Annotated in this window: 100 protein-coding genes and 1 other RNA gene; 54 read left to right on the top strand and 47 right to left on the bottom strand. The window is 65.3% G+C overall.

All coding sequences use genetic code 11. The annotated features are described in order from the left end of the window. Window positions 1-201 precede the first annotated feature (201 nt). The 7 genes from otsA to ACLV8F_RS06390 all read right to left on the bottom strand — a co-directional run bounded on the left by otsA (window position 202) and on the right by ACLV8F_RS06390 (window position 8,114). Window positions 202-1,584, bottom strand: a complete 1,383-nt coding sequence (gene otsA, locus ACLV8F_RS06360) for an alpha,alpha-trehalose-phosphate synthase (UDP-forming) (RefSeq protein ID WP_411883401.1) — start codon at window positions 1,582-1,584, stop codon at window positions 202-204. Between the two features lie 121 nt (window positions 1,585-1,705). Then, on the bottom strand, window positions 1,706-3,565 hold the full coding sequence (locus tag ACLV8F_RS06365) for a glycoside hydrolase family 15 protein (protein WP_411883402.1): 1,860 nt from the start codon (window positions 3,563-3,565) through the stop codon (window positions 1,706-1,708). After that, the gene (gene otsB / locus ACLV8F_RS06370) at window positions 3,562-4,383 is read right to left on the bottom strand and encodes a trehalose-phosphatase (RefSeq protein ID WP_411883403.1); all 822 of its coding nucleotides are present in this window, start codon (window positions 4,381-4,383) and stop codon (window positions 3,562-3,564) included. Before otsB ends, ACLV8F_RS06365 begins: the two co-directional genes overlap by 4 nt. A 55-nt stretch (window positions 4,384-4,438) precedes the next feature. Then, complete coding sequence (locus tag ACLV8F_RS06375; protein WP_411883404.1) at window positions 4,439-5,734, bottom strand: multifunctional CCA addition/repair protein; 1,296 nt, start codon at window positions 5,732-5,734, stop codon at window positions 4,439-4,441. A 175-nt stretch (window positions 5,735-5,909) separates the two neighbouring features. Next, window positions 5,910-6,215, bottom strand: a complete 306-nt coding sequence (locus tag ACLV8F_RS06380; RefSeq protein ID WP_411883405.1) for an NIPSNAP family protein — start codon at window positions 6,213-6,215, stop codon at window positions 5,910-5,912. A gap of 12 nt (window positions 6,216-6,227) precedes the next feature. After that, window positions 6,228-6,911 (bottom strand): glutathione S-transferase family protein, encoded by a 684-nt coding sequence (locus tag ACLV8F_RS06385; protein ID WP_411883406.1) that lies wholly within the window; start codon window positions 6,909-6,911, stop codon window positions 6,228-6,230. A 246-nt stretch (window positions 6,912-7,157) separates the two neighbouring features. Beyond that, window positions 7,158-8,114: a complex I NDUFA9 subunit family protein gene (locus ACLV8F_RS06390; RefSeq protein WP_411883407.1), complete on the bottom strand. Its 957-nt coding sequence runs from the start codon at window positions 8,112-8,114 to the stop codon at window positions 7,158-7,160. A gap of 91 nt (window positions 8,115-8,205) precedes the next feature. Between ACLV8F_RS06390 and ACLV8F_RS06395 the strand changes: the two genes are divergently transcribed. Continuing rightward, window positions 8,206-8,649, top strand: coding sequence for a hemerythrin domain-containing protein (locus tag ACLV8F_RS06395; protein WP_411883408.1), 444 nt, complete (start codon window positions 8,206-8,208; stop codon window positions 8,647-8,649). Between the two features lie 11 nt (window positions 8,650-8,660). On the opposite strand, the gene ACLV8F_RS06400 is transcribed toward ACLV8F_RS06395, so the two are convergent. The 3 genes from ACLV8F_RS06400 to ACLV8F_RS06410 form a co-directional block, all read right to left on the bottom strand. Further along, entirely contained in the window at window positions 8,661-9,212 is a 552-nt protein-coding gene (locus ACLV8F_RS06400) for an MgtC/SapB family protein (protein ID WP_411883409.1), read from the bottom strand. Between the two features lie 94 nt (window positions 9,213-9,306). Further along, the gene (locus tag ACLV8F_RS06405; RefSeq protein WP_411883410.1) at window positions 9,307-9,891 is read right to left on the bottom strand and encodes a YdeI/OmpD-associated family protein; all 585 of its coding nucleotides are present in this window, start codon (window positions 9,889-9,891) and stop codon (window positions 9,307-9,309) included. 47 nt (window positions 9,892-9,938) lie between these two features. After that, window positions 9,939-10,376 (bottom strand): acyl-CoA thioesterase, encoded by a 438-nt coding sequence (locus ACLV8F_RS06410; protein ID WP_411883411.1) that lies wholly within the window; start codon window positions 10,374-10,376, stop codon window positions 9,939-9,941. A gap of 49 nt (window positions 10,377-10,425) precedes the next feature. On the opposite strand from ACLV8F_RS06410, the gene ACLV8F_RS06415 reads away from it, so the two are divergent. The 6 genes from ACLV8F_RS06415 (at window position 10,426) to ACLV8F_RS06440 (ending at window position 17,167) form a co-directional block, all read left to right on the top strand. Beyond that, on the top strand, window positions 10,426-12,273 hold the full coding sequence (locus tag ACLV8F_RS06415; protein ID WP_411883412.1) for an ABCB family ABC transporter ATP-binding protein/permease: 1,848 nt from the start codon (window positions 10,426-10,428) through the stop codon (window positions 12,271-12,273). A 371-nt stretch (window positions 12,274-12,644) separates the two neighbouring features. Further along, window positions 12,645-13,607 carry a LysR substrate-binding domain-containing protein gene (locus ACLV8F_RS06420; RefSeq protein ID WP_411883413.1) on the top strand — a complete coding sequence of 321 codons (963 nt, stop codon included), beginning with the start codon at window positions 12,645-12,647 and terminating at the stop codon, window positions 13,605-13,607. Between the two features lie 359 nt (window positions 13,608-13,966). After that, the gene (locus ACLV8F_RS06425) at window positions 13,967-14,857 is read left to right on the top strand and encodes a transporter substrate-binding domain-containing protein (protein WP_411883414.1); all 891 of its coding nucleotides are present in this window, start codon (window positions 13,967-13,969) and stop codon (window positions 14,855-14,857) included. A 106-nt stretch (window positions 14,858-14,963) separates the two neighbouring features. Then, window positions 14,964-15,686, top strand: a complete 723-nt coding sequence (locus ACLV8F_RS06430) for an amino acid ABC transporter permease (protein ID WP_411883415.1) — start codon at window positions 14,964-14,966, stop codon at window positions 15,684-15,686. A gap of 1 nt (window position 15,687) precedes the next feature. Next, entirely contained in the window at window positions 15,688-16,377 is a 690-nt protein-coding gene (locus ACLV8F_RS06435; protein ID WP_411883416.1) for an amino acid ABC transporter permease, read from the top strand. A gap of 52 nt (window positions 16,378-16,429) precedes the next feature. After that, complete coding sequence (locus tag ACLV8F_RS06440; RefSeq protein WP_411883417.1) at window positions 16,430-17,167, top strand: amino acid ABC transporter ATP-binding protein; 738 nt, start codon at window positions 16,430-16,432, stop codon at window positions 17,165-17,167. Window positions 17,168-17,288: 121 nt separating this feature from the next. Here the strand turns inward: ACLV8F_RS06440 and ACLV8F_RS06445 are convergent, their stop codons facing one another. The 3 genes from ACLV8F_RS06445 to ACLV8F_RS06455 form a co-directional block, all read right to left on the bottom strand. Beyond that, window positions 17,289-18,326 (bottom strand): DctP family TRAP transporter solute-binding subunit, encoded by a 1,038-nt coding sequence (locus ACLV8F_RS06445; RefSeq protein WP_411883418.1) that lies wholly within the window; start codon window positions 18,324-18,326, stop codon window positions 17,289-17,291. 66 nt (window positions 18,327-18,392) lie between these two features. Next, entirely contained in the window at window positions 18,393-19,691 is a 1,299-nt protein-coding gene (locus ACLV8F_RS06450; protein ID WP_411883419.1) for a TRAP transporter large permease, read from the bottom strand. Continuing rightward, window positions 19,688-20,215 (bottom strand): TRAP transporter small permease, encoded by a 528-nt coding sequence (locus ACLV8F_RS06455; RefSeq protein WP_411883420.1) that lies wholly within the window; start codon window positions 20,213-20,215, stop codon window positions 19,688-19,690. Before ACLV8F_RS06455 ends, ACLV8F_RS06450 begins: the two co-directional genes overlap by 4 nt. Before the next feature lie 184 nt (window positions 20,216-20,399). Here ACLV8F_RS06455 and pyrC point away from each other — a divergent pair, with 184 nt between their 5' ends. The 5 genes from pyrC (at window position 20,400) to lepB (ending at window position 24,696) form a co-directional block, all read left to right on the top strand. Further along, the gene (gene pyrC / locus ACLV8F_RS06460; protein WP_411883421.1) at window positions 20,400-21,464 is read left to right on the top strand and encodes a dihydroorotase; all 1,065 of its coding nucleotides are present in this window, start codon (window positions 20,400-20,402) and stop codon (window positions 21,462-21,464) included. Then, window positions 21,461-22,225: an NYN domain-containing protein gene (locus tag ACLV8F_RS06465; RefSeq protein WP_411883422.1), complete on the top strand. Its 765-nt coding sequence runs from the start codon at window positions 21,461-21,463 to the stop codon at window positions 22,223-22,225. Before pyrC ends, ACLV8F_RS06465 begins: the two co-directional genes overlap by 4 nt. A 9-nt stretch (window positions 22,226-22,234) precedes the next feature. Further along, window positions 22,235-22,990 (top strand): DUF3025 domain-containing protein, encoded by a 756-nt coding sequence (locus ACLV8F_RS06470; protein ID WP_411883423.1) that lies wholly within the window; start codon window positions 22,235-22,237, stop codon window positions 22,988-22,990. Between the two features lie 97 nt (window positions 22,991-23,087). Then, window positions 23,088-23,963 (top strand): protease HtpX, encoded by an 876-nt coding sequence (gene htpX, locus ACLV8F_RS06475; RefSeq protein ID WP_411883424.1) that lies wholly within the window; start codon window positions 23,088-23,090, stop codon window positions 23,961-23,963. Window positions 23,964-24,027: 64 nt separating this feature from the next. Continuing rightward, a complete protein-coding gene (gene lepB / locus ACLV8F_RS06480) occupies window positions 24,028-24,696 on the top strand; it encodes a signal peptidase I (RefSeq protein WP_411883425.1) in 669 nt (222 codons plus the stop codon). Window positions 24,697-24,699: 3 nt separating this feature from the next. Here lepB and ACLV8F_RS06485 read toward each other — a convergent pair whose 3' ends face one another. Genes ACLV8F_RS06485 through ACLV8F_RS06495 form a run of 3 tightly spaced genes read right to left on the bottom strand, consistent with a single transcriptional unit; the run spans window position 24,700 to window position 27,755 of the window. Next, entirely contained in the window at window positions 24,700-25,392 is a 693-nt protein-coding gene (locus tag ACLV8F_RS06485) for a ProQ/FINO family protein (RefSeq protein ID WP_411883426.1), read from the bottom strand. 51 nt (window positions 25,393-25,443) lie between these two features. Continuing rightward, window positions 25,444-26,088: a flavin reductase family protein gene (locus ACLV8F_RS06490; RefSeq protein ID WP_411883427.1), complete on the bottom strand. Its 645-nt coding sequence runs from the start codon at window positions 26,086-26,088 to the stop codon at window positions 25,444-25,446. Further along, on the bottom strand, window positions 26,085-27,755 hold the full coding sequence (locus ACLV8F_RS06495; protein ID WP_411883428.1) for an NAD(P)/FAD-dependent oxidoreductase: 1,671 nt from the start codon (window positions 27,753-27,755) through the stop codon (window positions 26,085-26,087). Before ACLV8F_RS06495 ends, ACLV8F_RS06490 begins: the two co-directional genes overlap by 4 nt. A gap of 85 nt (window positions 27,756-27,840) precedes the next feature. On the opposite strand from ACLV8F_RS06495, the gene rnpB reads away from it, so the two are divergent. Beyond that, window positions 27,841-28,180, top strand: an RNA gene (gene rnpB / locus ACLV8F_RS06500) — RNase P RNA component class A. On the opposite strand, the gene ACLV8F_RS06505 is transcribed toward rnpB, so the two are convergent. The 5 genes from ACLV8F_RS06505 to ACLV8F_RS06525 all read right to left on the bottom strand — a co-directional run bounded on the left by ACLV8F_RS06505 (window position 28,175) and on the right by ACLV8F_RS06525 (window position 32,176). Further along, a complete protein-coding gene (locus ACLV8F_RS06505) occupies window positions 28,175-28,684 on the bottom strand; it encodes a DUF2127 domain-containing protein (protein WP_411883429.1) in 510 nt (169 codons plus the stop codon). The genes rnpB and ACLV8F_RS06505 overlap by 6 nt on opposite strands. A gap of 51 nt (window positions 28,685-28,735) precedes the next feature. Next, window positions 28,736-29,593, bottom strand: coding sequence for a basic amino acid ABC transporter substrate-binding protein (locus tag ACLV8F_RS06510; protein WP_411883430.1), 858 nt, complete (start codon window positions 29,591-29,593; stop codon window positions 28,736-28,738). Between the two features lie 234 nt (window positions 29,594-29,827). Then, on the bottom strand, window positions 29,828-30,466 hold the full coding sequence (locus tag ACLV8F_RS06515; protein ID WP_411883431.1) for a flavin reductase family protein: 639 nt from the start codon (window positions 30,464-30,466) through the stop codon (window positions 29,828-29,830). Window positions 30,467-30,512: 46 nt separating this feature from the next. Further along, complete coding sequence (locus ACLV8F_RS06520; RefSeq protein ID WP_411883432.1) at window positions 30,513-31,253, bottom strand: GntR family transcriptional regulator; 741 nt, start codon at window positions 31,251-31,253, stop codon at window positions 30,513-30,515. Continuing rightward, window positions 31,250-32,176, bottom strand: coding sequence for a polysaccharide deacetylase family protein (locus tag ACLV8F_RS06525; RefSeq protein ID WP_411883433.1), 927 nt, complete (start codon window positions 32,174-32,176; stop codon window positions 31,250-31,252). The genes ACLV8F_RS06520 and ACLV8F_RS06525 overlap by 4 nt, the downstream gene beginning before the upstream one ends. A gap of 287 nt (window positions 32,177-32,463) precedes the next feature. Between ACLV8F_RS06525 and ACLV8F_RS06530 the strand changes: the two genes are divergently transcribed. The 3 genes from ACLV8F_RS06530 to ACLV8F_RS06540 all read left to right on the top strand — a co-directional run bounded on the left by ACLV8F_RS06530 (window position 32,464) and on the right by ACLV8F_RS06540 (window position 37,128). Then, entirely contained in the window at window positions 32,464-33,645 is a 1,182-nt protein-coding gene (locus ACLV8F_RS06530) for an ABC transporter substrate-binding protein (RefSeq protein WP_411883434.1), read from the top strand. Window positions 33,646-33,721: 76 nt separating this feature from the next. After that, a complete protein-coding gene (locus ACLV8F_RS06535) occupies window positions 33,722-34,600 on the top strand; it encodes a branched-chain amino acid ABC transporter permease (protein WP_411883435.1) in 879 nt (292 codons plus the stop codon). Next, window positions 34,597-37,128 carry an ATP-binding cassette domain-containing protein gene (locus tag ACLV8F_RS06540; protein ID WP_411883436.1) on the top strand — a complete coding sequence of 844 codons (2,532 nt, stop codon included), beginning with the start codon at window positions 34,597-34,599 and terminating at the stop codon, window positions 37,126-37,128. The genes ACLV8F_RS06535 and ACLV8F_RS06540 overlap by 4 nt, the downstream gene beginning before the upstream one ends. On the opposite strand, the gene ACLV8F_RS06545 is transcribed toward ACLV8F_RS06540, so the two are convergent. Then, window positions 37,113-38,786, bottom strand: a complete 1,674-nt coding sequence (locus ACLV8F_RS06545) for an MBL fold metallo-hydrolase (protein WP_411883437.1) — start codon at window positions 38,784-38,786, stop codon at window positions 37,113-37,115. The genes ACLV8F_RS06540 and ACLV8F_RS06545 overlap by 16 nt on opposite strands. 171 nt (window positions 38,787-38,957) lie before the next feature. Here ACLV8F_RS06545 and dapF point away from each other — a divergent pair, with 171 nt between their 5' ends. The 3 genes from dapF to ACLV8F_RS06560 all read left to right on the top strand — a co-directional run bounded on the left by dapF (window position 38,958) and on the right by ACLV8F_RS06560 (window position 41,698). After that, window positions 38,958-39,836 (top strand): diaminopimelate epimerase, encoded by an 879-nt coding sequence (gene dapF / locus ACLV8F_RS06550; protein ID WP_411883438.1) that lies wholly within the window; start codon window positions 38,958-38,960, stop codon window positions 39,834-39,836. 78 nt (window positions 39,837-39,914) lie between these two features. After that, window positions 39,915-40,610, top strand: a complete 696-nt coding sequence (locus ACLV8F_RS06555; RefSeq protein WP_411883439.1) for a DUF484 family protein — start codon at window positions 39,915-39,917, stop codon at window positions 40,608-40,610. 11 nt (window positions 40,611-40,621) lie between these two features. Continuing rightward, entirely contained in the window at window positions 40,622-41,698 is a 1,077-nt protein-coding gene (locus ACLV8F_RS06560; RefSeq protein ID WP_411883440.1) for a tyrosine recombinase XerC, read from the top strand. Window positions 41,699-41,714: 16 nt separating this feature from the next. On the opposite strand, the gene ACLV8F_RS06565 is transcribed toward ACLV8F_RS06560, so the two are convergent. Then, on the bottom strand, window positions 41,715-43,493 hold the full coding sequence (locus ACLV8F_RS06565) for a 7TM diverse intracellular signaling domain-containing protein (protein WP_411883441.1): 1,779 nt from the start codon (window positions 43,491-43,493) through the stop codon (window positions 41,715-41,717). 185 nt (window positions 43,494-43,678) lie between these two features. On the opposite strand from ACLV8F_RS06565, the gene ACLV8F_RS06570 reads away from it, so the two are divergent. The 21 genes from ACLV8F_RS06570 (at window position 43,679) to ACLV8F_RS06670 (ending at window position 68,849) form a co-directional block, all read left to right on the top strand. Continuing rightward, a complete protein-coding gene (locus tag ACLV8F_RS06570; protein WP_411883442.1) occupies window positions 43,679-44,869 on the top strand; it encodes a class I SAM-dependent rRNA methyltransferase in 1,191 nt (396 codons plus the stop codon). A 182-nt stretch (window positions 44,870-45,051) separates the two neighbouring features. Then, a complete protein-coding gene (locus ACLV8F_RS06575) occupies window positions 45,052-46,113 on the top strand; it encodes a CobW family GTP-binding protein (protein ID WP_411883443.1) in 1,062 nt (353 codons plus the stop codon). 341 nt (window positions 46,114-46,454) lie between these two features. Further along, on the top strand, window positions 46,455-47,498 hold the full coding sequence (dksA, locus tag ACLV8F_RS06580) for an RNA polymerase-binding protein DksA (protein WP_411883444.1): 1,044 nt from the start codon (window positions 46,455-46,457) through the stop codon (window positions 47,496-47,498). Window positions 47,499-47,538: 40 nt separating this feature from the next. Beyond that, window positions 47,539-49,365 carry an STAS domain-containing protein gene (locus ACLV8F_RS06585; protein WP_411883445.1) on the top strand — a complete coding sequence of 609 codons (1,827 nt, stop codon included), beginning with the start codon at window positions 47,539-47,541 and terminating at the stop codon, window positions 49,363-49,365. A gap of 454 nt (window positions 49,366-49,819) precedes the next feature. Beyond that, window positions 49,820-50,248, top strand: a complete 429-nt coding sequence (mraZ, locus tag ACLV8F_RS06590; RefSeq protein WP_411883446.1) for a division/cell wall cluster transcriptional repressor MraZ — start codon at window positions 49,820-49,822, stop codon at window positions 50,246-50,248. Between the two features lie 9 nt (window positions 50,249-50,257). Next, the gene (gene rsmH / locus ACLV8F_RS06595) at window positions 50,258-51,175 is read left to right on the top strand and encodes a 16S rRNA (cytosine(1402)-N(4))-methyltransferase RsmH (protein ID WP_411883447.1); all 918 of its coding nucleotides are present in this window, start codon (window positions 50,258-50,260) and stop codon (window positions 51,173-51,175) included. Window positions 51,176-51,191: 16 nt separating this feature from the next. Further along, window positions 51,192-51,524: a cell division protein FtsL gene (ftsL, locus tag ACLV8F_RS06600; protein ID WP_411883448.1), complete on the top strand. Its 333-nt coding sequence runs from the start codon at window positions 51,192-51,194 to the stop codon at window positions 51,522-51,524. Then, a complete protein-coding gene (locus ACLV8F_RS06605; protein ID WP_411883449.1) occupies window positions 51,521-53,254 on the top strand; it encodes a peptidoglycan D,D-transpeptidase FtsI family protein in 1,734 nt (577 codons plus the stop codon). Before ftsL ends, ACLV8F_RS06605 begins: the two co-directional genes overlap by 4 nt. Next, complete coding sequence (locus ACLV8F_RS06610) at window positions 53,251-54,747, top strand: UDP-N-acetylmuramoyl-L-alanyl-D-glutamate--2,6-diaminopimelate ligase (RefSeq protein WP_411883450.1); 1,497 nt, start codon at window positions 53,251-53,253, stop codon at window positions 54,745-54,747. The genes ACLV8F_RS06605 and ACLV8F_RS06610 overlap by 4 nt, the downstream gene beginning before the upstream one ends. Beyond that, window positions 54,744-56,147, top strand: coding sequence for a UDP-N-acetylmuramoyl-tripeptide--D-alanyl-D-alanine ligase (locus ACLV8F_RS06615; protein ID WP_411883451.1), 1,404 nt, complete (start codon window positions 54,744-54,746; stop codon window positions 56,145-56,147). The genes ACLV8F_RS06610 and ACLV8F_RS06615 overlap by 4 nt, the downstream gene beginning before the upstream one ends. Continuing rightward, window positions 56,137-57,315 carry a phospho-N-acetylmuramoyl-pentapeptide-transferase gene (gene mraY / locus ACLV8F_RS06620; RefSeq protein ID WP_411883452.1) on the top strand — a complete coding sequence of 393 codons (1,179 nt, stop codon included), beginning with the start codon at window positions 56,137-56,139 and terminating at the stop codon, window positions 57,313-57,315. Before ACLV8F_RS06615 ends, mraY begins: the two co-directional genes overlap by 11 nt. Before the next feature lie 5 nt (window positions 57,316-57,320). Next, window positions 57,321-59,174 (top strand): UDP-N-acetylmuramoyl-L-alanine--D-glutamate ligase, encoded by a 1,854-nt coding sequence (murD, locus tag ACLV8F_RS06625; protein ID WP_411883453.1) that lies wholly within the window; start codon window positions 57,321-57,323, stop codon window positions 59,172-59,174. Then, complete coding sequence (gene ftsW / locus ACLV8F_RS06630; protein WP_411883454.1) at window positions 59,171-60,427, top strand: putative lipid II flippase FtsW; 1,257 nt, start codon at window positions 59,171-59,173, stop codon at window positions 60,425-60,427. Before murD ends, ftsW begins: the two co-directional genes overlap by 4 nt. 148 nt (window positions 60,428-60,575) lie before the next feature. Beyond that, window positions 60,576-61,658 (top strand): undecaprenyldiphospho-muramoylpentapeptide beta-N-acetylglucosaminyltransferase, encoded by a 1,083-nt coding sequence (gene murG, locus ACLV8F_RS06635; protein ID WP_411883455.1) that lies wholly within the window; start codon window positions 60,576-60,578, stop codon window positions 61,656-61,658. Beyond that, entirely contained in the window at window positions 61,655-63,088 is a 1,434-nt protein-coding gene (gene murC, locus ACLV8F_RS06640) for a UDP-N-acetylmuramate--L-alanine ligase (RefSeq protein WP_411883456.1), read from the top strand. The genes murG and murC overlap by 4 nt, the downstream gene beginning before the upstream one ends. After that, window positions 63,085-64,056 (top strand): D-alanine--D-alanine ligase, encoded by a 972-nt coding sequence (locus tag ACLV8F_RS06645; protein ID WP_411883457.1) that lies wholly within the window; start codon window positions 63,085-63,087, stop codon window positions 64,054-64,056. Before murC ends, ACLV8F_RS06645 begins: the two co-directional genes overlap by 4 nt. 19 nt (window positions 64,057-64,075) lie before the next feature. Next, window positions 64,076-64,861: a cell division protein FtsQ/DivIB gene (locus ACLV8F_RS06650; RefSeq protein ID WP_411883520.1), complete on the top strand. Its 786-nt coding sequence runs from the start codon at window positions 64,076-64,078 to the stop codon at window positions 64,859-64,861. A 4-nt stretch (window positions 64,862-64,865) separates the two neighbouring features. Further along, complete coding sequence (ftsA, locus tag ACLV8F_RS06655) at window positions 64,866-66,095, top strand: cell division protein FtsA (protein WP_411877969.1); 1,230 nt, start codon at window positions 64,866-64,868, stop codon at window positions 66,093-66,095. A gap of 149 nt (window positions 66,096-66,244) precedes the next feature. Beyond that, window positions 66,245-67,474, top strand: coding sequence for a cell division protein FtsZ (ftsZ, locus tag ACLV8F_RS06660; protein WP_411883458.1), 1,230 nt, complete (start codon window positions 66,245-66,247; stop codon window positions 67,472-67,474). A gap of 253 nt (window positions 67,475-67,727) precedes the next feature. Beyond that, window positions 67,728-68,651: a UDP-3-O-acyl-N-acetylglucosamine deacetylase gene (lpxC, locus tag ACLV8F_RS06665; RefSeq protein WP_411883459.1), complete on the top strand. Its 924-nt coding sequence runs from the start codon at window positions 67,728-67,730 to the stop codon at window positions 68,649-68,651. A 21-nt stretch (window positions 68,652-68,672) separates the two neighbouring features. Further along, window positions 68,673-68,849, top strand: a complete 177-nt coding sequence (locus tag ACLV8F_RS06670; RefSeq protein ID WP_411877972.1) for a hypothetical protein — start codon at window positions 68,673-68,675, stop codon at window positions 68,847-68,849. A 23-nt stretch (window positions 68,850-68,872) separates the two neighbouring features. Here ACLV8F_RS06670 and ruvC read toward each other — a convergent pair whose 3' ends face one another. Genes ruvC through ACLV8F_RS06685 form a run of 3 tightly spaced genes read right to left on the bottom strand, consistent with a single transcriptional unit; the run spans window position 68,873 to window position 71,033 of the window. Further along, on the bottom strand, window positions 68,873-69,421 hold the full coding sequence (gene ruvC, locus ACLV8F_RS06675; protein ID WP_411883460.1) for a crossover junction endodeoxyribonuclease RuvC: 549 nt from the start codon (window positions 69,419-69,421) through the stop codon (window positions 68,873-68,875). 20 nt (window positions 69,422-69,441) lie between these two features. Beyond that, a complete protein-coding gene (locus ACLV8F_RS06680) occupies window positions 69,442-70,422 on the bottom strand; it encodes a phosphatidate cytidylyltransferase (protein ID WP_411883461.1) in 981 nt (326 codons plus the stop codon). Further along, window positions 70,422-71,033, bottom strand: coding sequence for a lysophospholipid acyltransferase family protein (locus ACLV8F_RS06685; RefSeq protein WP_411883462.1), 612 nt, complete (start codon window positions 71,031-71,033; stop codon window positions 70,422-70,424). Before ACLV8F_RS06685 ends, ACLV8F_RS06680 begins: the two co-directional genes overlap by 1 nt. Window positions 71,034-71,133: 100 nt before the next feature. On the opposite strand from ACLV8F_RS06685, the gene ACLV8F_RS06690 reads away from it, so the two are divergent. Continuing rightward, window positions 71,134-72,381, top strand: a complete 1,248-nt coding sequence (locus ACLV8F_RS06690; RefSeq protein WP_411883463.1) for a lectin-like domain-containing protein — start codon at window positions 71,134-71,136, stop codon at window positions 72,379-72,381. A 25-nt stretch (window positions 72,382-72,406) separates the two neighbouring features. Here the strand turns inward: ACLV8F_RS06690 and ACLV8F_RS06695 are convergent, their stop codons facing one another. The 5 genes from ACLV8F_RS06695 to ACLV8F_RS06715 all read right to left on the bottom strand — a co-directional run bounded on the left by ACLV8F_RS06695 (window position 72,407) and on the right by ACLV8F_RS06715 (window position 77,614). After that, window positions 72,407-73,156 (bottom strand): transglycosylase domain-containing protein, encoded by a 750-nt coding sequence (locus ACLV8F_RS06695; protein ID WP_411883464.1) that lies wholly within the window; start codon window positions 73,154-73,156, stop codon window positions 72,407-72,409. After that, a complete protein-coding gene (aroE, locus tag ACLV8F_RS06700) occupies window positions 73,153-73,992 on the bottom strand; it encodes a shikimate dehydrogenase (RefSeq protein ID WP_411883465.1) in 840 nt (279 codons plus the stop codon). The genes ACLV8F_RS06695 and aroE overlap by 4 nt, the downstream gene beginning before the upstream one ends. Before the next feature lie 10 nt (window positions 73,993-74,002). Next, entirely contained in the window at window positions 74,003-74,851 is an 849-nt protein-coding gene (locus tag ACLV8F_RS06705; RefSeq protein WP_411883466.1) for a TonB family protein, read from the bottom strand. Between the two features lie 38 nt (window positions 74,852-74,889). Further along, window positions 74,890-76,950 carry a ribonuclease catalytic domain-containing protein gene (locus tag ACLV8F_RS06710; protein WP_411883467.1) on the bottom strand — a complete coding sequence of 687 codons (2,061 nt, stop codon included), beginning with the start codon at window positions 76,948-76,950 and terminating at the stop codon, window positions 74,890-74,892. Window positions 76,951-77,017: 67 nt separating this feature from the next. Next, complete coding sequence (locus tag ACLV8F_RS06715; protein ID WP_411883468.1) at window positions 77,018-77,614, bottom strand: YqiA/YcfP family alpha/beta fold hydrolase; 597 nt, start codon at window positions 77,612-77,614, stop codon at window positions 77,018-77,020. Between the two features lie 52 nt (window positions 77,615-77,666). Between ACLV8F_RS06715 and rodA the strand changes: the two genes are divergently transcribed. The 5 genes from rodA (at window position 77,667) to ACLV8F_RS06740 (ending at window position 83,097) form a co-directional block, all read left to right on the top strand. Beyond that, window positions 77,667-78,821, top strand: a complete 1,155-nt coding sequence (rodA, locus tag ACLV8F_RS06720) for a rod shape-determining protein RodA (protein WP_411883469.1) — start codon at window positions 77,667-77,669, stop codon at window positions 78,819-78,821. Between the two features lie 13 nt (window positions 78,822-78,834). Continuing rightward, window positions 78,835-79,716, top strand: a complete 882-nt coding sequence (locus ACLV8F_RS06725; protein ID WP_411883470.1) for an NAD(P)-dependent oxidoreductase — start codon at window positions 78,835-78,837, stop codon at window positions 79,714-79,716. Between the two features lie 76 nt (window positions 79,717-79,792). Next, window positions 79,793-81,316, top strand: coding sequence for a metalloprotease TldD (gene tldD / locus ACLV8F_RS06730; protein ID WP_411883471.1), 1,524 nt, complete (start codon window positions 79,793-79,795; stop codon window positions 81,314-81,316). A gap of 261 nt (window positions 81,317-81,577) precedes the next feature. Beyond that, window positions 81,578-82,702 carry a 3-deoxy-7-phosphoheptulonate synthase gene (locus ACLV8F_RS06735; protein ID WP_411883472.1) on the top strand — a complete coding sequence of 375 codons (1,125 nt, stop codon included), beginning with the start codon at window positions 81,578-81,580 and terminating at the stop codon, window positions 82,700-82,702. Window positions 82,703-82,785: 83 nt separating this feature from the next. Next, complete coding sequence (locus ACLV8F_RS06740; protein ID WP_411883473.1) at window positions 82,786-83,097, top strand: hypothetical protein; 312 nt, start codon at window positions 82,786-82,788, stop codon at window positions 83,095-83,097. A 32-nt stretch (window positions 83,098-83,129) separates the two neighbouring features. Here the strand turns inward: ACLV8F_RS06740 and mpl are convergent, their stop codons facing one another. Next, complete coding sequence (gene mpl, locus ACLV8F_RS06745) at window positions 83,130-84,557, bottom strand: UDP-N-acetylmuramate:L-alanyl-gamma-D-glutamyl-meso-diaminopimelate ligase (RefSeq protein WP_411883474.1); 1,428 nt, start codon at window positions 84,555-84,557, stop codon at window positions 83,130-83,132. 152 nt (window positions 84,558-84,709) lie between these two features. Between mpl and ACLV8F_RS06750 the strand changes: the two genes are divergently transcribed. The 7 genes from ACLV8F_RS06750 to ACLV8F_RS06780 all read left to right on the top strand — a co-directional run bounded on the left by ACLV8F_RS06750 (window position 84,710) and on the right by ACLV8F_RS06780 (window position 91,098). Beyond that, entirely contained in the window at window positions 84,710-85,321 is a 612-nt protein-coding gene (locus tag ACLV8F_RS06750; protein WP_411883475.1) for a hypothetical protein, read from the top strand. Beyond that, complete coding sequence (locus ACLV8F_RS06755) at window positions 85,318-85,884, top strand: TlpA disulfide reductase family protein (protein WP_411883476.1); 567 nt, start codon at window positions 85,318-85,320, stop codon at window positions 85,882-85,884. The genes ACLV8F_RS06750 and ACLV8F_RS06755 overlap by 4 nt, the downstream gene beginning before the upstream one ends. A 344-nt stretch (window positions 85,885-86,228) precedes the next feature. Beyond that, window positions 86,229-86,684, top strand: a complete 456-nt coding sequence (gene accB, locus ACLV8F_RS06760) for an acetyl-CoA carboxylase biotin carboxyl carrier protein (protein ID WP_411883477.1) — start codon at window positions 86,229-86,231, stop codon at window positions 86,682-86,684. Window positions 86,685-86,726: 42 nt separating this feature from the next. After that, entirely contained in the window at window positions 86,727-88,076 is a 1,350-nt protein-coding gene (gene accC, locus ACLV8F_RS06765) for an acetyl-CoA carboxylase biotin carboxylase subunit (protein WP_411877990.1), read from the top strand. A 24-nt stretch (window positions 88,077-88,100) separates the two neighbouring features. Beyond that, complete coding sequence (gene prmA, locus ACLV8F_RS06770) at window positions 88,101-88,985, top strand: 50S ribosomal protein L11 methyltransferase (RefSeq protein WP_411883521.1); 885 nt, start codon at window positions 88,101-88,103, stop codon at window positions 88,983-88,985. Window positions 88,986-89,058: 73 nt separating this feature from the next. Next, window positions 89,059-90,177, top strand: coding sequence for a DUF3426 domain-containing protein (locus ACLV8F_RS06775; RefSeq protein ID WP_411883478.1), 1,119 nt, complete (start codon window positions 89,059-89,061; stop codon window positions 90,175-90,177). 18 nt (window positions 90,178-90,195) lie between these two features. After that, window positions 90,196-91,098 carry a carbohydrate kinase family protein gene (locus tag ACLV8F_RS06780; protein WP_411883479.1) on the top strand — a complete coding sequence of 301 codons (903 nt, stop codon included), beginning with the start codon at window positions 90,196-90,198 and terminating at the stop codon, window positions 91,096-91,098. A gap of 10 nt (window positions 91,099-91,108) precedes the next feature. Here the strand turns inward: ACLV8F_RS06780 and ACLV8F_RS06785 are convergent, their stop codons facing one another. The 9 genes from ACLV8F_RS06785 to ACLV8F_RS06825 form a co-directional block, all read right to left on the bottom strand. Beyond that, window positions 91,109-91,429 (bottom strand): DUF167 domain-containing protein, encoded by a 321-nt coding sequence (locus tag ACLV8F_RS06785; RefSeq protein ID WP_411883480.1) that lies wholly within the window; start codon window positions 91,427-91,429, stop codon window positions 91,109-91,111. A 150-nt stretch (window positions 91,430-91,579) separates the two neighbouring features. Then, window positions 91,580-92,044: a histone H1-like DNA-binding protein gene (locus ACLV8F_RS06790; protein ID WP_411877994.1), complete on the bottom strand. Its 465-nt coding sequence runs from the start codon at window positions 92,042-92,044 to the stop codon at window positions 91,580-91,582. 195 nt (window positions 92,045-92,239) lie between these two features. Beyond that, window positions 92,240-93,466, bottom strand: coding sequence for a ribonucleotide-diphosphate reductase subunit beta (locus tag ACLV8F_RS06795; protein ID WP_411883481.1), 1,227 nt, complete (start codon window positions 93,464-93,466; stop codon window positions 92,240-92,242). Between the two features lie 134 nt (window positions 93,467-93,600). Further along, the gene (locus ACLV8F_RS06800) at window positions 93,601-96,510 is read right to left on the bottom strand and encodes a ribonucleoside-diphosphate reductase subunit alpha (RefSeq protein WP_411883482.1); all 2,910 of its coding nucleotides are present in this window, start codon (window positions 96,508-96,510) and stop codon (window positions 93,601-93,603) included. 443 nt (window positions 96,511-96,953) lie between these two features. Continuing rightward, on the bottom strand, window positions 96,954-97,550 hold the full coding sequence (gene ampD / locus ACLV8F_RS06805) for a 1,6-anhydro-N-acetylmuramyl-L-alanine amidase AmpD (RefSeq protein ID WP_411883483.1): 597 nt from the start codon (window positions 97,548-97,550) through the stop codon (window positions 96,954-96,956). Then, on the bottom strand, window positions 97,537-99,006 hold the full coding sequence (locus ACLV8F_RS06810; protein ID WP_411883484.1) for a sigma-54-dependent transcriptional regulator: 1,470 nt from the start codon (window positions 99,004-99,006) through the stop codon (window positions 97,537-97,539). Before ACLV8F_RS06810 ends, ampD begins: the two co-directional genes overlap by 14 nt. Before the next feature lie 3 nt (window positions 99,007-99,009). Beyond that, window positions 99,010-100,725, bottom strand: a complete 1,716-nt coding sequence (locus ACLV8F_RS06815; RefSeq protein WP_411883485.1) for an ATP-binding protein — start codon at window positions 100,723-100,725, stop codon at window positions 99,010-99,012. A 257-nt stretch (window positions 100,726-100,982) separates the two neighbouring features. Further along, entirely contained in the window at window positions 100,983-101,234 is a 252-nt protein-coding gene (locus ACLV8F_RS06820) for a PP0621 family protein (protein ID WP_411883486.1), read from the bottom strand. After that, on the bottom strand, window positions 101,231-102,031 hold the full coding sequence (locus ACLV8F_RS06825) for an inner membrane protein YpjD (RefSeq protein WP_411883487.1): 801 nt from the start codon (window positions 102,029-102,031) through the stop codon (window positions 101,231-101,233). Before ACLV8F_RS06825 ends, ACLV8F_RS06820 begins: the two co-directional genes overlap by 4 nt. A gap of 102 nt (window positions 102,032-102,133) precedes the next feature. On the opposite strand from ACLV8F_RS06825, the gene ffh reads away from it, so the two are divergent. Beyond that, window positions 102,134-103,492: a signal recognition particle protein gene (ffh, locus tag ACLV8F_RS06830; RefSeq protein WP_411883488.1), complete on the top strand. Its 1,359-nt coding sequence runs from the start codon at window positions 102,134-102,136 to the stop codon at window positions 103,490-103,492. A gap of 60 nt (window positions 103,493-103,552) precedes the next feature. On the opposite strand, the gene mdoH is transcribed toward ffh, so the two are convergent. From mdoH to miaB, 6 genes are all read right to left on the bottom strand, one after another. Further along, window positions 103,553-105,553, bottom strand: a complete 2,001-nt coding sequence (mdoH, locus tag ACLV8F_RS06835) for a glucans biosynthesis glucosyltransferase MdoH (protein WP_411883489.1) — start codon at window positions 105,551-105,553, stop codon at window positions 103,553-103,555. After that, complete coding sequence (locus tag ACLV8F_RS06840; protein ID WP_411883490.1) at window positions 105,529-107,109, bottom strand: glucan biosynthesis protein G; 1,581 nt, start codon at window positions 107,107-107,109, stop codon at window positions 105,529-105,531. Before ACLV8F_RS06840 ends, mdoH begins: the two co-directional genes overlap by 25 nt. Window positions 107,110-107,329: 220 nt before the next feature. Further along, window positions 107,330-108,712, bottom strand: a complete 1,383-nt coding sequence (locus ACLV8F_RS06845) for a sigma 54-interacting transcriptional regulator (protein WP_411883491.1) — start codon at window positions 108,710-108,712, stop codon at window positions 107,330-107,332. 7 nt (window positions 108,713-108,719) lie between these two features. Beyond that, window positions 108,720-109,355, bottom strand: coding sequence for a hypothetical protein (locus ACLV8F_RS06850; protein ID WP_411883492.1), 636 nt, complete (start codon window positions 109,353-109,355; stop codon window positions 108,720-108,722). A 34-nt stretch (window positions 109,356-109,389) separates the two neighbouring features. Then, a complete protein-coding gene (locus ACLV8F_RS06855; protein WP_411883522.1) occupies window positions 109,390-110,811 on the bottom strand; it encodes a sensor histidine kinase in 1,422 nt (473 codons plus the stop codon). A gap of 29 nt (window positions 110,812-110,840) precedes the next feature. Beyond that, window positions 110,841-112,196, bottom strand: a complete 1,356-nt coding sequence (miaB, locus tag ACLV8F_RS06860) for a tRNA (N6-isopentenyl adenosine(37)-C2)-methylthiotransferase MiaB (protein WP_411883493.1) — start codon at window positions 112,194-112,196, stop codon at window positions 110,841-110,843. Window positions 112,197-112,239 lie beyond the last annotated feature (43 nt).

Below are 112,239 nucleotides of genomic sequence, written 5' to 3' on the forward strand. Positions count from 1 at the left end.
ACTGCTTTTGCTCTGCCGAATATCTTTTGTGTTTCATCTCTTTGCCTCTATTGCCGCCCCAATTTTCTATCGAATGAGGAGACGACAACTATCCTGACATGGAGGGAAGCAAAAGAAAGTTACTGGCCGCCGGGCCACTCCCGGCCAGCAAGCCTTAGCAAAGGGCGCAGGCGCGCAAGCCGGCGCTAGACCCGGCATCAACTAAGCCGGACCCTCATAGCCCAAGGCATTAAGAAATTCCTTCCGCCACCAATGCACATCAAACTCCCGAATGTTCTTGAGCATCTTCTGGTGCCGGGCCTGCCGCTCCACCAGTGGCATCTGCAGCGCCCGCTGTATGGTGTCGGCCGTGCCGTCGATGTCGTAGGGATTGACCAGCAGCGCGTCGTCCAGCTGTTCGGCCGCGCCGGCAAAGCGCGAGAGCACCAGCACGCCGGGGTCGGCTGGGTCCTGCGCGGCGATGAATTCCTTGGCGACGAGGTTCATGCCGTCGCGCAGCGGCGTGACCAGCGCCACGCGTGCCACGCGGTACAGGCCCGGCAGGCGTTTGCGTGCCACGTTGCGGTGGATGTAGCGTATCGGCATCCAGTCGAGCTCGCCAAAGTTGCCGTTGGTGGCGCCGCACAGGCTTTCGAGTTCCTGCAGCAGGTCGGTGTAAGTGCCCATGTCTTCGCGGCTGGGCGAGGCGATCTGGATCAGCGTGGCGCTGCGGATGTTTTCGGGGTATTTTTTCAGCAGGGTTGCGAACGCCTTCATGCGTTGCGGCAGGCCCTTGGAATAGTCGAGCCGCTCCACGCCCAGCAGTAGCTTGCGGCGTGAATACTCTTCCTTCATGCGCTCGTACATGTCGCGCGCGTCCTGCGCGTGCGTGAGCGCCGCGAACTCATCGACGTCGATGCCGATCGGGAAAGCGCCCGCGCGCACCGTGCGGTGAAAGGCGCGGAAGCGGTTGCCGCCCAGCGCCACGGCGCCGGCCTCGGCCTGCACATAACGTGAGAAGTGCAGCAAGTCGTTCTCGCTCTGGAAGCCGACCAGGTCGTACGCGAAAAGCGCGCGCATCAGCCATTCGTGCTGCGGAATCGCGGCCAGGATCTGCTGCGGCGGTAGCGGGATGTGCAGGAAAAAACCGATGCGGTTGTTGCAGCCCATGGCGCGCAGTTCGGCGGCCATGGGAATCAGGTGGTAGTCGTGGATCCAGATGATGTCGTCGGGCTGGAGCAGGCCCATCAGCTTGTGCGCGAACAGCCGGTTCACGCGGCGGTAAGCCTCGATGAAACCCGCGTCGAAGCGCGCCAGGTCCAGCCGGTAATGAAACACCGGCCACAGCACGCCATTGCTGTAACCCAGGTAGTAGCCCGCATGGTCTTCGGCCGACAGGTCCACCGTGGCCAGCTTGACGTCGCCGGCCTGCTGCACGTGCAGCTCGCCTTCACCCGGCGCGCCGCCTTCAATGACGTTGCCGCTCCAGCCGAACCAGAGCCCGCCTGTGGCGTTCAGCGCATCGCCCAGCGCGACGGCCAGGCCGCCGGCCGCGGCCTTGCGGGGGTCCGCGACGCGGTTTGAGACGACGACCAGGCGGCTCATGATGCGCAACCTTCTTTATCAGCGGGGGCCGCGGAACCGGCTTTGCCGGGCCGCAGGTGCCTGCCCCCTGCAAGGGGGGGAGGTGCTACACGAAGTGAGCATCCGGAGGGGGTGTTCATCTTCATACCTGGGACTCCCACGGGGTTGAGAGGCGCACGGCCGCATTGATGATGCCGACCATCGAATACGTCTGTGGAAAATTCCCCCACATCTCGCCGGTCACCGGATGCGTGTCTTCCGACAGCAGGCCGACGTGGTTGCGCGCGGCCAGCATGGTGTTGAAGATCTCGCGGGCCTGCTCCTTGCGGCCTATGCGCGCCAGCGCGTCGATGCGCCAGAAGGTGCAGATGTTGAAGGCGGTCTCGGGCTTGCCGAAATCATCGGGCGCCTCGTAGCGCCGCATATAGGGGCCGTCACACAAATGGGTTTCCAGCGCGTCCACCGTGGCGATAAAGCGCGGGTCTTTCGGGTCGATGAAACCGACTTCGATCATCAGGAGCACGCTGGCGTCGAGGTCGCGCCCGCCGAAGCTTTCGGCGAAGGACTGGCGCTCTTCGCTCCAGGACTCGCGCAGGATGCGCTCCTGCATCACCGCCGCATGGCCGCGCCAGTAGTCGGCGCGGTCTTGCAGTTTGAGCGTCACCGCGATCTTGGCCAGCCGGTCGCAGGCGGCCCAGCACATCAGGGCCGACGAGGTGTGGATGCGCGCGCGCGTGCGCAGCTCCCACATGCCGGCGTCCGGCTTGTCGTAGTTGAGTACAGCCTGCTCGCCGACTTCCTCCAGCCGCTTGAACTCTGCGGGGCCGGCGCGGTGCAGCAGCCGGTGGTCGTGGAAGGCCTGGGCCGCGCCCAGCACCACGTTGCCGTAGACGTCGTGTTGGAAGTGCTCCTGCGCCTGGTTGCCCACGCGCACCGGGCCCATGCCGCGATAGCCGCCCAGGTGCACCATGGTGGATTCGGGCAGCTCGCGTTCCAGGCCTATGCCGTAGAGCGGCTGGATGTGGCCGCCCTTGGACTGCACCACCACGTTGCTGAGCCAGCGCAGGTAGTCTTCCATGGTGCCGACTTCCGACAGGCTGTTGAGCGCGCGCACCACAAAAAAGGCGTCGCGCAGCCAGCAGTAGCGGTAGTCCCAGTTGCGCTGGCTGCCGGGCGCCTCGGGGATGCTGGTGGTCATGGCGGCGACGATGGCGCCGGTGTCTTCAAACAGCGAAAGCTTGAGCGTGATGGCCGCGCGTATCACGGCCTCCTGCCACTCCAGCGGGATGTGCAGGCGCTGGCTCCATTTGCGCCAGTAGGAAATGGTTTCCTGCTCAAAGAGGCGCGCGGTGTCGGAAATGCCTTCGGGCAGCGACTCGTCGGCGCCCAGCAGGAAGTTGTGTTCGCGCGTCAGCACAAAAGGCTGCTTTGACAGCAGGTGCGAAATCGACGCGTCGGTGTTCAGGCGCAGCGTGAGTTCGTCGCCGACGAAGCGCAGGTGGTTGCTGCCCTGGGTAACCAGGGGCTTGCGCCGGCCCCAGTCGAAACGCACGTCCAGCGAGACGCGTATGCGCGGCGCGCCGTGGATGGGCTTGACGCGGCGCACCAGCGTCATGGGCCTGAAAAAGCGCGAGCGGCTGAAAAAGCGCGGCGCGAAGTCGGTGATCTCTATGCCCTGGCCGCGCGTGTCGAACAGCTGGGTGCGCAGCACGGCGGTGTTCGGTTCGTACCACTGCTTGGCCTCGGCGAAATCTTCAATTTCGATGCCGAAGGCGCTGGACTGCGATTCCTGGGCACCAGGGGCTGTCGCATCCTCTTGCCCGGGCTGCGGTTCGAGCAGCGCGTTGAACACCGGGTCGCCGTCAAAGCGCGGCAGGCAGCACCAGACGATGCGGCCGCGCGCGTCGATCAGCGCGCTGAAGGCGCAGTTGCCGATGACGCCCATGGCCAGCGAAGGCTCGGCAGGGGGCGCGAAGTGCAGGGAGTCGGCGCTGAGGCTCATGGTCGGCTTTCTGGCGCGGCGGCCGGTGCATCGTCGTTGTCTTCTTTGGCCATGCCGCCAAAGGCCGCATGCAGCCACTGGCGCAGTGCCTCGGGTGATGCGCAGCGGTGGTGGGCCACGGTGGCGCCTTCGCCGACCTTGATGCCCTCGCCGCCCAGCGACTGCACGGCGGCAAAGCCGGCTTCGTCGGTGGTGTCGTCGCCGGCAAAGAGCGGCAGGCGGCCGGAAAACGGCGGCTCGGCCATAAAGGCCTTGATCGCTGAGCCCTTGCTGACGTTGGCCGGCTTGACTTCAAAAACGAATTTGCCGCGCAGCAGCTCGACGCCGGGCGTGCGGCCTGCGGCCTCCTGCATGACCTGCAGGCAAAGCGCTTCGAGCTCGGGCGCGTGGCGGTAGTGCAGGGCTACGGCCGCCTGCTTGATTTCCACGCGCAGGCCGTCGTGTTGCGCGGCCAGTTCGGTGGCGCGCTGGGCGAGTTCCCCCAGGTCGGGCTCCGCCAGGCTGATGACACGGCCTTGCGTGTCACGGCGCTGCGCGCCATGCTCGGTCGCCAGGGGCAGCTGCAAAGGGGAGAGGAAAGCGTCGAGGTCGGCCAGCCTGCGGCCCGAGACAATCGCCAGCGCGCCGTCAAGCTGCGCTGAAAGCCGCAGCAGGGCCGGGATCACGCCAGGCGCAATCAACACAGCGTCGGGCTCCGGCGCCAGGTCGGCCAGTGTTCCGTCAAAGTCCAGAAAGAGGGCAGTCTGCGCGCTGATGGCCGGTAGCCGGCCGGAAGCCCCGGACAGGGGTGAGAGCGATGGGGAAGGTGATAAATGCATCGCCATTCACCTTAGCAGAGGCCCCGTCAAATCGCTGTAGGCCGGTTTCGCTTTTTCAGCCGTGGGCCGCCGGCGGCTGCCCTGTGCCGGTGCCGGGGAGGCCGGCTTGCACCGCTTTGACGCGCGCCTTGTGGATCAGCTCGCCGATCTGCTTGCCGTCCCGGCCCGCGGCCTGCGCTTCAAGGGCCAGCGGCTGTGTTTCCACCGCCTGCGCTGCGGCCAGGGCCTGCAGCAAGCGGGGGCGCTGCGGGTAGGGTGAGTCGTGCAGGCCCAGGCGGCCGCGTGCGTCGCATTCGCAGGCCAGCAGGATGTCGGCAAAGCGCTGCGGCTTGCGAAAGGCATCGCAGCGCTCCAGCAGCCGCACCGTCGCCGCGGCGCCCAGGCTTTCGCTGCGGTGCACGTTGCCGTGTTCGCGCGCCACCACGTCGGCGATTTCGCGGCAGTCCACCGGCACGCGCAGGCGTTCGCACACGCCCTTGAGCAGGCGCGCGCTGCGCTCTTCGTGGCCGATATGGCGCGGCAGGACGTCGGCCGGCGTGGTGCCCTTGCCCAGGTCGTGGCACAGGCAGGCAAAGCGCACGGGCAGCGGCGCCTTGAGTTGCGCCGACATGTCCAGCACCATCATCAGGTGGATGCCGGTGTCGACTTCGGGGTGGTGGCTGGCGGTTTGGGGCACGCCCCAGAGGCGCGCGACTTCGGGCAGCAATCTTTCGAGCGCACCGCTTTCGCGCAGCACCTCGAACATGCGCGAGGGCGTGTCCGCCATCAGCCCGCGCGCAAGTTCCTGCCACACGCGTTCGGGCACCAGCGCATCCACTTCCCCGTCGGCCACCATGTCACGCATCAGCGCCAGGGTTTCGGGCGCCACCGAAAAATCCGGAAAACGCGCGGCAAAGCGGGCCACCCGCAGGATGCGCACCGGGTCTTCGCGAAAAGCGTCCGTCACGTGGCGCAGGACTTTACCTTCGATGTCTTTCCGGCCGCCGAAGGGGTCTATCAGCGCGGAAAAATCGGGATCAAATTGACCCGGCGTGCTGTCGCCGCGCGCGGGCGCCGCGATGGCATTGATGGTGAGGTCGCGCCGCGCCAGGTCCTGCTCCAGCGTCACGTCGGTCTCGGCGTGCATCACAAAGCCGCGGTAGCCGGGGGCGGTCTTGCGCTCGGTGCGGGCCAGTGCGTACTCTTCGCGCGTCTCGGGGTGCAGGAACACCGGGAAGTCCTTGCCCACCGGCAGATAGCCTTGCGCCGCGAGTTCCCCGGGCGTGGCGCCCACGACCACCCAGTCGTGGTCCTGCACCGGCAAGCCCAGCAAGGCATCGCGCACCGCGCCACCGACCATGAATATTTCCATCCGGGCAGTTTAGGATACTTCCATAAACCCGATTGCCGGGCGCATGGCGGCGTTGTCCGGTGCTCGGAATCCTCATGCACCGAAGTGCATTCCGGTGTCCTGCGCGCCGTACGCCTTGCCCTGCATCCCGGTAATCGGCTTTATGAAAGCATCCTCCCAAAACCGGGGCAGGAAGTCAGGAGAACACCGGCCGGAAGAAGCTGCGCTCGTAGCTGATGATGCAGCCCGTGGTTTCGGCGTATTTAAAAGCCGCCAGGCAGTCCTGGTCGGCAAAGGAGCGCTGGCGGTAGGTCTCATACGCCGCCAGGCTGTCGAAGGTGAACAGGGCCAGCGCGATGTTGTTGGCGCCTTCGCTGGGCATGAAGTAGCCGTGGTGTTTGCCGCCGAATTTTTCGACCAGCGGAATCCACAGCTTGCCGTAGTGTTCGAACTCCTTGAGCCTGGCGGTGTTGAGCACGTAGCGCAGGTAAATCGTGACCATGGGGTTCCTGCTTCAGCGCTTGACGCGGTAAGGCTCTTCGAACTCGCGGAAATCGTTTTCGACCAGCGCGTCGTCTACCCAGGCCTTGACGCCGTGCAGGGCGGCCACGCGCTCCATGTAGGCGCTGATGGCCGGCGGCACGGGCAGGGCATAACGGCTCAGGCGCATGCAGACGGGTGCGAAGAAGGCGTCGGCAATGCCGAATTCGCCGAACAGCATCGGGCCTTTGTGTTGCGCGAGCAGCTCGCTCCACATCTCGACCAGGCGCTGCACGTCGGCGCGCACGGCCGATTTGTCGCGCCAGATCAGCTGGCCCATGTCCGACAGGTCGGCCTCGATGTTCATGGGGCAGGCCGAACGCAGGGCGCCGAAGCCGCTGTGCATTTCGGCGCAGATGCTGCGTGCCCGGGCGCGCGCCTTCACGTCCTGCGGCCAGAGTTTTTTCTCGGGAAAGCGCTCGGCCAGGTATTCGGCAATGGCCAGCGTGTCCCACACGACAAAACCGTCGTCGTCCAGCGCGGGGACGCGGCCGGTCGGGTTCACGCCGCCGATTTTTTCCTTGAAAGTCGAATTGGCGTCAAAGGAATCAAAGCGCAGCTTGACCTCTTCAAAAGGAATGCCGGCCTGCTTGAGCAGCACCCACGGGCGCATGGACCAGGAGGAATAATTTTTATTGCCGATGTAGAGCTTGAGCATGCGATCTCCGTCTGCTGGGGTGAAGTCAAGGAGCCAAAGTAGGACGACTTGCGATGCTACAACCGCATCGGCGCGCCATTGATGCTAAAAAAATCAAAAATTGATGCGGGACAAGCTCACCCCTGTCCAGGCTCACTGCGTGTAGCCTGTTCCCCCCTCGAGGGGGCGGCGCCTGCGGCCCGGCAGAGCCGGTTCCGCGGCCCCTGCTGGGTTGAAGAACTCCAGCGGGTACAAGCAATGGATGGCCTAAAACCGTCCGGCAGTTTTACGTTTGGCCATCAGCCCGCTGCGCAAACCTTGGGCGCCCAGGTAAGACGGCGCAATCGCGTCCAGCGCCGCCGGGTGTATGCCCAGCGCCTGCAGGCCGGGCAGCTTGCCGGTGGCCACGTTGTCGCTGGCCATGGCGTCGAGGTTGTCGCGGCTGAGCATGGGCTCGCCGGGCGCCAGTTCCATGAGGCGTGCCTGCAGGCGGCCCAGCGCGGCGGGGAGGGCCATCACCGGCCGGCCCTTGCCGCCGTTGACGCCCGCATAGCGGCCCGCCAGTTCCACCAATTGCCGCAGGGTAAATACCTCGGGCCCGCACACTTCGTAGATCTGTCCCACGGTGTCGGCGTCCTGCAGGCAGTGCACGATGGCGTCCGCCACGTCCTCCACCCACACGGGCTGAAAGCGCGCGCCGGCGGCGGCCAGCGGGATCACGGGGAACACCTGCTGCAGCCGCGCAAAGGTGTTGAGGAATTTGTCTTCGGCGCCGAAGATCACGCTGGGCCGCAGCACTGTCACGTCCAGCCCGGTGCTCAGCATCACGGCCTCGCCGCGCGCCTTGCTGCGCTGGTACATCGAGGGCGAGCCGGGCGAAGCGCCCAGCGCGCTGATGTGGACGATGCGCCGCAGGCCGCTGGCCTCGCAGGCGCGGGCCAGCTCGAGCGGCAGCTGCACGTGCGCCTTGTCGAAGGCGGCCTGCGAGCCGTGCAGGATGGCGACCAGGTTGACGACGGCGTCGTGGCCGGCCAGCAGCGGCGCCAGCGAGCTGCTGTCGTGGGGATCGGCCTCGATCACGTCGACCAGCGGCAGCATCTGCAGGTGGCGGGCGTTGTCGCGGCGGCGTGTGACCACGGTGACGCGGCATTGCAGCTGGGCCAGCTTTTCACAGACATGGCGCCCGACAAAGCCGGTGCCGCCGAGGAGGAGGATTTTGTTCATAGGCCCCTAATTTAGCGCTTTTGCCGCGGCTTGCGCTGAAATCCGGTCTTGGCCTACACGCCCGGGGCGGCCGGCTCCGCATAATTTCCGGATGAATATCTTTGAAGCACTGCGCACCAGCCACGATACCCAACGCACCCTGGCCGACCACCTGATCAAGACGCAGGGCGACAGCCCGGACCGCGATTCCCTGTTCAAGGAACTCAAGCGCGAACTGGCGGCGCATGCGGCAGCCGAGGAGCGCTTCTTCTACGTGCCCTTGATTGCGCACGACATGACCCAGGAGCCTTCGCGCCACGGCATCGCGGAACACCACCAGATGGACAAGCTGGTGGAAACGCTGGAGGACACCGACTTCAGCTCACCAGGCTGGCTGGCCGTGGCCAAAGAGCTGCACCACAAGATTTACCACCACCTTGAGGACGAGGAGCAGGGCGTGTTCCAGCTCGCGGGCAAGGTGCTGAGCGAGGCCGAGAAGCTGTCGCTGGCCAAGGGTTATGAAGGCGAGTTTGTCTCGCAACGCACCAAGGACTGACCCCGCCCGGCTTATGGTTTGTCCGCGCGAGTGCCCTCATCGGGCTTGAGCAGCGGTTCGGGCTTTTCCATCAACCGCACCAGCCGCGGCACCAGCGCCAGAATCCCCAGCGCCAGCAAGGTGCTGAGCACGGCGGTGGCCTCGCGTCCCATGCCGGCGGCCACGCCAATGGCCGCGGTCAGCCAGATTCCTGCGGCCGTCGTCAGGCCCTTGACCTGTTCTTCGTCGTCACTGTGGCCCTTGACGTGGCCTTTGAGGATGGCGCCCGCGCCCAGGAAGCCGACACCGGCGACGATGCCCTGAATCACACGGCTCAGGTCGGCGCTCAGCATGCCGGTTTGCTGCGATACCAGCACAAACATTGCGGCGCCCATGGCCACCAGCATGTGCGTGCGCACGCCGGCGGCCTTGCCCTTTTGTTCACGTTCTATGCCCAGCAGGCCGCCCAGAAAGGCCGCCAGCGTGAGGCGCACCATGACGCGGGTCGCCTGCTCGGCATCGGGCAAATCCGAAAACTCCGAGGCGATGGTTTCACCGATTTGCTGCCACCAGCTGGATGCCATGCGGACTCCTTGTGCCTGTCACTATGTGGATGGGAATGTACCTTCTCCACTCCGCGGCGTCAGCAGAAGCCCTGCCCGCTTTCAGGGATAGATTTCAGGGATAGATTTTTCCCCCACGCTGCAGCATGGCAAAAAACTGCGCAAGCCGGCGTTCGCGCGTCTCGGCCTTTTTGGCCGTCTGCAGCCTGAACAAAATCGCGAAGCGGTTGCGTGAGTCGAGCGATTCGAAAAACGCCCTGGCCTTGGTTTTTTTTGCCAGCAGGGCCGCGAGGTCGTCGGGGACGGTGATCTTGCTCTGCGCGTCATAGGCCGCGTCCCAGCGGCCGTCGGCTTTGGCGCGTTCGACTTCGGCCAGGCCCGCGGGCTGCATGTCGCCGGATGCGATCAAGGCCATGGCTTTATCGCAGTTGATTTTGGACCAGATACTGCGCGCGCGGCGCGGCGTGAATTTCTGCAGGAAAAATTGCGCGTCGAGCGCGTTGCGCTGGCCGTCTATCCAGCCCTGGCAGAGGGCGGCCTCGACAGCCTCGGCGTAGGTGACGGAAGCGATGCCCGAATCCTTCTTGGCGATCTGCAGCCGGATGCCGGGGCTGCTTGCATGGTGCTTCGCCAGCCAGGTTGCCCAGCTTTTTGGGGTTTTGCACTTCAGCGTGGCGAGGGTATCGGGTGAGGCGGGCATGGCGGTATTTTGCCTGTCGCCGTCCGCTGCCGATTGCTGTGCCGGCCTCAGGCCTTGGCGATCTTGCGCGGCTTGCCGAAATCGTCGATGGCGACATAGGTGAGGCTGGCCTCGGTGACCTTGATGTAACGGCCCTGCGCGCGGAAGCGCTCGGCATAGACCTCGACCTGCACGGTGATGGAGGTGGTGCCTATGCGCGTGAGGCTGGAGAAAAACGACAGGATGTCACCCACGCGCACCGGCTGCTTGAAGATGAACTGGTTGACCGCCACCGTGGCCAGGCGGCCGTCGACGTGGCGGGCCGGCACCACGGAGCCGGCCAGGTCGACCTGGGCCATGACCCAGCCGCCGAAGATGTCGCCGTTGGCGTTGCAGTCGGCCGGCATGGGGATGACCTTGAGCACCAGTTCCTTGTCGGTGGGCAACTGGACGTTCAAGGCGTCGTCGGCGTGAATGTCCGTATGGGCGCTTGATTCGGTAGACATAGGCACAATCTGAAAATAGTTATTACAACAACCCTCACGATTGTCCCTCATGCGCTCCCGAGCCTCCGCCGCCGATTCTTCCCTTGCCGTGCCCGCCACGCCCGTGCCGGGCGCCGCCAGGGCGCCGGCGCCCCAGCGTTCCGACCTCGATACCCTCAAGCGCCTGTTCCCCTACCTGTGGGACTACAAATGGCGCGTGCTGCTGGCGCTGGGCTTCATGGTGGGCGCCAAGCTGGCCAACGTGGGTGTGCCGCTGTTGCTGAAGAACCTGGTCGACGCCATGAACTTCAAGCCCGGCAACGTGCAGGCCGTGCTGGTGGTGCCGGTGGCGCTGCTGCTGGCCTACGGCCTGCTGCGCCTGTCGACCACGCTGTTCACCGAGCTGCGCGAACTGGTGTTCGCCAAGGCCACCGAAGGCGCGGCGCGGCGGATTTCGCTGGAGGTGTTTCGCCACCTGCATGCGCTCAGCCTGCGCTTTCACCTGGAGCGGCAGACCGGCGGCATGACGCGCGACATCGAACGCGGCACGCGCGGCGTGCATTCGCTGATCTCGTATTCGCTCTACAGCATCATCCCGACGCTGATCGAGGTGACGCTGGTGCTGACCCTGCTGGCCGTCAAGTTCGACGTCTGGTTCGCCGGCATCACCGGCATCGCGCTGGTGTTCTACATCTTCTTCACCGTCACGGTGACCGAATGGCGCACGCAGTTCCGAAAGACCATGAACGAGCTGGACTCGTCGGCCCACAGCCGCGCGATTGATTCGCTGCTGAACTACGAAACCGTCAAGTATTTCAACAACGAAGAGTTCGAGGCCGCGCGCTACGACGAGAACCTGCTGCGCTACCGGCGCGCCGCCATCAAGAGCCAGAACACGCTGAGCCTGCTCAATGCAGGGCAGCAACTCATCATCGCCATCGGGCTGGTGGCCATGTTGTGGCGCGCCACGCAGGGCGTGGTCGACGGCCGCATGACGCTGGGCGACCTGGTGATGGTCAACGCCTTCATGATCCAGCTCTACATCCCGCTGGGCTTTCTGGGCGTGATCTACCGCGAGATCAAGCAAAGCCTGACCGACCTCGACAAGATGTTCGTGCTGATGGAAAAAGAGCGCGAAATCGCCGACCAGCCGGGCGCCCAGCCCCTCGTCATCAACGGCTCGCCGGCGGTGCGTTTTGAAAACGTGAACTTCGCCTACGACCCGGCGCGCCCCATCCTGCACAACGTGAGCTTTGAGATCCCGCCGGGCAAGACCGTGGCGGTGGTGGGCTCCTCGGGCGCGGGCAAGTCCACGCTGGCGCGCCTGCTCTACCGCTTCTACGACGTGCAGCAGGGGCGCATCACGATCGGCGGGCAGGACATCAAGCAGGTGACCCAGTCCAGCGTGCGCCAGGCCATCGGCATCGTGCCGCAGGACACCGTGCTGTTCAACGACACGGTCGAATACAACATCGCCTACGGCAAGCCGGGCGCCACCCACGAAGAGGTCGAGGAGGCCGCGCGCTCGGCCCGCATCCACGGTTTCATCACGTCGACGCCGCTGGGCTACAAGACCATGGTGGGCGAGCGCGGCCTGAAGCTCTCAGGCGGCGAGAAGCAGCGCGTGGCGATTGCCCGCACCTTGCTGAAGAACCCGCCGGTGGTGATTTTTGACGAGGCCACCTCGGCGCTGGATTCGGCCAACGAGCGCGCCATCCAGACCGAACTGCGCGCCGCCGCGCAGAACAAGACCACGCTGGTGATCGCGCACCGGCTGTCCACCGTCGTCGATGCGCATGAGATCCTGGTGATGGACGGCGGGCGCATCGTCGAGCGCGGCACGCATGCGCAACTGCTCGACACCGGCGGCGCATATGCACGCATGTGGGCGCTGCAGCAGAGTTCGCCTGAGGCCTGAGCACGATAGCCGCGAGCGAGTTTGTATTTCTGAGGACATTTCGAGGACGGTATTTGGGGTGAATGCCGTTTCATCGTCCGGCCATGGGATTCCCCGTAGGTAGAAAGACCTCGCGGACTCGCATAATCAGAGGACCCAGCGGCCACGGTTGACCGCTTGATTGCCTTTTGGAGCCTGCATGAGCACTCACGCCAGTCACTTTGAACGCCCCCGACGTGAAGTTGAGAGCGCTACGCACCCGATTGAGCCGCCCTGGCGCACGCCAGCGGCGTTGCTCCTCCTTGCAGGCATGTGCCTGCTGCCTCGTCGCGCCTTGCCGGCGCACGCCATGACGGCCCACTCGGGCGCGTCCAACCGCGGTCGCTAGGTCCATGGAAACCAAATGGCTGGAAGATTTCGTCAGTCTCGCTGAAACCCGCAGTTTCAGCCGTTCTGCCCAACTGCGCCACGTCACACAGCCGGCGTTCTCGCGGCGCATCCAGGCGCTGGAGGCCTGGGCCGGCACCGACCTGGTCGACCGCAGCTCCTACCCCACGCGCCTGACGCCGGCCGGCGAAACGCTGTACAGCCAGTCGCTGGAGATGCTGCAGGGCCTGCAGTCCACCCGCGCCATGCTGCGCGGCCACACCTCGGCAGGGCAGGACGTCATCGAGTTCGCCGTGCCGCACACGCTGGCCTTCACCTTCTTCCCGGCCTGGGTCAGCAGCCTGCGCGAGAAGTTCGGCCCCATCAAAAGCCGGCTGATCGCGCTCAATGTGCATGATGCGGTGCTGCGCCTGGTCGAAGGCAGCTGTGACCTGCTGATCGCCTACCACCATGATTCCCAGCCTTTCCAGCTCGACCCGGACCGCTATGAAATGGTGTCGCTGGGCCAGGAGGTGCTGGCGCCCTTTGTGCGGGCCACCGCCGATGGCGAGCCCGAATACACCCTGCCGGGGCGTGCCGGCCAGCCCTTGCCCTACCTGGGTTACGCGCCCGGCGCTTACCTGGGCCGCATGGTGGACATGATCCTCAAGCAGTCGACCACGGCCATCCACCTGGACCGCGTCTATGAAACCGACATGGCCGAGGGCCTCAAGGCCATGGCGCTGGAAGGCCACGGGATCGCATTTTTGCCGCTGAGCGCCGTCAAAAAGGAACTCCGGGCCAAAAAGCTCGTGAGCGCCGGCGGCAACCTGGAAATGACCATGGACGTGCGCGTCTACCGCGAGCGGCCCACCTCCAGGGACTCCGCCAAAAGCCATGCCCAGGCCTTGTGGAGCTACCTGCAGGCGCAGACCAGCGGCAAGGAAAAAGCCGCCGCGCGCGCAAATGCCGGCTTGGTCTCGCGCTAGCGCCGGGAGCAGCCAACTAGTAGTAACCCTGAGTGGTTATAAGAAAAATGCATGGAAGAGCGTCGAAACAGCATTGGAGTTTTTAAACACGCAAACTTACAGTTCGGGACGTTCAAAACTTGATGACCAGCCGCTGGCACAAAGACTGCTTACACCTTACCGTATAGTTCCCGACTTCTCATGCGTGCACCACTTTGGAAAACCCCAGGAATTGCCACGACCCCCGCTGGTTCGCCGTCAATCACCCTGCACGCAGTCCCTTTCCCCCTGTTTTAGAGGCCGGGTAAACCTAGGCCAGCCCCGGGGTACCATCTCTCTAGAATAGTTTGCTAACCGTTTCATTCATTACAGGAGATTCCATGAAACTCAAGCTCGTAGCTCTGTCCGTCGCACTGCTCGCCACCGGCGCCGCATTTGCCGACACCCTTTCCAAAGTCAAGGCTTCCGGCGTTGTCACCATGGGCGTTCGCGACTCCTCCGGCGCGCTGTCCTATACCCTGGGTGACGGCAAATACACCGGCTACCACGTCGAAATCTGCCAGCGCATCCTGGCCGGCCTCGAAAAAGCCGCCGAACGCAAGCTGGAAGTCAAATACCAGCCCGTGACTTCGCAAAACCGCATCCCCCTCGTGCAAAACGGCACGGTCGACATCGAATGCGGCTCCACCACCAACAACGCGACCCGCCAGAAAGACGTGGCTTTCGTTGTGACCACCTTCGTCGAAGAAGTGCGCATCGCCGTCAAGGCCAACTCCGGCATCACCTCGGTGGCCCAGCTGAGCGGCAAGACCGTGGCGACCACCACCGGAACGACTTCCGTGCAGACGCTGCGCAAGAACAAGCGCGCCACCGGCGTCGAGTTCAAGGAAATCTTCGGCAAGGACCACTCCGACAGCTTCCTGCTGCTCGAGTCCGGCCGCGCCGATGCGTTCGTGATGGACGGCTCCATCCTGGCCGGCAACATCGCCACCGCCAAGAAGCCTTCGGACTTCAAGATCGTCGGTGAAGTGCTGAGCGTCGAGCCCATCGCCATCATGATCCGCAAGGACGACCCCCTGCTCAAGCGCCTGGCCGACGACACTGTCAAGGGCATGATCAAGTCGGGCGAGATGAACAAGCTGTGGACCAAGTGGTTCCTGTCGCCGATTCCTCCGAAGAACACCAAGGTCGGCCTCGCCCTGAGCGCCAGCACCAAGGCCGCCTGGGATGCCCCGAACGACAAGCCCATGGAAGAGTACGCGCAGAAGTAATTCTGGCCAGGTAAATTGAACAACCCCGCCGGTCGCCTTGCACTGGCGGGGTTTCTCGTTTACCGTCGCAGGGAAAACTACACAACAACCATTTGCTGGAGCCGTGATGACTTGGGATTGGCAGGTATTTTTGAATGATGACGGTAGCGGTCGAACCTACCTGCAGTGGATGTTTGATGCGTGGGGCTGGACGCTGTCCGTCGCCGGCGCATCCTGGGTGATCGCCATGCTGTTCGGCGCGCTCGTCGGCACGCTGCGCACCTTGCCCAACAGCCCCTGGCTTGTGCGTTTCGCCAATGCCTGGGTCGAGTTGTTCCGCAACGTCCCCTTGCTGGTCCAGATTTTCATCTGGTACTTTGTGATTCCGAAAATTTTCCCCGCCATGAAGGAACTGCCCAGTTTCATCCTGGTGGTGTTCGCCCTGGGTTTCTTCACCTCGGCGCGGATTGCCGAGCAGGTCAGGGCCGGCGTGCAGGCGCTGCCGCGCGGCCAGCGTTATGCCGGCATGGCCATGGGTTTCACGACCTTCCAGACCTATCGCTACGTGATTTTACCGATGGCATTTCGCATCATCATTCCGCCGCTCACCAGCGAGTCGATGAATCTGTTGAAGAATTCCTCCGTCGCTTTTGCGGTGTCCATCGCCGAACTCACCATGTTCGCCATGCAGGCGCAGGAAGAGACTTCGCGCGGCATCGAGATCTACCTGGCGGTGACGGTGCTGTACGCCATTTCAGCCTTTGCGGTCAACCGGGTCATGGCTTTTGTCGAGAAGCGGGTGCAAATCCCCGGCTTTGTCGTCGCCGGCGCAACGGGCGGAGGACACTGACATGTTTGGTCTCGACATGACTTTCCTGAACTGGGACATCATTTCCAAGTTCGTGATCAAGGGCTTTATCTTCAGCGTGCAGCTGACCATCATCGCCACCATAGGCGGCATCATCTTCGGCACCGTGCTGGCCCTGATGCGCCTTTCGGGCAAGCGCTTCCTGACGGTTCCCGCGACCATCTACGTCAACGGCATGCGTTCCGTTCCGCTGGTCATGGTGATCCTGTGGTTCTTCCTGCTGGTGCCGGCGTCGTTCTATACGACTTTCGGCAGCTGGGGCGCCAACTACCGCGCCGAGATCTCGGCCATCATCACCTTCGTCGCTTTCGAGGCCGCTTACTTCAGCGAAATCATGCGCGCGGGCATCCAGTCCATCTCGCGCGGCCAGGTCAATGCGGGGCGCGCCCTGGGCATGAGCTACGCGCAGAACATGAAGCTGATCATCCTTCCGCAGGCTTTCCGCAACATGGTGCCGATTTTGCTGACGCAGACCATCATCCTGTTCCAGGACACCTCGCTGGTCTATGCCATCGGCGCTTACGACCTGCTCAAGGGCTTCAGCACCGCCGGCAAGATTTACGGCCGTCCTGAAGAGGCCTACCTGCTGGCCGCCGTGGTTTATTTCGTGATCTGCTTCGGGCTGTCCTTCATGGTCAAGCGCCTGAACAACAGAATCGCCATCATTCGCTGAGAGCGCTGCGCAATAAAGCAGGCAAACCTCAAAGAGCACACTGGAGAAGAACATGATTGAGTTGAAAGAAGTTTCCAAATGGTACGGTGACGTGCAGGTTCTCAACAGCTGCACCACAAGTATCAAAAAAGGTGAAGTGGTCGTGGTCTGCGGGCCTTCGGGCTCGGGCAAGTCGACCCTGATCAAGACCATCAACGCGCTGGAGCCCTTCCAGAAGGGCCAGATCTTCGTCGACGGCAAGGCCGTGCACGACCCCAAGACCGACCTGCCCAAGCTGCGCAGCCGCGTCGGCATGGTGTTCCAGAATTTCGAGCTGTTCCCGCACCTGAGCGTCACCGAAAACCTGACGCTGGCGCAGGTCAAGGTGCTGGGCCGCAAAGCCGACGAGGCCAAGAAGCACGGCCTGAAGTACCTGGACCGCGTGGGCCTGATGGCGCACAAGGACAAATTCCCGGGCCAGCTGTCGGGCGGCCAGCAGCAGCGCGTGGCGATTGCCCGGGCGCTCAGCATGGACCCGATTGCCATGCTGTTTGACGAACCCACCTCCGCGCTGGACCCTGAAATGGTCGGCGAAGTGCTGGACTGCATGATGGGCCTGGCCGTCGAAGGCATGACCATGATGGTGGTGACCCATGAAATGGGTTTCGCCCGCAAGGTCGGCAGCCGCGTGATTTTTATGGACGTGGGCGGCAAAATCCTGGAAGATTGCTCGAAAGACGAGTTCTTCAACCATCCCGAGAACCGCCAGGCGCGCACCAAGGACTTCCTCAACAAGATCTTGTCCCACTGATGCACTGAGAGATTGAAAAGATCAACGCAACTGCAGAAAAGAAGAAGAAACAAAAAAGCCCCGCATCGCGGGGCTTTTTTTATGGCCGCCTTTTGTTGACGGCCGCCAGGCGCGCTGGCGATTACTTCTTGCGCGCCGCGATGGCTTTCTCGGCGCTGCCCACCAGGCCCGCGCCTATCTGGTTCTTCCATTTGTCGTAAACCGGGCGGGTGGCCTTCACAAAAGCCTCGCGCTCCTGCGGGCTGAGCTGGGTGATGGTCACGCCCTGCGCGGCAATTTCTTTCAGCAGCGGACGGTCGGCCTCGGCCAGGCCTTTGCGGGCGATGGCGATTTCCTGTTTGCCGGCGTCGACGGCTGCCTGTTTGACGATGGCGCGGTCGGCTTCGGTCCAGGAGGCCCAGATATCCTTGTTGACCACGAAGATCAGCGGATCCGACACATAGCCCCACATCGTGACGTGCTTTTGCGCCACGGTGTGCAGCTTGGCGGCGGTGTAAATGGCCATCGGGTTTTCCTGGCCGTCGACGGCGCCGGTTGCCAGCGCCGGCTGCGCGTCGGCCCAGCTCATCTGCGTGGGGTTGGCGCCCAGGGCGGTGAAGGTGTCCAGGAACAGCGGCGAGCCGACGACGCGGATCTTCAGGCCTTTGAGGTCTTCAGGCTTCTTGATGGCCAGCTTGGAGTTGCTGATCTCGCGGTAGCCGTTCTCGCCCCAGGCCAGCGGTTGCACGCCGGCTTTGTCAACGATGCGGAAGATTTCCTTGCCCACGTCGCCCTGGGTCAGCGCGTCCATCGCGGCATAGTCGGGCATCAGGAAGGGCAGCGAGAAAAGGTTCAGTTCCTTGACCTGCGGCGACCAGTTGATGGTCGAGCCCACGGCCAGGTCGATCACACCCTGGCGAATGGCGCTGAACTCGCGCGTCTGGTCGCCCTGGATCAGCGAGACGCCCGGGTAGAGCTTGATGTTGATGCGGCCCTGGGTGCGCTCGCGGACCAGGTTGGCCCAGATTTCACCGCCCTTGCCCCAGGGAAACGCCGGGCCAAGCACCAGCGACATCTTGTATTCAGGCTTGTAGGTCTGCGCGCTTGCGGCGCCGTTGAAGGCCAGGGCGGTCACGGCCAGCGCAAGGCCCACCACGGTTTTGACGGTCTTGAATTTCATGAAGCGAGTCTCCTTGTTAATTAAGAATAAGAATGGAAGCGGGAAAAGGAAGGATGGCAGCCGGGCTCAGTAGCCCAGCCTGCGCGGCAACCACAGCGCCAGTTCGGGGAAGGCGATGACGGCCACCAGCACCATGAACATGGCAGCCAGCATCCACACCACCCAGCGCACGGTTTCTTCCATGCGGACATTGGCGATGCGGCAGGACACCATCAGGTTCACGGCCAGCGGCGGTGTGAACTGGCCCAGCGCCACCTTGAGTGTGAGGATGACGCCGAACCAGACCAGGTCCCAGTTGTAATGCTGGGCAATCGGCAGCAGCAGCGGCACGAAGATCAGGAAGATGGAAATGCCGTCGAGGAACATGCCCACCGTGATCAGCATCAGGATCAGCAGCGACAGGATGCCGTATTCGCCGAGGCCGGAGCCGACGATGGCGCGCGTGATCGGGTCTATCACGCCCAGCGTGTTCAGTGAATACGCGAAGATGCCGGCCAGCGACACCACCAGCAGGATCACCGCCGACAGCTCGCCCGATTCGCGCAGGATTTCATAGAGGTCGCGGATGCGTATCGTGCGGTGTATCACCATGCCGACGAAGAGGCCGTAGAACACCGCCACCACGGCCGCCTCGGTGGGCGTGAACCAGCCGGCGCGCATGCCGCCCAGGATCAGCACCGGCGCCGCCAGGCCCCAGCTCGCATCGCGCAGGCTGGCCCAGAAGGGCGGGCGCGGCATGGCCGCTTCGAGCGCGCCCATCTTGTGCTTGCGCGACAGCCAGACGGCCGGCACGATCAGCGCCAGGCCGGCCAGGATGCCCGGGATCATGCCCGCGGCGAACAGCGCGGGCACCGAGGCGCCGGGCACCAGCACCGAGTAGACGATAAAGGCCACCGAAGGCGGAATCAGGATGTCGGTTGCCGCGGCGGCGCCCACCACGCTCGCGGAGAACGAGGTCGGGTAACCAGCGCGCGACATGGCCGTGATCATCACGCCGCCCACGGCCGCCGCGCAGGCCGGGCCCGAGCCCGAAATGCCGCCCAGGAACATGGACACCGCGATCGCCACCAGCGGCAGCATGCCCGGGCCGCGGCCCACGATGGCCACCGCGAAATTCACCAGCCTGAGCGCTACGCCGGAGCGGTCGAAGATGGAGCCGACCAGCACGAACATCGGGATCGCCAGCAGCGGGTATTTGCCCAGGCCGGCATAAAAGTTTTGCGGCACGGCCAGCAGGCCGAACCACTGCGCGTCGGAATTGGCCAGCGCGATGGCCGCGGCCCCGGCCAGGCCCAGGGCCGCGCCTATGGGCACGCCGACCAGCATCAGGCCGATGAAGGCCGCGAACAGCAGGGTGGCGATCATGACTTGCGGCCCCGGCGGATGAACAGGCCCACCGCGCGCAGCGCCATGCCCAGCGACAGGATGGGCAGCCAGATGGAATACCACCACTGCGGAATGCCTATGCCCGGCGAGGTCTCGTTGTAGCGGTAGTCGTCCCACACCAGCCGGATGCTGAGCACGCCGATCAGGGTGAACAGCAGGGCCACCATGACGGCGCCGAAGCGCGCCAGGGCTTTGCGCCTGGCCATGGAGCCGCTTTCGGAGAAGTACTCGATGCGGATGTGGCGGTCGCGCGCCGCCGCGGCGGAACTGCCCACCAGCGCCAGCACGATCATCAGGAAGACCGAGAATTCCTCGGTCCAGGCGAAGGACTGGCTGGTGAAGTAACGCGCCAGCACGTTGGCGAAGGTGATCAACGCCAGCGCGCCCATCACGAGGACGGTCAGCCAGTCCTCGATCTTGAGCGGTACGCGCGCGGGTTCATCGGCTTCGTCCAGCGCAGGCATGGCTTCCGGCGAATGGCCGGGGGGAATCGGGGAGGGCATGGGCTAGGGCTTGGGTGGTTGGAAACAGGGGCGATTATCGTGCCCGTATGGCCTCTTTACGGCTGCTGCGGGTGCAGCCAGAGGCCGGGATCGATGGTAAACGACCGCTTCCGGCCCCCGTATCCGGGGTTTCCATATGAATGCATACGAGTTGCCCGGGCCGGGCGGTGCGACAATTCAGGCCATGACTTCCGCCACCAGCACCCCCGCTTCGACCCTGACCCCTGTCCTGACGATGACCCGCCCCGACGACTGGCACCTGCACGTGCGCGACGGCGAGGCCCTGCACACCGTGGTGCCGCATGCGGCCGCGCAATTCGGCCGCGCCATCATCATGCCCAACCTGCGCCCGCCGGTGACCACCGCCGCCCAGGCCGTGGCCTACCGCGAGCGCATACAGGCCGCCGTGCCGGCAGGTATGCAGTTCGAGCCGCTGATGACGCTTTACCTCACCGACAAGCTGCCGCCCGATGAGATCGCCCGCGCCAAAGACGCCGGCGTGGTCGCGGCCAAGCTCTACCCGGCCGGCGCCACCACCAACAGCGATGCCGGCGTCACGGATTTGCGCAAGACCTACAAGACGCTGGAGGCGATGCAAAAAGCCGGCATGCTGCTGCTGGTGCACGGCGAGGTGACTTCGTCCGACATCGACCTGTTCGACCGCGAGGCGGTCTTCATCGACACCCAGCTGATTCCGCTGCGCCGCGATTTCCCCGAACTGAAGATCGTCTTCGAGCACATCACCACCCGGGAGGCGGCGCATTACGTGCGCGACGCGGGCCGCTTCACCGGCGCCACCGTCACCGCCCACCACCTGCTCTACAACCGCAACGCGATCTTCACGGGCGGCATACGCCCGCACTACTACTGCCTGCCGGTGCTCAAGCGCGAAACCCACCGGCTCGCGCTGGTCGACGCCGCCACCAGCGGCGATGCGCGCTTTTTCCTCGGAACCGACAGCGCGCCGCATCCGGCCCACCTCAAGGAACACGCCACCGGCTGCGCGGGCTGCTACACGTCGCACGCCGCCATGGAGCTGTACGCCGAAGCCTTTGATGCGGCCGGCGCGCTGGACAAACTCGAAGCCTTCGCAAGTTTTAACGGTGCCGATTTCTACGGCCTGCCGCGCAACACCGGCAGCATCACGCTGAAGAAAGAAAGCTGGCGCCCGCCCGAGAGCTTTCCTTTCGGCGAAGCCGAACTCAAGCCCTTGCGCTCGGGCGAGAACCTGCCCTGGAAGCTGATATGAAAGTCACCAAGCAAGATGAATACAAGATAGCTTTGCTTATTGATGCCGACAACGCGCCGGCAGCAAAGATTGAAGCCATTTTGAGCGAGCTCTCCACATTGGGAGTGACTCATGTTCGTCGTGCTTATGGAAATTGGGCGAAGGAGGGTCTCAAGGGTTGGACGGGAAAACTGCATGAACATGCTATTCGGCCCATTCAGCAGTTTGATCTCATCAAGGGAAAAAATGCTACCGACATTGCAATGACTGTGGATGCATTGGAGCTGCTGTATATCGACCAACCGGACGCATTCGCGATCGCTTCTTCTGATTGTGACTTCACGCCTCTGGTCATGCACCTTCGTGCCAAGGGCGCCGCAGTTTTCGGCTTTGGCGAAAAGAAGAGCCCTCAGCCTTTTGTCAACGCCTGTTCGTTGTTTCTATACGTTGAAAATCTGGGCGAAGAGGCTGATAACCCCACTGAACCGGATGCGAAGGCGGCAGGACATTTGCGCGCCTCTCCTGCGGAACTCAAGCAAAACACGGCGCTTATTTTGCTTCTGAGGAATGCGATCAAGGCTGCGTCGGATGAAGATGGCTGGGCGCGCGTGAGTGAGGTCGGGCACCAGGTTCGCAATCAATCTTCAGACCATTTCCGTAACTACGGATACTCGAGTTGGACCAAGCTGTTTAAGGTCATCGATTTGTTTGAGCTGCAGGGCGAAGGATCCAATAACGTCGCGGTGCGCGACAAGCGATTGACCAAAGCGGCGCGAGCCTGAGGCTGGGCTATGGCGCACACAGCTCCCCTGCCCCCCATCGACTGGAACCAGCCCTGGCTGCAAGCCTGGCGCGAGCCCGGCCAGCGCGCGGCCTGCGCGGTCACGGCCGGCGTTGCGCTGCACCAGGCCCTCAACGCCGTGCAGCCCGCGCCGGTCTGCTTCGCGCCGCAATGCACGCTGCCTTCGGGCGAAGCCTATGAAAGCTACATCGCCCGAACCCGCCTGTGCCCCACGCGCGAGGGCGCGCACGATTTCTTCAACGGCCTGTGCTGGATGCGCTTTCCGCAGACCAAACGAAAACTCAACCAGCTGCAGGCCGCCCAGATAGACGCCGCGGGCGTGGCGCCGGTGCGCGGCCCGGTGCGCGACGCGCTCACGGTGTTCGATGAAAACGCCGCCTTCCTGTCGGCGCCGCAGCCCTTGTGGGACGCGCTGCTCGCGCGCGACTGGGACAGCCTCTTCATCACCCACAGGGCGCTATGGCGGGAGGCGCAGCTCGTGCTCTTCGGCCATGCCCTGCTGGAAAAACTGCTGACGCCGCGCAAAGCCATCACGGCCCACGTCTACCTGGCGCAACCGCCCATGGGGACCATCGCGGAACTCGACGCCTGGGTGGCGGCCGACCTCAGCGCGGACAAGCTCGCCGGCAAGCCTTTCGCGCCTTTGCCGGTGCTGGGCGTGCCCGGCTGGTGGCCGGAGAACGAGAACTTTTCCTTTTATGATGACTCTCTCGTATTCCGGCCGGCTGTCATAAATAACAGATAAAAATCAGCCACTTAGGCGCGGGCACCGCTTGAACCGGGCCCGCGGGCCCTCATATCCTGCGCAAGGCGGGCTTTTTCACCGACCCCACGGAGAACCCATGAAACGTATTTTTCTGTTTATTTTGACCAACGTCGCCGTCGTGGCGGTGCTGGGCATCGTCGCCAGCCTGCTGGGCGTCAACCGCTATCTCACGCCCAACGGGTTGAACCTGGGCATGCTGCTCGGGTTCGCGCTCGTCATCGGTTTTGGCGGCGCCATCATCTCGCTGCTGATCAGCAAGCCCGTCGCCAAATGGAGCGCCAGCGTGCGCGTCATCAACGACGCCCAGAACGCCGACGAGGCCTGGATCGTCGAGACCGTGCGCAAGCTGGCCGACAAGGCGCAGATCGGCATGCCCGAAGTCGGCATCTTTGAAGGCGCGCCCAACGCTTTTGCCACCGGCGCGTTCAAGAACTCGTCGCTGGTGGCCGTGTCCACCGGTTTGCTGCAGGGCATGACCCGCGAAGAGATCGAAGCCGTGCTCGGCCACGAGATCGCCCACATCGCCAACGGCGACATGGTCACCATGACGCTGATCCAGGGCGTGATGAACACCTTCGTGGTCTTCCTCTCGCGCGTGATCGGCTACGCCGTCGACAGCTTTTTGCGCCGCGGCAGCGACAACAACTCCGGCCCCGGCATCGGCTACTACGTCAGCACCATCGTGCTGGACATCGTGCTCGGTTTTGCCGCGGCCATCGTCGTGGCCTGGTTCTCGCGCCAGCGCGAGTTCCGCGCCGACGCCGGCGCTGCGCAACTGATGGGCCGGCGCCAGCCCATGATGAACGCGCTGGCCCGCCTGGGCGGCATGCAGCCCGGCGAACTGCCCAAGGCGGTGGAAGCCATGGGCATCACCGGCAGCATCGGCAAGCTGTTTGCCACGCACCCGCCGATTGAAGAGCGCATCGCGGCTTTGCAAAACAGCCAGGGCTAAACATCATCAAAGGGCGTCCCGCACGGGCGCCTTTTTTTTGCATGAAATTTCAGGGAGCATGAACATGAAAAACTGGATCAGGCAGAACCGCGGTTTCCTGGTGGCCCTGCTGCTGTTCGGGCTGTTCCGCACCGCGGTCGCGGACTGGAACCCCATCCCCTCGGGCTCCATGCGGCCCAACCTGCTCGAAGGCGACGTGGTCTTCGTCAACCGGCTGGCCTACAACGTCAAGGTTCCGCTGACCGACACGGTGCTGGCGAAAACCGCCGACCCGCAGCGCGGCGACGTCGTCACCTTTTCTTCGCCGCTCGACGGTGTGCGCCTGATCAAGCGGCTGGTGGCCGTGCCGGGCGACGTGGTGGAAATGCGCGCCAAGGTGCTCGTCATCAACGGGCAGGCGGCGCGTTATGAGGCGCTGGACACGGTGCTGGAGCCGGCCGGCCTCGGCGGCGTCCTGGTGGCCACGCACATGAAAGAAACCACGCCCCAGGGGCAGCACGAAATCCAGTGGCTGGCCGGCGTGACGGCCAAGGACAACTGGGGCCCGATGACGATTCCCCCGGACCAGTTCCTGATGCTGGGTGACAACCGCGACAACAGCGCCGATTCGCGCTACATCGGCCTGGTGCCGCGCCAGCTGCTCATAGGCCGGGCCGAACGCATTCTGGTGTCGGCCGACATCCTCGAGAAGTGGCAGCCGCGCTTTGAGCGCTTCGGCCGCTCGCTCTATTAATCTTTATTCAGGCTGCGGGGCCGCGCCGGCCCGCTGCGTGCGCTCCACCGCCTGGGCGACGTCGGCCGGGTCCATGCCGTACATGTCGGCAAACTGCTCCACGGTTTTTCCGCTGGCCTCAAACGCGCGCATCAGCGCTTCACGTTTCGCGGTCTGCACGGCCATCTCGGCAAAGGCTTCGTCGAGCAGGGCGTTGGCCGCTTCGTCCTGCGTGCGGGTGCGCTCGGCGTAGTCTTCGCGGCTCAGGCCCGAGGCCTCGATGGCCGCGATCAGGCGGGCACGGACCTGGGGGCGCAAATCTTCCTTGGAGCGCGCCTGGCGGCGCCGGAACACCTCCATGATGGCGTGGTGCACATGTTCGGGCGCGACAGGCTCCACGGGCTCGCCCTGCAGGTTACAGCGCGGGTGGCCCGCCGCCACGGATTCAAGGTAACGGGTCGAGCGCGCATGCAGGCCCAGCGCGACCTTGAGTTCGTCGCGCTTGAAGGCTTCGGGGTTTTCCGCCAGCAGGTCCTGGAAGGCGCCGAGCTTGAGCGGCAGGAACTGCGCGCCGAACATCCTGGGGTAGAGCTCGAACAATTTTTCCAGCACCGGATGGACTTCGCGCGTGCGCTGCTGCTGCGGGCCGGCAGGACGGGGGCGTTGCGGGGCGCGGGGGCGCCTGGCGCGTGGAGTGGGTGTGGTGGTGTCGGTCATGTGTAGGGGGTGAAGAGGGTGGAATGCGGGGAAGGCGGGGTATGGGGACGCTTAGCGCGGCCTGAACATGCGAAAAAGGTTGTCGGGTGTGACGGTGAAATAGTCGGCCGGGCCGCCGGCGCGAAGAATGGGCTGGGCGGCCGCCGTGTCGTAAATGCCGTCCTTGAGCAGATGCCTTGCAATGTACACGCCGACGACCTCGCCCAGCACCAGCCAGGTGGGCACCGGCACGCCGTCGGCGCCCTGCAGCTGCAGGATTTGCGTCAGCCGGCACTCGAAGGACACCGGGCTTTCCAGCACGCGCGGCACGGCGATGCGCTGCGAGGCGACGGGCGTGAGGCCGGCCAGCTCGAACTCGTTGACCTCGGGCGGCACCATCGCGCAGGAGCGGTTCATGGCCTCGGCCAGCGGCCGGGTCGCCAGGTTCCAGCCGAACTCGCCGGTTTCGCGGATATTGCGCAGGCTGTCCTTGGCGCCAATGCTGGCAAAACCGATGATGGGCGGCGTGTAGTTGAAGGCGTTGAAAAAACTGTAGGGCGCCAGGTTGAGCCGGCCTTGCGCGTCCCGCGAGGAGATCCAGCCTATGGGCCGGGGACCGACCATGGCGTTGAAGGGATCGTGCGGCAGGCCGTGGCCGTTTGCGGGTTCGTAGTAATGGAAGTTCGGGTCCTGCACGGGCTCTCCTTGTTGCGTCATGCGGCCATCCGTTGCCGTTCGGCATCCTGCAGCACGTTGCGCGCCACGGCCTCGGCGACCTTGATGCCGTCCACCCCGGCCGACAAAATGCCGCCGGCGTAACTGGCGCCTTCGCCGGCCGGGTAAAGGCCGCGCACGTTGATGCTTTGCAGGTCTTCGCCGCGGCTGATCCGGATCGGTGAAGAGGTGCGTGTCTCCACGCCGGTCAGCACCGCGTCGTGGGTGTCGAAACCTTTAATCTTTTTGCCGAACACCGGAAAGGCCTCGCGCATGGCTTCAATGGCATAGGCGGGGAGTGCCGACGACAGGTCGCCAATAGTGACGCCCGGTTTGTAGGAGGGCGTGATGCTGCCCAGCGCGGTCGAGGGCCGGCCCGCCACGAAGTCGCCCACAAGTTGCGCCGGCGCCTGGTAGTTGCTGCCGCCCAATACAAAGGCGTGGGACTCAAGCTGGCGCTGCAGCGCGATGCCGGCCAGTGCGTCGCCCGCCTCGAAGCCGGGGTAGTCGCGCGGGTCTATGCCCACCACGATGCCGGCGTTGGCGTTGCGCTCGTTGCGCGAGTACTGGCTCATGCCGTTGGTCACCACGCGGCCGGGCTCGGACGTGGCGGCCACCACCGTGCCGCCCGGGCACATGCAAAAGCTGTAGACCGAGCGGCCGTTGCTCGCGTGGTGCACCAGCTTGTATTCGGCCGCGCCCAGCGACGGGTGCCCGGCATGGCGGCCCCAGCGCGCGCGGTCGATGATGCCCTGCGGATGTTCGACCCGAAAGCCGATGGAAAAGGGCTTGGCCTCGATGTACACGCCGCGCGCATACAGCATGGCAAAGGTGTCGCGTGAGCTGTGGCCCAGCGCCATCACCACCTGGTCGGCGCGCATCTCGTGGCTCTGGCCCGTGGCCTGGTCCAGCACCGTGAGGCCGCGCAACTGTTTGCCTTCGGTACCGTCTTCGATCAGCACGTCGGTCACGCGTTGCTCGAAGCGGATCTCGCCGCCCAGCGCGACGATCTGCGCGCGCATGTTCTCGACCACCTTCACCAGCTTGAAGGTGCCTATGTGCGGGTGCGCCTCGAACAGGATGTCGGCGGGCGCCCCGGCTTTGACGAATTCGTTCATCACCTTGCGGCCCAGGTGGCGCGGGTCCTTGATCTGGCTGTAGAGCTTGCCGTCCGAAAAGGTGCCGGCGCCGCCTTCGCCGAACTGCACGTTGGACTCGGGATTGAGCACGTTCTTGCGCCACAGGCCCCAGGTGTCGCGGGTGCGCTGGCGCACGGTTTTGCCGCGTTCCAGCACGATGGGCTTGAATCCCATTTGCGCCAGCAGCAGGGCCGCGAACATGCCGCAGGGGCCGAAACCGACGACAACGGGGCGCAGCGGCAGGCCGGTGGGGGCATGGCCCACGCTGCGGTAAGCCATGTCCGGTGTGGGAAAAATGTGCGGGTTGCCGGCAAACCCGGCCAGCAGCGCGCTTTCGCGGCCGGCATCGGCCAGCGTGACGTCGACGATGTAGACCTTGAGCAGGTCGGCCTTGCGCGCGTCGAAGCTGCGTTTGTGGATGTGGACGTCCTGCAGCCCGGCTACGGCGATGCCCAGTGTCTGGGCCGCGAGGGCGGGCAGGGCGTCTTCCGCGTGGTCCAGCGGCAGTTTGAGTTCGGTCAGGCGAATCATGAAAGGGGGCTCGTGTTGATCAAGCAGCCCCGTATTTTAAAGGGCGGCCGGTCCCGGCGCCCCGCTGGCGGATAATAGGCCCCGTGAAGCCTGCCAGACCGCCGCTGGTGCAATCTGGGAAACCAGGCACTGGAGGAACGTCCGGACTGCACAGGACAGCGTAGGAGGTAACACCTCTCCACCGTGAGGTGAGGATCAGAGCAACAGAGACGAGTCGGTTTTGGGGCAACCCCGGACCGGGTGAAACGGGCAATCTCTACGCGCAGCAATACCAAGTAGGCCAGCGTTGATGTGGTTCCGCAGAGCTGGCGGGTAGGTAGCATTGAGCCGTGGGGGCGACCCCCGGCCCAGATTAATGGCGGTCACACCGGGCTTTCTCCAAGGGGCCCGGTGCACAGAATCCGGCTTATCGGCGGGCTTCACACTTTATTCACGGCCTTGGCGGCCCTGCGCATCCACAACTGGAACGCCAGAAAACCCACGACCACGACATTGAGCAGCAGCACGCCGGCGTTGATGGCGCCCGGCCGGTGCGCCAGGTGGGCCACCTCGAGCGGGATGTAGAGCGCCCCAGACAGCGCGCCCAGCCATTCGGCCCAGGTTTTTTCCTTCCAGAGTCCCCAGGCTTCCACAAAACGCACGGCGATGTAGGCTAGCGCCACCGGCGCGAGCGTGCGCAGGTTGATGGCGCTCAGCAGGTCGGCGTAGTGCAGCAGCAGCGTGGGGTAAGGCAGGGCCGGGTCGAGATGGAAGCGCCACAGCAGCGCCAGGGCCAGCCGGTGGATGTCGTGGTGCAGCAGCTGCAGCAGGCCTATGCCGGCCGCCAGCGCGGCCAGTCCCTTGGCGGCCTCAAAGATGGCAATGGCGCGCAGGGCGCGCCGCCGGCCGGCGGGTCCGGCGCCGGCAGGGGAAGGGGTGTCGGGAAGCATGTGGGCGCCGAAAGGTGGAAACCAGCCGGCGCCCGGGGACGGACTACGGCCTTATTTCGACGCGGCGGCAGCGGGTGCCTTGGCGCCCATGTTGCCGAAGTACTTCGTGTAGATCTTGTCGTAGGTGCCGTCGGTCTTGATGTCGGCCAGGCCCTTGTTGAGCTTTTCCTGCAACTCGGTGTTGCCCTTCTTCACGGCCAGGCCGTACTGTTCGGCGACGAAGCTGGCGTCGGTGACGGTCTTGAAATTCGCGCCGCTGTTGTTGGTGACGTAATGCACCACCACGCCGTTGTCGGCCACCACGGCGTCGACGCCGCCGGCTTCCAGCTCTTTCAGTGCCAGCGGCGTCGATTCAAAACGCTTGATGTTGGCGCTGTCCTTGCCTTGCAGCTTGGCCACCACCTCGTCGCCCGTCGTGCCGTTCTGCACGCCGACCTTGAGTTTTTTCAGGTCATTGAACTTGCTGATTTTCGAATCCTTTTTCACCGCGATCAGCTGCTGCGCGTCGAAGTAGGGGGTGGAAAAATCCATGGTCTGCTTGCGCTCTGCCGTGATGGTGATGGCCGACACCAGCAGGTCGCGGTCACCCTGGTTGAGCGTGTTGAAAATGCCTTCCCACGGTGTGTTCAGGAATTTCACCTCAATACCGGCTTTTTGTGCCACGGCCTGGACGACTTCGATGTCGAAACCGACGATCTCGCCTTTTTCATTTTGCGATTCAAACGGCGCGTAGGCGGCGTCGGTGCCCACCAGGTAGACCTTGGCGGCCGGCGCGGGTGCGGAGGCTGCGGGCGCCGATGCGCCGGCGGCGGGTGCCGGGGGTTCCTGCTTGCCGCAGGCCGCCAGGACCAGGCCGGCCAGCAAAATGCCGGCGCTTTGAAGGAAATGTCGGGTCGTGATGGAAGACATGAAAAGCCTCGCTGAATGTTGAATAGGTGAGTTCAGAACCCCGCGGAAAGGCAGGCTGGTGGCCCGTTTCCCGGCAGGCATGAGAAAAAAAGTATAAACCGTTGCCGCCACAGGCAAAGCAATTGATGTGCCTGGGAACCAGTTTACGGTCTAAACGCGGCCCCATTCAGACTGTAAACAGCTTGCGGGCGTGCGGAATTCTGGATAACCCGGCGGCAGGCCGGCCGCCGGGCCTCAGATTTCGTCAATGCTGGTGGACAGCGCCGGCTGCGCCTGGGGGCCGGCTTCCAGGGAGAAGCGCTCCCGTGTATTGATGTAAAAGCTGGCGCCGAAGCGCGCGACGGGAAAGTAGTTCTGCAGCCGCACCCGCCACTGCTCGGCGTCGATGAGGCCGTCGCGGGCGTGCAGCCAGTGCACCCGGCCTATGAATATCTGGCGGCTGGGGGTTTCCAGCAGCTCGTAGAGCGTGCATTCAAAGGCCGCGGGCGCCTCCGCGATGCGCGGCGGCCGCACTTGGCGCGAGGGCGCGGTGGTGAGCCCGACCTCGGCGAGTTCGCTGACGTCGGCCGGAAAGCGTTCACCGCAGCGGTGCATCTGCGCGGCCATGGCCTCGTCCGTCAGGTGGACCACAAATTCGCCGGTGCGCACGATGTTGGCCGCCGTGTGCTTGAGCTGGCCGTCCTGCAGCCGGTTGATGCTGACCATCACGATGGGCGGCTCCTCGCCCAGCATGTTGAACATGCTGAAAGGCGCGGCGTTCACGACGCCGTTCTCGCTCAGCGTGGTGATCAGCGCGATCGGCCGCGGCACGATCAGGCTGGCCATGAGCTTGTAGCGCTGGTATTCGGTGATGGCGGAAAAGTCGATGTCCATGCGGTATTTCTTCGGGGTATCGCCTGCGCGGGCCGGGGCGGCGGGGTCAGGCCAGGCCCAGCATCTGCGCCAGGCTTTTTTCGGCCTGCGGCTTGTCCAGGCAGATGCGGCGTTCCAGGTCGAGCAGGTGCTCGTTCATGACGCGCACCGCCTTGGCGGGTTCGCCGTTTTCCAGGTAGTCCACGATGCGCGCGTGTTCGTCGTGCTCGCAGGCGGCGTTGCCGGGTGGCTCATAGAGGGCGACGATCAGCGAGCAGCGCGAGATCAGCTCATGCAGGTAGCGGTGCAGGATGGCGCTGCCCGAAAGCTCGGCCAGCCGCAAATGAAACGAGCTGGCCAGGCGCGCCCAGGCCGGCTGGTCGGCGCGGTGCAGGGCGGAATGTTCTTCGCGCAGCTGCTTGCGCAGCAGCGCGACCTCGGCCTTGGTGATGCGCTGCGCCACCAGCGGCACGATGGCCGCCTCCAGCAGGCGGCGCGCTTCGAAAATCTGCCGGGTTTCCTCCGGCGTGGGCGCGGACACCACGGCGCCGCGGTTGGGCCGCAGGTCCACGATGTGGTCGTGGGCCAGCCGCTGCAGCACCTTGCGCACCGTGGCGCGGTTCACGGAAAACAGCTCGCACAGGGCCTGCTCCGGCAGCTTGGTGCCCGGGGCGATGCGCTGGTTCATCACGCTGTCGAAGACCGAGTGGTAAATGCGGCTTTCGATGTCCGTCAGCCCGGCCAGCAAAGGCACGGAGGCGCCGGCTTGCGCGGCGGATGTGGCGGGGCGTTTGCGGGCGGTGGTCATGCGGGTACCTGGGGAAAGAGTTCATCCATGTGGCGGCAGATGGCGCCCGGCGTGGTGAACCAGACGCGGCCTTCGTCGCGCGCGCGGGCGATGTGCTGCAGGGCCCGGCGCAAATGGCGCAGGCGGTAGGGCTGGCCCACTATATACGGGTGCAGCGCGATGCCCATGACCAGCGCCTGCCCGGCCGACTGCTCCAGCATCTCGTCGAAGTTGTCGATGACCATCTGCGCGAAGTCCTTGCCGTCCATCTGCCGCGTGATGATCATGGGGATGTCGTTGAGCTCCTGCGGGTAGGGGATGGACCACAGCGGGCCGCCGCGCGTGCGCTTGCGCACCGGCTGGTCGTCGTGGCACCAGTTGAGCGTGTAGCGGTAGCCGGTCTCGGCCAGCAGGTGCGGCGTGGCCAGGCTCTCGGATATCCACGGCGACAGCCAGCCCGTGGGCGCCGTGCCGCTGCATTCGGCGATGCGGGCGCGGCACTGCGCCAGCAGTTCGCGCTCCTGCGGCTCGGCCATGTCGCCTTGCCGTTCGGCATTGGTGTGGCCGTGGCCGATCAGTTCGTCACCGCGCGCCGCGAAAGCCGCGACCAGTTCGGGGCAGTGGTCGTACAGCGCGGTGTTGACGAGGGTGCCCGTGGGCAGGCCCAGCGCATCGAACATCTCCAGGCAGCGCCACGCGCCCACGCGGTTGCCGTATTCGCGCCAGGCGTAATTGAGCACGTCGGGGTGCGCCGAGGCCGGGCCCAGGTTCGCGCCCAGGCCCTCGCCGAAGGCGAAGTGTTCCAGGTTGAAACCCAGGTAGACCGCCAGGCGCCGCCCGCCCGGCCAGCTGAAGTCGGGGCGCGCATGGATGCCCTGGTAGTCGAACAGGCCGTGGCCCGGCAGGGGCCGCGCCGCCATGCCGCCCTTGGCGGCGCGGATCATGGAAGAGGCCTCCGGCCCGAATGCCGCAGGCTGGTGCGGGCTGCCGCACGGTTTGCGTGCCTGCCTGTCCGGTTTGGGTGCGTATGCATGAAATGCGTGAACGAGTGCATGAATGGTTTGGGGTGAGCAATTTTGGTGCCCAAAATGGGATTCAGATTGTTGACAATATAAATGATTGATTGTGGTCAATGTTTATCCTGCGATGTGCACCAGATGGGCGGCGTGGCACGGAGCTTGCAAGAACAGCCGAAGTTTTTGCAGTCCCAATCCCTTCAGGAGAAAAAGCCATGTCCATGTTCCGACGCTCATTCATCGCCGCCGCAGCTCTGGCCGGCCTGGCGGGGGTATTCTTGCCGGCGCACGCCCAGGAGTCCATCAAGATAGGCCTCGTCACCGCCCTGTCGGGCCAGTCGGCCAAGGCCGGCGAAGCCATCACGCGCGGGCTGGCGGTGGCGATCGACGAGATCAATGCCAAGGGCGGCCTGCTGGGCGGGCGCAAGCTGGAGCTGGTGCGCCGCGACGATGAAGGCAACCCGGCCAAGGGCGTCGTGGCCGCCCGCGAACTGATCTTCAAGGAGCAGGTGGCGGTGCTGTTCGGCGGCCTGGACACGCCCGTCTCCATGGCGCTGGTGCCTATCGCCAACCAGGAAAAAGTGCCCTTCATGGGCCCCTGGGCGGCGGGCACGCCCATCACCAAAAACGGCGCCAACCCCAACTTCGCGTTCCGCGTCTCGGCCGTGGACGAGCTGGTCGACAAGGCCATGCTGCAGTACGCGCAGAAGACCTTCAAGTCCGCCAGGCCCGGGATGATCCTGGTGAACAACCCCTGGGGCGAGTCGAATGAAAAAGGCCTGACCGCCGCGCTCACCGCCAAGAACATGAAGGCGGTGGGCATCGAGAAATTCGAGGCCAACGACGTGGACGTGGTGCCGCAGCTGACCAGGCTGCGCGGCGCCGGCGCCGACGTGCTCTTCATGGTCGGCAACGTGGGGCCCTCTGCCCAGGTCGTGAAGTCGCTGGACCGCATGGGCTGGAAGGTGCCGGTGGTCTCGCACTGGGGCCCGGCGGGCGGGCGCTTCACCGAGCTGGCCGGCCCCAGCGCCAAGACCGTGCACTTTGTGCAGACCTACAGCTTCTTCGGCAAGCAGGGCCCGGTGGGCGACAAGGTCATGAAGGCGCTGATGGCCAAGTACCCGGACATCAAGGGCGCCGACGACGTGACGCCTTCCGTCGGCGTGGCCAACGCCTACGACGCCATGCAGCTGGCAGCGCTGGCCATCGCCAAAGCCGGCAGCACCAAGGGCGACGAAGTGCGCCAGGGCTTCTACAAGATAGACCGCTACGAGGGCCTCATCAAGACCTACGTCAAGCCGTTTTCGCCGGACGTGCATGACGCCGTGACCGAGAACGACTACGTCTGGGCCCAGTTCATCGACAACCGCATCCTGCCCGTGGGCACGGCCAACTGACTGGCGCCGCCGTGATGCGCGCATTCGCGGACGCCGCCGCGGTGCGGCGGGACAAGAAACGGGGCAGGAGACCTTCATGCTTTTGACTTCGGCGCTGATCAGCGGCCTCGGCCTGGGCAGCATGTACGGCCTCATGGCCTTGGGCTTTTACGTCACCTACGCGGTGTCGGCGACGGTGAACTTTGCCCAGGGCAGCTCCATGATGCTGGGCGCGGTGCTGACCTACACCTTCTCGCAAACCCTGGGCTGGCCCTGGCCCCTCGCGCTGCTGGCCGCGCTGGCGCTGTGCGCGCTGTACGGCATGCTGGTGGAGTTCGTCGCGGTGCGGCCTTTCGCGCGGCGCGGCTCCAATTCCTGGCTGATGTCGACGGTGGCGCTGGGCATCGTGCTCGACAACGTCGTGATGTTCACCTTCGGCAAGGAGCCGCGCAACCTGCCTTCCCCGCTGGCGGTCACGCCCATCCAGCTGGGCGACCTGGGGCTGGGTGTGTATCCCCTGCAACTGCTGGTTCCGGTGGTGGGCCTGGCCCTGGCGGGTGTGCTGCACTTCGTGGCGCGGCACACGCGCTGGGGCGTGGCGCTGCTGGCGGTTGAGCAAAACCGCGATGCCGCGCGCCTCATGGGCATTCCCGTCGGCAACGTGGTGCTGGCGGCGTTTGCTTTGTCCACCTTGTTCGCCGGCGTGGCCGGCGCGCTGGTGGCGCCGCTCTTTAACGTGCATTCCGACATGGGCACGCTGTTCGGCCTCAAGGCTTTTGCCGTCGCGATCCTCGGCGGCATCACCAGCGCCTGGGGCGTGATGCTGGCCGGGCTGCTGTTCGGCGCGGGCGAAGCCCTGATCACCGCCACGCTGGGCTCGGGCTACACCCAGATCATCATGTTCTCGCTGGTGATCGCGGTGCTGGCGCTGCGCCCCAACGGCATGTTCGGCCGGCTGGAGGTGAAGAAGGTATGAAGCGGATTCCTGATGCCCGTCCGCCGCTGTTGTGGGGCCTGGGTTCGCCCCTGGCGGTGGGGGCGGTGGCGCTGCTGCTGCTGGCCGCGCTGGGCCTGGCCTGGGTGGTCAACGGCTATTTTGTGTACGTGCTGGCCAATGTCGCGCTGCTGGCGCTGGTGGGCATAGGGCTGAACGTGCTGCTGGGGCTGACCGGCCAGGTGTCCTTCGGCCATGCCGGGTTTTATGCGCTGGGCGCGTATGCGGTCGCCGTCTTCACGACAAAGCTGGGCATGAGCTTCTGGCTGGCCTGGTCCTTGGGCGTGTTGCTCAGCGCGCTGCTCGGCTTCCTGCTGGCCTTGCCCGCGCTGCGGGTGAAGGGCCCTTACCTAGCCATGGTGACGATTGCCTTCGGTTTTATCGTGGAGCACGGCATCGTCGAGTGGCGCAGCGTGACGGGCGGGCAGAACGGCATCATGGGGATTGCCGCGCCGTCGCTCGCGGCGCTTCAGCTGGATGTGCGCGGTGTGGCGGCCCTGGCCATCGTGGCCTGCGGCGCGGCGCTGGCGCTGTATGCCTGGCTGTCGCGCAGCGCCTGGGGCGCGGCCATGCGCGCGGTGAAAGACAGCGAGACCGCCTGCGAATCCGTCGGCATCAACCCGCTGCTGGTCAAGGCCGTGGCCTTTGCCGTTTCGGCCGCGCTGGCGGGGCTGGCCGGCGGGCTGTTCGCGCCGCTGTCGGGTTTTGTCACGCCGCAGGGTTTCGGCATGCTGCAGTCCATCCTGTTTGTGCTGGTGGTCATGATAGGTGGCTCCGGCTCCATCCTGGGCCCGGTGATAGGGGCGATCATCGTGGGCCTGCTGCCCGAACTGCTGGCCAGCCTGGAGGAATACCGCCTGCTGTTTTTCGGCGGCTTGCTGCTGCTGGTGCTGTGGGCCGCGCCCCAGGGCGTGGCCGGCCTGCTGGGCGCGCTCTGGCTGCGCTTCACGCCGGTTGCGGATCCCGCGCACGAGGCTTCGGTAGCGCCTGCGCCGGCCTTGAACGCCGCCGCGCCGCGCGGCGCGGTGTCCGTGTCGGGGCTGGGACGGGTGTTCGGCGGCGTGCGCGCCGTGCATGAACTCAGTTTTGACACCCTGGCCGGCGGCGTGACCAGCCTGATCGGACCGAACGGCGCGGGCAAGACCACCGTGCTCAACATGCTCAGCGGTTTTTACCGGCCCACGGCCGGCGCGTTTTCCCTGCAGGGGCTCAGCCTGCAAGGCCGCAGCGCCTGGCAGATCGCGCGCAGCGGCATCGCCCGCACCTACCAGACCTCGCAGCTGTTCGGCTCGCTCAGCGTGGAAGACAACGTCGCGCTGGCAATGTGCCGCGGGCGGCTCGGCAACCCCTTGCGCGCCAAGGCCTTCCAGGCGGGCGATGTGCGCGCGCAGAGCCGGGCCTTGCTGGCGCGCTGCGGTTATGCGGGTTCGCCGCGCACGCTGGCGGCCGACCTGCCGCACGTGGACCGGCGCCTGGTTGAAGTGGCGCGCGCGCTGGCCACCGGCCCGCAGGTGCTGCTGCTCGACGAGCCGGCCGCGGGGCTGTCCAGCGAAGACAAACACAAGCTGGGGCTGCTGCTGCGCGCGATTGCCGGCAGCGGCATCGGCGTGGTGGTGGTCGAGCACGACATGGCGCTGGTCATGTCCATCTCGGACCGCATCGTGGTGATGGACGCGGGCCAGTTGCTGGCCATGGGCGCACCCGGCGAAATCCGCGACAACCCGGCCGTGCGCCAGGCCTACCTGGGGACGGCGGGCGCGCCCGGCGCGTCGCCCTTGCGGTCTGGCGGCGGGCGGGCGGAAGGCCCCGAACTGCTGGGCGTCGGCCAGCTGACGGCGGCCTACGGCGCCGAACCGGTGCTCAAGCAGGTCAGCCTGCAGGTTCGCCGGGGTGAGCTGGTCGCGCTGCTGGGCGCCAACGGCGCCGGCAAGTCCACGCTGATGCGCGCGCTGGCGGGCTTGCACCGGCCGGTCAGCGGCGGCATCCACCTGCAGGGCCGGGACCTGTCCGGGCTGGATGCCGAGCAGGTGGTGGCCCACGGCCTGGTGCTGGTGCCCGAGGGCCGCCAGGTGTTCCCCGAACTCAGCGTGCGCGACAACATCCGGCTGGGTGCTTTCCTCAAGCCGGACGGCGTCGACGCGCGCATGGAAGAGATGCTGCGGCGCTTTCCGCGGCTGCGCGAGCGGCTGCACCAGCGCGCCGGCCTGCTTTCGGGCGGCGAGCAGCAAATGCTGGCCGTGGCGCGCGGGCTGATGAGCCAGCCCGTGGTGCTGTTGCTTGATGAACCCTCGTTGGGCCTGGCGCCCAAGATCATCGAAGAGCTGTTCGCCGCGCTGGACGCCTTGCGCGGCGAGGGCCTGACGGTGTTGCTGGTCGACCAGATGGCGGCGCTGGCCCTGTCGCTGGCCGACCATGCCTACGTGCTCGAGTCCGGGCGCGTGGTGGCCCAGGGCACGGCGCAGGCGCTGATGGCCGATGGTTCGCTGGTGCGGGCTTATCTGGGTGAGTAGCTGGCTTCGTCCTGATCGACTAGGCCCTGGCCGCGCACGCGGTCGATGTGGGCCAATAGCGAGCGTTTGGCCACCGGCCAGATGCGCGCGTCCACGTCGTCGTAGGCCGCCGCAACCCAGTCGTCGATGGTGCCTTCCGGCTGGGCCCGCATGACGCCGATGATCTTGGCCTCGCGCTTGAGGCGGTGCGCCTTGAGGCCGGCAATCGCGGCTTTGGCCTGGCCCAGCACATAGCCGTGCGCCGGGGCGATGAACTCGATGCCGTGCTCGTCGCAGGCCGCGCTCAATGCATCCAGCGATTCGAGGTAGGCGTTCATGTCGCCGTCCGGCGGGTCGATCACGGTGGTGCTGCCGTTGAGGATGTGGTCGCCGCTGAACAGCAGGCCGTCCTCCAGCATCACCAGGCAGAGGTGGTTGGCGGCGTGGCCCGGGGTGTGGATGACTTTCAGCGTATGGCTGATATCGCCGTCCGGCCCCTTGCCGGTGAGCGCCAGCAACTCATGGTACTTGAGTTCGCGGTCCGGCGTGAAAGCGCTGGCGCTGCGCGCCGTGGGCGCGGACGCCAGCCCCAGGATGGGCGGGGCCGTGGCGCAGAGGGCCTGCAGCGGCTTCGCGCCGGGGGAATGGTCGGGGTGCGAGTGCGTGCAGACAATCATGCGGATGTCGCCGCCCGCCGCATGCCAGAGGCGCTGCAGGTGTTCGTCGTCGGCCGGGCCCGGGTCTATGGCGATGTAGCCGCTGCGCGGGTCGCCGACGAGGTAGCTGTTGGTGCCGGGGCCGGTCATCACGCCTGGGTTGGGCGCGGTCAGGCGCATCAGGTTGTTCAACAGCGCCACGGGCTGCGATGTCTGCCAGTCCAGCGTGTGCACGATCTGCCCGTCGGGGCAGGTCAGCGCCAGTTCGCCGTAAGGCGCTTCGTGCTCCATGTAGCGCGCCTCCTTGCCGGCCAGCAACCCGGCGCGCGGGCAAGAGGTCCACAGCGGGACTTCGGACGCGCAGGCCGCCAGCACTGCATCGACACTGGCATAGTGCTGCAGCCTCTCGAGCGTGCGTATGGTCGGAAAGATGATGAAAAAGCCGCCCGCCTTGTGCCGAGCCAGCGCATCGGCCGGCCGCACCCAGACCGGCTCGAACTGCTCGGCCTCGTCGGCCACCGGGCTTTGGCCCTCGGGCATGCGCGCCACCAGGAAGGGCACGTCGAAGCGCCGCGGCAGGTCGCGGTCGGTGATCCAGTGCGCCAGCACAAACACCTCATCGCCCGCCAGTGTGAGGCCGCGCTCGCGGCACTGCGCGGCAAACGGCGCCTTGCGGTCCAGCGCCGCGATGTCGACCGTGTTCACATGGCTGCCGTCGGCGTGGCGCGCCAGCAGCACGCCGAGCTCCTCAAAACTTTCGCGGATGGCTGCGATGGCCTGCGTCAGGTGCAGGTCGCTTTGTGTCGCGCGGCGCGTGGACTGGGCGTGCGCCTGCTCATCCGCCGCGTCGATGCCGCCGCCGGGGAAGACGTACGCGCCCGGGGCGAAGCTGGCCGCCATCGAGCGGCGGGTCATCAGCACTTCTATGCCTTGCTCGCTGTCGCGCAGCAGCAGGACGGTGGCTGCTGGGCGCAGGGGGGCGGGGTCGCGGTGGGGATGGAGTTGTTGGGAGGGGCGGGGCATGTTTGGATTATGGCTTTTAGGGCTGGTTCTTGCTCCGGTGGTGTGCCCTCTGCATAGGGCTTGCTGGCCGGGTCTCGCCGGGCAACCCCCGGCCAGCAACCCTAAGCAGAGGGCCAGGGCGCGCAAGGCCGGCGCAAGACCCGGCCAAACAGAACCACAGATAATCACCTGATGCGAATCCGATTCACCAAAATGCAAGGCGCGGGCAACGATTTCGTGATGCTCGACGAAACCCGGGGCTCGCTGGGCCTTACCACCGCCCAATACCGCTTCCTCGCCGACCGCCACTTCGGCGTCGGCGCTGACCAGATCCTCACGGTGCGGCCGCCGACCGAAGAAGGCATCGATTTCGAATACGTGATCCACAACGCCGACGGCGGCGAGGTGGAGCAGTGCGGCAACGGCGCGCGCTGCTTTGTGCGTTTTGTGCGCGAGCAGGGGCTGACGGCCAAGGACGTCGTGCGGGTCAAGACCCTGAGCGGCATCATCGAGCCGCGCATGCAGGCGGACGGGCGCGTCACGGTCGACATGGGTGCGCCGGTGTTCGAGCCGGTTCGTGTCCCGTTTGACGCGGCCGGCCTTGTGCCCGTGCCCGAGGGTTCGTGGGAGAAATGGCCGCTGGCATTGCCGGGTCAGGCGCAGGCGGCGCCGATTTTTATCGGTGCGCTGTCCATGGGCAACCCGCATGCGGTGCAACTGGTGGGCGACGTCGACACCGCACCAGTGCTGGAAACCGGCCCGCTGATCGAAAACCATATACGTTTTCCGCGCCGCGTGAATGCGGGCTTCATGCAAGTCGTATCGCGCGGGCAGATCCGCCTGCGTGTCTACGAGCGCGGCGTGGGTGAGACGCTGGCCTGCGGCACGGGCGCCTGCGCGGCGGTGGTGGCGGGCATACGCTGGGGCCTGCTCGATACGCGCGTGGACGTGATGACGCGCGGCGGCCAGCTTACGATCGAATGGACGGGGCAGCTCGATGCGCCCGTCATGATGACCGGGCCGGCCACCACGGTGTTCGAGTCTGAGATCGAAATTCCCGACATGATCTGAGCGCTTTTGGCGCAAGCGGATGTAACGCGACCCACCCGCGAGCTTTGCGCGGGCCGCAAAACTGAGGACAATGCGACGATGAACCCAACCGAACATCCCATCACCGAAGACGACATCGCCAACTTCCTGGCCAACACGCCCGACTTCTTTGAGCGGCACGCCGAGTTGCTGGCTTCGGTGCAGCTGTCCAGCGGCCACGGCAATCGCGCGGTCAGCCTGCAGGAACGCCAGGCGCTCATGCTGCGCGAAAAGATCAAGGGCCTGGAAACACGCATGGTCGACATGATCCGCCACGGCCAGGACAACGTCGGCATCGCCGACAAGATGCAGCGCTGGACGCGCAAGCTGCTGCAGGCGGCCCAGGCGCGCGACCTGCCGGGCGCCGTGGTCGAGGGCATCACCACCGAATTCCTGATTCCCCAGGCGGCCATCAAGGTCTGGGACGTGAACGGCATTTTTTCGGATGAAAGCTTCGCCACCGGCGTGAGCGAGGACGCCAAGGCGTTTGCTTCCTCGCTGGGCGCCCCTTACTGCGGTGTCAACTCCGGTTTTGAAGCCGCCGGCTGGCTGCCTGAACCGGCCGTGGCGCTGTCGATGGCGATGATCCCGCTGCGTACCTCACCCGGCGCGGACGCCTGCGGCCTGCTGGTGCTGGCCTCTCCCGACCCCGAGCGCTTTCACAGCGGCATGGGCACCGATTTCCTGGAGCGCCTGGGCGAACTCGCCAGCGCGGCGCTGACGCGCCTGCGGCCCCAGCAGGCTGTGGCCGAGTAAACATCACGGCCATGGCGCGGACATTGCCTCTTGCGCCTGAAACCGGCGGCGCCGGGCCCGTGTCTGTGCCAGTCGTGCCGCCCTCACATCCGCTGGTTGAGCGCTACCTCGAGCACGTGCGCGTGGAAAAACGCCTGGCCTCGCGCACCGTGGAGCTTTACGCCCTGGACCTGCAAAAACTCGAGGCCAATGCCCTGAAGGCCGGCGTGCAACTGACCGAGGTGCAAAACATCCACATGCGGCGCTGGGTCGCGCAGATGCACGGGGCGGGGCGCAGCGGCCGCGGCATCGCGCTCATCCTGTCTGGCTGGCGCGGCTTTTACACCTGGCTGGGCCGCGAAGGCCTGGTCAAGGGCAACCCGGTGCAGGACGTGCGCGCCCCGAAAGCCGCCAAGCCCTTGCCCAAAGCCCTGAGCGTGGACGAGGCCGTGCAACTGGCCGCCTACCAGGCTGACGTGAGCGACGGCGACCCCTTGCTGGCGCTGCGCGACCAGTGCATCACCGAGCTGCTCTACGGCTGCGGCTTGCGCATAGCCGAACTCGTGGGGCTGGACGTGCGGGCCAGCGGCCAGGCGCGAGGCTGGATAGACCTCGACGCGGCCGAAGCCCACGTGCTGGGCAAGGGCTCGAAACGGCGCAGCGTGCCGGTGGGCGGCGCGGCGCTGCGGTCGCTTCAGCAATGGCTGGCGGCGCGCGGCGCCTGGGCGCGCGAGGACCAGGCCCTGTTCATCAGCGAGCGCGGCAAGCGCCTGACGCCGCAGCACATCCGGGTGCGGCTGAAGCAACGATCCTTGAAGGCCGGGCTGGCCACGCCGGTGCATCCGCACATGCTGCGCCATTCCTTTGCCAGCCACGTGCTGCAGTCCAGCGGCGACCTGCGCGCCGTGCAGGAGTTGCTGGGCCACGCCAACATCACGACCACGCAGGTCTACACGCGGCTGGACTTCCAGCATCTGGCCAAGGTCTATGATGCGGCGCATCCGCGGGCGGTGTCAAAAGCCGGCATGGGGGTGGCGGCGCCGTTTGCGCCGCTCGCGCCCGAACCAGCCGCCGCGGTCCCGAAAGCCGTCAAACCAGGCAAGGTCTGAGCCGGCCGGCTGCCCCTCAGGCCGCCTTGGGCCTGTCGCGCCGGGCCGGCCGCATGGGTTGCGCTTCCCCGAGCATGAACACCGCGCGCTTGCTTTCAGCGGGTGCGGCGGCCAGGCGTTCCTCGAGCTGCGTCAGCAGGCCCTGGGCATTCGAGCCCTGGTGGGGCACCAGCGCATAGGCCACGTGCACCTGCGCCACGCAATCCACATGAAGCCCTTTGTAGGGCATGAGGCAGCGCGCCACGATGCGCGGCCCCAGCGTGCCGGCGTCCTCGGCGTTGAAGGGGCCTTCCACCAGCATGCCGAAACGCCGCTCGGACATGCGCGCGGCGCTGTCGATTTCGCGCGCGGTGGACAAGAGGCGCTCGGCCACGCGCAGCGGCAGCTCGTCGGCGGCTTTGCGCCCGAAGTCGCGCTGGATCTGCTCGGTGTTGACCAGGTCGATGATCATCACCGCGCTCTGGTGGCGCAGCCGTTCGGAGCGCGCGATCATGCGGATCAAACGCTCGGCGAACACATGGCCGTTGATCAGGCCGGTGGCCGGGTCCACCCGGTCCAGGCCCTGGATGCGGCGTATGTTTTCGCGGCGCTGCTGGCTGCGCAGCATGAGCACCAGCATGACGATGGGCAGGTGCAGCGCCACGCCCAGTTGCATGCCGTGCTGCGTGAGGAAGCCGATGGGCACGAGTTCGGCGTTGCGCGCCATGGTCCAGCCGGCGGCGACCAGCACGGGCACATAGGCCAGCACCAGCCAGGGGGCGACGCGGTCGCCGCGCCGCCAGGCCCAGCCCAGGACCAGCATGCCGCTGAATTCCAGCAGCAGCGTGATGGGGATGAACACGTCCATGCGCGTGGCGGCGGGCAACACTGCCAGCAGCGCGGCGGTCAACGCGCCCAGCACGGCCTGGCCGATCATCAGCCGGTGCAGGCGCAGCGAACGCTCGGGAAGGGCCACGGCCGCCGATATGAACAGCAGCGTGGCCGAGACCGTCAGCATGGGCAGCACCGAGGTGGCGACGTCGCTCCAGCCGGGCAACGAAGGCCAGAGGTGCAGGCCCGCGATGCCGGTGACGGTGGCCTGGGTCAGGCCCAGCAGGGTGACGCACAGCGCATACCAGCCGTAGGCGGTGTCGCGCAGCGACACGGCGCCCAGCACGGAGATCAGCGCGGCCAGGCCGGTCAGCCCGAAGAAAATGCCCAGGATCAGCGAGACGCGCTGCTCGGAATAGCTCAGCCGCCCCTCGCTGATGAACTGCAGCGGCGCGCTGAAGGCATGGCCGTTTTCCAGGCGCAGCAGGTAGTTGGTCGGGACCTCAGCCGACAGCGCGATGGGCAGCAGCGGGTGGCGGTGCGGCACCGGCCATTTGTCGACCGCCACCAGGTCGCCGGCCAGTTGCTCGTTCCACTGGCCGGCGCCATCCAGCGTGTAGAGCGACGCCCGGTCGATCGAGGGATAGGGCACCTCGAGGTACCAGCGTTCGGAATCAGGTGCGGGCGGCACATTGATGCGCACCCACATGGAATAACCGGTGGTGACCGGGTAGATCGCATCGGCGCGCGTCGGCTTCCAGGGTAAGTCGGGCGTGGCGATGACCTGCGCGGGCGTGAACTTGCCGGTGGTGTCTATCCAGTAGTCACCCCAATCCTGCAGGGCCACCGGTTGCGTGCGGGCGTCGAGGTCCAGCACGGTGCGCGAGCGGGCGTCCGGGCTGGCCAAGGCCAGCAGCGAGCCCATCAGCAAGCTGATGGCCAGGCCCAGCAACAGGGTCCGGGTAGTCGCGGGTTTGCGGAGCACAGCGCCAGCAGATGGCTTGTGTCTCTTTAACTGCCGCGAAATGTACTCAAAAATCATTAACCGGCGATTGTCGCAAACTTTCGCGAAAATTACAGTCACGACTTTTGGGGACATCGCGGGCGGTTGTTTTGGGGTGATGAGCGGGCGCAGGCGAGGCCCGCGCGCCCTGCCGCGACAATAGCGCCATGAAAATTATTCGATTGCGGGATGGCAAGGAGCGTTCCTTGCTGAGGCGCCACCCCTGGATTTTTGACGGCGCCATCGCCAAGGGCGGCGGCGATGCCGGCGAAACCGTGCGGGTGGAAAGCCACGCCGGCCAGTTCCTGGGCTGGGCGGCCTTCAGCCCGGCCTCCAAGATCCGCGCACGGGTCTGGAGTTTTGACGAAGCGCAGCGCATTGACGCGGCTTTTTTTGAGGCGCGCATCGCCCAGGCCCTGAAGGCGCGGGAGCGTTTCGATATTCAGAGCGACGGCCGGCGCCTGGTCCACGGTGAATCCGACGGCCTGCCCGGCCTGGTGGTGGACCGCTATGGCGACACCCTGGTCGCCCAGTTTTCCAGTTGCGGCGCGGAAAAATGGAAAAACGTGATCGTCGAGGCCTTGCTGGCGCAGACCGGCCTGGCGCGCCTGTATGAACGTTCCGATGCGAGTTCGCGCGCGCTGGAAGGTTTGCCCGAAGTCACGGGATGGCTCAAGGGCTCAGGCGAAACCGGCATCACCATCACCGAACATGACTGGAAACTCAGCCTGGACATTGCCGAAGGCCACAAAACCGGCTTTTACCTGGACCAGCGCGACAGCCGGCAGAAGTTCGCCGCTTATACGCGCAGGCTGCAGTTCGGCCAGGTGCTCAATTGTTATTGCTACACCGGTGGCTTTACCGTGGCCGCGCTGGCCGGCGGCGCCGCGCATGTCACGTCCATCGACTCGTCGGCCCCGGCGATTGAGCGGGCCCGCGCCAACGTGGCGCTGAACGGCTTTGATGCCAGCCGCACCACCTTGCTCGATGCCGACGTCAACGCCTCGCTGCGCCAGTACCAGAAGGAAGGCCGGACCTTCGACGCCATCGTGCTGGACCCGCCCAAGTTCGCGCCCACCGTGACGCATGCCGAGCGCGCCGCCCGCGCCTACAAGGACATCAACCGGCTGGCGCTGTCCATTTTGTCGCCCGGCGGCGTGCTGTTCACCTACTCGTGCTCGGGCGGCATCAGCGCCGACCTGTTCCACAAGATCGTGGCGTCGGCCGGCATAGACGCCGGCGTGGACGCCTTCATCTCCGAGCGCATGGGCGGCGCGCCCGACCACCCCATGACGGTGGCCTTCCCGGAAGGCGAATACCTCAAGGGGCTGGTGCTGGTGAAGCGTGTGGGCGGCTGAGGGCGGCTGGGGGCGCATGCCCCGGGGCTTGACAGCACCTGTAAAGTAACTGTTGGCCGAGGTGGTATTCGCCCGGCCCCCTCGAAGGGCTTGAACCCGCCGCTAAACTCCCCAGCTTGGGTTCTCGCGGCCCGCCGCATTCCTGCCATTCCCGCAATTTCCCCCGTTTTTAGGTAGACACCATGAGCTTGATCCCCGTCACCATCCTCACCGGCTTTCTGGGCTCGGGCAAAACCACGCTGCTCAAACGCGTGCTGACCGAGGCGCACGGCCAGAAGATCGCCGTCATCGAGAACGAATTCGGCGAGGAAAACATCGACAACGAGATCCTGGTCAACGACACCCAGGAAAACATCATCCAGATGAACAACGGCTGCATCTGCTGCTCGATCCGCGAGGATTTGCGCGAAACATTGCAGCTGCTGGCCGCCAAAAAACGCAAGGGCCTGCTCGACTTCGACCGCGTGGTGATCGAAACCACCGGCCTGGCCGACCCCGGCCCGGTCGCGCAGACCTTTTTCATGGACGAGGAAATCGCCGAGCAATACCTGCTGGACTCCATCCTGACCCTGGTCGACGCCAAGCACGCCGCCACCCAGCTCAACGACCGCCAGGAGGCGCGCCGCCAGGTCGGTTTCGCCGACCAGATCTTCATCAGCAAGTCGGACCTGGTCGCCAAGGACGAGGTCGATGCGCTGATGCACCGCCTGAAGCACATGAACCCGCGCGCCCCGCAGACCGCCGTGCATTTCGGCGAAGTGGCGATCAAGGACGTGTTCGACCTGCGCGGCTTCAACCTCAACGCCAAGCTGGACATCGACCCCGACTTCCTCAAGGAAGACGACCACGCCGGGCATGACCACGATCATGAACACGGCGAGCATTGCGACCACCCGTCCCACGCCAAGGACGGGCACGAAGGCCACGGCCACCATCACCACCATGACGACGACGTCAAGAGTTTTGTCTTCCGCTCCGACAAGGCCTTCAGCCCCGCCAAGCTCGAGGATTTCCTGGGCGCGGTGGTCAACATCTACGGCCCGCGCATGCTGCGCTACAAGGGCGTGCTGAACATGGACGGCACCGACCGCAAGGTGATTTTCCAGGGCGTGCACCAGCTCATGGGCAGCGACCTCGGGCCCGCCTGGGCCGAGGGCGAGAAGAAAAACAGCAAGATGGTCTTCATCGGCATCGACCTGCCCAAAGATATTTTTGTGCAGGGCCTGGAGCAGTGCCTGGTTTGAGGTAGGCTGTCCGCCTGTAGCCGATAAAAGGCGGAGGGCTTCATGTTTGTCTCGATTCTCCAACGGTTTGTTCTTCGGGTGTCACAGCGTGCTGGCGAGCCGCTACAATCGCGCGCCGGCCAAAATACCCGAATAGCCGAATCGGGAGGGCTGCCAGGCTTAAAACCGGCTAAAAAGCGGGTTGAGGACCGGTTTTTAGCGGTTTTCAGGCGTGGCGTGCGGCAGACAAACCAGGAAATCTGGCAACAGCTAGGGTTGGATTGCGCAGCAGCGGTCCGGCCAGGAAGCCGCCGCGGAGGCCTCAGGGCCGTCCCAAGGCTGCTTTCCAGAGGAGACACATTGTGAAAGCCCCAGCGAAGAAGACCAAGACGCCCGCCAAGGCTGCAGCCAAACCGGCCGCCAAGACAGCCGTAAAAGCCAAGCCGGCGCCCAAAACAGTTGCCAAGGCCGCTGTGAAAAAAGCCGCCAAACCTGCCGTGAAAGCCAAACCGGCGCCCAAACCCGCCGCGAAAAAGGCTGTAAAGCCGGCACCCAAGGCTGCACCCCAGAAAAAACCTGCTGCAGCCGTCAAGAAAACCGCTGCCAAGCCTGTGCCTGCCAAGGCCAAGGCCGTCGCCAAACCCGTCAAGCCAGTGCTCAAAACATCGCCAAAACCCGCCGCCAAACCCGCTGTCAAAGCCGCCCCGAAACCCGCCGCCAAGCCCGTGCCGACTGTGGCCGCCGCCGCCGCGCCGGCCCCGGCTCCCGTGGTGAGGGCCGGGCTCACGGCGCCGCCGCCGCTGAAACCCGGGCGCCGCAGCTCGGCCCGGGTCGCCACCCAATCACCCCCTCCCGCACCCATGGTGCCAACCCATGCGCCTGACGCAGCCAAAGCCAGTTACTCCACAATGACCGAACGCGTGATCGCGCCGCCACCCCAGGCGGCGGCCAAAAAAGACCCGAAGCTTGCCAACAACTGGAAGACCAAATCCGCCGAGCAGCTGACGGACGACGAAGTCAAGGCCATGCCCGACTCCGAGTACATGAACGAAAAGCAGCTGGCTTTCTTTCGCCACAAGCTGTCGGTGCTCAAGCAGGACATCCACAACAGCGCCGGTGAAACCACCGAGCACCTGCGTGAAGACACCGTCGTGGTGCCCGATCCGGCGGACCGCGCGACCATCGAGGAAGAACACGCCCTTGAACTGCGCACCCGCGACCGCGAACGCAAGCTGCTCAAGAAAATCGAGCAATCCATCGCCCGCATCGACTCCGGCGACTACGGCTATTGCGACGAGACCGGCGAACCCATCGGCGTGGGCCGGCTGATCGCGCGCCCCACGGCCAACCTGTCCCTGGAAGCCCAGCAACGCAGGGAACTCAAGCAAAAAATGTTTGGCGATTAAACGCCAGTTCCCCGGTTGAAGGTTTTTTAGTCGTCACGCCATGTCCAAAGAAGATACCGCTTCAGGCCTGTTGTCCAAGATGGTGAAGTTCGTCCGGAATCCGGCCACGAACTGGGCGGACCTGGACGCCGCAGCCACCGACCGCGACGAGGCCATGAGCAAGCAGTTGCTCAAGGAAATGATAGAGCGCAAGCGGCAAAACGACTTTGTGCGCAAGCGCGAATTCGACATGCTGCGCAAGATGCGCAAGCGCGAAGCCATGGTGGGCGTGGGCCAGGACCCGGGCGGCAGGCCCTCGTTCTTCCAGAGCAGCATGCCGTCCAAGCCCGACGACAGGGCCACCACCCTCAAGAAGATCGACGAGATCGAAGCGCAGATGTCGATGCAGTGGTGGAAAACCAAGAACGGCGGCATCCCCGACAGCACGCCCCCGCACGCGTCTCCCTCGGGCGCCCGCAATCCATCGGTCCAGGCCCCCCTGCTGGACAACGCGCTGCCCACCGCCTACCGGGCCACGGCCCCGGCGGGCCTGCAATCGGGCCTCAAGCCGGCCGATCCGGTGCCGCCCCGGGATGCGCCGAGCACGGAACCCGACTCGCTGTCCATGGCGCTCGCCGAAGCCCGTGCCGGCGGCCTTGGCGCCAAACCGCCGCCGCCTCCCCCGGTGGTGGGCTTGCCGGGCGGCCTGGCCGGCATCGGCCGCGACGAGGGCGGCAGCTCCGGCTTTTCACACTCCAAATTCAGCGCCGTCGACGTGGCCGAAGGTGTCGAGCATGACGCCGAGCTCGAAGAGGCCGCCATCCGCTTCGCCAATGGCGACGACGCCGGCGCGGAAGCCGGCCTCCTGGAAATCCTTGCCCCCGGCGGCGCGCGCGCCGGCCATGCGGACACCTGGCTGACGCTGTTCGACCTGTACCGCGCCACGGCCCAGCAAGACAAGTTTGAAACGGCGGCGATCCAGTTCGTCGAGCGGTTTGACCGCTCAGCGCCGCAATGGTTTTCGATGCCCGAGGCGGTGAAAATGCTTGCCGAACCCTTGAACAAGGCCAGCAACGGGCCCGCCGCCGACTGGGTATGCCCTTCCTCGCTGGGCATACAGACGGTGGCCGCGCTCAAGGCGGCCATGGCCAAGGCACCCATGCCCTGGCGCCTGGACTGGAACAACCTCAAAACCATTGAAGCCGCCGCGGTGGAGCCGCTGTACAAGGTCTTCAGCGGCTGGGCGGCGCAACCCGTCCAGTTGCGTTTCATGGGCGATGCGCAATTGCAGAAGGTGTTGCAGAGCGCCACGCCTTCCGGCAGCCGCGACACGGCCCAGAACTGGTGGCTGCTGCGCATGGAGGCGCTGCGCGTCACGAACCGCCCCGACGACTTCGAACTGGCGGCGCTCGATTTTTGCGTCACCTACGAAGTGTCCCCGCCGGCCTGGGACAGCGCGCGCTGCGAATACAAGCCCATCGACGCGCAGGGCGGTGTCCTGAGCGGCGAGGCCATCATCGGCGACGTCTACCGCGATTCGATGTCATCCAGCCTCAGCGCCATCGAAGGGGACACCCAGATGGACGCGCCGAGTTCGCAGATGAGCAACCTGCTGTCGGTGGAACTGTCCGGACAGATCCAGGGCGACGCGATCGCGGTGCTCGACAAGCTCGAAGCCAAGCTGATGGGCGCGGACATGATGCTGATTTCGTGTTCCAAGCTGATTCGCGTGGATTTTTCCGCCGCGGGAACGCTGCTCAACTGGGTGTCGGCCCGTGAAGCCGAGAGCCGCGCGGTGCAGTTCTCCGACGTCAACCGCCTGGTGGCGGCCTTCTTCAACGTGATCGGCATCACCGAGCACGCCAGGGTCATGGTTCGCGTCGACTGACGCTCCTGGTCCTCGCCAGCCCCCGCAATGGGGCTGGTTTCCAACGGGTTTTACAACCCGCATCCACCCTCCGAAACGCCAGCCGCCAACTGCGGCGTTGCCCTCTCGTGGCCTCGCGCCGCACACTGTTACTTGGCATGCAGGCTGAGTCGCTTGCTATATTTTTTGTAGCCTGCGCACCACCGATGCAGCGGGGCGCCCGGTAAACGTGATGGAAATACTCCCTGCTTGGTTCTCGTTAACACCTATTGGCTTAAAGCAATACTTTCATTGCAGGTTCTAAGTGCTTAATTTAGAACGCTTTTTGCTTTTCCCTCTGCATCCAGAGATGCTGCTAAGTCCTTGATTTCATTGAAAAAATTTGTTTCAAATCCCTTGCTTGCAAATGGTTTCCTGCTAAAGTGGGAGGAAGTGCAATTTAGTGGTGAAAAGTGTTTTCCAAAGGTTTGTAGCAGTGTTTCAAGGCGCCTCATCGTTAGCTCTCGATACCAAAGGTCGGCTCTCCGTGCCGACCCGGCATCGTGACGTGCTGAGTGCCACCGCTTCCGGCCAACTCACGATCACCAAACACCCGCACGGCTGCCTCATGATTTTCCCTCGCAACGAGTGGGAAAAATTCCGTGACCGCATCGCCTCGCTGCCGATGCAGGCACAGTGGTGGAAACGCATCTTCCTCGGCAACGCGATGGACGTCGACATGGACGCCACCGGCCGCGTGCTGGTCTCGCCCGAGTTGCGCGCCGCCGCCGGCATCAGCAAAGACACGGTGCTGCTGGGCATGGGCAGCTACTTCGAACTCTGGGACTCCGCCACCTACGCGGCCCAGGAGGCCGAACAGATGAAGGGCGAGATGCCCGATGTCTTCAGAGACTTTTCGTTCTGAAAGAAGACGGTGAACGGCACATGGATACACCGCACCGTCCTGTTGAACGAGGCCATAGAGGCGCTTCTTGTCAACCCGGACGGCCACTACGTCGACGCGACCTTCGGGCGCGGCGGGCATTCGCGCCTGCTGCTGTCGCAGCTTTCGCCGCAGGGGCGGCTCACCGCCTTCGACAAGGACCTGGACGCCATCGCCGAGGCACAGACCATCAGCGACCCGCGCTTTTCCATCCGCCACGAGGGCTTTATGCACCTCGGCCAGTTGCCCGCCGCCAGCGCGGCCGGCGTGCTGATGGACCTGGGCGTGAGTTCGCCGCAGATCGACAACCCGGTGCGCGGTTTTTCGTTTCGGCAGGAGGGGCCGCTCGACATGCGCATGGACACCACGCGTGGCCAGAGCGTGGCCGAGTGGCTGTCGGATGCATCCATAGAAACCATGGCGGAGGTGATTCGTGAATATGGCGAAGAACGGTTTGCTCAACAGATTGCAAAGGCGATTGATCGTCGCCGACAGGAACGGGGCCCTCTTCGAACCACCGCTGAGCTGGCCGAAGTCGTGGCTGGCGCGGTCAAAACCCGCGAGCCGGGCAAGGACCCTGCAACGCGCACATTTCAGGCTCTTCGGATTTTCATCAACGCCGAGCTTGAAGAGCTGCAACAGGCGTTAGCCGCGTCGCTGAAAGTTCTCCAACCGGGAGGCCGTCTGGTGGTGATCAGTTTTCATTCGCTCGAAGACCGCATCGTCAAGCAGTTCATCGCCGCGCATTCGCGCGAGGTGTTCGACCGCCGCGCGCCGTTCGCCGAACCGAAAGCCATGCACCTCAAGGCCCTGGGCCGCACCATGCCCAGCGACGAAGAAGTGGCCGGCAACCCGCGCTCGCGCAGCGCCGTTATGCGCGTCGCCGAACGCACAGAGGTGGCCGCATGAATGCCGGAGCACCGTCATGGCCAGGCTGAACTTCGTGCTGCTTCTGGCCGTGCTCGTCAGCGCGCTTTACCTCGTGCGCACCCAGTACGAGTCGCGCCGCCTCTACGTCGAGCTTGAGAAAGCGACGGCCGAGGCCCGCAAGATCGAAATGGACAACGAGCGCCTGCAGGTGGAAAAGCGCGCCCAGGCCACGCCCCTGAAGGTGGAAAAGCTCGCCAAAGAGCGCCTGCAGATGCGCACGGTGACGCCGGCCATCACGCAGTACGTGACCTACAAAGATGCCCCGGCGGCGGCGGCGGCGGCGGCGGCGGTGGTGCCGGCCCCGGCGCCCGGAGGCGGCAAGCCATGAGCCGCAGCGTCCTTTATTCTTCCAGCCCCCTGCTGGCCAGCAAGACACCCGTCTGGCGCAGCAAGTTCATTGTGGGCGGTATTGCGCTGGCCTTTGCCGGGCTGGCCGGCAGGGCCGCCTACATCCAGATTTTCGGCAATGAATTTTTCCAGCGCCAGGGCGAGGTGCGTTTTGCCCGCACGCTGGAGCTGCCCGCCAACCGTGGTCGCATCCTGGACCGCAACGGCCTGATCCTCGCGTCCAGCGTGCCGGCGCCCAGCATCTGGGCCATCCCCGAAGACGTCGAGGCCAGCAAGGCGCAACTGGCCGAACTGGCCAGGCTGCTGGAAATGCCGCTGGCCGACCTCAACAAAAAACTTGGCGAGGAAGACAAGACCTTTGTCTGGATCAAGCGCCAGGTCGACGAGCCCGTGGCGCAGAAAATCCACGCCCTGGGCATCAAGGGCATTTACCAGCGCAAGGAATACAAGCGCCAGTACCCCGAAGGTGAAACCGTGGCCCACGTGGTGGGTTTCACCAACGTCGAGGACCGCGGCCAGGAAGGCATAGAGCTGACCTTCAACAAGGACCTGGCGGGCAAGGCCGGGTCGCGCCGCGTGATCAAGGACCGCCTGGGCCGCGTCGTCGAGGACGTCGGCGAGCAGGTCCATCCCGTCGAAGGCAAGGACATCCAGCTGAGCATAGACAGCAAGGTGCAGTTTTTCGCCTACCAGAAGCTGCGCGACGCGGTCATCGCGCGCAAGGCCAAGGCCGGCAGCGTCGTGGTGCTGGACTCCACCACCGGCGAAGTGCTGGCACTGGTGAACTACCCGAGTTACGTGCCCGACAAGCGCAAGAACCTGACCGGCGAGCAACTGCGCAACCGTGCCCTGACCGACACCTTCGAGCCCGGCTCCACGATGAAGCCGATCACGGTGGCCATGGCGCTCGAAGCCGGGCGCATCAAGCCGCAAACCATCATCGAGACCGGGCCCGGCCGCTACAACATCGGCGGCTTCACCATCAGCGACACCCACAACTACGGCACGCTGACGGTGGAGGGCGTGATCCAGAAATCCAGCAACGTCGGGGCGCTGAAGATCGCGCAGAAAATGACGCCGCAGGAAATGTGGGACACCTACACCGCGCTGGGTTACGGGCAAAAACCGCAGATCCAGTTCCCCGGCGCCGTCACGGGGCGTGTCCGGCCCTGGAAAACCTGGCGCCCTGTCGAGCAGGCGACCATGGCCTACGGCTACGGGCTGTCGGCTTCGTTGTTCCAGATGGCGCATTCCTACACCGCCTTCGCGCACGACGGCCAGATCATCCCCGTCACCATGCTCAAAAGTGACGAACCCGCGGTGGGCGTCAAGGTTTTCTCGGCGGAGAACGCGCATGCCGTTCGCCGCATGCTGCAGATGGCCGCCGCGCCCGGCGGCACCGGCCCGCTGGCGCAAACCGTGGGTTATTCAGTGGGCGGCAAGTCGGGCACGGCGCACAAGCAGGTCGGTAAAGGTTATGCCACCAACAAATACCGCGCCTGGTTCACCGGCATGGCGCCCATCGAGGCGCCGCGCATCATCGTCGGCGTGATGATCGACGAGCCCAGCGACGGCAACTACTTCGGCGGCGTGGCCGCCGCGCCTGTTTTCAGCGAGGTGGTGCAGCAGACGCTGCGCATGATGGGCGTGCAGCCCGACATGAGCGTCAAGCCGCAGATCACCACGCAAGCCGTGGAGGAGTCGTTTTGAGCACACAGCTCCACACCCCTGAGCAAGCCGCCGGCTGGCTGCGCGAGCGCGTGACGGGCAGCCTGCGCACGGACAGCCGCAAGCTGGCCAAAGGCGACGGCTTTATCGCCTGGCCCGGCGCCGCGACCGACGGGCGCAAGTTTGTGGGCGCGGCGCTGGCCGCGGGCGCCACGGCCTGCCTGGTCGAGCAGGATGGCGCGGCCGCCTACTATGGCTTTGAGGACGAAAAAGTCGCCGAATACGCCGGCCTCAAGGCCGCGACCGGTCCGATCGCCGCCGTCTATTTCAACGAACCGAGCCGGCAGTTGCGAATCTCGGCCGTCACCGGCACCAACGGCAAGACCTCGACCGCGTGGTGGCTGGCGCAGGCGCTGGGCCGGCTGGGGCGCAAATGCGGCCTCATCGGCACGCTGGGCATAGGCGAGCCCGGCGCCATGGTTTCCAACGGCCTGACCACACCCGACCCGGTGCTGCTGCAGCAGGAACTGCGGCGCTTCGCCGACGAGGGTTTTGCCGCCTGCACGCTGGAGGCGTCTTCCATCGGCGTGGTCGAGCACCGCCTGGACGCGACCGCGATCGAAGTCGCCATCTTCACGAATTTCACGCAAGACCACCTCGACTACCACGCCTCCATGCAGGACTACTGGGAGGCCAAGGCCAAACTCTTCGGCTGGCCGGGCCTGAAGTCGGCGGTCATCAACATCGACGACGCCAAGGGCGCCGAACTCAACGAATCGCTGGCAGCCAGCGGCCTGGATCTCTGGACGGTTTCATGCGTCGAGCCGGCGCGCCTGCAGGCACGCAAGATAGTGCACGGTGAAGACGCGCTGAGCTTTGAAGTGGCCGAGGGCGCCGAAAGCCACACGCTTGCCGTTCAACTGGTCGGCCAGTACAACGTCTCCAACCTGCTGGGCGTGCTCGCGGCCCTGCGCGCGATGGGCGTATCGCTGGCCGATGCGGTGAAGGCCTGTTCAGGTTTGTTGCCTGTGCCTGGCCGCACCGAGACGCTGGCCATTCCAGGCCGGCCGCTGGTGGTCATCGATTACGCCCACACGCCCGACGCCCTCGAGAAGGTGCTGCTCGCGCTGCGGCCGGCGGCGGCACGCCGCGGCGGCCGGCTCTGGTGCGTGTTCGGCTGCGGCGGCGACCGCGATGCGACCAAGCGCCCGCTGATGGCGGCCGTGGCCGAAAAAAATTCCGACCAGGTTGTGGTGACCAGCGACAACCCGCGCAGCGAAAACCCGCTGGCCATCATCTGCCAGGTGCTGCTGGGCCTGAGCCACCGCGATGCCGTGCATGTGCAGGCCGACAGGGCGTCTGCCATCACGCATGCCTTGAGCCTGGCCGCTCCCGCGGACGTGGTGTTGCTGGCCGGCAAGGGACACGAAAGTTTTCAGGAGATAGGCGGCGTCAAGCTTCCTTTCTCCGACCGCGCGCATGCGCAGGCGGCCCTCGATGCTTTGGCCGCGCCCCGGCAAGGAGCGCCATCATGATGCGCCTGCAACAAGCCCTGGGCTGGCTGCCCGGCGTTCGTCTCGTGGGTGATGCGAGCGTGCAGGTCCTGCGCGTCAACACCGACACGCGCAGCCTGCAGGCGGGCGACCTGTTTGTCGCGCTCAAGGGTGAGCGCTTCGACGCCCATGACTTCCTCGCGCAAGCCAGGGCGCAAGGTGCGGTGGCGGCGATTGCCCATCACGGCCTGGAGCAAGCCGGCCTTCCGGGCCTGGAAGTGCTCGACACGCGCCTGGCGCTGGGGCGGCTGGCGGCGGGCTGGCGCTCGCAGTTCAAGCTGCCGCTGGTCGCGGTGACGGGCAGCAACGGGAAAACCACCGTCACGCAAATGATCGCGTCGATATTGCGTGCCTGGAAAGCCGACAAGGCCTTCGCGACCGAAGGCAACCTCAACAACGACATCGGCGTGCCGCTCACGCTGCTGCGCCTGTCGGCCGCGCACGAAGTGGGGGTGGTCGAACTCGGCATGAACCACCCGGGCGAGATTGCCTACCTGGCCGAACTCAGCAGGCCCACCGTCGCGCTGGTCAACAACGCACAGCGCGAGCACCTGGAGTTCATGGCCACGGTCGAGGCGGTGGCGCGTGAGAACGGCTCGGTGTTCCAGTCGCTGGATGCGGCGGGCACGGCGGTGTTCCCGGCGGACGACGACTACACCCCGCTGTGGCGCGAACTCGTGGGCGCGCGCAAGGTGTTGACCTTCGCGCTCTCAGGGGATGCCGACGTCACCGGCAGCGCGCAATGGGAGGGCGGCCGCTGGAAGGTCGCCGCCGTCACGCCCGCCGGCAACACCGATTTCTCGCTGCACATTGCCGGCAGGCACAACGTCAAGAACGCCCTGGCCGCCACGGCCTGCGCGCTGGCTGCGGGTGTGCCGCTGGCCTCCATCTCCGCGGGCCTCTCGGCCTTTGTGCCGGTCAAAGGCCGTTCGCGCGCCATTGCCGTGAATTTGCCGGACCGGGTACTGACGCTGGTCGACGACAGCTACAACGCCAATCCCGACTCCATGCGCGCCGCGCTGGAAGTGCTGGCCGAACTGCCCGGCCCGCGCCTGATGGTGATGGGCGACATGGGCGAGGTCGGCGACCAGGGCCCGCAGTTCCACGATGAAGCCGGCCGCCATGCGCGCGCGCTGGGCATTGAAAAGCTGTTCACGCTGGGCGAGCAATCAAAAAATGCCGCAACCGGCTTCGGGAATGCGCAAATTTTCGGGAGCATCGACGAGCTAACCGCCGCCGTGCTGGGCGAGTTGCCGCACACCGGCAGCGTGCTGGTCAAAGGCTCCCGCTTCATGAAGATGGAACGTGTGGTGCAAGCCATCACGGCCCATGCGCAAGATCAATCACAACAACATCAAAAGGAAGAGCCCCATGCTGCTTAGTCTGGCCCAGTGGCTCCAGTCGATTTCCCCCGAGTTCGGGTTCTTCAGGGTGTTCCAGTACCTGACCTTCCGCGCCGTCATGGCCGCGCTCACTGCGCTGCTCATCGGCCTGCTGGCCGGGCCGTTTGTGATCCGCCGGCTGATCTCGCTGAAGATAGGCCAGCCCATCCGCGAGTACGCGATGCAGACGCACCTGAGCAAGAGCGGCACGCCCACCATGGGCGGCGTGCTGATTTTGCTGGCCATCGGCATTTCCACGCTGCTGTGGTTCGACCTGTCCAACCGTTTTGTCTGGATCGTCCTCATCGTCACGCTGGGCTTTGGCGCCATCGGCTGGGCGGATGACTGGCGCAAGGTTGTGGTCAAGGACCCGGAAGGCATGCGCTCGCGCGAGAAATACATGTGGCAGTCCATCATCGGGCTGGTCGCTGCGCTGTACCTGGTGTTCAGCATTTCCGAGAGTTCCAACATGCGTGTGCTGGAGCTGTTCTTCAGCTGGGTGCAGTCGGGCTTTGACGTGAACCTGCCGCCCAAGGCCGGTCTGCTCGTGCCCTTCGTCAAGGAAGTCAGCTACCCGCTGGGCGTGTTCGGTTTTGTGATCCTGACCTACCTCGTGATCGTGGGCTCCAGCAATGCCGTCAACCTGACCGACGGCCTGGACGGCCTGGCCATCATGCCGGTGGTCATGGTGGGCTCTGCGCTGGGCGTGTTCGCGTATGTGACCGGCAGCTCGGTCTACTCCAAATACCTGTTCTTCCCGCACATCCCCGGATCGGGTGAACTGCTGATCTTCTGCTCGGCCATGGCCGGGGCCGGCCTGGCCTTCCTGTGGTTCAACACGCACCCGGCCCAGGTCTTCATGGGCGACGTGGGCGCGCTGGCGCTGGGCGCCGCGCTGGGCACCATCGCCGTCATCGTGCGCCAGGAAATCGTGCTGGCCATCATGGGCGGCATCTTCGTCGTCGAGGCGCTCTCCGTGATGCTGCAGGTGACCTGGTTCAAGTACACCAAGAAGCGCTACGGTGAAGGCCGGCGCATCCTCAAGATGGCGCCGCTGCACCACCACTTCGAGAAAAGCGGCTGGAAAGAAACCCAGGTGGTCGTGCGCTTCTGGATCATCACCATGCTGCTGTGCCTCATCGGCCTTTCCACCTTGAAGCTCAGGTAACAGGCATGCGGCATCTACAAGACCAAACCGTGTTGATCCTGGGCCTGGGTGCGTCCGGCCTGGCCATGGCGCGCTGGTGCGTGCGCCATGGTGCGCACGTGACGGTCGCCGACACGCGCGAAGCGCCGCCCTTGCTTGCCACGCTGCGCGAGGAACTGCCGGGCGTCGCCTTTGTGGGTGGCGCCTTCACGCCGGAGCTGGTGCAAGGCACGGCCGTGCGCGCCGTTTACCGCTCGCCCGGCCTGACGCCCGAGACCATCGCGCCCGTGGCGGATGCCGCGCGCGCCATGGGACTGCCCGTGGGCGGAGAGCTGGATTTGTTCTCGCAAGCGCTGGCGGACCTGCGCGAGCCGCCTGCCGCCGAAGCAGCTGAAGAAGCCGAAGAATCTGACCAGGCTGTTGTGACGCCCGAGCCAATCGCCGAAGCGCCCCTGCCGGATACGCCCGAAGCGTCCGAGACGCCAGATGTGGCTGAAGCTGTTGACGAAGCCGGTGCTTCCGATGTGGCCGATGTCGCTGATGCCCTTGATGCCGTTGACGCGCCCGAAGGCGAAGCCGCTTTGGCGGCTGAGATGTCCAGCGACCTGCAAGAGACATCCGTGGCTGCACCGGAGGCTGCCGACGGCCTGCCGGTTCCCGACGATGCCACCGAAGAAGCCGCGTTGCCCGCCGCCTTGCTGGCCCTGGTGCAAATTGAACCCGTCCCGGGCTACCGCCCCGCCGTGCTGGCCATCACCGGCACCAACGGCAAGACCACCGTGACCTCGCTGCTGGGCCAACTGGTGCAGCGCGCCGGCAAAACCGTGGCCGTCGCCGGCAACATCGGCCCCACACTGCTCGACACCCTGTCGGCCCACATGGACGCGCAAACCCTGCCGCAGGTCTGGGTGCTGGAGCTGTCCAGCTTCCAGCTGGCCGACGTGCAGGGCTTTGAACCGACCGCCGCCGTGGTGCTCAACATCACGCAAGACCACCTCGACTGGCACGGCGACATGGATGCCTACGTCGCGGCGAAAGCCAAAGTCTTCGGCGCCGGCACCTTCATGCTGCTCAACCGCGACGACGCGCGTGTGATGGCCATGCTGCCGCCGCCCGTCAAGGTGCGCCTGAAGCCGCCGCAGCTGCGCCCGCATGCCACCTTCGGCGCGGGCGAGCCGCAGCGCCCCGGCGACTATGGCATTGAAACCGTCAACGGCATGACCTGGCTGGTGCGCGCGGCCGAGGCCGACGAAACCATCAAGCGCCGCAAGGACGAAGAGGTGGAGCTGCACGTGCAGCGCCTGATGCCCATCGAAGCCCTGCGCATACGCGGGCGCCACAACGCCACCAACGCCCTGGCGGCGCTGGGCCTGGCCGTGGCCGCAGGCTGCAACCTGGCGCCCATGCTGCACGGCCTGCGTGAATACCGCGGCGAGCCGCACCGCGTCGAGTCGGTGGCCGTCGTCAAGGATGTCGAATACTTCGACGACAGCAAGGGCACCAACGTGGGCGCCACCGTGGCGGCGCTCACGGGCCTGGGGCTGGAGCGCAAGCTGGTGCTGATCCTGGGCGGCGAAGGCAAGGGGCAGGATTTCTCGCCGCTGGCCGACCCGGTGCAGCGCCATGTCCGCGCCGTGGTGCTCATAGGACGCGACGCGCCGCTGATCAAGGAAGTCCTGCCGCGCAATGTTCCGATGTTTGACGCCGCCTCCATGGAAGAAGCCGTCACCCTGGCCGCGCAGCAGGCGCAAACCGGCGACGCGGTGCTGATGTCGCCGGCCTGCGCCAGCTTCGACATGTTCGACAACTACGAGCACCGCGCCCGCGTCTTCTGCGAAGCGGTGCAGGCGCTGGCCCGCGACCAGGGAGAGGTGCTGTGACGGCTGCCGCGCGCCTTTCGGGCTGGTTCTCCGGCTTCGGCAAAGCCGCGGCCGAGGTCCTGCCGGTGCGGCTGGGCGGGCAGAGCCTGTCGCGCACGCTGGCGGCGCCGCCCGTGCGCATGGCCGGTTTCGACCAGGCGCTGCTCTGGGTCACGGTGGCCTTGCTGATGTGGGGCCTGGTCATGGTGTATTCGGCCTCCGTCGCCATGCCCGACAACCCCAAGTTCGCGCGTTATGCGCACACGCATTTTGTGGTGCGCCACATGCTGTCGCTGGCCGTCGCCTTCATCGTCGCCATGCTGGCCTTCCAGGTGCCGCTGGCGACCTGGGAAAAACTCGCGCCCTGGCTGTTCGTCATTTCGCTGCTGCTGTTGATCCTGGTGCTGGTGCCTTTCATCGGCAAGGGCGTCAACGGCGCCCGCCGCTGGATATCGCTGGGCATCATGAACTTCCAGCCCTCGGAACTCGCGAAGTTCGCGGTGCTGCTGTACGCGGCCGACTACATGGTGCGCAAGATGGAAGTGAAAGAGCGCTTCTTCCGCGCCGTCATGCCCATGGCGATCGCCATCGCCATCGTCGGCCTCCTGCTGCTGGCCGAGCCCGACATGGGCGCTTTCATGGTGATCTCGGTCATCGCCATGGGCATCCTCTTCCTGGGCGGCGTCAATGCGCGCATGTTCTTCGTCATCGCCGCCGTGGTGGTGGTCGCCTTCAGCCTGATGGTGATGCTCAGCGAATGGCGGCGCGAACGGATTTTTGCCTACCTGGATCCGTGGAGCGACAAATACTCCATGGGCAAGGGCTACCAGCTTTCGCACTCGCTGATCGCCTTCGGCCGCGGCGAGATCTTCGGCGTGGGCTTGGGCGGCAGCATCGAAAAACTGCACTGGCTGCCCGAAGCCCACACCGATTTCCTGATGGCCGTGATCGGCGAGGAATTCGGCCTGCTGGGCGTGCTGGTGGTCATAGGCCTCTTCATGTGGATGACGCGCCGCATCATGCACATAGGCCGCCAGTCCATCGCGCTGGACCGCCTCTTCGCCGGCCTGGTCGCGCAGGGCGTGGGCATCTGGATAGGTTTCCAGACCTTCATCAACATCGGGGTGAACCTGGGCGCCTTGCCGACCAAGGGCCTGACCTTGCCGCTGATGAGTTACGGCGGGTCAGCGATTCTGATGAACCTGATTTCGCTGGCGGTGGTGTTGCGGATTGATTATGAGAATCGATTGCTCATGAGAGGAGGCCGCGCATGAACACCAAGTATTTCTCCCTCCCCCGCTGGGGGAGGGCAGGGGTGGGGGCCAGCGGCCTCCTAACATGCACAACGCAACAACATGAGCAGCCGGCCCCCATCCCCGCCTTCCCCCAGAGGGGGAAGGAGCAAAACCCCGGAGCCCGGCCATGAGCAAAGAACGTTGCGCCTTGATCATGGCCGGCGGCACCGGCGGCCACATCTTCCCCGGCCTGGCCGTGGCCGAGGCCCTGCGTGAGCGCGGCTGGCGCGTGCACTGGCTGGGCGGGCTGGGCAGCGCGAGCCGCCCCAGCATGGAAAGCCAGCTGGTGCCGCCGCGCGGTTTCGCGTTCGAGCACATCGAATTTTCCGGCGTGCGCGGCAAGGGCCTGGTGACGCTGGCCTTCCTGCCGCTGCGCCTGCTCAAGGCCTTCTGGCAAAGCATCCAGGTGGTGCGCCGCGTAAAGCCCGACGTGGTGGTGGGCCTGGGCGGCTACATCAGCTTTCCGGCCGGCATGATGAGCGTGCTGCTGGGCAGGCCGCTGGTGCTGCACGAACAGAACTCGGTGGCCGGGATGGTCAACAAGGTGCTGGCGGGCGTGGCCGATCGCGTCTTCACCGCCTTCCCCAACGTGTTCCGCAAGGGCGAATGGATAGGCAACCCCCTGCGCCCGGCGTTCACACGCCAGCCCGGCCCGGTTGAGCGTTTCGCGGACCGGGGCGGCCCGCTCAAGCTGCTGGTGGTAGGCGGCAGCCTGGGCGCGCGCGCGCTCAATGAGCTGGTGCCCAAGGCGCTGGCACTGCTTTCCGCCGCCGAGCGTCCGCTGGTCACACACCAGAGCGGCGCCCAGCAGATCGACGAGCTTCGCGCCAACTACAAGGCGGCCGGCGTGAAAGCGGAACTCACGCCTTTTATCGAAGACACCGCACAGGCTTTTGCCGACGCCGACCTGATCATCTGCCGCGCCGGCGCCAGCACCGTGACCGAAATCGCGGCCGTGGGCGCCGCGGCGCTCTTCGTGCCTTTCCCGGCCGCCGTCGACGACCACCAGACCACCAACGCGAAGTTCCTGGTGGACCAGGGCGGCGGCTGGCTGATCCACCAGCGCGACCTCACGGCCGACAAGCTGGCCAACATCCTCAAGACAACCGGGCGCTACACCCTGCTGGAGCGCGCGCTACAGGCCAAGACCCTACAAAAAACCGATGCCACCGCACAGGTGGTGGCCGCCTGCGAGGAGCTGGTGAAATGAAACACGCCATCAAGAACATCCACTTCATCGGCCTGGGCGGCGCCGGCATGTCCGGCATTGCCGAAGTGCTGCACAACCTGGGCTACGTCATTTCCGGTTCCGACCTGTCGGACAGCGCCACGCTGCGGCGCCTGGCCGGGCTGGGCATCAAGACCTTTGTCGGCCATGCGGCGAGCAACCTCAGCACGGTCGACGCGGTGGTGACTTCCACCGCCGTGCAGGCCGACAACCCCGAGGTTCTGGCCGCGCGCGAAAAACGCATTCCGGTGGTGCCGCGCGCGCTGATGCTGGCCGAACTGATGCGCCTGAAGCAGGGCATCGCCATCGCCGGCACGCACGGCAAGACCACTACCACCAGCCTGGTGGCCAGCGTGCTGGCCGAAGGCGGGCTGGACCCGACCTTCGTGATCGGCGGGCGGCTGAACAGCGCGGGCGCCAATGCCAAGCTCGGTTCCGGTGATTACATCGTGGTCGAGGCCGACGAGTCGGACGCCTCCTTCCTGAACCTGCTGCCTGTGATGGCCGTCGTCACCAACATCGACGCCGACCACATGGAAACCTACGGCCATGATTTCGGCAACCTCAAGAAGGCCTTTGTCGACTTCCTGCACCGCATGCCTTTTTACGGCACGGCGATCCTGTGCACCGACGACCCGGCCGTGCGCGACATCGTGCCCCAGGTGTCCTGCCCCATCACCAGCTACGGCTTCGGCGAGGACGCGCAGGTGCGCGCCGTCAACGTGCGGCCCGTCGGCGCGCAAATGCATTTCACGGCGCAGCGGCGCAACGGCGTCACGCTGCCTGACATGGAAGTGGTGCTCAACCTGGCCGGCGAGCACAACGTGCTCAACGCGCTGTCGGCGATTGCCATCGCGGCCGAACTCAACGTGCCCGATGCGGCGGTGCAAAAAGCGCTGGCCGAATTCCGCGGTGTGGGCCGGCGCTTCCAGAGCTACGGCGACATGCCGGCCAAAGACGGCGGGCTTTTCACCGTGATCGAGGACTACGGCCACCACCCGGTCGAAATGGCCGCGACGCTGGCCGCCGCGCGCGGCGCCTTCCCGGGCCGGCGCCTGGTGCTGGCCTTCCAGCCGCACCGCTACACGCGCACACGTGATTGTTTTGAGGACTTCGTCAAAGTCATAGGCAATGCCGACGCCGTGCTGCTGTCCGAGGTGTATGCCGCCGGCGAACCCCCCATCGTCGCGGCCGACGGCCGCTCGCTGGCGCGCGCGCTGCGCGTGGCCGGCAAGGTCGAGCCTATCTTTGTCGACGAGATAGCCGCCATGCCGCAGGCGATTGTGGACAACGCGCTGGGCGGCGACGTCGTGATGTGCATGGGTGCAGGCTCCATAGGCCTGGTGCCGGGCCGGGTGGCCGAGATGCTGCAGCCGGCAGAAGATACCAAGACCGCAGGAATCCGAGCATGAACCAGAAACCTCTCAATTTTGGCAAGGTCGCCGTCCTGATGGGCGGCGCGTCGGCCGAGCGCGAAGTCTCGCTGATGTCGGGCGGCGGCGTGCTGAAGGCCTTGCGTTCGCGCGGTGTCGACGCCCATGCCTTCGACCCGGCGGAGCGCGACCTCACCGAATTGAAGAAGGACGGCTTTGCGCGCTGCTTCATCGCCTTGCACGGCCGCTTCGGCGAAGACGGCACGGTGCAGGGCGCGCTGGAACTGCTGGGCATTCCCTACACCGGCTCCGGCGTCATGGCGTCCAGCATGGCCATCGACAAGGTCATGACCAAGCGCGTGATGATTTCCGAAGGCCTGCCGACGCCCAAATACCACCTGCTGCGCCGCGGCGCATACGGCGCGGCCGACATCGCCGCCGTGCCCGGTCTGCTGGGCCTGCCGCTCATCGTCAAGCCCGCGCGCGAGGGTTCTTCCATCGGCCTGACCAAGGTCACCACGCGCGAAGGCATGGCCGATGCTGTGGCGCAAGCCGAAAAACTCGATGCCGACGTGCTGTGCGAGCAGTTCATCAGCGGCGACGAGGTGACTTGCCCGGTGCTGGGCACCGGCGCCGGCGCGCGTGCGCTGCCGGTGATCCGCATCGTCGCGCCGGACGGCAACTACGACTACCAGAACAAGTACTTCACCGACACCACGCAGTACATCGTTCCCTGCGAGCTGCCCGAGGGCGAAGAGGCCGTTATCCAGAAACTGGTGCTGGACACCTTCCGCATCCTCAACTGCCGCGGCTGGGCGCGCGCCGACGTGATGATAGACAAGGCCACGCGCAAGCCCTACCTGCTGGAGATCAACACCTCGCCCGGCATGACGGGCCACTCGCTGGTGCCCATGTCCGCGCGCGCGGCCGGCATCTCCTACGAAGACCTGTGCGTGGAAGTGCTCAAGACCGCCACGCTGGACCACCTGAAACAGGGGGAGGCGTAATTTGAGCCGCAGAACGCCCATGCCCACGGCCATGCCGCTGGACGTCAAGCTCATGAACACCTTCTCGGTGGTCCTGGGCCTGGCGTTTGCCGCCATGCTCGTGGCCCTGGGCGTGTCCTGGGTGCTGCGCCAGTCGCTGTTCAGCCTGAGCGCCATCCGCGTGCAGGGCGACCTGGCGCACAACAACGCGGTCACGCTGCGCGCCAATGTGGCGCCCCGGCTGTCCGGCAATTTTTTCACGGTGGACCTGGCCGCCACGCGCGCGGTGTTCGAGTCGGTGCCCTGGGTGCGCCGGGCGCTGGTGCAGCGCGAATTCCCGAACCGCCTGAAGGTGGTGCTGCAGGAACACAAGCCCGTGGCCTTCTGGGGCGCCGAAAGCGATGCCCGGCTGGTCAACAACTTCGGCGAGGTGTTCGAGGCCAACCAGGGCGAGGTCGAGGCGGAAGACCTGCCGGTGCTGGACGGCCCGCAGGGGCAGGCCCCACTGGTGCTGCAGGCCTACCAGACGCTGGCGCCGCTGTTCGACGACACGGATTCGACGCTGGAGCAGCTGCAGTTGAGCGGCCAGGGCGGCTGGCGCGCCCAGCTCGACAGCGGCGCCGTGATCGAACTCGGCCACGGCACGCTCGAAGAGATCGAGGCGCGCACGCGCCGCTTTATCGCCACGGTGACCCAGGTGTCGTCGCGTTACGGCCGGGACCTGGAGTCCGCCGACCTGCGTTACGGCAACGGGTATGCGATCAGGCTCAGGGGCGTCACCACGGGTGCCCCCGCTGACAAAGAAGACGGAAAGAAAAAAAGGTAAACATATGGCCAAGGAATACAAAGATCTGGTGGTCGGGCTGGACATCGGCACCAGCAAGGTCATGGCCGTGGTGGCCGAGGTCATGCCGGGCGGCGAGCTCAAGCTCGCGGGCCTGGGCATCGCGGCGAGCAACGGCCTCAAGCGCGGCGTGGTGGTCAACATCGACGCCACGGTGCAAAGCATCCAGCAGGCCTTGAAAGAGGCCGAGCTGATGGCCGACTGCAAGATCGCCCGCGTCTACACCGGCATCACCGGCAGCCACATCCGCGGCATCAACTCCAGCGGCATGGTGGCGGTCAAGGACAAGGAAGTCACGCAGGCCGACGTGGCGCGTGTGATCGAGACGGCCAAGGCCATCAACATCTCGACCGACCAGCGCCTGCTGCTGGTCGAGCCGCAGGAGTTCGTGATCGACGGCCAGGACGTGCGCGAGCCCATCGGCATGAGCGGCATACGCCTGGAAGCGAAGGTGCACATCGTGACCGGGGCGCAAAGCGCCGCCGAAAACATCATCAAGTGTGTGCGGCGCTGCGGCCTGGAAGTGGACCAGCTGATGCTCAACCCGCTGGCCTCCAGCCTGGCGGTGCTCACGCAGGACGAGCAGGAACTCGGCGTGGCATTGGTCGACATAGGCGCGGGCACCACCGACGTCGCCATCTTCACCGGCGGCGCCATCCGGCACACCGCGGTGATCCCGATCGCCGGCGACCTGATCACCAGCGACATCGCCATGGCGCTGCGCACGCCCACCAAGGACGCCGAGGACATCAAGGTCGAAAGCGGTTATGCCAAGCAGCTGCTGGCCGACCCGGACCAGCAAGTGGAAGTGCCCGGCCTGGGCGACCGCGGCCCGCGCATGCTGAGCAAGCAGGCGCTGGCCGGCGTGATCGAGCCGCGCATCGAGGAAATTTTTTCGCTGGTCCAGCAGGTGATCCGCGAGTCGGGTTACGAAGAGGTGCTGTCATCGGGCATCGTCATCACCGGCGGCAGTGCGGTCATGCCCGGCATGGTGGAACTCGGCGAGGACATTTTCCTCAAGCCGGTGCGGCGCGGCATACCGCGTTATTCGAGCGCGCTGTCCGACATGGTGGCCCAGGCGCGGGCCGCCACCGTCATGGGCCTGCTTGAAGAGGCGCGGCTGGCGCGCATGCGGGGCTACAAGGTGTCGCAGAAGGCGGGCAGCGTGCACAACGCATTCGGCAGGGTCAAAGACTGGTTTGTGGGGAACTTCTGACCATGAAAACCTATTCCACTTTTATCGGCAGGCCTTCACGTTGCATGCATTCAGGCGGGGCGGATCCCCCTGCGTGAGGACGGCGTGTCAACCAAAAATACAAATTTCCAATTATTGGCAACTGCAGTTTATTGATTAGGAGGCTCCCAATGAGCATCGAAATGATTGAAATCGAAGAGTTCAACCAAGGCACACAGATCAAGGTGATCGGTGTCGGCGGCGGCGGCGGCAATGCCGTCGGGCACATGATCGAATGCGGCGTGCAAGGCGTCGAATTCATCTGCGCCAACACCGACGCGCAGGCGCTCAGCCGCGGCAGCGCGCACAAGACCATCCAGCTGGGCAACAGCGGCCTGGGCGCGGGCAGCAAGCCCGACAAGGGCCGCGACGCGGCCGAGCTGGCGGCGGACGACATTCGCAGCGCCATCGACGGCGCGCACATGCTGTTCATCACCGCCGGCATGGGCGGCGGCACGGGCACGGGCGCCGCGCCGGTGATCGCGCGCATCGCCAAGGAGATGGGCATCCTGACGGTCGGCGTGGTGACCAAGCCTTTCGAATTCGAAGGCGGCCGCCGCATGACCAATGCCGACCTGGGCCTGGCCGAACTCGAGGCGAATGTCGACTCGCTGATCGTGGTGCTGAACGAGAAGCTGCTTGAAGTGCTGGGCGACGACGTCACGCAGGACGAGGCTTTCGCGCATGCCAACGACGTGCTGAAAAACGCCGTGGGCGGTATCGCCGAAATCATCAACGTGCCCGGCCACGTGAACGTCGACTTTGAAGACGTGCGCACCGTGATGGGCGAGCCCGGCAAGGCCATGATGGGCACGGCCAAGGCCAACGGCCCGGACCGCGCGCGCATCGCCGCTGAGCAGGCCGTGGCCTGCCCGTTGCTTGAAGGCATCGACCTGTCGGGCGCCAAGGGCGTGCTGGTGCTGATCTCGGCGGCCAAGGGTTCGCTCAAGCTGAGCGAATCCAAGCTGGCGATGAACACCATCCGCGCTTATGCCTCGCCCGATGCGCACGTGATCTACGGCACGGCCTATGACGACGAGCTGGGCGACGACATCCGCGTGACCGTGGTCGCGACGGGCCTGTCGCGCCAGGGCGTGCGCCGCCATGCGCCGCCGCTGCAGGTGCTGCGCACCGGCACCGACAACGTGCCCTTCAACGTGCCTACGCTGAACACCACGGCCGGCGCCGGCGGCGCGACGCAGATGACGACGGGATCGGCCCAGCCGGATTACGGGAACATGGCTGTGCCCAGCGTTTGGCGGACTAATCGGACGCAGGCTGCGGCCAAGGTGGATGCGCTGGCTTCGGGGGGTATGGACGACTTCGAGATACCTGCCTTCCTCCGCAAACAAGCCGATTAATGGGTGTAAAGCTACTGCGCAACCCGATCTTGAGGCTGTGGTGCTCACCGTACTGGTGTACGGTTCCGCTCCTCGCCTCAACCTCGGGCTGCTCGCTACGCTTTCCATCCCATTAATCTCCGTTGGGAGGGACGCTTCGCTCCCTCTGCTCCCGCCGTCATCAAGCGCCGTGGTGGACGCAATGCACTCTGCCTATGTGCGGCATTGCTATCCCCTACGCCCGAAATGGCCTTGCGCAAATTAAAATACAGCCATGCTTGCCCAAAGAACCCTTAAATCACTGACCAAAGCCGTGGGCGTGGGCCTGCACAGTGGGCAGCGGGTGGAATTGACTTTGCGTCCTGCGGCGCCGGACACGGGGATTGTGTTTCGGCGGGTGGATCTGCCGCAGCCGGTGGACATTCATATCTCGGCGCAGGCCGTGACGGACACGCGGCTGGCGTCGACGATTTCCAGTGGCAGTGCCAAGGTGCATACGGTGGAACATTTGATGTCGGCTTGCGCGGGCCTGGGCATCGACAATCTTTATGTGGACATCACGGCCGAAGAAGTGCCTATCCTCGATGGCTCGGCTTCGTCGTTTGTGTTTTTGCTGCAGTCGGCGGGCATCGAGTTGCAGGCTGCGCCCAAGCGTTTTATCCGCGTGATCAAGCCGGTGGAAGTGCGGGACGGCGAGGGCGCCAACGTCAAGTGGGCGCGCCTGTCTCCTTATGAAGGCTACAAGCTCAGTTTTGAAATTGATTTCGACCACCCGGCGGTGGATTCCACCGGCCAGCGCGTGGAGTTCGACATGGGTTCGGGCGCCTACTCGCGCGACATCGCGCGGGCTCGCACCTTCGGTTTCACCAAGGACGTCGAGATGATGCGCGCCAACGGCCTGGCGCTGGGCGGCGGGCTGGACAACGCCATCGTGATGGACGACTACAAGGTGCTCAACAGCGACGGCCTGCGCTACAACGACGAGTTCGTGAAGCACAAGATCCTCGACGCCATGGGCGACCTGTATCTGCTGGGTAAGCCGCTGCTGGCGGCTTACAGCGCGTTCCGATCCGGCCACGCGATGAACAACAAGCTGCTGCGCGAGCTGCTCGCACACAAGGACGCCTACGAAGTCGTCACCTTCGAGGACGAGAAAAAAGCGCCCCGGGGTTTTGCCACGCTGGCACGCGCCTGGTAGGCGCACAGCCGCACCTCATCCATGCTGCTGTTTCGCTGGCTCATCCTGCTGTTTTTACTGGCCGCCGTGGTGGCCTTCATGTTTTACGCCGGCACCGGGCAGGCGCGTTACAAGCGCTTCGGCCTGACCATCCTCAAATGGACGCTGATCGCCGCCTTCGGCTTTTTTGCGGTGCTGATTCTCGAGCGCGTGGCCTGAGACCTTTCAGGCTGCCGGTCGCGTCAGCGGCTGCGCCCACCCCGGTAATTCCCCGTCATTTTTGCGCCCGTGCCGCTGGCCTGTGCCAGCCGCGCCATGGCGCTGCCCACGTGGGCGTGGGTGATGGCCAGGCCCAGCGCATCGGCCGCGTCCTTGCCGGGCAGCGAGGGCAGCTTGAGCAGCCGCATCACCATCTCCTGCACCTCGGCCTTGCCGGCCTTGCCGTAGCCGGCCACGGCTTTTTTGAGTTGCAAAGCCGTGTACTCGGCCACCGCCAGTTCGCGCGAAACCAGCGCCGTGATGCAGGCGCCGCGCGCCTGGCCCAGCAGCAGCGTGGCCTGCGGGTTGACGTTGACGAAGATGATTTCGACCGAGGCCGTGTCGGGCTGGTAACGCTCCACCACCTCGCATACACCCTGGAACAGCACCTTGAGCCGGCCGGGCAGGTCGGCGCGCTCCAGGTGCGTGGTCTTGATGGTGCCGCTGGCCACGTAGCGCAAGTGCGGGCCGTCCACGTCGACCACACCGAAGCCGGAGGTCTGCAGGCCGGGGTCTATGCCTAGGATGCGCATGGCGGTGAACGGGACGCGGCCTAGAGGCCGAAATACCAGCGAACCGAATGGAAGAAGATGGGTGCGCCGAAACACAGCGCATCGACGCGGTCCAGCAGCCCGCTGGCGCCGGTGACGCCCACGCCGCGCTTGCCCCAGTTGGGGATGCCGCGGTCGCGCTTGAGGGCTTTCATCACCAGGTGGCCGAGCGAGCCGGAAACGCAGGCGATAAAGGCCATGGCCACGGCCTGCGCCGGCTTGAAGGGCGTCAGGCCCGCCAGCAGGCCGCCCAGCAGGCTGGCCGCCACGACGGCGATCAGCCAGCTGGTCCAGTTGAAGCTCTTGCTCACATTCGGCGCGCTGGGTGGGCGCTGCAGCTTGCGGCCCACCAGGTGCTCCACGATCATGCAGCTTTGCACCACGAACACCAGGAAGAACACCAGGAAGGCGTTCTTGCCCTCGTAGTTGGGAAACTTCAGCAGCAGCAGGGCGGGCACGTGGCTGATGCCGTAGACGCAGACCATGATGCCCCATTGCAGCTTGGCGTTGCGTTCCAGGAAACGGTGCGGGTCGTCGGCCAGGGCGCTGACCACTGGAATCGCCAGGAACACGTAGACCGGGATGAACACGGTGACCAGGTCGAAACGCTGCGTGATGACCAGCGCAAACTGCACCGGCAACACCACGAAGAAAGCCAGCACCAGGCTGCGGTGGTCGCCCTGGCGCGTGGGCGAGAGCGTGATGAACTCGCGCAGCGCAAAAAACGCGACGATGCCGAACAGCACGGTGGCCACGGTTTCTCCCAGCGTCCAGCCAATCCAGAACACCGTGGACATCAGCCAGGAGGTGCGCAGCAGGCCGTTGAAATCCTTGAGCTTCTGGGTGTGCAGGTCGTCTTCGTGGGTGTCCTTGAGCGACATCACGAAGGCGGCCACGCTGATGGCGGCCAGGATGCCGAAGACCAGCACGAACAGCAGGCCGACCTGGTGCGAGGGGGAGAGATTGCGCAAAAACGTGTTCATCAGGATTCCCGCAGCTCCATCACGGCCTGGCGCGCGCGCGCCAGGAATTCACCCCGGTCTTCACCGTCGCCCAGGGCAATCGGCGCGCCGAAGGTCACCGAACACAGGATGGGCACCGGCACGACCTCGCCCTTGGGCATGACGCGCTGCACGTTGTTGATCCAGGCCGGCACCAGCACCACGCCGGGAAACTTGAGCGCCAGGTTGTAGAGGCCGGCCTTGAATTTCTGCGGCTCTTCATGGTTGCCGCGCGTGCCTTCGGGGAACAGGATGATGGAGTCGCCGTTGGTCAGCGCCTCGATCAGCGGCTCCAGCGGGTCCTGGTCGCCGGTCTTGGCGCGGTCCACGTAGATGGCGTTGAACACCGCGGTGGTGATCCATTTTTTGAACGGCGTCTTGGTCCAGTAATCCTTGGCCGCGATGGGGCGGGTGATGCTGCGCAGCTCTTCCGGCAGCGCCGCCCACATCAGCACCAGGTCGGCATGGCTCTGGTGGTTGGCGAAATAGATGCGCTGTTCGGCCTTGGGCGGGCAGCCCAGCCAGCGGGCCTGCGCGCCGGTGAGGACGCGTATCAACCCCAGCAGGAAAAGGCTCATGATTTTGGCAAGCATGGTGCCGATGATACGTTCCCGCCATGACCGGACGGCGTGCATTAGACTCCGGCAAGTACCTGCTTGCGCTTCCACCCCCCAACCCTTTCGTCTGCAGCCGATGCCAAAACTCCCTACGTCCAAGTCCTCCATCCCGTCCCCGCGCGGCGCGCGCCTGTCGCGCTGGCTTGCCGGCAGCGCATGCCTGGCGCTTTCATGCGCCGCCTGGGGCCAGTTCCAGGTCCATGGGCGCTTCTCCGGGTCCACGCCCGACGCGGGCTGGGGCCTGGCCGGCACGGCCGCGTTGACGGCGCCGGCCGCCGATGCCGAAGGCGCGGGCTGGCTCAGGCTCACGGGCAACGCCACCGTCGCGCAGGGCAATGCGCGCCACACCGGCGGCAGCTTCAGCGCGCAGAACGGCGTGACCCTGGCTTTCAGCTACGCCTCCTGGGGCGGCGGCACGCCGGGCGCGGACGGCATCACGGTGTACCTGTATGACGCCACGCAAAACATGGCGGGTGCCTTGCCTGGCGGCGGCCTGGGCTACTGCAAGGGCGCCGGCGGCTATCTGGCGCTGGCGCTGGACGAATACGGCAATTTCTCCAGCCCGGCCGACAACTGTTCCGGCGGCGGCGGGCCAGGCGGCGCGCCGCAGGCGCTGGTGCTGCGCGGCCCGGTTGCGGCCGGCAACCCCTTCATCGCCCATGCGGCCATGCCCGGCAATGTGGACCAGCCCGCGGCCACGACGCGCCCGGCGGCGCGCCAGGTGGTGATGACGCTCTCGCCCAAGGCGGCGGGTGTGGGTTACACCATCAACGTCGACGTGCGCGACGGCCCGGCCGGCGCTTTCAGGCGGCTGCTGTCCAACGCAGACTTCCCTTATGCGGCGCCTGCCGCGCTCAGCGTGGGCGTGGCCGGCAGCACAGGCGCGGCCAAGAACGTTCACGAAGTGCGCGACCTGATGGTGACCGGCAACGCGGCCAACCCGCCCGTGGTCAACCAGATCTTCACGCCGCCGGTGATTGCGCCCGGCGGCACCGCCACGCTGGAGCTGCATTTCAACAGCCCCGGCCCGCGCCGCGCCGTGCTCAGCGCGCCATTCACGCAAACGCTGCCCGCGGGCCTGGTGGTGGCCTCGCCGTCAGGCCTGGGCGGCGACTGCCTGGGCACGGTCAACGCCGCGCCGGGCGGCAACACGGTGTCCATCGAAGCCGGCATGAATGTGCGCAACGGCGGATGCGCGGTCTCGCTGAAGGTGCGTGCCGCGGCGGCCGGCACTTACACCAGCACGGCGCCTGTGGGCAGCCTGCAGACCGACCTGGGCCGCAACACGGAGGCCGGCACGGCTGCGCTGGTGGTCAAGCGCTGACAGCGCTTCGGGGCGGCTGGATGGCCTAGGGCAATTCCACGCCGCCCATGCGGGACACGATGGTGCCGGCGCGCGAAGCAAGATAGCCTGAGCCGGGCCGCGTTTCAAAATACTTGGGCCGCGGCAGCATCACGGCCAGGCGCGCGGATTCATAAGCGCTCAGTTTGGCTGCTGGCTTGCGGTAGTAATGCTGGGCCGCCGCTTCGGCGCCGAAAATACCTTCGCCCCATTCCACGCTGTTGAGGTAAATCTCCAGGATGCGCTCTTTGCTCAGCAGCGCTTCCAGCAGCAGCGTCAGCACCAGTTCCTGGCCCTTGCGCAGCAGCGTTCGCTCGCCCGACAAAAACAGGTTTTTCGCGAGCTGTTGCGTGATGGTGGAGCCGCCCACGATCTTCACGGGTTTGGGCGGTGCGGCCGCCGCCTTGGCGGGCGCCAGCCGGTTGGCCGACTGCGCGGCGCGCTGCTCGGCCTTGGCGTTTTTGTCCCAGGCTTTTTCCAGCGCTTCCATGTCCACGCCGTCATGTTCGGCAAAGCTCGCGTCTTCCGAGGCGATGACCGCGCGTTTGATGCTGTCGGGCAGGCTGGCGTAAGGCACCCACTGCTGGCGCCATTTCAAGGAGCCGGTGTTGCGTGTGACCAGGTAGGCTTCCGAGCGCTGGAAGGCGGTGGACTCAGGGTCCACCACGGCCATCACGGCGATGCGCGCCACAAAAAAGAGTTGCAAAGCCAGGCCGGCCAGCAGGCCCAGGCCTATGAGCTTGAACAAGGCTTTCATCCCAGCAGCGCCCGCATTTCCCGCAGCACCTGCGCGGAGGGCGGGCGCACCTTGCGCCAGAGTTCAAATGCTTCGGCCGCCTGCTCCACCAGCATGCCCAAGCCGTCGCGCGGCACGGCGCCGTTGTCTTTGGCCCAGGCCATGAAGCCGGCCGCGGCCGGGCCGTACATCAGGTCGCAGGCCAGCGCGCCGGGTTTGAGCACACCGGCCGAAACCGGCACGCCGGCACCCGCCAGGCTGCTGGCGCTGGCGTTGATGAGCACGTCGAAACTGCCTTGCAGCCCTTGCAAGTCGTCGGTGAGCAGTTCGGTTTTCTCCAGCGGCCCGCGCATCGATGCATGCGCCCTGTGGCGCGCCACCAGCGCATCGGCCTTGGCCCGCGTGCGGTTGACCAGCACCAGCCGGCGTGGCCCGGCCGCCAGCAGCGGCGCCAGCACGCCGGCGCCCGCGCCGCCCGCGCCTATCAGCAGCACGTCGCGCCCGGCCAGCGAGACACCGGCGTTGTTCTGGATATCGTTGACCAGGCCCACGCCGTCGGTATTGTCGGCATGGACGGCGTCGTTTTGCAGCAGCAAGGTGTTGGCAGCCTGCGCAAGCTCGGCACGGTCGCTGCGCGTGGTGGCGGCCTCAAAGGCATCGAGCTTGAAGGGCACGGTGACGTTGCAGCCTTTGACGCCGCCGCGCTGCAGTTGGGCCAGGTTGGCGGCGAAGGCTTCCAGCGGCACCAGCAGGCGCTCGTACTGCAGCGACTGGCCCGTGAGTTCGGCAAAACGCGCGTGGATCAGCGGCGACTTGCTGTGCGCAATCGGGTTGCCCAGGACGTAATACTGATCCATGGGAGCAAGCCTAGCGGCTGGTAAGTTTGGTTTCCAGCGTGTCGTCGCGCGTGAACTTGAAGCGCGAGACCACGACGATCTGGTCGGCCTTGCGGCGCATCGCGTCGCTGAAGCGGCCGAAAGGCCCGGTGCCGCGCACAATGCTTTGCGCGCGCCGGTCCAGCGTCAGGTTGCCCGAGGTCTGCACCACTTCCGTGTCGATGACGCTGCCGTCGAAGTTGACGGTGACGATCATGGTCAGTTCGCCGTACAGTTTTTTGCCGGCCTGCTCGGGGAAATTGACGGTGCCCCTTTCTTCAATCTTGCGGCGCAGCTCGTCGTAGTAAACCGCGTAGACCTCTTCGCGCGTGGCCGGGCTGATGTAGCGCTTTTTGGGCCGCGCGTTTTCTTCGTTGATGCGGCGTTCGATCTCGGCCAGGATCTTGATCAGCTGCTTGCGTTTTTCCTCGCGCTCGGCCTGCGCCGGGCTGTTGGCGGGCTGGGTCAAATCAGGCGGTGGCATGGAGGCCAGCTGTTTCTTGATTTGCGCCAGCAACTGGGTTTGTTGCTCCTGCAGCGACTCGACCTTGCGTTGCGCGTCTTCGGTCGCGTCGCCGAGTTCCATCAGCGCCGAAGGCGGCAGGGGCGAAGTGGCCCGGCCTTTTTCGGCCTCACCCCCGCCGGCCAGCGAAGCCTGCGCGATCGCCTTGGCGAAGTCAGGCTTCTCGTTGGACTTGGCGTTGACCAGGATCACTTCCAGCGGGGTGTCCTGGAACACGCGGTTGAAACGCTCGGGGTCGACAAAACGCACCGTCAGCAGCACCACGTGGAAGGCGATGGATACGCCTAAGGCAATTTGCAGTGTGCTGGGTGACTTCACAGGAAAGGATTATCGGGGGTTCTGCGCGAAATCCGGTGTCAACCGGCCGCCGGAGCCGCAACGGCGGCATCGGCCTGTGGCTCATTGACATCAACCGCGATCGAGATCGGCCCCGCGGCCATCTCGGATTCACCGTCGTCCTCGCTCAACGGGTCGGGCGACTCGTCGATTTCCACGTCCAGCCGCTCGATCACGGTGCCGGAAATATCCAGCGTGATCTCGTCGATCTCGCCCAGCCGCACGCGCACCTTGGCGCCGCGCGGCAGGCCTTGCGCGCCCACAGCCGCCAGCACCAGCGGCAGCTCGTCGGCGCGCACCAGGTTGTCCTTGAAAGCGGTGGCCGTCAGTTCGGTGATGCCGTTTTGCTGCAGGTATTTGAGCGTCCAGTAACGCTCTATGCCGGCCTGGAAACCGTTGTAGGCGCCGTAGGCGGCGTCAAAACCCGAGATGATGGAAAACAGCTCGGCGTCCTTGGGCTTGAAAGGCGCGGCCAGCGCGGCGGTGCGGCCGTGGCGCGTGCAGGCAATGATCTGCCACTGGTTGACCAGGTCGGTGTAGCGGCGCAGCGGCGAGGTGCTCCAGGCGTAGCTTTTGACGCCCAGGCCGGCGTGCGGCAGCGCCTTGGTGCCCATGCGCACTTTCACGCCGGGCGCGAGGCTCGCCTGGCTGCGATAGATGCCGGGCACGCCGTGCTCGGCCAGCCACTGGCCCCAGGTGCTGTTGGCCAGGATCATGGCCTCGGCCACGATCAGGTCCAGCGGCGCGCCGCGCTGGCGCGTGCTGATGCTGACGGCCTCATTGCCCTGGGGCTCGCCGCCCGTGGGGTTGTCGAGGCGGAAGTTGTAGTCCGGCCGGTTGAAGTTTTCGGGTTTGCCGCGCGCGATTTCGCGCTGCGCCTTCAGGTGCCTGGCGAGCCGGTGCAGGAATGTCAGCTCCACGCCCCACTGCACGCCGGTGGGCGGGCTGCTTTGCGCGGCTTCAAAGAAAGCCTCGGTGAACGTGCTGTCCAGCACGTCGTGGCGCAGGTTGCTCACGATGGGCACCTGCTCGAGGCGGGTCACGCTTTCCTTGATCTCCAGCGTGGCTTCGTCGAGCGTCACGTACAGCGACAGGGCGGGGCAGTTGCGGCCTTCCTGCAGCGTGTAGATTTGAACGACCTCGTGGGGCAGCATGGTCAGCTTGTAGCCGGGCATATAGACGGTGGACAGCCGCGCGCGGCCCACCGCATCAATCGGGCCGCCGGGCAGCACGGCCAGGCCGGGCGCGGCGATGTGGATGCCCAGCGTGACGGTTCCGCTGCCCAGGCCTTGCACCGACAGCGCATCGTCGATTTCGGTGGTGGCCGAGTCGTCGATGGAAAACGCTTTCACGTCGGCCAGCGGCAGTTCGTCCTTGATCTCGGGCGCCTGCAGCGCCGGAAAGCCCGTGCCCTTGGGGAAGTTCTCGAACAGGAAACGCTTCCAGTGGAACTGGTAGGGCGAGGCGATGGCGCCGGCCTTTTGCAGCAAATCCAGCGGCGCGGTGTGCGTGGCGCGCGAGGCCTCGACCACGGCCTTGTATTCGGGGCTGTTCTTGTCGGGCTTGAAGAGGATTTTGTAGAGCTGCTCGCGCACCGGCGCCGGGCATTCGCCGCGGCCCAGTTCCTCGGCCCAGACAGTGATCTGCACCGCCACCTGCTTTTTCTTTTCGATGGCGGCCAGCGCCTGCTGCAGGATCTCGGCGGGCGCCTTTTTAAAGCGGCCCTTGCCGGCGCGGCGGAAGTAGTGCGGCGCGTCGTAGAGGCGGAACAGCGCGGCGGCCTGCTGCTCCAGCGTGGCGGGTTTGCCGTCGGCGCTGAAGTAGTCGCGGGCCAGGTCGGCGAAGCTGAATTCGCCTTCACCGGCGAATTCCCAGGCCAGGTCGAGCTCGATGTCGTTACTGAGTTTTTGCCCTGCGGCCATCAGCTCGGCGGGCGAGGGTTTCTCAAACTTCAGCAGGGCGTTGACGCCTTTGACCTTGACACGCTTGCCCGAGTCGAGCTCCACCTGCAGCGAGGCATCGCTCTCGGACAAAATACGGCCGGCCAGAAACTTGCCGGCTTCTTCAAACAATACAAACAAAACGGGATCCCTTTGGTGTCTTTGATGACTTGGGACTAGTGTAATCAGCCCCCGTCAAGGACGGCTTTCAGGCCAGCGCCAGGAAATCGAGGATTTCAGGCAGGTGCGTGTCAAAGTCGCTCAGCGCATGGTCGCCGCCTTCGAGGATGCGCAGGTGGGCGCCCGCATAGCGGCCGGCCATTTCGCGCCAGTCCAGCACCTCGTCGCCCTTGGCGATGACGGTGAGGTAGTTTTGCGGCGCCTTGAGCGGCCCGGCGTGCTGCGCTTTCAGCTCATCGACAAAACGCGGCTCGAAGAAAAAATGCTCATCCGGGTTCTGCCAGGTGGTCTGTTCGCCGATGTAGCGCGCCAGGTCGCGCGCCGGTTCCACGGCCGGGTTGAGCAATACGGCCTTGCAGCCGGTAGCCTCGGCCACGGCGGTGGCATAAAAGCCGCCCAGCGAAGAACCGACCACGGCCAGGCTTTCATAGCCGGCCTGAAGCGGCCAGCCGGCGATTTCGTCCAACACGCCGCGCAGCGCGGCCTCGGGCGAGGGCGGCAGCTGCGGGCACCACCAGTGCACGGCCGGGTGGCGCTGCGCCACGATGGCCGCCATTTTTTGGGCTTTCATGGACTGCGGCGAAGAGCGAAAGCCGTGCAGGTAAAGCAGGTGGGTGGTGCGCATGCCCCATGGTAGACGGGCGGGCGCGGTCTTTGGGCTGGCGGATAATCGCCGGATGTCTGCCGTTTTCGACAAACCCTCCCTTTACCAACGAACGCTGCCGCTGTTGCAGGGCTTTGACGGCTTGCTGGCGTTTGCCGTCTTCCTGCTGGCCTGCGCCGGCCTGCTGATCATGTATTCGTCGGGCTACGACCACGGCAGCCGTTTTGTCGACCACGCCCGCAACATGCTGATTGCCGGCGCCATCATGTTTGTGGTGGCGCAGGTGCCGCCGCAGCGCCTGATGGCCTTTGCCGTGCCGCTGTACATCGTGGGCGTGACCCTGCTGGTGGCCGTCGCCATCTTCGGGCTGACCAAAAAAGGCGCCAGGCGCTGGCTCAATGTGGGCGTGGTGATCCAGCCCAGCGAAATCCTCAAGATCGCCATGCCGCTGATGCTGGCCTGGTGGTTCCAGAAGCGCGAAGGCCAATTGCGTCCGCTGGATTTTGTGGCCGCCGTGCTGCTGCTGGCCGTGCCCGTGGGCCTGATCATGAAGCAGCCCGACCTCGGCACCTCGCTGCTGGTGCTGGCCGCCGGCCTGGCGGTGATTTTTTTCGCGGGCCTGAGCTGGAAGCTGATCTGGCCGCCGGTGGTGCTGGGGCTGGTCGGCATTTTCCTGGTGGTGTGGTTCGAGCCGCAAATCTGCGCCGACGGCGTGCGCTGGCCCGTCCTGCACGACTACCAGCAGCAGCGCATCTGCACCCTGCTGGACCCGTCCCGCGACCCGCTAGGTAAAGGTTTTCACATCATCCAGGGCATGATCGCCATCGGTTCGGGCGGCATCACCGGCAAGGGCTTCATGGCCGGCACGCAGACGCACCTGGAGTTCATTCCCGAGCGCACCACCGACTTCATCTTCGCCGCTTATTCCGAAGAATTCGGCCTGCTGGGCAACCTGATGCTGATCTCCGGCTTTATATTCCTCATCCTGCGCGGACTGGCCATCGCGCTGGAGGCGCCGACCTTGTTCGCGCGCCTGCTGGCGGGCGCGCTGACCATGATTTTTTTCACCTACGCCTTCGTCAACATGGGCATGGTCAGCGGCATCCTGCCCGTGGTGGGCGTGCCCTTGCCCTTTATCAGCTACGGCGGCACCGCCATGGTCACGCTGGGCCTGGCCATAGGCATGCTGATGTCGATCGCCAAGGCCAAGCGCCTGGTGCAGTCCTGAAGGGGCCGCCTCCGTGAGCGCCCGCACCGTGACCGTGATCGGGGTGGGCAATATGGGCGCCGGCATGGCGGCCAACCTGCTCGCCAAGGGCTGGGATGTGCGGGTTTGCGACATCGACGAGGCCAAGGTCGCGGCCCTGGTGCAACTGGGGGCTGCTGCCGTCTCCCGTCCCGCAGACGCTCCGGCGGATTCGCAGGCTTTTATCGTCTGTGTCGTCGATGCGGCGCAAACCGAAGACGTGCTGTTTGGCGAGCAGGGCCTGGCCCGCATGCTGCAGCCCGGCCATGCTGTGATGCTGTGCCCGACGATCGCACCCGAGGACGTCGAATCCTTCGCCGCACGGCTGGCCGAACGCGGCGTGCACACGCTGGACACGCCCATGTCGGGCGGCCCGGCCCGGGCGCGCGACGGTTCCATGAGTTTGATGCTGGCCTGCGCGCAGTCGGTCTACGAACAACAGGCCGGTTTGCTGCGGGACTTGTCGGCCAGGGTCTTCCACATCAGCGAAAAACCCGGCGACGGCGCCCGCACCAAACTGGTCAACAACCTGCTGGCGGGCATCAACCTGGTGGGCGCTGCCGAGGCTTTGGCGCTGGCCGGGCGTCTGGGGCTGGACCTGGGCAAGACCCTGGACGTGATCGAACAGTCCAGCGGGCAGAGCTGGATAGGCTCGGACCGCCTGCGCCGGGCGATTGCCGGCGACTACGCGCCGCGCGCCCATGTCACCCTGCTGGAAAAAGACACCCGGCTGGCCGTGGCGGCGGCCCGCGCGGCGGGGTTTGAGGGGCCGCTGGGCGAGCGCGCCAGCCAGGTCTTTGCCGAGTCTGCCAAGGCCGGCCTGGCCGGCGAGGATGACGCCGCGCTGTTCAAGCACCTGGGCGGACAAGGCGGCTGAGCGGCAAGACCCCGCGGCGCCAGCGGCTCGCGCATCACCCGCCCCGCCGCAGAGGCAGACTGCCTACAATGGCCGCATGACTTCACTTCGCTCCACCACCGCCTCCGCCCCCAACAAGTCCACGGTCTCATCGACCGCCCGGCCGACGGTGGAGTCGACCTCGGGGCGGCTGGAGATCGCGCAAAAGCTGCTGCTGGCGCCCTTCGGCCTCACGCAGGCGCACCTGAGCCGCGCGCTCGGTGAAATCACCTCGCACGGCGCGGATGACGCCGACCTCTACTTCCAGTACACCCGCAGCGAAGGCTGGAGCCTGGAAGAAGGCATCGTGAAAACCGGCTCCTTCAGCATCGACCAGGGCGTGGGCGTGCGCGCCGTCAGCGGTGAGAAAACCGCTTTTGCCTATTCCGACGACATTTCCGAAGCTTCGCTGCTCGACGCGGCGCGCACGGTGCGCAGCATTTCCGCCGGCGGCAAAAGCGCCCGCGTCAAGACACCGGCCAGCCGCATTGCCGGCAGCCGCTCGCTCTACCAGGGCCTGGACCCCATCGCCACGCTGGACAGCACGGCCAAAGTCCACCTGCTCGAAAAAGTGGAAAAGCTCGCCAAGGCCAAGGATCCGCGCATCGTGCAGGTCATGGCCGGCCTGGCCAGCGAATACGACGTGGTGATGGTGGCGCGCGCCGACGGCACGCTGGCCGCTGACGTGCGCCCGCTGGTGCGCCTGAGCGTGACGGTGATCGCCGAGCAGAAAGGCCGGCGCGAAGTCGGCTCGGGCGGCGGCGGCGGCCGTTTCGGCCTGGCGTATTTTGACGACGCACAGATCGCCGAATACGTGAACGACGCGGTGAAAGCCGCCTTGACCAACCTCGACGCGCGCCCCGCGCCGGCCGGTGAAATGACGGTGGTGCTGGGCTCGGGCTGGCCCGGCATCCTGTTGCACGAGGCCATAGGCCATGGCCTGGAAGGTGACTTCAACCGCAAGGGCTCCAGCGCGTTTTCCGGCAAGATCGGCCAGCGCGTGGCGGCCAAGGGCGTCACGGTGCTGGACGACGGCACGATTGCCGACCGCCGCGGCTCGCTCAACGTCGACGACGAGGGCAACGCCAGCCAGCGCAATGTGTTGATCGAAGACGGCATCCTGAAGGGCTACATCCAGGATTCGCTGAATGCGCGCCTGATGAAGGTCAAGCCCACCGGCAACGGCCGGCGCGAAAGCTACGCCCACGTGCCCATGCCGCGCATGACCAACACCTACATGCTGGGCGGCGACAAGCAGCCCGAGGAAATCGTGGCCAGCATCAAAAAGGGCCTGTACGCCACCAACTTCGGCGGCGGCCAGGTCGACATCACCTCGGGCAAGTTCGTGTTCTCGGCCAGCGAAGCCTTCTGGGTTGAAAACGGCAAAATTCTTTACCCCGTCAAGGGTGCGACGATTGTCGGCAACGGCCCGGACGCGCTGACCCGCGTCACCATGATGGGCAACGACATGGCGCTGGACAGCGGTGTAGGTACCTGCGGCAAGGAAGGCCAGAGCGTGCCGGTGGGCGTGGGCCAGCCGACCTTGCGCATTGACGGCCTGACCGTGGGCGGAACGGCCTGAACCGGGCTGTTTCGGACGCTTTTCAGACCTGTGCTACATTCCAGCTTATGAATTCCGCCAAGTTTTATTTTGGTTACTTTTGGTTCTCAAGCGCTTCCGGCGGTAGAGAGATCAAGGCGTGACCCGATAAAACGCACCGATTCTCCAAAAACCGCCGGCCTCCGGCGGTTTTTTTTTGCCCGTTCAATTCCTCAATGACCTGATTTGTGACTCCCGACTCCTGACGCCTGATTGATATCCCGAAAGAAAAGGAAAACTGCGATGAATGCCAAAGCCACCTCCGCCAGCGACAACTGGTATGCGACCGTCGAAAAAACCAGCCAGACCGACGACGAACGCATCAAGGACATCACCGTGCTACCCCCTCCCGAGCATCTCATCCGCTTTTTCCCGATCCGCGGCACCGCCGTCGAGACGCTGATCAGCAAGACCCGCCAGGGTATCCACAACATCATCCAGGGCACGGACGACCGCCTGCTGGTCGTCGTCGGCCCGTGTTCCATCCACGACCCCATGGCGGCGCTGGAATACGCCCGCAAGCTGGTCGAGCAGCGCAAAAAATACGAAGGCACGCTGGAAATCGTGATGCGCGTCTACTTCGAAAAACCGCGCACCACCGTGGGCTGGAAGGGGCTGATCAACGACCCCTACCTCGATGAAACCTTCCGCATCGACGAGGGCCTGCGCATTGCGCGCCAGCTGCTGATCGACATCAACCGCCTGGGCCTGCCGGCCGGCAGCGAGTTCCTGGACGTGATCTCACCGCAGTACATCGGCGACCTGATCTCCTGGGGCGCGATTGGCGCGCGCACCACTGAAAGCCAGGTGCACCGCGAACTGGCCTCGGGCCTGTCGGCGCCCATAGGCTTCAAGAACGGCACCGACGGCAACATCCGCATCGCCACCGACGCCATCCAGGCGGCGGCGCGCGGCCACCACTTTTTGTCGGTGCATAAAAACGGCCAGGTCGCCATCGTGCAGACCAACGGCAACAAGGATTGCCACGTGATCCTGCGCGGCGGCAAGGCGCCCAACTACGACGCGGCCAGCGTCGCGGCCGCCTGCAAGGAACTGGAAGCCTCCAAGCTGCCGGCCACGCTGATGGTGGACTGCAGCCACGCCAACAGCTCCAAGCAGCACGAAAAGCAGGTCGAGGTGGCGCGCGACATCGCCGGCCAGGTGGCTGGAGGCTCGCGCAATGTGTTCGGCCTGATGGTGGAAAGCCACCTCAATGCCGGCGCGCAGAAATTCACCCCCGGCAAGGACGACTCGAAAGCGCTGGAATACGGCAAGAGCATCACCGACGCCTGCCTGGGCTGGAACGATTCCCTGGACGTGCTGGAAATCCTGTCGGCCGCCGTGCTCAAGCGCCGCGCCGGCAAATAAGGACCGGCTAGCACCTGCGGGTTTGTGCGAATAGCCGCCACACCCGCAAGTCGCCGACCATGGGCCTTGACCAGGAGCACATCATGCGCAGCGAAGTCAGTGTGAGCTTCAAGGACAGCCCGTCCGTGCGGCTGGACCTCAATGAAGTGCAGCCCATGCCGCACGACGTGGCAAGGGGGTGGCTGGACGACCAGTTCACGCAGATGGGCTGCGAGCCGCTGCGGCCCACCGGCAAGCTGCTGACGGCCGACAAGGTCGTGGTGGTGGCCCAGGCGGCCGGGCCGGCGAAGTTCGCCGAGGCCAAATGGGCGCAAGAGTTTGCCCGCGCGACCAGCGCGGCGCTGGCCAAGCCCGTCGTGCACATCAACGTGGCCACGCTCAGCATCACCTATTAATTAGTAGAGCCCCAGGAGCTCCAGGGAAAGACTCAGGCCTTGAGCGCTTCCAGCAATTTGGCGTGAATCCCGCCAAATCCCCCATTGCTCATGCACAGCAGATGGTCGCCAGGCCGGGCCGCCGCCTTGACTTGCTCAAGCAGCTGGTCAATGGTGCCGGCCACCTGGGCGCGTTCGCCCATGGGCGCCAGCGCCGCGCGCGCGTCCCAATCCAACCCGCCTGCATGGCAGAAAGCCAGGTCGGCCTGCTCCAGGCTCCAGGGCAGTTGGGCCGTCATGGCGCCCAGTTTCATGGTGTTGCTGCGCGGCTCGAAGATCGCGAGGATGCGCTCGGCGCCCCGGCCGGCGCTTTGCAGCTGGCGGCGCAGGCCGTCCACCGTGGTGTGGATGGCGGTGGGGTGGTGGGCGAAGTCGTCGTACACCGTGATGTCGCCGCCCTTGCGCGGGATCACGCCGCGAACTTCCATGCGGCGCTTGACGTTCTGGAACGCCGCCAGCGCGCGGGCCGCGGCTTCCGGCGCCACGCCCACGTGCTCGGCCGCGGCAATCGCAGCCAGCGCGTTGAGCTGGTTGTGCACGCCGCTGATGCCCCACTGCACATGGGCCACGGCTTCACCGCCCTTGAGTACGTGAAAGTCGTGTGGCTCGCCGTGGGCCGTGAAGCCGGCTTTGTTCAGCAAACCGTTTCCGAAGAGCAACTGCTCACTCCAGCATCCCTGGGCCAGCACGCGCTGCAGGCTGGCTTCGGCGGCGTTGACGACCACGCGACCCTGTGAAGGCACCGTGCGCACCAGGTGGTGGAACTGCCGCTCTATGGCCGCCAGGTCGTCAAAGATGTCGGCGTGGTCGAACTCCAGGTTGTTCAGCACGGCGGTGCGCGGCCGGTAGTGCACGAACTTGCTGCGCTTGTCGAAAAACGCCGTGTCGTACTCGTCGGCCTCGATCACAAAGGTGTTGCCCGCGCCCAGGCGGGCCGAGACGCCGAAATTGAGCGGCACGCCGCCGACCAGGAAACCCGGCTGCAGCCCGGCGTGCTCCAGGATCCAGGCCAGCATGGCCGTGGTGGTGGTCTTGCCGTGCGTGCCGGCCACAGCCAGTACATGGCGCGGGCCGGTCGCGTGGTGGGTGGGGTGGTGAAGGACGTGGCCTGACAGCCATTGCGGGCCGCTGGTATAGGGTTTGCCGCTGTTCAGGATGGCTTCCATCAGCGGGTATTTGGGCGTTCCGTCGGCCAGCCGGGCGCGTGAGATCACGTTGCCGACAACGAACACGTCGGGCTCAAACGCCATCTGGTCGGCGCCGTAGCCCTCGATCAACTCGATGCCAAGGCCGCGCAGCTGGTCGCTCATGGGCGGGTAGACGCCGGTGTCGCAACCCGTGACTTTGTGCCCGGCCTCCCGCGCCAGGGCGGCCAGGCCGCCCATAAAAGTGCCGCAGATTCCCAGAATATGTATGTGCATGGGCCTGTATTCTAGGCAGGGCGTTCCGCCAGTCCTCTGGCGCCGGGGCGGGCTGCCGCGCTGGGGGCTGAACTTTAGGAGCTTGCGAAGGCCTAACCGGGCACAATTGCTTCGCCGCTCCCGTATCTTCTTCGCCTCCAGGCCTGCCGACCTTGACCCCACATACCCTCAAATCCGAAATTGCCGCCACCGCTGCCGCGCTGGTGGTTGAAGAAGGGCTGGAATACGGCCCCGCCAAGCGCCGCGCCGTCAAACAGATGGCGCTGCCGGCCCGTACCGAACTGCCCGGCAACGACGAACTCGAAGACGCAGTGCGCGAATACATCGCGCTGTTCTGCGCCGACTCCCAGCCGGCCGAACTGGCGGCCCTGCGGGAGCTGGCCCTGGTCTGGATGGAGCGCCTGGCGCAGTTCCGGCCCTACCTGGGCGGCGCCGTCTGGCACGGCACGGCCACGCGGCTGTCCGATATTTACATCCAGCTTTTCTGCGATGACCCCAAATCGGCCGAGATCGCGCTGATTGAGCACAATGTGGACTACGAGCCGCGCACCGTGACCGGTTTTACCGGCGACAGCGTGGAAGCGCTGAGCCTGCGAAGTGTGTGCAAACCTTTGAACGAAACCGTAGGTGTGCACCTGATGGTCTATGACCACGACGACCTGCGCGGCGCCCTGAGGCCGGACGCCAAGGGCCGAACGCCGCGGGGCGACCTCGCCGCGGTGCAAAAATTAGTGAATACCCAACCCGGAGTTCCCAACACGTGAACCGCAGAAACATGCTTTATGGCACTGCCGCCGCCGTGGCCGGCTTGGCGGGCGCCACCGTGGCCTGGTGGAAATTCCAGCCGCACCAGGTGGAGGTGGCAGCTCCGGCCGCTTCCGCTGCCGGGGCAATAGGTACCGGAGGGAGCGCCTCCGACGCCTTCTGGAGCCTGAGCTTTGACACGCCGGACGGCAAGAACCTGTCCATGAGCAGTTTTCGCGGCAAGCTGTTGCTGGTCAACTTCTGGGCCACCTGGTGCCCGCCTTGTGTCGAGGAATTGCCTTTATTGGATTACTTCTACCAGGAAAATCGCGACAAAAACCTGCAAGTGCTGGGTTTGGCCGTGGACCAGCCCACCGCTGTGCGCAACTGGCTGCAAGCCAAACCGCTGCATTTTCCGGTCGGCATGGCCGGCCTGAGTGGGACCGAACTCAGCAAGTCGCTGGGTAACATCGCCGGTAGCCTGCCCTTCACGGCGGTGTTCAGCGCTTCGGGTGAACTGCTACACCGCAAGGTTGGCAAGGTGCTGCCGGAAGACCTGGCGCTGTGGGCCAAACTCGTCTAGCGTCTGTGTAGTGCCTGGCCGCCATGTTGCGTGGAAAAATCCGGCAACAACCGGGAACAGGGTCCTAACAGCACGCTTGGGAGCAATTTCCAGGGATGAGAGCCACCCGCTGTACGGTTTGGAATGGCCTCCGGCTTGATGTACACTCTGCGCTTTCCAGGGCCAAGCCGCTTGGCTGGTCCCTGCAGTAATTAACTGATACGCGCTTTAAAGCGTAAAAGCAGAGAATAAGTGAAAAAAGAAGGAAGATCGGTCGCCACGTCAAGTGCCTCCCGTTTCCGGCCTTTCAGTCAAAAGCTGCGCCGAGATCCCGCGCCAGCATCTACCGTCGTTGGAGAGAACCCATGGATTTAAGAAAACTCAAGACCCTGATCGACCTCGTCTCGGAGTCCAACGTCTCCGAGCTGGAGATCACCGAAGCCGAAGGCAAGGTGCGTATCGTCAAATCCAGCGGCGCTCCCGTCGTGATGCAGCAGCCGGTTGCCATGGTAGCAGCTCCTGCCGCCGCCCCTGTGGCCGGCGCGCCCGCCGCCCCAGCCGCCGACGCGGCGCCTGCGGCCCCCGCCGGCCATGCCGTCAAGTCGCCCATGGTGGGCACCTTCTACCGCTCGGCCAGCCCCGGCGCCAAGCCTTTTGTTGAACTCGGCAGCGTGGTGAAGGAAGGCGAGACCATCTGCATCATCGAGGCGATGAAGATCCTCAATGAGATCGAAGCCGACAAGTCGGGCACGGTCACCAAGATCCTTTCGGAAAACGGCCAGGCTGTCGAATACGGCCAACCCCTCTTCATCATTGAATAAGCGGGGCGCAGCGCCTCCTTTTCAAACCAGGCTTACCGACGCATGTTCAAGAAAATACTGATCGCCAACCGCGGGGAGATCGCCTTGCGCATCCAGCGCGCCTGCCGCGAACTCGGCGTCAAGGCCGTGATGGTCTATTCCGAGGCCGACCGCGAAGCGAAATACATCAAGCTGGCGGACGAATCGGTCTGCATAGGCCCGGCGCCCTCCAAGGACAGCTACCTCAACATGCCCGCCATCATCTCGGCGGCCGAGGTGACGGACGCCGAAGCCATCCACCCCGGCTACGGTTTCCTGAGCGAGAACGCCGACTTCGCCGAGCGGGTGGAAAAAAGCGGCTTCAAGTTCATCGGCCCTTCGCCGGAGTCCATCCGCATCATGGGCGACAAGGTCTCGGCCAAGCAGACCATGATCAAGGCCGGCGTGCCCTGCGTGCCCGGCTCCGAAGGCGCCTTGCCTGACGACCCGGTCGTCATCAAGCGCACCGCCAAGCAGGTCGGCTACCCTGTCATCATCAAGGCGGCGGGCGGCGGCGGCGGGCGCGGCATGCGCGTTGTGCACACCGAGGCGGCCCTGCTGCACGCGGTGCAGACCACCAAGGCCGAAGCCGGCGCGGCCTTCGGCAACCCCGAGGTCTACATGGAGAAATTCCTGCAGAACCCGCGGCACATCGAAATCCAGATCCTGGCCGACCAGCACAAAAACGCGGTCTGGCTGGGCGAGCGCGACTGCTCCATGCAGCGCCGCCACCAGAAAGTCATTGAAGAGGCTCCGGCGCCCGGCATTCCGCGCAAGCTGATCGAGCGCATCGGCGAGCGCTGCGTCGCGGCCGTCAAGAAGATAGGCTACCGCGGCGCGGGCACCTTCGAGTTCCTCTACGAAAACGGCGAGTTCTACTTCATCGAGATGAACACCCGCGTGCAGGTGGAGCATCCGGTCACCGAATGGATCACCGGCGTGGACATCGTACGCACCCAGATCATGGTGGCGGCCGGCGAAAAACTGCCTTTCGCCCAGCGCGACATCGAGCTCAAGGGCCATTCCATCGAATGCCGCATCAACGCGGAAGACCCCTACAAGTTCGTTCCCTCGCCGGGCCGCATCACGACCTGGCACACGCCGGGCGGGCCGGGCGTGCGGGTGGATTCGCACATTTACGCCAACTACTTCGTGCCGCCCAACTACGACTCCATGATCGGCAAGATCATCGTCCACGGCGACACGCGCGAGCAGGCCTTGGCCCGCATGAGCACGGCGCTGGCCGAAACCGTGGTCGAAGGCATCAACACCAACATCCCGCTGCACCGCGAACTGATGGTGGACGCCAAGTTCATGGATGGCGGCACGAACATCCACTACTTGGAAGAGTGGCTGTCCAAACGTGAGCGCTGAACGCTGCCCGAGCGCGTAATGAGCTTGTTTGAACTGATCCTGCTGGCCCCCGTCGACGAAGTCGAAACCCTCAGCGAGGGGCTGGACGCGCTGGATGCGCTCAGCGTGTCGGTGGAAGACGCCGACGCCCAGACACCCGCCGAGCAGGCTTTGTTCGGCGAGCCCGACATGCCGCCGCCCAAGCCGGGCTGGGAGCGCTCCCGCATCGTCTCGCTGTTTTCCACTGAAGCCCTGGCGCGCGACGCGGCCCGGGTGCTGGCGGCCCAGGATTTTTTTGCGGGTTGCAGTGTGGTCGCCATCCAGGCCGTACCCGAGCAGGACTGGGTGCGCCTGACGCAGTCGCAGTTCGAACCGGTGGACATCACACCCGAATTCTGGATCGTGCCGACCTGGCATGAGCCGCCGGCCGAAGCCAAACAGGTGATTCGCCTCGACCCGGGCCTGGCCTTCGGCACCGGCACCCATCCGACCACACGCATGTGCCTGCGCTGGATTGCCGGCCGGGCCGGTAACGACCTGGGCCGTGTGCTGGACTACGGCTGTGGTTCGGGCATCCTGGCGATAGGCGCGGCAAAGTTTGGTGCTACCGATATCGACGCCGTCGACATTGATCCGGCCGCCGTCGAATCGACGCGCGCCAATGCCGAGGCCAACCATGTGGTGCTCAATGCCGGGCTGCCCGAAAAAGCATCCGGTGAATACCACACCGTGCTGGCCAACATCCTGGCCACGCCGCTCAAGGTGCTGGCGCCGCTGCTGTGCGCGCACGTCGAAAAGGGTGGCCACCTCGTGCTCGCCGGCATCCTGGATCGCCAGGCTGAAGAGCTGAAAGAGGCTTACGCACCGTATTGCCAGCTCACCGTGCATGACGCGCAAGAGGGCTGGATACTGATGACCGCCGGCTTCTGAGCCGGTCTTCGCCGCAGGTACCGCGGTTTTCGGGCCGTCAGCGGCGGCCCCGCCCCCTACAATACAGCGCTAAATGAGCCTGATTACGCGCTGCCCCGCATGCGGCACGATGTTCAAAGTCGTGACCGACCAACTCAAAGTCTCACAAGGCTGGGTGCGATGCGGGCATTGCGCCGAAGTTTTTGACGCGTCGGTCCATCTGTTGCCGCGCGACATGTCTTCGCTGACCGCGCCCGCCGCCGCGTTGCTCGACACGGTGCCCGATACCACGGCCGCACCCCTTCCAGGGTTTGACGCGCCCACCGAGCCCCAAAGCCTGCCTCCCGAAAAGCCGCCGGTAGACATTCCTTCCGAGGAATGGGCGCCGGCCCGCTCATTTGCCGACAGGGCGCCGCTGCGGCCCCCCAGTTCCGGCCGGAACGATGCCCAGGACAGCGCGGCGGACTTTGACCCCGCGCGCTGGAAGCGGGTGCAGCAGGAGCGCCAGCACGACCCGTTGGAGCTGCCCGCTGAATCGCTGCCCGACGAACCACCGCCACGCCAGCCGGCCATGCTGCGCGAGGCCGTCATTGAGGACGATTCCAGCTTCGACTATTCCGACGTTGATTCCGGCATGCCGGGTCGGCCGGTGGAGCATGACGTGTCGTTTGTGCGGGACGCGCGGCGCAAGGCCTTCTGGAGAAGGCCGCTGACGCGCTGGTCGCTGGCCCTGCTGTCCTTGCTGCTGCTGGCCACGCTGGTTGGGCAATGGGCGGTCCAGCAAAGAAACACGCTGGCGGCACTGGAGCCGCGGCTGCTTCCCGCGCTGCAGGCGCTGTGCGCGCCGCTGCACTGCGAAATCCGCCCGCCCCGCCATATCGAGTCGCTGGTGATCGACAGCTCCACCTTCAACCGCATCGGCCCCGACGCCTACCGCCTGAGCTTCACCCTCAAGAATACCGGCGTGACGCCCCTGGAAATGCCTTCGCTGGAAGTTTCCCTGACCGACACGCAGGACCAGGCGGTGGTGCGCCGCGTCCTGGCGCCGGCGCAGTTTGGCGCCAGGGCCGCCACGCTGGCGGCCCAGTCCGAACTGGCGGGCCTGGTCATCATGAAAGTCTCCGGCGATGCCGGCGCCTCCGCATCCTCAGCTTCCTCCGCGCCTCCATCCCTGCGGGTGGCGGGTTATCGCGTCCTGGCTTTTTATCCCTGACTGAAACGAGAAAATTCAATGTCCGCTGTGATTTGTGGCTCCCTGGCTTTTGACACCATCATGACTTTTGAGGGGCGGTTTTCCGAGCAGATCCTGCCCGATCAACTGCACATCCTCAACGTGTCCTTCCTGGTGCCGGCGCTGCGCCGCGAATTCGGCGGTTGCGCCGGCAACATCGCCTACAGCCTGCGGCAACTGGGCGGCAAGGCCCTGCCGATGGCGACGGTCGGCACCGACGGCGCCGAGTACGTGGAGCGCATGAACACCCTGGGCATCAGCACCGAGTTCGTGCGCCAGGTCGGCGACACCTACACAGCGCAGGCCATGATCATGACCGACCGCGACAACAACCAGATCACGGCTTTCCATCCCGGCGCGATGATGCAGGCCCATGTCACCCGCATAGAAGCGCGCGCCGATATCAAGCTGGGCATCATCTCGCCCGACGGGCGCGACGCCATGCTGCAGCATGCCGAGCAGTTCAAGGCGGCCGGTATTCCCTTTGTGTTCGACCCGGGCCAGGGCCTGCCCATGTTCGACGGCAAGGAGCTTTCGCATTTCGTCGAGCTGGCAACCTGGGTGACGGTGAACGATTACGAAGCCAAAATGCTCTGCGACCGCACCGGCCTGTCGTGTGCCGAATTGTCCAAACGCGTGCAGGGCCTGGTGGTGACGCTGGGCGCCGAAGGCTGTGAAGTCTGGATTGACGGCGAAAAAACCGTGGTGCCGCCGGTCAAGGCTGAGGCCGTGGTGGACCCGACCGGTTGCGGCGACGCCTTTCGCGGCGCGTTGCTGTTCGGCCTGGAGCAGGGCTGGCCGCTGGCGCGCTGTGCGGCGCTGGGCAACCGGGTCGGCGCGCTTAAGATAGCGACACGCGGCGGCCAGAACTACACACTGACTGCCGCGCAAATCGCGGGCTGAGCGTCGTTCGTCAGTCTGGGTGGACGTCCTTGCCCGCCGCCGCTTTCACCAATTCGTCCCAACTGGCCCGGCCGGCCGCCGCGGCGCTCACGCGCAGCTGCTTGCGCCTGGAAGTGTCTCCGCGCGCCAGTGTGACCGCCTGCTGCGGGACGCCCAGGCAACCGGCGAGCCATTTGACCAGCGCCTGGTTGGCCTTGCCGTCCATGGGCGGCGCATTCAACCGCAGGCGCAGCGCCTGCTGGCCGGCTTCGCCATACAGGCCCACGGCTTGTGTTTTGGCGGCATTCGGCACCAGGTGCACGTCGACCAGCACGTCCCCGTTCTTTTCCATTCTCAGAAAGGGAAGGTCGGGCAATGGCGCGGATGGGGTCATGGCGGCAAATGAGGTTTGGGGGCAACCAGCAGTTGGGTAGAACAGCTCGGGCATGAAAAAAGCCCGACATCTTTCGATATCGGGCTCCAAGCAGAAATACCTTACTGCTTACGGCTTGCTGGCTGTCGGAAACGGCCAGGCAGCTTGCGGGTTCAGAGTCGTCTGAGCCGCAGGGGCAGCCGCTACAGCGGGTGCTTTGGCAGCAGGTTTTTTCGCGGCTTTCTTCGCAGCGGGCTTCTTCGCTGCTTTCTTGGCGGCAGGCTTCTTCGCAGCGGCTTTCTTGGCCGCTGGTTTCTTCGCTACCTTTTTCGCGGCCTTCTTGGCTGCTGGCTTTTTGGCTGCAGCTTTCTTCGCTGCTGGCTTCTTGGCCGCTACCTTCTTGGCTGCTGGCTTTTTCGCTGGCGATTTTTTCGCAGCTGGCTTCTTGGCCGCTACTTTTTTCGCTGGAGCTTTTTTAGCCGGAGCTTTTTTCGCTGCTACTTTTTTAGCAGGAGCCTTCTTAGCCGCTACTTTTTTAGCAGGGGCTTTCTTCGGAGCAGCTTTTTTAGCCGCAGTTTTTTTCGCAGTTGCCATAGTTTTCTCCTTGATCACGTTGCAAAGAGCACTTCACGGTTGGAGTACGTAAAGCGATTCACGGCGTTGGGCCCCGGATAAACCGGGCCCAGCGCCGCGAACACAGGAGCAAAGCCCAACGCGCACTCTGCGGCGCTGTCATTGGTCATTGCAATTCTAGAAATCATTGTTGGTATGTCTTGAGCGTCTGTTCAATCAATCCCAGGAAAGGGCACCGCCGGACTGGTACTCGATCACGCGGGTTTCGAAGAAGTTGCGCTCTTTTTTCAGGTCGATCATTTCGCTCATCCACGGGAAGGGATTTTCCTCGTTGGGGAAGAGAGTTTCAAGCCCGATCTGCGTGGCGCGGCGGTTGGCGATGTAGCGCAGGTAGCCCTTGAACATGGAGGCATTGAGGCCGAGCACGCCGCGCGGCATGGTGTCTTCGGCGTAGCGGTATTCCAGTTCGACGGCCTTCATGAACAAGGCCTTGATCTCGGCCTTGAACTCGGCCGTCCAGAGGTGCGGGTTCTCGAGCTTGAGCTGGTTGATCAGGTCAATGCCGAAGTTGCAGTGCATGGACTCGTCGCGCAGGATGTACTGGTACTGCTCGGCGGCGCCGGTCATCTTGTTCTGGCGGCCCAGCGCCAGGATCTGCGTGAAGCCGACGTAGAAGAACAGGCCTTCCATCAGGCAGGCGAAGACGATCAGCGACTTGAGCAGGGTCTGGTCGGCCTCGGTGGTGCCGGTCTTGAAGTGCGGGTCGGAGATGACTTCAATGAAAGGAATCAGGAACTGGTCCTTGTCCTTGATCGACTGCACTTCGTTGTAGGCGTTGAAGATCTCGGCTTCATCCAGGCCCAGCGACTCGGTGATGTACTGGTAAGCGTGGGTGTGGATGGCTTCTTCGAAAGCCTGACGCAGCAGGAACTGGCGGCACTCGGGCGCCGTGATGTGGCGGTAGGCGCCCAACACGATGTTGTTGGCGGCCAGGGAGTCGGCGGTCACGAAGAAACCCAGGTTGCGCTTGACCAGGCGGCGTTCGTCTTCGGTCAGGCCGTTCGGGTCTTTCCAGAGCGCGATGTCGCGCGTCATGTTCACTTCCTGCGGCATCCAGTGGTTGGCACAGGTGGCGAGGTATTTCTCCCAGGCCCATTTGTATTTGAACGGCACCAGCTGGTTGACGTCGGTCTGGCCGTTGATGATGCGTTTGTCGGAAGCTTTGACGCGCTGGGCCTTGGCGGGCTCGGCAGAGACGGGGGCCGCAGGGGCCGCGGCTTGCGCAGGTGCGAAGGCGCCGTCGTTGAGCATGCGCACTTGCGCCTGGGGTTGCTCAACAGCGTTAAAAGAAAGAGGCGGAAGTTCCATCGAGCGGCTTTCAGGCGAGCCGCTGTTATGAGATGTTTGCAACGATGGTTTGACTTCTTCGTCCCAGGTCAACATAGAGGTTTCCAATACTGTGGGATTATGAAAGCAGCGATACAAAATGAAAAGTGTTCATTCACATCGCTACAAAATTGTGTTGCTCATATACATCGAATCGCGCTGCCGGTGGCCGCGCGATCCGGTGTATTTTTTTATTGGCAGGCCTCGCAACCTGGATCATCGATCGCACAGAACTTGATGTCGGTGGCGGGCGTTGCGCTCATCTGCATCTGCGCCGCGGCGGCCGCTGCTTCGAGTGCGCTCATGCCGCTCGGAGCGGTCGTGGTGCTGGACGCCACCGAGTTCATCTTGCCCGCGGTCACGGTCGATTTCTCGGCGTGCGTCGCGCTCTGCGTGCGCAGGTAGTAGGTGGTCTTCAGGCCGCGCAGCCAGGCCAGCTTGTAGGTGTCGTCGAGCTTCTTGCCCGAGGCGCCGGCCATATAGATATTGAGCGACTGCGCCTGGTCAATCCATTTCTGGCGGCGCGCGGCCGCTTCCACGATCCAGGAGGTTTCCACTTCGAAGGCCGTGGCGTACAGCGCCTTGACGTCCTGCGGCACGCGGTCGATGGGGCGCAGCGAGCCGTCAAAGTGCTTGAGGTCCACCACCATCACGTCGTCCCACAGGTTCAGGCGTTTCAGGTCGCGCACCAGGTAATGGTTGATGACCGTGAATTCGCCGGACAGGTTGGACTTGACCGAGAGGTTGCCGAAGCAGGGCTCGATGCAGGCGTCCACGCCGATGATGTTGGAGATGGTGGCGGTCGGGGCGATGGCCACGCAGTTGGAGTTGCGCATGCCGTCCTGGGCGATCTTCTTGCGCAGGGCTTCCCAGTCCAGCGTGGCGGAGCGGTCGACTTCGACGTAGCCGCCGCGCTGCTCGGCCAGCATGTCCAGCGTGTCCAGCGGCAGGATACCCTTGTCCCAGAGCGAGCCCTTGTAGCTGGCGTACTTGCCGCGCTCTTTGGCCAGCTCGGTGGAGGCCCAGTAGGCGTGGTAGCAGACGGCTTCCATGGACTTGTCGGCGAACTCGACGGCTTCCTGCGAGGCGTAGGGCACGCGCAGTTCATACAGGCAATCCTGGAAACCCATGATGCCCAGGCCCACGGGGCGGTGGCGCATGTTGGAGTCGCGGGCCTTCTTGACGGCGTAGTAGTTGATGTCGATCACGTTGTCCAGCATGCGCATGGCCGTGGTGATGGTCTTCTTGAGCTTTTCGTGGTCGACCGCGCCGTCCTTCAGGTGCTGGACGAGGTTGACCGAGCCGAGGTTGCAGACGGCGGTTTCGGTGTCGCTGGTGTTCAGCGTGATCTCGGTGCACAGGTTGGAGGAGTGCACGACGCCGGCGTGCTGCTGCGGCGAGCGCACGTTGCAGGCGTCCTTGAAGGTGATCCAGGGATGGCCGGTCTCAAACAGCATCGACAGCATCTTGCGCCACATGTCGGTGGCCTGCAGCTTGCGGGAAGGCTTGATCTCGCCGCGCTCGGCCTTGGCTTCGTAGGCGGTGTAGATTTTTTCGAAGTCCTTGCCGAACTTGTCGTGCAGGTCCGGCGTGTCGGACGGCGAGAACAGCGTCCAGCTGCCTTTTTCCATCACGCGGCGCATGAAGAGGTCGGGAATCCAGTTGGCGGTGTTCATGTCGTGCGTGCGGCGGCGGTCGTCGCCGGTGTTCTTGCGCAGTTCCAGGAACTCTTCGATATCCAGGTGCCAGGTTTCCAGGTACGCGCAGACGGCGCCCTTGCGCTTGCCGCCCTGGTTCACGGCGACGGCCGTGTCGTTGACGACTTTGAGGAAAGGCACGACGCCTTGCGATTCGCCGTTGGTGCCCTTGATGTGGGCGCCCAGGGCGCGCACGGGCGTCCAGTCATTGCCCAGGCCGCCGGCAAATTTGGACAGCAGGGCGTTTTCCTTGATGGCGTCGTAGATGCCGCCCAGGTCGTCGGCGACCGTGGTCAGGTAGCAGGACGACAGCTGCGAACGCAGGGTGCCGGCATTGAACAGGGTGGGCGTGCTCGACATGAAGTCGAAGGACGACAGGATTTCGTAGAACTCGATGGCGCGCTCTTCGCGGTTGATCTCGTTGAGCGACAGGCCCATGGCCACGCGCATGAAGAAAGCCTGGGGCAACTCGATGCGCTGCTTGCGCACGTGCAGGAAGTAGCGGTCAAACAGGGTCTGCAGGCCGAGGTAGTCGAATTTCAGGTCGCGCTCGGGCTTGAGCGCCGCGCCCAGGCGGGCCAGGTCGAACTGCTGCAGCTTTTCGTCGAGCAGTTCGTTCTGCACGCCCTTGGCGATGAATTGCGGGAAGTATTCGGCATAGCGGATGGCCATGTCTGCCTGGTTGACTTCCTCGCCCAGCACTTCGCGGCGGATGGTGTGCATCAGCAGGCGCGCGGTGGCGTAGGTGTAGTCGGGGTCTTTTTCGATCAGGGTGCGCGCCGCCAGGATGGACGCCTTGTAGACCTCGTCGATGGGGACGCCGTCGTAGAGGTTGCGCATGGTTTCCGCAACGATGGGGTCGGGCTTGACGTCGGCGCCCAGGTTGGCGCAGGACGCTTCAATCAGGGCCTGCAGGTTGCGGATGTCCAGGGCGACGCGGTTGCCGCGGTCGGTCACGTGGATCAGGGGGGCGGCAGGCGCCTGGCTTTGCGGCTGGCGCGCGCGCTCCTGCGTGCGCTTTTCGCGGTACAGCACATAGGCGCGGGCAATCTCGTGGTGGCCGCCGCGCATCAGGCCGAGCTCGACCTGGTCCTGCACGTCTTCTATATGAAAGGTGCCGCCGCCCGGGCGCGAACGCATCAGGGCGCGGATGACCGCCTGGGTCAGGCCGTCAACCGTTTCGCGAACACTCGCGGAGGCCGCGCCTTGCGTGCCGTGAACGGCCAGGAAGGCCTTCATCATGGCCACGGCGATCTTGTTGGGCTCGAAGGGCACCACGCCGCCGTTGCGGCGAATGATCTGGTAATGGGCCAGGGGATTGGACTGGGTGTTGGTATCGCCTGTTGCCGGGTTGCTCGCGGCAACGCTGGACGTTGCGGGCACTGCGTGCTGTGCTGTTTGCATGACTTCCTCTTTGCTTTGTTTTGTGACTGGCTTGATGTGCTGTTCCGGGCAATCCGTTTTGGCGTGAGGCGTTCAAAAGCATGAACCAATTCCTCGCCGCCGGGGCCCGAATTACATCAAACTGAATTAGGGCTTAGACACTATACCTAGGGTACTGGGGGAATACAAGCCACTACAGGTAGTGTATCGCCCTATGAATGCACCGTTACGTTTTGTGGCTTTTTACGCCCCGTTGCGGACACTGTTCTCACGCCTTCGCATGGATGCTTCAAGCTCACGGCAAAGCCTGATTCCATCAGGCTTTGGACGGCCATGCAACGCTGCGGCGCGGGCTTTTGCAGGCTTTGCCCCGCTAACGCAAGCCCATATTGGCGCGGTAAAAATGCCGGGAAATTCCGGGCGGCAAAGCGCACCACTGCGGTGTGGTTTTGTGCAGTGCGGCGTCAAACACCTTCGGGAAAATACCGAGGAGGCAAGGCCAGCGCGCCTTCCAGCAAAGGCCAGTCGAAGCCCGGGCCGGGATCCTGCTTGCGGCCGGGCGCGATGTGCTCGTGCCCCGCGATGTGGGCGATGGGCCAGGCCTGCAGCAACGCGGCGCACAGACCTGCAAGGGTCTCGTACTGCGGCGCTTCAAACGTGCTTCCTTCCAGGCCTTCGAGCTCGATGCCGATGGAGTCGTCGTTGCAGTTGCCGCGCCCGCGGTAATGCGATTCCCCGGCATGCCAGGCCCGGTCGCCGCAGCCGACAAACTGCCACAAGTCGCCCGAGCGGGCAATGAAGAAGTGCGATGAAACCTGCAGGCCGCGAATGCCCTGGAAGTAAGCGTGAGCTTCCCAGTCGAGCTGGTTGGTGAAGAGGCGCTGCACGTTGCCGTTGCCGAACTCACCCGGCGGCAGGCTGATGGAGTGGATGACAACGAGGTCGACCTGCGCGCGCTGGGGCCGTGGGCCGAAATTGGGCGATGCCAGCGCGCGCGCGTAGCGATACCAGCCGTCCCGCCACAGGGGCTGGGCGGCCGCCTGGTTTTCAGGCGGGCTCATCGGCGGCGTCAAGGCTGTCGGCGGGGTCGTCGCTGCCCGGCGTCACGATGTTCAGGCGGGCGATGCGGTAACGGATCTGGCGAAGGCTCAGACCCAGCCTGGAGGCCGCAGCGGTGCGGTTGAACCCGGTTTCAAGCAGTACCTTGGTGAGGATGCTGCGTTCCTGCCGGTCCAGGTAATCCTGCAGGTTTTCCGGAACGGCGACATGTTCTTCAACGGGGGCGTCGAAATGCAGCTCGCTGCCTTCGCCGAGCGCCACCGCCCGGTGCAGGGTGTTCTCGAGTTCCCGGACATTGCCGTTGAAGGGCAGCGCGCGCAGCTGTTCCATCACGGCATCCGTGAGTTCGGGTATCGCGAAGCCGGACTCCTGGCAGATCCTGCCCAGCAGGGCTTTGCACAGCGCGGGCAGGTCTTCCCTGCGTTCGCGCAAGGCCGGAACGAGAATCTCGATCACGTTGAGCCGGTAGTAAAGATCCTGGCGGAAGGTCCCGGCCTGGACTTCGGCCGCCAGGTCTTTGTGGGTGGCGCTGACGATGCGCACGTCCACCGTGTCTTCCTGCGCGGAGCCCAGCGGCCGCACGGTGCGCTCCTGGATGGCCCGCAGCAGCTTGGATTGCATGGCCAGCGGCAGGTCGCCGATCTCGTCGAGAAACAGGGTGCCGCCTTTGGCCGCCTGGAAGTAGCCCTGCCTGTCTTGCGTGGAGCCGGTGTAGGCGCCCTTGCGCGCGCCGAAAAATTCGGCTTCCAGCAAATTCTCGGGAATGGCGCTGCAGTTGACCGCCACAAAAGGGCCGGCCGCGCGGTGGCTGCAGCCGTGCACCGCGCGCGCGACCAGTTCCTTGCCGGTGCCTGACTCTCCCTGGATCAGCACTGGCGCCATGCTGCCGGCCACCTTGACGATGCGTGACTTGACGGCGCGCATGACGGCCGATTCACCGACCAGTTTCTTCAGGATGGGCGGGGCCTCGGCGGCCGGCGCCGGGGCCAGTGCCAGGGGCGCGATGCCGGCGTCCGGCGCGGCGCGTTCGGCCTTGGCCGCCGACGGCACGGGTACGGGCGCCGTTTGCTTCGTGCCTTGCACGGCCGAGGCCACCACGCTGCGGAATTGCTTGAGGTCCACCGGCTTGGTCAGGTAGTCGAAGGCGCCGGCCTTGAGGGCTTCGACGGCGTTTTCGGCGGAACCGTGCGCCGTGATGACGACGCAGCGTTCGGGGCGCTGCTGGGTGACCATGTCGCGCAGCAACTCCAGGCCCAGGCCGTCCGGCAGCCGCATGTCGGTGATGACGGCATCGAAGCGGTTCTCGCTGAGCTGCTGACGTGCCTGCGACAGGTCGCCGGCCGCCTCCACCCGGTAGCCTTCCCTGAGCAGGGTCAGCTCATACAGCGTCCGCAGGTCCGGTTCGTCGTCGATGACCAGGATGCGGGCTTGCTGGGGGACGGGGGTTTGCATGCTCATGGTTCAGGTGGGCATTGTGGCAAAAGACGGCGAGGGCGTGTTCGGGAACTGCGGGGAGGACCTGAACATGACAAAAAACTCGTTGCCGTCGATGCCGTCCCGCTGCACCCGCTGGTAGCCGATCAGGGCGCCGTAGCGCTCGCACAATTCACGGCATATATAGAGGCCCAGGCCGCTGGAGCGGCTTTCCGATGAGAAAAAAGGCTCGAACAGGTGCGTCTGAACGGTCTGCTCCAGCGGTTGCCCGTCGCTCCAGACGGACAGGCGCGCCTGCCCCGGCGTCACCACCTGGGTCGCGATGTCGATCGCATGGGCGGAATCGCTGGCGTAGCGCAGGGCGTTGTCCAGCAGGTTGATCATCAGGCGGCGCAAATGCTCCGGCTCAAAACCGACCACGGCATTGTCCGAATCAAACGTGACGCGCATGCGGCCCGAAGCCGAGGTCTGCCCGGCCCAGTCGTCGGCGATTTTCCCGACGGAGTCGTCCAGCGGCAGGGTGCTGGTTTGCGCGGCAGGCAGTTGCGCCTGGGCACGCGAGATATTCAGCACCTCGTCCACGATATGGGCCAGACGCTGCGCGTTCTGCCTGACCATGGCGGTGAGTTGCCGGTGTCCGGCGTCCTGCAAGTCTTCTTCGAGCAATGCATTGGCCTGCGAGATGGCCGCCAGGGGATTGCGGATTTCATGGGCCACCGCCGCCGACATGCGGCCCATGGCGGCCATTTTTTCGGTCCGCACACGCGCTTCCATTTCACGCAGGTCTTCCAGGAACATCACGCACAGGCTTTCATGCGTGCCGTTGGGCGAGGCGGCCAGCCGCGTGCGCACGTGCAGCCGCCGGGTGTGGCCGCTGGGAGCGTCCAGGCTGACGTCGGCTTCCTGCGGCAATTGCTCTGCGAAGGTGCGGTGCATCAGTTCGGCCAGCGACCGCCAGGCGGCCTCCCCGGCCAGGATGAAGGGCGCGCTGCGCACGGCATCGCCGGCCGTCAGCAGGCGCCGGGACGCCGGGTTGAGCGAGCGCACGATGCCGTTGATGTCAACCACCAGCACGCCGTCGGCCAGGGCTTCGATCACCAGTTCGTTCACCTGCGTTTGCATGCGCGCGGCGGACTGGCTGCGTTTGGCCAACTGCTCTTCCCTGGCCAGGCGCAAGGCCAGATGATTGGCGAGCAGCGCCACCAGGAAGAAGCCGGAGCCGCTCAGGCCAGACTGCAGGAAACGCGCATTGGGATCCCCGAGCCCCTGCAGCCAGTTCCACCAGGCGTCGGCCAGCAGCAGCAGCGTCACGCTGGCGGCTGTCCCGAAGGCCAGCAAAATCGGCCCGAGGATGGACGACAGCAACACCGGCAGCGCGAACAGCGGGGTGTAGTTGATGCCGCCGGACTGCAGGAAGTTCAGTGTCGAAAAAGTGATCACGTCCACGCCGATGGTCGACAGCCACTGCGCGTCGAAGGTGCTGCCGGGCGGCCGCGGCTTGGCCCACAGGCGCACGGCCAGTGTGGCGAACAGGTAGGCGATGCAGACCGCGATGGACCACCGGTTGGTGATGTTGCCCAGCGCGTAGATAAATGCCTGCAGGATCACCAGCACGGTCGCGATGGCCACGCGCGCCGTCATGAACGCGTGCCACAGGCGGCCGAACGACCCCAGCTCGTGCGAGGTTTCCCAGGTGCTTGAGCCCTTGTCGCCCGTCTCAAACCAGTGGGAGGGCGTGTTCATCTAGGGCCTGCGAACACTGTGTTTGCAAGATGCGTTGCGATCAAAAAGGCCTTGAGCAAGGCGCAAAACGCAGGCGGGGTGAACCCCGTCAAGGCTTTGCAACGCCGCGCAAGGTCTTTTTGATCGCAACCCGGAGGGAATGGGGTGAAAACGGCCCCACTCCGCGTTGCGCTCCTCACCCAGACTCCCGGTCTGGGATTCGTCGCGCGCCTTGATTGGGGCCGTTTTCACCCCATTCGCATTTGTAAACACAGTGTTCACAGGCCCTGGCCTCCCGCCTGGCGGCGGTGCGCGTCGCTGCAGTAAATACCGCGGTTGCCGATCAGGGCCTCGGATTTCGGCAGGTGCACACCGCAGACCTCGCAGGCCACGATTTCCGTGACGGCGGTTTCGCGCTGCGGCGGGGCGGGAGGGCGGGCCGCCGCAGCGGCATCCCGTTCCGCTTCGCGGTTGTGCCGCCAGATCCAGAACACCACCAGCACCAAGCCCATGACCAGCAGGTACTTCATGCGCGCCTCAGGATGACTTCAAGCACAAAGCGTGAACCGGCATAGCCCAGCAGCAGCAGGCCCGAGCCCAGGTACAGCACATGAACCGCCTTGCGGCCGCGCCAGCCCAGGCGCGCGCGGCCGATCAGCAGGCCGGCAAAGGTCAGCCAGGCCAGCACCGAGAACACGGTCTTGTGGTTCCACTTCCAGGCCAGGCCCGGGCCGTAAAGCGTTTCGGCGAACAGCCAGCCGACGAACAGCGTCGCAGACAGCAACACGAACCCGGCTTCGACGAAACGGAAGGTCAGTCGTTCCAGCGTCATCAGCGGCACGCCGGCGTCGGTTTGCGCGGCCTGCCGGATCGAGCGCTCGGAGCGCGTCATGAGCCAGCCGTGCACCACCGCCGCCGCGAACAATCCGTAAGACGCGATGCCCAGTGCCCAGTGCACGGGCAGCCAGGGCGAGGCGATCGCGTGGTAGGTGGTGCCCGGGAAAATCGCCGCCAGGATGACAGCCACGCTGCCCAGGCCAGCCAGCGCCCAATGGGCCTGCATCTGCGGGAAGAGGCGGCTTTCGATGGCGTACACGGTCAGCACCAGCCAGACCGTCATGGACAGCGCGGGCGCAAAGCCGAAACGGGCAGGTTCGCCGAGAAGGCCGTCGGCCAGCGCCAGCGCGTGCAGCAGCCAGGCGGCCGACAGCATGCCGCGTATGGTGCCGGGGCCCAGGCGCGGCGTGGCCAGTGCCAGGACGGCATAGGCGATGGCGGCGCCGGCTGCTGCCGCAAGACCCCACCAGTCGCTCAAAGCTAAAATCATGGCTAGAGTTTAGCCTTTACTGCTTTGCCGGCGGCCTTCCCGTCGCCCCGCGGCAGCCTTTCGTCCCCTCACCTAACTGCCCCACGCCCGTGGCGCCTCCCCATGGCCTCAGCCCTCACCGACAAGTTATCCCGCCTCGTCAAGGAAATGCGCGGCCAGGCCCGCATCACCGAATCCAATGTGCAGGACATGCTGCGCGAGGTGCGCATGGCCCTGCTCGAGGCCGACGTGGCCCTGCCGGTGGTGCGCGACTTCATCGCCCGCGTCAAGGAAAAAGCGCTGGGCCAGGAGGTGATGGGCTCGCTTTCGCCGGGGCAGGCGCTGGTAGGCATTGTCAGCAAGGAACTCGCCGCCACCATGGGCGAGGGCGTGAGCGACATCAACCTGGCGGCCCAGCCGCCGGCCGTCATCCTGATGGCCGGCCTGCAGGGCGCGGGTAAAACCACCACGACGGCCAAGCTGGCCAAGCACCTGATCGAAAAGCGCAAAAAGAAAGTGCTGACGGTCTCGGGCGACGTCTACCGCCCGGCCGCCATCGAGCAGCTCAAGACGGTCACCAAGCAGGCCGGCGCCGAATGGTTCCCCAGCACGCCCGACCAGAAGCCGGCCGACATCGCCCGTGCCGCGATCGATTACGCCCGCAGGCATTTCTTTGATGTGCTGCTGGTGGACACGGCCGGCCGCCTGGCCATCGACGAAGCTCTGATGGCGGAAATCAAGGAACTGCATGCCATCCTGAACCCGGTCGAGACCCTGTTCGTCGTCGACGCCATGCAGGGCCAGGACGCGGTCAATACCGCCAAGGCCTTCAAGGAAGCGCTGCCGCTGACCGGCATCATCCTGACCAAGACCGACGGCGATTCGCGCGGCGGCGCGGCGCTCAGTGTGCGGCAGGTCACCGGCGCGCCCATCAAGTTTTCGGGCACCAGCGAGAAGATCGACGGCCTGGAGGTGTTCGACGCCGAACGCCACGCCGGCCGCATCCTGGGCATGGGCGATATCGTCGCGCTGGTCGAGCAGGTGGCGGCCGGTGTGGACATGGCTTCGGCCCAGAAGCTCGCCGCCAAGATCAAGTCGGGCGACGGCTTTGACCTCAATGACTTCCTGGGCCAGCTGCAGCAGATGAAGAACATGGGCGGGCTGTCCAGCCTGCTCGACAAGCTGCCCGCACACATGAGCGCCAAGGCCGGCCAGGTCGACATGGACAAGGCCGAAAAAGACATCAAGCGCAAGGAAGGCATCATCCAGAGCATGACGCCGCTGGAGCGCCGCAAGCCCGAGCTCATCAAGGCCACCCGCAAGCGCCGCATCGCCGCCGGCTCCGGCGTTCACGTCCAGGAAGTCAACCGCCTGCTCAACGAGTTCGAGCAGATGCAGGGCATGATGAAAAAAATGAAGGGCAGCGGCATGATGAAGATGATGAAGCGCATGGGTGGCATGAAAGGCATGCCCAAATTCTGAAGAACCCGGTCATCAAAAAAGCCGCTTGATCAAGCGGCTTTTTTATTTGAGAAGGGAATTTCAGGCCGCTTTCAGCAGCGGCTGGCCCAGCCGGCTCGCATGCAGCCAGGCGCGGCGCAGCACCGCCGGTGAGCGGGTTTCTTCGGGAATCAGCAAATAGTTTTGCGCGCGCAGGGCCGTGCCCACGCCGACCTTGCTGGTGAGCACGGTCATGGGGATGGCCAGCAGCAGCGGCAGGCCCACGGGGATCAGCCAGACCAGCGCGCGCGCGTCGATCACGGCGATGCCGACCGCCAGCAGCGCGATCACGCCGGACATGGGCGCCAGTTGCGCCAGCGCGTGGCGCCAGGGCACCGCGGCCGCTTCGCGCGGGGGCGACTTCCATTCGAGCTTCAGGCCCGTCAGCGCCACTACTACAAACAGCGAGTGCGCCAGCATGCGGATGGGCGCCTGCAGCAGCGCGATCAGGGTTTCCAGCAGCGCACTGCGCAGCAGGGCGGCGGTGCCGCCGTAAGACTGCTGCTGGCGGTTGACCAGCACGGCGACGATACCCAGGATGCGCGGCAGGAACAGCATGCACAGCGTCCAGCCCCAGAGTGCCATCAACTCGCCCGGCAGCAGCATCCAGTCGGCGACCATGGGCGAGCCCGACAGCCACAGCGCGGTGCCGAGCGTGAGGAAACACAGCCACAGCGGCGCCGACAGATAAGCCATCGCGCCGGTGCCGAACATGGAGCGGTGCACAGGGTGTATGCCCGGCTCGGCGATCAGGCGCGAGTTCTGCAGGTTGCCCTGGCACCAGCGGCGGTCGCGTTGCAGCTCGGCCAGCAGGTCGGGCGGTTGCTGTTCGTAGCTGCCCACCAGGTCGCCCACCAGCCAGACGTGGTAACCGGCGCGGCGCATCAGCGCGGCCTCGACGAAGTCGTGCGACATGATGCTGCCGGCCATGCCGCCCGTGCCCTTGATGTGGGCCAGCGCGCAATGTTCCATGAAAGGGGCGATGCGGATGATGGCGTTGTGGCCCCAGTAGTGGGACTCGCCCATCTGCCAGAACTGCATGCCCAGCGTGAACAGGCGGCCGGTCACGCGCGAGGCGAACTGCTGCGCGCGCGCATGCAGCGTCACGTGGCCGATGGCCTGGGTGGCGGTCTGGATAATGCCGGCCTTGGGGTTGGCTTCCATCAGCTTGACCATGGAGACCAGGCAGTCGCCGCTCATCACGCTGTCGGCGTCAAGCACCACCATGTAGCGGTAGTCCTTGCCCCAGCGGCGGCAGAAGTCGGCCACATTGCCGGCCTTGCGGTCGGTGCGGCGCTTGCGCAGGCGGTAGTAGACCTCGATCTGCGGCTGCTCCGGGTGAGCGGCCAGCTGGGTGCGCAGGTCTTCCCAGGCGGCGCGCTCGGCCTGGATGATGGCCGGGTTGTTGCTGTCGGACAGCACGAACACGTCGAAGTTTTTCACATGGCCGGTCATCGCGACCGACTCGCAGGTGGCGCGCAGGCCGGCGAACACGGTGCGCACGTCCTCATTGCAGATCGGCATGATGATGGCGGTGCGCGTGGAGGCATCAAGCGGGTAGTGCTGGACTTTCTTTGACGACAGCGCGTGCTTGTCGCCGAAGATCGTCACATAGAAACCCATCATCGCGGTCATGAAGCCGGTCACGACCCAGGCGGACAGCAGCGCGAACAGCGTGATCTGGCCGTACTGCTGCCAGGCGTTGTCGTAGTCGGGTTGCATGTCGGCAAAGATGCTGGTCGCCAGCACCGTGCTGACCAGCGTGAGCAGCAGGAACACCGCGCGGCGGCGTTTCGCCGCGCGCTGCCATGGTTCTTGCCGGGCGGCGGGCAGGGGGCGTTGCGGCGCCGGGCTGGCGGCCTTGAACAGCGTCACCATGGGCAGCAGCAGGGCGGTCGCCATGCTGTTCCAGAAGCCGCGCCAGGGGCGCGGCGCCATGGAGCCGCGGTTCAGCGGCGGCGCCGTGACCGAATTCGGATGACGTTCCTCGCGCAGGGGGCTGCGCGTGCCGGACGGTATCAGGGTGTGATCAGGTTGGTCCATGTTTCGCTTACGGTGTGGTTGTCGTGTTTCAGGAAGGCGCGCAGTTCAACCGGCTGGGCCGGGTTCAGCCGCTGCACGCGCAGCGTCATGCGCCATGCGCCGGTGGCGGGATTTTTGTAGGCAATGCTTTCCAGCACGCGGCCGTTGCCGTCGGCGCTGGAGATCGCTTCGACCTTGGCGTCTTCCGGCAAGGCATCGAGTGCCGGGCCGGCAAAGTCGATGACGAACTGGACCTGGCCCGTGAGGTCGGTGCCGGCCTTCGAATAGCCGATGCCGCGGCGTGATTGCGTGACCCAGCCGTTGGGCGGCAACTGCTGGTTCTTGCCTTGCCAGTTGACTTGCCAGGCAATGTCCAGCGACTGGCCGGGCGCCGGCATTTTTTCGGGCACCCAGTAGGCCGCGACGTTGTCGTGCGTCTCGTCGGGCGTGGTGAATTGCAGCATCTCGACCCGGCCCGGGCCCCAGTCGCCGACGGGCGTGATCCAGGCGCTGGGCCGCAGTTCATAGCGGGCTTCGGTGTCTTCGTAGCTGGCGAAGCTGCGGTCGCGCTGCATCAGGCCAAAGCCCTTGAGCGACTTCATGCTGAAAGAGGTCGTCACCGGGGCCGACGGGTTCTGCAGCGGCCGCCACAGCCATTCGCCCTCGCCGGTAGCCATCATCAAGCCATCCGAGTCGTGCACTTCAGGCCGGAAATCACCGGGCCGGGGCTGGTTCTCACCGGAGAAAAACATGCTGGTCAGCGGCGCGATGCCCAGCGTGGCCACCGGCGCGCTGTTGCCGCTGGTGGCGGCCGGGCGCATGAAAATGCGCGCCTGCACCTGGGTGCTGGTCTGCTCGCCGGGCGTGATTTCGAAGCGGTAGGCGCCCGTCATGCGCTCCGAATCCATCAGGGCATAGACCGTCAGCTGCTTCGCATCGCCGGCGGGCTTTTCGAGCCAGAAGTCGGTGAAACGCGGAAATTCTTCCTTGCCGCCACCCGAGGTGTCCACGGCCAGGCCGCGGGCCGAGACGCCATAACGCTGGCCCGCGCCCAGCGCGCGGAAGTAGGTGGCGCCGGTAAACACCACCAGCTCGTCCTTGTAGGTGGGCGAATTGAGGTTGCTGAAAAAGCGCACACCGCCGTGGCCCAGGTCGCCCCAGGTCTGCGGTGACAATTTGTTTTTTCCGAAATTGAAAGTGGCCGGGTCGTAGGGCAGGGGCTTCACACCCTCTGTCGTGATTTCGTGAATGCGAACGGAATCACCGTGCCGGCCGACATGGAAAAAGTTCGCCTCGTAGGGTAATTTGTCGGCACGCCAGAGCGTGCTGTCGGCGTTAAAACGAATGTCGCGGTAGTCGTCGTACTCCATCTTCGCGAGTTCGGCGGGCACCGCGTGGGAGGCCTCTCGCCAGGGCGTTTGCGAGCGCTGGCGCGCCATCGCAGCCACATCGTCCAGGCTGAAGGCCTGCGCCTGGCCCGCTACCAGCAGCAGGGCGGCCAGGCACGCCGAGGCCGCGGAACGGGTCCGACGGAGGGCGCTGAAGCTGCGCTGAAAAGGCAGGAAAAAAGCTGGCATAGCATGACTAGGGCAAACCCTGTGCCAGCTTTGAAAAGTTGTTTTAAATCAATAACTTGGAAGAGACTTTGAATTCCGTCAGGTCGGCGTGGCCTGAAAGGCGGTAGAAACCGCTGTTTTTGTCGCCAACCAGCGACAAGTTATCGCTAACTAAACAGGAAAGTCTTTTTAAATCAACAGCTTGGTGCTGTCGCCAGCCAGCGACGTGTTGCCCGGACTTTCAGGCCTGAGTGCTGGGGTCGGCCTTGAAGTGGCCCGGTGTAAGGCCGTGTTTTTGCATCAGGCGGTAAAACTCTGTGCGGTTGCGGTCCGCCAGCCGTGCCGCGTCGGCCACGTTGCCATCCGTCAGTTTGAGCAGGCCCACCAGGTAGTCGCGCTCGAAATGCTGTTTGGCTTCGGCGAACGTGAGCACCTGCACGCTGGGCGAGCGCAGGGCCCGCTGCACCAGCGCCAGCGGCACCAGCGGCGTGGTCGACAGCGCGCAAACCTGCTCCACCACGTTGTAGAGCTGGCGCACATTTCCCGGCCATGCGGCCGTGGTGAGCGCCTTGATGGCTTCGGGCGCGAAGCCGCTCAGGCGCTTGTCGTACTTGGCGGCCAGCTTGAGCAGGAAGTGGTTGGCCAGCAGGGGGATGTCCTCGCGGCGCTCCGACAGCGGCGGCAGGGTCAGGGTGACGACGTTGAGCCGGTAATAGAGGTCGGCGCGGAACTGGCCTTCGGCCATGGCGGCGTCCAGGTCGCGATGCGTGGCCGAGATGATGCGCACGTCCACCGGGATCGACTGGCTGGAGCCCAGCGGCCGCACCACGCGCTCCTGCAGCACGCGCAGCAGCTTGACCTGCAGGGCCGGCGGCATGTCACCGATTTCGTCGAGCAGCAGCGTGCCGCCGTCGGCCGCCTGGAACAAGCCCTTGTGGTTGGCCACCGCGTCGGTGAAGGCGCCCTTGACGTGGCCGAACAGCTCGGATTCGAGCAGCGCTTCGGGAATGGCGCCGCAGTTCACCGCGATAAAGGGCTTGCTGGCGCGCGCGCCGGCCTGGTGGATGGCCTGGGCCAGCAACTCCTTGCCGGTGCCGCTTTCGCCGCGCAGCAGCACGCTGGCGTCGGACTGCGCCACCATGCGCGCCTCGGCCAGCGCCTCGGCCATCCGGCTGGAGCGGCTGATGATCTGGTTCTGCCAGGCTTCGGGGCTACCCCTTTTGGCCGGGTTCGCGGGGGCGCTCAAGGCCAGGGCCTGGGCGATCTTGTCGAGCAGTCCCTTGCCGTCAAAAGGCTTGGTCAGGTAAGTGAAGACGCCGCGCTCGGTGGCTTCGACCGCATCGGGGATGGTGCCGTGGGCGGTCAGCAAAATTACCGGCAGGGAGGGGTGCTGCTGGCGGATGTCGTCGAACAGCGCCAGGCCGTCACGGCCTGGCAGTCGCACGTCGCTGAGCACCAGTTGCGGCCGCTCGATATGCAGCTGGGTCAGCGCCGCCTCGGCAGAGGTGACCGCGGTGACGCGATAACCCGCCGCCGTGAGCCGCATGGTGAGCAGGCGCAGCATGTCCGCATCGTCGTCCACGACGAGCAGGTGGGGTGAAATGGCGCTGGCGCTGTCGTTCATGGCGCTCTCATGGCGAAGTGGGCCGCGCCCGGTTGCCCGAAGGGGCGGAGGCCGGGGCGGCGGGCTGGCGGCTGGTCAGGCTGCGTTCGATCGCCTTGAGCGCTTCCAGCCGCTCGTTGGTCTGGTCCAGCCGGCGCTGCACGTCGCGCAGTTGCTGGTTCTGTTTATCCAGTTGTTCCTCCAGGCGGCGCTGTTCACCGTAACGCGAGGCCAGCAGCCGCGCCAGCGGGTGCAGCGCCTGGGCTTCGGGATTGCCGAGCACGCGCGCCAGCAGTTCCTGGGCGCGCACCAGCTCGGGCAGCTGGCGCAACTGGCTCAACACCAGAGACAGCTGCAGCTGCGCGCTGGGGCTGGTGGCCTCGCCGAGCCGCGCGATTTCCTGGTTGAGCTCGGGCGGCTGCATCAGGCGCACGCGTTCGGCGTAGGCCAGCATGCGCGCCGTGGCGTCGTCCACGACAGGAGGCGTGTGCGTCACCGGCGCGGGCTGGCTGGCGCTGGCGCGTGCCGCTTCGGCGGCCGCCGCCGAGAGCTGCGCCTGGGCGGCCGCCGTGTCCGCGCGCTGGCCGGTCGGGCCGGCGCCGCAGCCCGCGAGCAGGGCTGCGGCCATGGCGGCAATCAGGCTGTGGCGAAAAGGCAGGGTCATGCGGGCAGGCGTTCGGGTAGGGAGTATGAAAAATTCAGTGCTTGGAAACATGGGGGAGTTCTATCCTGAAGTGTGCACCAGGTTGGTCCGGCATGAGGGCAATGCTGCCGCCGTGCGCCGCGATGTATTCGTGCACGATGGACAGGCCGATGCCGCTGCCGCGAACCACGTCGACCGGCTGGCGTTCACCGCGGTAAAAGGGCTCGAAGATGCGCTCACGGTCGCCCTGCGCCACGCCGACGCCCTGGTCGTGGATGTCGATGCGCACAAAACCCCGCTGCACGCTGAGTTCCAGCCGGATCAGGCCCTTGGCCGGCGAATAGCGGATGGCGTTGGACAGCAGGTTGGCCAGCGCGGTGCCGATTTTCTCGGCGTCGATTTCCATCACCAGCGGCTCGCCCACGACGGTCACCGCCAGTTCGCGCGCGCGCCACTGCAGGCGCTGCGCATAGACCTGGTCTTCCATGAGCTGCAGCAGCTCGGTGCTTTGGCGGTGCAACTGGCGCGCTTCGAACGCGGCGGTGTTGAAACGCAGCAGGTCTTCAATCTGGCTTTGCAGCACGCCGGTGTTGTGCCGCAGGATTTGCGCGATCTCTCGCTGGTCGTTGCTCAGCGTGCCGGCCACGCCGTCCTCCAGCAGCGACACACCTTCGCGCAGTGAGGCCAGCGGCGTCTTGAGCTCGTGCGAGATATGGCGCAAAAAGCGCGACTTGTCGGCGTCCAGCTCCACCAGGCGCAGGCGCAGCCAGTTCAGCCGCTGCCCGACCAGCGCCAGGTCGGCCGGCCCCTGGATGGCGATCACCTGGTCGAGCCGGTTTTCGCCCAGGCCCACGATGGCGTTTTCCAGGCGCCGAAGCGGCAAGGTGAACCACACGCCGAAGGCCAGCGCCATGGCGACCGCCAGCACGATGGCCCAGGTCACCTGCTGGGTCAGGCGCTGGCGGCTGGCCTCCAGCTTGCCTTCGAGCGACTTGTTGCGCTGCTGGATGGCCTGCTGCACCTGCACCGCAATGGCGGCGTTGATGCCCTCCAGTTCGCGGAATTCCTGCGCCAGCTGGCGCTCACGCTCCAGTGCCGTGTCGGGCGGGCCGGCCAGCAGGCCGGCGATGGCCTGCAAATGCGCGCGCCACTGCCGGGCCCTGGCAACGGGAATGTCCTCGCGGGCGAGGCCCGTCAGGATGTCGGCGGTTTCCCGCGCTTCCGCGGTAAAGCGTTCCCTGAGCACCCGGTCGTCCAGCACCACCGACTGCCGCGAGGTGCGCTCCATCGAGATGCTGCGCTCGCTGAGCGACTGCGCCGCACCGCTCAGCTCCAGCGCCCGCGCGGCGTTGTCACGGCTTTGCAGCGAAAGATCTTGCAGGGTGAACAGCGCCCGCAGCGAGGCGGCGCCCAGCAGGGCGGCGATCAGCAGGAATGCGATCACCAGCAGTTGCCGGAACGAAAATCGTTGCAGCATGCGCGTCGTGTGTTTGGGCAAGGGCGGCTTCAGGCCGCGACGGCGAGGTCCCGCGTCAGGACTTCACCGCGCAGCGAGCGCTGTGTCGCCTGGGTGATGCTGATGTCCAGCATCTGGCCGATCAGGCGCGGCTGGCCCTTGAAGTTGACCACGCGGTTGCATTCCGTGCGGCCCATGAGTTCGGTCGGGTCCTTGCGCGAGGCGCCTTCGACCAGGATGCGCTGCACCGTGCCCAGGCGGCTGGCGCTAATGGCGCGCACGCTGTCGTCGAGGGTGGCCTGCAGGTGCTGCAGGCGCTTGAGCTTGACCTCGTGCGGCGTGTCGTCGTGCAGCGCCGCGGCCGGCGTTCCGGGGCGCGGGCTGTAGATGAAGCTGAACGAGGTGTCGTAGCCGATCTCGTCGACCAGCTTCATCAGCTTGTTGAAGTCGTCTTCGGTTTCGCCGGGAAAGCCGACGATGAAGTCGCTGCTCATGGCCAGGTCGGGGCGGATGGCGCGCAGCTTGCGCACCGTGCTTTTGTATTCCATGGCGGTGTAGCCGCGCTTCATCGCCATCAGGATGCGGTCGGAGCCGTGCTGCACCGGCAGGTGCAGGTGGTTCACCAGCTTCGGCAGTTTGGCGTAGGCGTCGATCAGGCTTTGCGTGAACTCGTTGGGATGGCTGGTGACGTAGCGTATGCGCTCAATGCCCGGGATGTCGGACACGTATTCGAGCAGCGTCGCGAAATCGGCGATCTCGGCCGTGCCGCCGATACGCGTGCTCATGGGGCCGCGGTAGGCGTTGACGTTCTGCCCGAGCAGGGTGACTTCCTTGACGCCCTGGTCGGCCAGGCCCGCGACTTCGACCAGCACGTCCTCGAAGGGGCGCGAGACCTCTTCGCCGCGGGTGTAGGGCACCACACAGTAGCTGCAGTATTTGGAGCAGCCTTCCATGATGCTCACGAAGGCGCTGGCGCCCTCGACCCGCGCAGGCGGCAGGTGGTCGAATTTTTCGATCTCGGGAAAACTGATGTCGACCTGCGGCTTGCCCAGCCGGGCACGGTTGGCCAGCAGCTGCGGCAGGCGGTGCAGGGTCTGGGGGCCGAAGACCACGTCGACGTAAGGTGCGCGCTGGATGATGGCCGCGCCTTCCTGGCTGGCGACGCAGCCGCCCACGCCGATCAGCACGCCTTTTTCCTTCAGGTGCTTGACGCGGCCCAGATCGCTGAAGACTTTTTCCTGTGCCTTTTCGCGCACCGAGCAGGTGTTGAACAGGATCAGGTCGGCCTGCTCCATGTCCTGTGTGGGCTCGTAGCCCTCGGCCGCATTCAGCACGTCGGACATCTTGTCCGAGTCGTACTCGTTCATCTGGCAACCAAAGGTTTTGATAAAGACTTTTTTACTCATGATCTGCTGGCGGGTTGGCCGCTGGCTTCGCTGTCGGATGGAG

The sequence above is a fragment of the Polaromonas sp. YR568 genome (genome assembly GCF_943369675.1).
Lineage (GTDB): Bacteria > Pseudomonadota > Gammaproteobacteria > Burkholderiales > Burkholderiaceae_C > Polaromonas.

Bases quoted from the DNA above. Each gene is read 5' to 3' on its own strand.
- otsA (WP_411883401.1), bottom strand. From the start codon at position 1,584: ATGAGCCGCCTGGTCGTCGTCTCAAACCGCGTCGCGGACCCCCGCAAG.
- ACLV8F_RS06365 (WP_411883402.1), bottom strand. From the start codon at position 3,565: ATGAGCCTCAGCGCCGACTCCCTGCACTTCGCGCCCCCTGCCGAGCCT.
- otsB (WP_411883403.1), bottom strand. From the start codon at position 4,383: ATGCATTTATCACCTTCCCCATCGCTCTCACCCCTGTCCGGGGCTTCC.
- ACLV8F_RS06375 (WP_411883404.1), bottom strand. From the start codon at position 5,734: ATGGAAATATTCATGGTCGGTGGCGCGGTGCGCGATGCCTTGCTGGGC.
- ACLV8F_RS06380 (WP_411883405.1), bottom strand. From the start codon at position 6,215: ATGGTCACGATTTACCTGCGCTACGTGCTCAACACCGCCAGGCTCAAG.
- ACLV8F_RS06385 (WP_411883406.1), bottom strand. From the start codon at position 6,911: ATGCTCAAGCTCTACATCGGCAATAAAAATTATTCCTCCTGGTCCATG.
- ACLV8F_RS06390 (WP_411883407.1), bottom strand. From the start codon at position 8,114: ATGAACAAAATCCTCCTCCTCGGCGGCACCGGCTTTGTCGGGCGCCAT.
- ACLV8F_RS06395 (WP_411883408.1), top strand. From the start codon at position 8,206: ATGAATATCTTTGAAGCACTGCGCACCAGCCACGATACCCAACGCACC.
- ACLV8F_RS06400 (WP_411883409.1), bottom strand. From the start codon at position 9,212: ATGGCATCCAGCTGGTGGCAGCAAATCGGTGAAACCATCGCCTCGGAG.
- ACLV8F_RS06405 (WP_411883410.1), bottom strand. From the start codon at position 9,891: ATGCCCGCCTCACCCGATACCCTCGCCACGCTGAAGTGCAAAACCCCA.
- ACLV8F_RS06410 (WP_411883411.1), bottom strand. From the start codon at position 10,376: ATGTCTACCGAATCAAGCGCCCATACGGACATTCACGCCGACGACGCC.
- ACLV8F_RS06415 (WP_411883412.1), top strand. From the start codon at position 10,426: ATGCGCTCCCGAGCCTCCGCCGCCGATTCTTCCCTTGCCGTGCCCGCC.
- ACLV8F_RS06420 (WP_411883413.1), top strand. From the start codon at position 12,645: ATGGAAACCAAATGGCTGGAAGATTTCGTCAGTCTCGCTGAAACCCGC.
- ACLV8F_RS06425 (WP_411883414.1), top strand. From the start codon at position 13,967: ATGAAACTCAAGCTCGTAGCTCTGTCCGTCGCACTGCTCGCCACCGGC.
- ACLV8F_RS06430 (WP_411883415.1), top strand. From the start codon at position 14,964: ATGACTTGGGATTGGCAGGTATTTTTGAATGATGACGGTAGCGGTCGA.
- ACLV8F_RS06435 (WP_411883416.1), top strand. From the start codon at position 15,688: ATGTTTGGTCTCGACATGACTTTCCTGAACTGGGACATCATTTCCAAG.
- ACLV8F_RS06440 (WP_411883417.1), top strand. From the start codon at position 16,430: ATGATTGAGTTGAAAGAAGTTTCCAAATGGTACGGTGACGTGCAGGTT.
- ACLV8F_RS06445 (WP_411883418.1), bottom strand. From the start codon at position 18,326: ATGAAATTCAAGACCGTCAAAACCGTGGTGGGCCTTGCGCTGGCCGTG.
- ACLV8F_RS06450 (WP_411883419.1), bottom strand. From the start codon at position 19,691: ATGATCGCCACCCTGCTGTTCGCGGCCTTCATCGGCCTGATGCTGGTC.
- ACLV8F_RS06455 (WP_411883420.1), bottom strand. From the start codon at position 20,215: ATGCCCTCCCCGATTCCCCCCGGCCATTCGCCGGAAGCCATGCCTGCG.
- pyrC (WP_411883421.1), top strand. From the start codon at position 20,400: ATGACTTCCGCCACCAGCACCCCCGCTTCGACCCTGACCCCTGTCCTG.
- ACLV8F_RS06465 (WP_411883422.1), top strand. From the start codon at position 21,461: ATGAAAGTCACCAAGCAAGATGAATACAAGATAGCTTTGCTTATTGAT.
- ACLV8F_RS06470 (WP_411883423.1), top strand. From the start codon at position 22,235: ATGGCGCACACAGCTCCCCTGCCCCCCATCGACTGGAACCAGCCCTGG.
- htpX (WP_411883424.1), top strand. From the start codon at position 23,088: ATGAAACGTATTTTTCTGTTTATTTTGACCAACGTCGCCGTCGTGGCG.
- lepB (WP_411883425.1), top strand. From the start codon at position 24,028: ATGAAAAACTGGATCAGGCAGAACCGCGGTTTCCTGGTGGCCCTGCTG.
- ACLV8F_RS06485 (WP_411883426.1), bottom strand. From the start codon at position 25,392: ATGACCGACACCACCACACCCACTCCACGCGCCAGGCGCCCCCGCGCC.
- ACLV8F_RS06490 (WP_411883427.1), bottom strand. From the start codon at position 26,088: ATGACGCAACAAGGAGAGCCCGTGCAGGACCCGAACTTCCATTACTAC.
- ACLV8F_RS06495 (WP_411883428.1), bottom strand. From the start codon at position 27,755: ATGATTCGCCTGACCGAACTCAAACTGCCGCTGGACCACGCGGAAGAC.
- ACLV8F_RS06505 (WP_411883429.1), bottom strand. From the start codon at position 28,684: ATGCTTCCCGACACCCCTTCCCCTGCCGGCGCCGGACCCGCCGGCCGG.
- ACLV8F_RS06510 (WP_411883430.1), bottom strand. From the start codon at position 29,593: ATGTCTTCCATCACGACCCGACATTTCCTTCAAAGCGCCGGCATTTTG.
- ACLV8F_RS06515 (WP_411883431.1), bottom strand. From the start codon at position 30,466: ATGGACATCGACTTTTCCGCCATCACCGAATACCAGCGCTACAAGCTC.
- ACLV8F_RS06520 (WP_411883432.1), bottom strand. From the start codon at position 31,253: ATGACCACCGCCCGCAAACGCCCCGCCACATCCGCCGCGCAAGCCGGC.
- ACLV8F_RS06525 (WP_411883433.1), bottom strand. From the start codon at position 32,176: ATGATCCGCGCCGCCAAGGGCGGCATGGCGGCGCGGCCCCTGCCGGGC.
- ACLV8F_RS06530 (WP_411883434.1), top strand. From the start codon at position 32,464: ATGTCCATGTTCCGACGCTCATTCATCGCCGCCGCAGCTCTGGCCGGC.
- ACLV8F_RS06535 (WP_411883435.1), top strand. From the start codon at position 33,722: ATGCTTTTGACTTCGGCGCTGATCAGCGGCCTCGGCCTGGGCAGCATG.
- ACLV8F_RS06540 (WP_411883436.1), top strand. From the start codon at position 34,597: ATGAAGCGGATTCCTGATGCCCGTCCGCCGCTGTTGTGGGGCCTGGGT.
- ACLV8F_RS06545 (WP_411883437.1), bottom strand. From the start codon at position 38,786: ATGCCCCGCCCCTCCCAACAACTCCATCCCCACCGCGACCCCGCCCCC.
- dapF (WP_411883438.1), top strand. From the start codon at position 38,958: ATGCGAATCCGATTCACCAAAATGCAAGGCGCGGGCAACGATTTCGTG.
- ACLV8F_RS06555 (WP_411883439.1), top strand. From the start codon at position 39,915: ATGAACCCAACCGAACATCCCATCACCGAAGACGACATCGCCAACTTC.
- ACLV8F_RS06560 (WP_411883440.1), top strand. From the start codon at position 40,622: ATGGCGCGGACATTGCCTCTTGCGCCTGAAACCGGCGGCGCCGGGCCC.
- ACLV8F_RS06570 (WP_411883442.1), top strand. From the start codon at position 43,679: ATGAAAATTATTCGATTGCGGGATGGCAAGGAGCGTTCCTTGCTGAGG.
- ACLV8F_RS06575 (WP_411883443.1), top strand. From the start codon at position 45,052: ATGAGCTTGATCCCCGTCACCATCCTCACCGGCTTTCTGGGCTCGGGC.
- ACLV8F_RS06585 (WP_411883445.1), top strand. From the start codon at position 47,539: ATGTCCAAAGAAGATACCGCTTCAGGCCTGTTGTCCAAGATGGTGAAG.
- ftsL (WP_411883448.1), top strand. From the start codon at position 51,192: ATGGCCAGGCTGAACTTCGTGCTGCTTCTGGCCGTGCTCGTCAGCGCG.
- ACLV8F_RS06605 (WP_411883449.1), top strand. From the start codon at position 51,521: ATGAGCCGCAGCGTCCTTTATTCTTCCAGCCCCCTGCTGGCCAGCAAG.
- ACLV8F_RS06615 (WP_411883451.1), top strand. From the start codon at position 54,744: ATGATGCGCCTGCAACAAGCCCTGGGCTGGCTGCCCGGCGTTCGTCTC.
- mraY (WP_411883452.1), top strand. From the start codon at position 56,137: ATGCTGCTTAGTCTGGCCCAGTGGCTCCAGTCGATTTCCCCCGAGTTC.
- murD (WP_411883453.1), top strand. From the start codon at position 57,321: ATGCGGCATCTACAAGACCAAACCGTGTTGATCCTGGGCCTGGGTGCG.
- murG (WP_411883455.1), top strand. From the start codon at position 60,576: ATGAGCAAAGAACGTTGCGCCTTGATCATGGCCGGCGGCACCGGCGGC.
- murC (WP_411883456.1), top strand. From the start codon at position 61,655: ATGAAACACGCCATCAAGAACATCCACTTCATCGGCCTGGGCGGCGCC.
- ACLV8F_RS06645 (WP_411883457.1), top strand. From the start codon at position 63,085: ATGAACCAGAAACCTCTCAATTTTGGCAAGGTCGCCGTCCTGATGGGC.
- ACLV8F_RS06650 (WP_411883520.1), top strand. From the start codon at position 64,076: ATGCCCACGGCCATGCCGCTGGACGTCAAGCTCATGAACACCTTCTCG.
- ftsA (WP_411877969.1), top strand. From the start codon at position 64,866: ATGGCCAAGGAATACAAAGATCTGGTGGTCGGGCTGGACATCGGCACC.
- ftsZ (WP_411883458.1), top strand. From the start codon at position 66,245: ATGAGCATCGAAATGATTGAAATCGAAGAGTTCAACCAAGGCACACAG.
- lpxC (WP_411883459.1), top strand. From the start codon at position 67,728: ATGCTTGCCCAAAGAACCCTTAAATCACTGACCAAAGCCGTGGGCGTG.
- ACLV8F_RS06670 (WP_411877972.1), top strand. From the start codon at position 68,673: ATGCTGCTGTTTCGCTGGCTCATCCTGCTGTTTTTACTGGCCGCCGTG.
- ruvC (WP_411883460.1), bottom strand. From the start codon at position 69,421: ATGCGCATCCTAGGCATAGACCCCGGCCTGCAGACCTCCGGCTTCGGT.
- ACLV8F_RS06680 (WP_411883461.1), bottom strand. From the start codon at position 70,422: ATGAACACGTTTTTGCGCAATCTCTCCCCCTCGCACCAGGTCGGCCTG.
- ACLV8F_RS06685 (WP_411883462.1), bottom strand. From the start codon at position 71,033: ATGCTTGCCAAAATCATGAGCCTTTTCCTGCTGGGGTTGATACGCGTC.
- ACLV8F_RS06690 (WP_411883463.1), top strand. From the start codon at position 71,134: ATGCCAAAACTCCCTACGTCCAAGTCCTCCATCCCGTCCCCGCGCGGC.
- ACLV8F_RS06695 (WP_411883464.1), bottom strand. From the start codon at position 73,156: ATGAAAGCCTTGTTCAAGCTCATAGGCCTGGGCCTGCTGGCCGGCCTG.
- aroE (WP_411883465.1), bottom strand. From the start codon at position 73,992: ATGGATCAGTATTACGTCCTGGGCAACCCGATTGCGCACAGCAAGTCG.
- ACLV8F_RS06715 (WP_411883468.1), bottom strand. From the start codon at position 77,614: ATGCGCACCACCCACCTGCTTTACCTGCACGGCTTTCGCTCTTCGCCG.
- rodA (WP_411883469.1), top strand. From the start codon at position 77,667: ATGTCTGCCGTTTTCGACAAACCCTCCCTTTACCAACGAACGCTGCCG.
- tldD (WP_411883471.1), top strand. From the start codon at position 79,793: ATGACTTCACTTCGCTCCACCACCGCCTCCGCCCCCAACAAGTCCACG.
- ACLV8F_RS06735 (WP_411883472.1), top strand. From the start codon at position 81,578: ATGAATGCCAAAGCCACCTCCGCCAGCGACAACTGGTATGCGACCGTC.
- ACLV8F_RS06740 (WP_411883473.1), top strand. From the start codon at position 82,786: ATGCGCAGCGAAGTCAGTGTGAGCTTCAAGGACAGCCCGTCCGTGCGG.
- mpl (WP_411883474.1), bottom strand. From the start codon at position 84,557: ATGCACATACATATTCTGGGAATCTGCGGCACTTTTATGGGCGGCCTG.
- accB (WP_411883477.1), top strand. From the start codon at position 86,229: ATGGATTTAAGAAAACTCAAGACCCTGATCGACCTCGTCTCGGAGTCC.
- accC (WP_411877990.1), top strand. From the start codon at position 86,727: ATGTTCAAGAAAATACTGATCGCCAACCGCGGGGAGATCGCCTTGCGC.
- ACLV8F_RS06775 (WP_411883478.1), top strand. From the start codon at position 89,059: ATGAGCCTGATTACGCGCTGCCCCGCATGCGGCACGATGTTCAAAGTC.
- ACLV8F_RS06780 (WP_411883479.1), top strand. From the start codon at position 90,196: ATGTCCGCTGTGATTTGTGGCTCCCTGGCTTTTGACACCATCATGACT.
- ACLV8F_RS06785 (WP_411883480.1), bottom strand. From the start codon at position 91,429: ATGGAAAAGAACGGGGACGTGCTGGTCGACGTGCACCTGGTGCCGAAT.
- ACLV8F_RS06790 (WP_411877994.1), bottom strand. From the start codon at position 92,044: ATGGCAACTGCGAAAAAAACTGCGGCTAAAAAAGCTGCTCCGAAGAAA.
- ACLV8F_RS06795 (WP_411883481.1), bottom strand. From the start codon at position 93,466: ATGTTGACCTGGGACGAAGAAGTCAAACCATCGTTGCAAACATCTCAT.
- ACLV8F_RS06800 (WP_411883482.1), bottom strand. From the start codon at position 96,510: ATGCAAACAGCACAGCACGCAGTGCCCGCAACGTCCAGCGTTGCCGCG.
- ampD (WP_411883483.1), bottom strand. From the start codon at position 97,550: ATGAGCCCGCCTGAAAACCAGGCGGCCGCCCAGCCCCTGTGGCGGGAC.
- ACLV8F_RS06810 (WP_411883484.1), bottom strand. From the start codon at position 99,006: ATGAGCATGCAAACCCCCGTCCCCCAGCAAGCCCGCATCCTGGTCATC.
- ACLV8F_RS06815 (WP_411883485.1), bottom strand. From the start codon at position 100,725: ATGAACACGCCCTCCCACTGGTTTGAGACGGGCGACAAGGGCTCAAGC.
- ACLV8F_RS06820 (WP_411883486.1), bottom strand. From the start codon at position 101,234: ATGAAGTACCTGCTGGTCATGGGCTTGGTGCTGGTGGTGTTCTGGATC.
- ACLV8F_RS06825 (WP_411883487.1), bottom strand. From the start codon at position 102,031: ATGATTTTAGCTTTGAGCGACTGGTGGGGTCTTGCGGCAGCAGCCGGC.
- ffh (WP_411883488.1), top strand. From the start codon at position 102,134: ATGGCCTCAGCCCTCACCGACAAGTTATCCCGCCTCGTCAAGGAAATG.
- mdoH (WP_411883489.1), bottom strand. From the start codon at position 105,553: ATGGACCAACCTGATCACACCCTGATACCGTCCGGCACGCGCAGCCCC.
- ACLV8F_RS06840 (WP_411883490.1), bottom strand. From the start codon at position 107,109: ATGCCAGCTTTTTTCCTGCCTTTTCAGCGCAGCTTCAGCGCCCTCCGT.
- ACLV8F_RS06845 (WP_411883491.1), bottom strand. From the start codon at position 108,712: ATGAACGACAGCGCCAGCGCCATTTCACCCCACCTGCTCGTCGTGGAC.
- ACLV8F_RS06850 (WP_411883492.1), bottom strand. From the start codon at position 109,355: ATGACCCTGCCTTTTCGCCACAGCCTGATTGCCGCCATGGCCGCAGCC.
- ACLV8F_RS06855 (WP_411883522.1), bottom strand. From the start codon at position 110,811: ATGCTGCAACGATTTTCGTTCCGGCAACTGCTGGTGATCGCATTCCTG.
- miaB (WP_411883493.1), bottom strand. From the start codon at position 112,196: ATGAGTAAAAAAGTCTTTATCAAAACCTTTGGTTGCCAGATGAACGAG.